The sequence below is a fragment of the Microbacterium sp. CJ77 genome (genome assembly GCF_002911615.1).
Taxonomy (GTDB): domain Bacteria; phylum Actinomycetota; class Actinomycetes; order Actinomycetales; family Microbacteriaceae; genus Microbacterium.
The window spans coordinates 397,789-491,222 of sequence record NZ_PQBR01000007.1; the positions used below are offsets into that span (position 1 = coordinate 397,789).

Genomic DNA, 93,434 nt, shown 5'->3' on the forward strand with positions numbered 1-93,434 from the left:
TCGTACTGAACAAGCCTGGATGGATGTCCCGCAGCGACCGTCGAAGCCAAACGTAGAAGTAGTCCGACAGGTCCGAATAGCCAATGTTGTCGTAGTAGGGCGGATCGGTTGATATAACTAGCGAATCGAAGCTCCTCGCTGCGGCGTCGGCAGAGTCAACCACGCCCCGAATGCGTCCGGGGAGACGCTCCACTGCCTTGACTAGCCAAGTGAGACTTGCGTCGAAGCTCGCGCCGGCGCCACCCAGAGGGTTGGACTCGGTGAAGTCCCATGTCATCTGAACTGCCGGTCTTGAGAAGACGCTCCGCTCATACTCCTTCTTTGGCCCGGAGTCCCAAGTTGTCAGCAATGAGTGTCGGTCTGTCATCCGAGAAAGAGCGAGCGCCAGATAGGTCGCAACCGCGTCCGCGTACGCAGCCGCGCCTGAGCCACCAGCCTCCAATCGCTCTCCCCTATCTGCACGTGCAAGCTGGGCGTCACCAAACACACGGTCTCTTGTCGTGCTGACGATGTCGCTAAACGTCGTGAGTGTCACTAGCTGGCGATTCGTGAACAGATCGGCCCATTCAGTAAGCCCGTAAGCCTGCACACGAAAACCGAGCGCTTGTTCAGCGATCGCGCCTTCGGGGAGCGCGTCAGGACGATCCACCTCAGCAGCCGCGAGATGCGTAGCGCTCGGCGGGAGATAGGTGCGCGCACGGCCGCCCTCGGCCACGACTGCAATCAGGTCGCGTCCAAGCCGACCTGCACGCCCCTCCGCTCGCACGTAAGCCAGGTCAACAGCCGCGCCGCAGGAGATGCAAGTCGCTCCGGTGCGGCCAACCGTGCCATCCCCGTCACCCGCAGGCGCGTCCTGCGCGCTATGCCCAATCTCATAGTCGACCGTCCCGTTGGCGACGTGGGGCACGACGTAGGCCTCCTTGCCCTTCTTCTTGCCGAGCCACCACGAGCGCACCAGCGGCATCTCGATACCGCAGGCCGGGTTCGGACAAGTGACGGTTCGCGCCCAAATCCATGCGATGACCGTGGCTTCGCCCCCGCTCGGGAGCTTCGCCCTCGGGTAAAGATGGCCGATTCGCTTTTGTGCCTCATCGCGCATCCACTCGCCGTAGCGGCGCACGTCCTCCGCGAGACCCGTCGCCTTTGGCCAGGCGTTGCGCGTTCCGGCCGCGCCGGGGAACACAGGTTCCTGCCCAGCGAACTTCGGCGGGATCTCGATGAGTGCCTTATTGATGAGCACGGCGACGGGGTTGAGGTCGCTCGCGTGGGCCTCCAGACCGAGCCGCTGCGCCTCCAGCGGGATGGTGCCGCCGCCCGCGAACGGGTCCAGGATCGCGGGCGGGTTGCCATTCGTGGATTTCATGATCTCGGCGCGCACGGCGTCGAACAGTGCCTCGTCGTTGAGGTTGTCCCAGTTGACCATCCGCGTGATGAGGTCGAACAGGCGCTCGCGCTCCTGCTTGATGCGGTGGCCGGCCCAGCCTTCGGGGTCTTCGTAGCCCTTCCCACGAGCCTCGGCGAGGAACTCGTCCTCACGCACCGACGGGTCATCGACGAGCTGCGCGAACAGCACCGCCCGCGCGGTCGCCAGCGGTCGCCTTGCCCACCACAGGTGCAGCGTGCTCGGGTGCCCGTGGCGGATCGACTTCTCGCGCGCTGACTGCTTGTTTATCTCGTCGAGTGGGATCGAGACCTCGATCAGCTTGCGCTTGACTGCCACTGCATTCCTCTCGGGTGCGCTCTCGCGCTTGTTCGTAGTGCGGTTCTCGAGCCTACCCGCGGGGTCGGATGTCGCCTGGAGGCCACGGTGGGCGGCGAGTGCTCAGGGGTGGGCCTTCATCGCTGCGAGCACCGCCGAGCGGGCGGCGTCGGCGCGGGGATGCGCGTAAGCCACCACGAGCGGCACGTCACGGTCGCGTCGTGTCGGGCATGCCTTCCATGCTGCGCTCATCTGCGGTCCCGCTTCTGACTTTGCTGCCGACACCAGCTCGGCGTAGCCGGCGAGAACCTTGGGAGCGACGAGCGCGAGGTGTGCGGAGTAGAAGTCGAGGCGGGACTGAATCTCGCTGACGTGCGCCGTGAGCGCAAACCGATCCGCGGCTGTGCCCGTCCGTCGGCGAACACGGTACGGCGCTTCGAGATAGTCGCTGACGGCCTGGAGCGCCCCGGCGTATGCTTCCGCACGGCGCGAGCGCGCCCGCTGGCGGCGCTCGTGCAGGAAGCCGAGCACGACAATGCCCGCCGCGAGGATCGCCGCGGCGATGGTCGCAATCCCATCCCAAGTGATCGGCGCAGGCGGAAAGAGCGAAAGAAGCCAGCTCATGCGGCGCGCCTCGCTTCCTCGGTGAAGCCGTGCTCCGCCTGGGGTGCGATCCACTCGCCGGTCTCAGCGAACGTATCCTCCAGGAACAGGTGGTCCTGCACGAGGACGATCAGTTCGGCGAGGTTCGCGTCAGCCGTCCATCGCTGCTCGGCGGGGTCGTCCGGGTAATAGAGACACAGCGTCCCGTCCTCATAGCGATGCGGGGAGTCCTGCATCTCTCCGGCGTACACGACGGGGAAGTCCCGGCCGTCTCGAACCCCTCCGCCGGGGAAGTACCGCTGGGGGCGGAACTCGATGACGACCGGGACGCGCTCCGTCCTTCCCACCACATCGACGCCATCGAGGTGGTATCGCCGTCTCGGCACGGCCTCGATTTGAGGTGGCCCGAAGCCGAGCCCGATCCAGCTCCCGCAGCTCAGCACGACCGCGCACGGGTTCGCTTGGCGTAGTACCTCCCAGGTGTAGTCGACTCGGAGACGGCGACCGAACAGGCGGAAGGCGTCACGCTCGAACGGGACGAACCAGGCGGCGTCCGCGCCGTACCACGCTGGGTCGGGCATCAGCACGCCCACGAACGCACGGGGAGGCGATCCCCGTAAGCGGACGTGGACGCGGGGGCTGCGGGCGCGGGCACGAGCGACGGGTTCTTCTCCCGCCAGCGTTCCCGCGCGACGCGCTTCACCTCGTCCTGATCGGGCTTGGGCATCACAGCCTCGTCGCCGAAGAAGATGGCGAGCTGGTTGAGCGCGAGGATCGGGTAGCCCTCACGCTCGTACTGGAGGGCGAGGTCGAAGTCGGCCTTTGCCTGCCGGAACGCGGCGACGACCTGGAGCCGGGTGAACATCTCGTTGATCTTGATCGGCCCGGCGACGCCTGCGGGGTCGGGCGTCTCGCCGATGCTGAGCTGCGCGATGGCGTGGTTCAGCCAGGTGCTGATGTAGCTCGTCATGGTCACCGGCCCGGTGATGCAGCCGAGCGCGAGGGCCTTGATGTTCCAGGAGCAGATCGGCCGGTCGTGCTTGCGGTTCCAGTGCTTCATGAGCCGAGTGCCGCGCGCGAACGTCGAGCGGGTCACAGCGTTCGCCTGCTTCACCATCTCCGTGTGGCGCTCCGGGTGGCTGCGATCCCAGGTGCGGTAGTTCGGGATGTAGAGCCCAGCTCCGGTGCGGTTGTCGATCGCGGTGATGACATCCGCGGTGAAGTCGGCCTGGCCGGGCGTCACGGGGTCACCGAACCGCACGAGGATGGAGCGGCGGCGGTTGAGGTGCTCGACCCGAAGCTTCGGATACTCGTCCTTGAGCTCGCGCCGGATCGCATCGGCCGCGCGTTCCTGGAGTGCGCCGGGACCACGGAGGCCCGGCCCGTAGAGCCCGTCGGGGTCGGGGATCACGATGCCGAGGTCGACGTCGGTCAGGGGGTTGAGCGCGTCGCCGTGGGCGATGCTGCCGTTGACGTAGGTGCGCCCGCCGAACTCATGCTTCAGCGCGGCGGCAAGAGCATCGCGCCGTCGCCGCGCCTCGGCGAGTTCCTCGGGGGTCACCTGGATGCGGGTACGCGCTTCGTTGAGCGCGTCCTCCACGGTGCTGATGCTGGTGCGGTTTGGGATGTCCAAGAGCGTCATTGTCGGCTCCTTTCTGCCGGAACCGGGTCCGGCGGTCGGGAGGCCTCGCTGCTCGACATCCGGCGTGTCCGTTTGGGCACATTGCCGCTTGTCTCGCTAGAGTCGGGTGAACTTTCCAGGTTCCGCCCTCGTCCACGAGGCCCGAGAACGCCGCCGGTTGCACCCGGCGGCGTTTTGGGTAGTAGATCAACGTATGGCTCGCCTACGACACTGCGGCGCGCGACACGCGGGCATTCGAAAGAATCTTCGCCTCGGGCTGAGGCGAGTGGGCACTTGGCCTCAGAACGGCCCCCCGCCGCGTGCCCACCAGTCGTTCCAGGAGAGGTTCTGCGAGACGACATCGAAGTCGGTGAGCCAGGCGGGTTCGATGCCCTCGAAGGCGTTACCGATGTAGCGCACCTGATCGTGCTGCGGCCCGCTCGGGCTGACCCGCACGAGCGCGAGCCGGTGGTCGGGCGCGGCGTTGAGCGCGGTGAGCACCTCGGTGCGGGTGATCGTGAAGGTGTCGGAACCTTCGATGCGGGCCTTGACCTCGATGCGAATGCCCGCGCCTTCGGCGGGCCGGGAAAGAACGTCGAAGCCGGGGTTGTTGTGCGACTGCTCCTCAGGTGTACGGCCAAGGGTGCGCTCGGCGGCGAGTACCGCGTCGACGCCTCGACGTTCGACTGCCGCGCGGGCGAGCGCGTTCGCGGCCACATCGCCGGGCGCGTTCGGTTCGGTGGCTGCGGGCATGACGAGGGCGATGGCGGTGATGCGCGGGGTGACGGGCGACATGGCGAGCTGCCGTTCGATGAGCGCGAGCCGGGTCTCGCGGCGCTGCTCCAGCTCCTCGGCACGGCGGCGCAGGGTCTCGGCGGAGTAGCGCACCTTCTTCCCTGCTGCGGCATCGGCGTCGGTCTTCAGCGCCTCGGTGTAGAGGCGGTTGATCTCGCGGGTCAGCCGGGTGGCGACGCGTTCGCGGACGCGCTCGTACTCGTGTGTGCGGCGGGTCGTCACGTCGGCGGCGAACACGGGGAGCTGTTCGGCGATCACCCAGGAGACGGCATCCTTCTCCCGCTGGGTGAGCCACGGCAGGCTCGTGCCCGCGGCACGCTGCGGCTCGTCGGCGGGCGCGTAGTCGAGGTACGGGGCGTGGCCGGCCTCGCGCACTATGCCGTCGGCGCCGACGACGGAGTACCCAAATCGCTTGCTGACGGTCTGCCCGGTGGAGTCGCGGACCTCGTTGAGCACGCCGACGAGCAGGGTCGGCTCGGTCACCGCGTCGGAGGTGAGCACGGTGCCGCGGTCTAGCACTGGCCCGTGCTGGTCGATCACGAGCTGGAGCGCGGCGTCGTGCAGCGCGTGGCCCGGTGCGAGCAGTTCTGCGCGGGGCGTGCCCTGTACGTCGATGGTGGCGGCATCGAAGGTGATGCGCTCGTAGCGACGGGCAACAGGTGCGCGCCCGGCGCGTTCGCGGATGTTGGCGGGGACGTGGGTGATCTCGAAGCGGCCCTTCTCGCGCCGGGCGATGCGTCCGCCTGCACGGTCGAAGGCCTCGAGGAAGGCGTCGCGGATGAAGTGCGGTTGGAGGCGCTTGGCCTTTGCGTCCTCCATCTGGCGACGCAGCGCCTCCAGGTCGGTGGGTGCGAGTGCCTCGCTGGCGAGGGCTTCGTCGTCGAGCAGCTCCTTCAGCCCGGCGGAGACGCCCTCGTCGATGACCTCCCACATCTTCGCCCTCACCTCGGGCTGCTCGCCGTAGCGGATCGCGTCGCGCAGCACGCGGGTCAGCGAGAGGTCACCGAGCGAGGTGCCGAGCACGTTGAAGATCTCGCCGTCGTAGGCGGCGCGCTGCTCCTCGATCTTGTCGAGTAGGCGGATGAACACCTCGCCCTCGCGGGTGTCCTCGGCGACGAGGTTCCACAGTCGGCACACCTCGGTCTGGCCGATACGGTGGATACGACCGAACCGCTGCTCGATACGGTTCGGATTCCACGGCAAGTCGTAGTTGACCATAAGGTGCGCGGCCTGAAGATTCAGGCCCTCCCCTGCGGCGTCGGTGGCAATGAGGATCTGCACCTCGGGGTTCGAGGTGAACTCGGCGGTGACACGACGGCGTTCATATCGGGGCACCGCGCCGTGGATGGTGACCACGGCCTCGCGCCTACCCAAGAGCTGCGTGATGCGCCGCTCCAAGTAGTTCAGGGTGTCGCGGTGCTCAGTGAAGACGATCAGCTTGCGCGGCTTGCCGTCTGCCGTCGTGAGCACCTGACCCTCGATCACGCCGCGCAACTCGCGCCACTTCACGTCCTGCTGCGAGTCCAGCAGCCTGCGCGCGTGCTCGGTCAGCCGACGCAGGTCGACGATCTCGGTCTCCAGCTCGGCCGCGGTGCGCGCCGCGGTCGCCGCGTCGACCAGTTCCTCCTCGGCCTCCTCCAGCTCGGCCGCCTCGAGTTCGTCGGTGTCGAAGTAGCTGCTGTCGGGATCATCGCCGACCAAGGACGCGGGAGCGTCGCGCGGCGGGGCGTCGAGGATGCCGTCAAGCAGGTCGGCGCGGGTGCGCTCCAGCCGGTCGGTGCGGCGGCGAAGCGACTGGAAGATCGCTTCCGGGCTCGATGCGAGACGACGCTGCAAGACCGTGAGCGCGAACCCGACCGTGTTCTTCCGCTTGCCTTCCAGCCGGTCGGCGAGGTTCATCCCGTTGCGGACGTACTCCGTGACCTCCTCATAGAGGAATTGCTCATCCGGCGAAAGCCGGTATGAGGCGGTCTCCGCGATCCGTTCGGGGAAGAGCGGACGCCCCTCGAAGGTGACGAGCTTCTCCTTCACCATGCGCCGCATCAGCCCGTCGGCCGTGCCCGTCCTCGCGTGGCGGTCGCCGGGACCGACAAAGCGGTCGCGGTCGAGTAGTGAGAGGAAGGTCTGGAAGTCCTCCTCCTTGCCGTTGTGCGGCGTCGCGGTCATCAGCAGGAAGTGCCGGGCTCGCTCGCTCAGCAGCTCGCCGAGCTGGAACCGCTTCGACGCCTTCATCTCCCCGCTGAACCACGACGCGCTCATCCGGTGCGCCTCGTCCACGACCACCAAATCGAACTCAGCCTGCTCGATCTGCTCCAGCAGCACCTCGTTGCGGGCGAGCTGATCCATCCGCGCGATGAGCAGCCGCTTCTGATCGAAGACACTCTTGCCTGGCGCGGTGTCCTCCGCGCCGGGGGCGAGGATCTCGAACTCCAGGCCGAACTTCAGCGCCAGCTCGTCCTGCCACTGCTCCACCAGCCCGCCAGGGGCTACTACCAGACAGGTGCGCACGTCATCCCGGAGGATCAGCTCCTTGATGTAGAGCCCGGCCATGATCGTCTTGCCCGCGCCGGGATCGTCAGCGAGCAGGAACCGCAACGGCGTGCGCGGGAGCAGCTCCCCGTACACGGCACGGATCTGATGCGGCAGCGGCTGCACGTCGCTCGTCGCAACAGCCAGCATGGGATCGTGCAGCCCCGCGAGCATGATGCGTTGCGCCTCCGCGGCCAGCCGGAAGTTGCGCGGATCGGCATCGAACGGACGGCCCGACTCCAGATGCGGCGCGATCTTCGCTTCGTCGTCACGGAACAACACCACCTGCCCGAGCGCGCCGTTGTCGTCCTGATAGGTGACCTCGACCGCATTCGCGCCATGCATCTGTGCCGCTAGCACCGTCACGGCACGCCCCGGCAGTATGCCTGCCAGCCGCGCAGTCGCGGCGATGTCCTCTAGCCGCACGGCGACCCTTCCGATTCGAAGCCCGACTTCGAGACTACCGACGAGTACCGACGTTCAGGACGGGACGTGTGCGGCGAGCCAGGCGATCACCGCGCTCTGCCATCGGTCGGGGTCAGAGTTCCACGAGAGCGTATGTCCGGCCTCGAAGGTCTCCAGCGAAACAAGGCCAGGCCGAGCATCTCGGAGTGCTTGTGAGAGCCGTATCGGTACGGAGTCGTCGTGGGTGCCGTGAAGGATGAGCGTGGGCGCGGTGAGTTCCTCGGCACGAACCGTCCAGTCGAAGGATCGGATCGGGATGCGCTCGGGCAGGCCGACCATCCGGGCCAGCGGGCGGAGCGTCAGCCACGGGATCGCGAGGCTGCCTGCGGCTGCGGGGAGTCCGCTGCGGGTGCAGTTCGCCTTGATGACCTCGGTCCAGTCGAGCACGGGCGAGTCGAGCACGAGACCGGCGATGCTGCGTCGATATGACGGGTGGTGAGCGAGCTGGAGCGCGATGGCCGCGCCCATCGACCATCCGAACAGCACGACCTGTCGAGCTCCGTGCCGCATCGCGTACTCAATGGCGGCCGCGGCGTCGTCGGCCTCGGTGAAGCCGAGTGTTGCGCGACCGTTGCCGACTCCCGAGCCTTCGCCGTCGGCTCGGTAGCTGATGACGAGCGAGGTGTAGCCGCGCTCGGTCGCGGCGAGCACGCCGCGAAGCGTTCCGGCTCGGACGCTGCCGAGGCCATGTAGGTGGATCGCCCACGTCGACCTGGCACCGTCGCCGTCGATGCGCCAGGCTGGGGCGGGCCCCGCGGGGGTGTCGATGGTGATGTCGTGTGCATGAAGGCTGGCGTCGTGCGGGGTCGCGTAGTAGATGCCGCTCCAGGAGACGTGATCGCCAGCCCTGAGAGTGAGCCCCGATGCCGTGCTCGTCACCCGTCGTGCGATCAGAGTCGGTCCACGGTCGAGCACGTCTTCGGAGAGTTGCGCCCAGCCTCCGTTCTCGAACCAGAGGTTGTAAGCGCCTTCGGCTGCGGTCTGGCGAGTTCGGTCGAGCACAATGAGACAGGCGTCGCCGTCGTATTCCACATCGCGGACGATCAGATCGTATCTTCGCGTGCTGGGAGCTGTCAGCCGCCGCGCGATCGCCCATCCGACACCCAACGCGCCTGCCGCAACGAGTCCGGCACCTAGCGCGACCCGTCGCATCACGAACTGCCCCCCTGGTCGACCCGGCTTCCTGGTGAAGCGGTGGTCCGTGTCGCTCTGGTGTCGAGTCCGAGGAGGTGGCTCTCGGCGCGATTCAGTAGGGCGCGCTCGGCTGCGCTGATGTCGAAGGTGACGCGCGGGTCGATCATCGCGTCGCGGATCTCAACGATCTCTCGGTGTAGACGGCTCTCCAAGTCATCCGCCCTCGCAGCGAGCGGGTCTGCTTGGCTCAGCCCAGGCCGCACGAGCGACGCCCGCTTCCAGAGAGGCTCCAACTGTGTCGTGAGGCCGACGGTGCGCTTGCGGCGCATGTCGTGCTGTGCGCGGCGGACGGCAGGCTGCGCGGCGAAGCCCGCGCATAGGAAAAGGAACGCGAGTAGAGAGAGCGGTTCGTAGGCGGGTTGGACGGCGCGCATGAGATCGAGATGTCCTGTGACGTGTGCGACGTCCATGATGAGCACGGCCAGGCACAGTGCGCCGCCGAACGCCGATCCCAGGCTCAGCAGAGCCGCGGGGAGACGCTGGATGCCGGAGCTGCGCAGATATTGCCGCGCGGCGAGGATCATCATCGTCGTGATTACGAGGAAGAAGTAGCTGAAGTTGATGATCGAGTAGGCCGCCGCTGCGGGTTGCGCGCCGAGGTCGATCATGAACCGAGTCGTGGTTGTGCCTCGGTCGATGAACACGAACGTCGTGGTGATCGCAAGAAGCGAGGTGAGAAGCACGGGGATGCCCACGGCGACCCGCACGAGCCTGGGGCGGTACTCGTCGGCCTTCATGACGCCTCGACCGAGAAAGAAGATCCCGGTCATCAGCAGCCCATCCGAAACGAGGGTAGTGACATTCGTCCCGCCAAGAAGCGGATCGGTGGCGAGGTAGATGGCGTCGACGTTCAGGGTCATCGCGACCGCGATCGTGAAGGAAGCGTAGGTGATGCTTCGATCCGCCCGTTTGCGGCGGAAGATGAGCAGGCTCGCCACGAGCGCCCACATGAGCGTCGCGACGAGCGCCTGGATCACCCGAAAATCTCCGAATAGCGGGACTCGGCGAACACCGATCCTCGGATGCCCGCGGCCAGCCGATCTGCGAGCGACTCGGCGGCGATCTCCGTCTCACTGTCAATGTCCTGTCGCTTGAGCATGCGTCCGCGCGTGTGAGGAGGGATGTTGGGCAGCAAGACGTCCCCGGCTGTGCAATCGTCGCCCTCCGTGTGACCGAGGATCATGTGGGCCAACTCGTGAAGGACGAACTGCTGGCGGTGCAGTGCAGAGTCGCTGCGTGCGTGGAGCACGAAGTCCTCGGTGTCGGTGACCAGCCAGAGCGCACAGATGCCGTCGCGGGTGTCGAGGTCGGCGAGTTCGACGACGCGGAGCCTACGATGGCGCCGTTCCTGTATGGCCTGGAGAAGGTGCGCAAGCGTGAATCTGTTGCCGAGCCGCAGATCGGAGACGGCGGCCGTTACGGTCTCTTCGGTATTCACGTTTACCCCCTCTCGGCCGAGCAACTACTGGCCTCGGCTCCGTGGTGCGCGACACCCGTCAGTGCTCGGGTGTTCGCATCATTTCCTCGTCCAGGAACTTGCTGATGGCTTGGAGCGCCTTCGGCGAGATATCGCCGAGTGTGCGTGCAGCGTAGGACTTCACCTTCGCTGCACGCATCGAACGCACGAGGTCGAGCTGGGCGGAGACCTTCTCCGGGGTTGCCACGCCGCTCTCCCCCGCAAGAAAGGCAGCATCAACGTCGAAGAAGTCCGCGAGTCCCTCGAAGATTGCGGTGTCTTGGACGTATCGGTGGCCGTTGACCATGTACGTCCATCGTGATCGAGACAGGCTGATGCCACGTTGTCTCAGATACTCCGCGATCTGCGAGTAGGTCGGTTCGGAGCCGGACTCGGCGACAGCGACATCCATCAGAAGTCGCAGGCGTTTGGCGAGGTCGTCAGCCGCAGCCTGACTTTCGTCTTCAGTCATCGTCGCTGACCCCCCTTTCCCTTCGGGAGGGCCAAGGCATCGACGTAGCTCAGGCCCAAGGGTAGTTGTGCATGCTCAATCTACCCGTTGAGCATGCACAAATCAACCGTTGCGCATGCTCAACGTGCGGTGTTAGAACGGAATCTCGGGAGAGTTTTGAGCATGCTCAACGCGGCTTCCCGGTGAGCGGGAGGAGACGCCGATTCCATGAGCACAGCGCGACCCCGCAGCCTGACTGCGTTGCCCACCGGACGGCGACCGTCTCTTGGGAACCCCGACGCACCTGATCGACAAGAGCCCCACGGTTCACGACCAGGCAAGAGGAGGTGCCGAGATGACGATGCCGGAAGCCTCGCGCGGAAAGCGCCAGCCGCTGGATGCCGCCGCACTGCTCGCCTCGCTCACCGGGCTGTCGCCGAGCGCCGCAGCGTATCGCTACGCCGAGGCAGGCATCCCCGTCTTTCCCTGCGTCACAGGAGGCAAGCGCCCGCTGACCAAGCGGGGATTCCACGAGGCGAGCGCCGAACCGCGCCAGGTCGCTCGCTGGTGGGCGCGGTGGCCGCGCGCCAACATCGGGATGCCGACGGGTCAGATCTCCGGGCTGGAGGTCGTGGATGTCGACGTGCACGGGGCGATCCGCGGCTTCGCCGCGTTCGAGCTGGCCCGACGCGAGGGGCTGACGGATCGCTGGGCCGCGTTCATCCGCACGCCCTCGGGCGGAGTCCATGCCTACTACCCGGCCGATCCCGAGCTGGTGCAGCCGTCCTGGCAGGTGGCGCGTGCTGGTATCGACTTCCGGGGATCGGGCGGCTACGTCATCGTGCCGCCCTCGATCATCGCCGCCGATGCGGGGCCGAGTGCGTATGCCCTCATCGGCTCCGGGCGAGGCGACGCGGTTCCCGTCGATGCCCGCGCGCTGCGGCAGTTCCTCGATCCGCGACCGGCGCGCCCGATGCCCGTCATCCCGGTCGAGCGAACGGACGGAGTTGACGTGGAGCGGATCGCCCGCTGGGTCGGGATGCGCGGCGAGGGCGAGCGCAACCGCGGCCTGTTCTGGGCCTCGTGTCGACTCATCGAGGCGGGCATCCCGCCAGACCGCGTGCGTGCCGCGCTGGGGCCGGCTGCCGAGCGCGCAGGTTTGCCCGCGCCGGAGATCGAGACGACGATCCGCTCGGCGCACCGCGTAGCGAGGGGCGCACCGTCCGCGCCCACGGCCAGTTCCATGCCCAGCCATGCAGCTCAGCCTTCATCGGGTCAGGTGCTCTCGTGATCCCCGGCAGCACGCAACAGCCGCGCGGGCGGATCGCCGTGTGGACGGCGGTAGCTGGGACCGTATTCATCGCCGCAGCCGCCTTCTGGCTGTCGTTCACGGCACTCGCCGACCTCGCGCGACGCTCCGGCGTCGATGAGAGCCAGGCGTGGGCATGGCCGCTCATCGTGGACGGCATCATCGTCGTCGCCACGGTGTCCGTCGTCGCGCTCGCGGGCCAGCGTGCCGCCTGGTATCCGTGGCTGCTGCTCATGGCCGGTGCCGCGGTCTCGGTCGCAGCCAACGCGATCCACGCGGTCGTCGCCGCTGACGCCGACGTTCCTTCGGCACTCGCAGGATCGGTCGCCGCAGTACCGCCGCTCGTGCTGCTGGCGATCACGCACTTGACCGTCGTGCTCACCCGACGGTTCCGTGCGGAGCCGTCGGCGCAGCCTGCCGTGTTGGTGTCGAACGCGGTCGAGTACCAGTCGCCGGAACCGCCTGCGCACCTTGCTCCCAGAGAACTCGCCCTGCGACTGAAGGAGGACGGCATGACGAACAAGGCCATCGCTCGCGCGACCGGGGTGCATCCGTCCACGGTCGGCCGCTGGCTGGCGACGCCCGCGCTCTCCGCGGCATCGGAAGGAGGCGCGCTGTGAACGATGAGTTGCCGGAGGACGAGCACGCCCGTCGGCTTGCCGATGTCCTCCACACGCTGAAGCCGACTCCGAGCGAGGCTGCTGAGATCTCGGAGCTGGCGCGCCACACGGACCCGTGGCTCGCCGCGCAGAGGTGGCGCGGCGGCCACCCACTCCTGGAGCGGCTGAGCGCAGAGCACGACCGCAGCCAGGTCGTGTGGGTGCGCCCGACCGAGCTGCTCCCATCCGCCTCGGCCCGCATGATCGGGCGCGGCATCGACCTGCGCACCGAACTGGCGCGCCGCGTCGAGGAACGTCGGCAGACCTCGCCGCAGGCAACTCCGGTGACCCGGCCCGGCATCAGGGGGCGTGCCCAGGGCATCGCGCCGCTCTCCGCGTTCGGGCAGTCGCCCGCGCACCAGTCCTCTGTCAGCCGCGACCCGCTCCGCCGCCTGTGAGCGCGCCATGTCTGCCCAGGCCGCTCCCACGTCGTTCCGCACCCCGGAAGGACTGCGCGCGCTCCTGGAGCGTCTTCACGACGATGGGAAAGGCGCGTGGCGGCGCGACGTGGATGTCGCGGCGCTCATGGAGTACACGGCGGGTCGGTACGCGAGCCTCGCGCGAAAGCACGGCCTCGACCCGTGGGAGGCGGCGAGCGCCGCGTTCGACGCGATGCGCACCCCGGCCGTGCGCAACGCGGAAGATCCGTGGGCCGTCGTCACCCGGGCCGTGCAGGTCACACTGATCGCCGAGGAACGGGGCAACGGGCTGCTGTGCTCGACGCATCAGGCACGCAGGCCGCAATACAGCGGCTTCCACGACCCGGAGCGGTTCAGCGACCGGGAGAACCCACTCACCGACTACCACGAAGCGTTGCAGGTCGCGCCCGCGGGTGAGGACGAGAACGAATCGGACGACGAGGTATCTGGCGTCGTCCGTGCAGTCGAGGACGCGATCAAGCTGCTGGCGCTGCTCGACTGGCCGGAGCAGACGGCGCGCGCGGCCATCGAGCACATCTGCACTCGACTCGGCGACGCGCCGTCGCGGGCGAGCGCAGCGGAATCGCTTCGGCGAGACCCACACGCTCGGGCCGTGCTCGATCTGTCGTCGACGAGCTGGAACGCGCTGCTCCGTGCGATCCTCGGCAACCCCGATCCCGATCAGGCCCACACCGCCGTCGGCCGCGGCGTGCTGTTCCGCCTTCTTGTCGGCGAGCCCCTGCGTGCGCTGCTCACCGATGACGACCTCGTGCTGCTGCTCGGCCTGAACGCGCCCACTCTGGCGGGGGCGAGGTGAGCACATGGCGGCGAGCACCGGGCACATCGAGCTGGAACGCACCATCGACTCAATCGTCGTCGGCAGCCGTCATCGCATGGAGATGGGTGACATCGACGCACTCGCAGCATCCATCGAACGTGACGGACTTCTCCAGCCTCCGACCGTGACACCGGACGGCGTGCTCGTGTGCGGCGCTCGACGCATCGCGGCGCTGCGCAAGCTCGGCCACAAGAAGGTCAACGTCTTCGTGCGCTCCGGGATCAGCGACCGGCTCCAGAGGCTCATGGCCGAGCAGGCCGACAACGTGCTCCACAAGCCATTCACGCAGACCGAGGCCGCGGCGCTGTACCGCGAGCTGAAGACGCTCATGGCCGAGGACGCCGCTCGTCGTCAGGCGGCGACGCAGTTCGGTGCTGGCGGGAAGATCGCCGGAACGAGCGGTGGTGCCGTGACGGCACCACCGCTGATCGGCGCTCCGGGCAAGTCCCGCGCGCAGGCTGCGCTCATGGTCACCGGGCGCAAGTCGTACACGAGCCTGGAGCAGATCAACGACCTGCAGCGGATCGCCAATGACCCCCGACAACCGGAGGATGTGCGCGGCTTCGCCCGCTCAGAACTCGACGCCATCGACCGCGGCTCGTCGATCACCACGGCGCACGCCCGCACGATCGCCATGCTGGCGATCCCGCAGGAGGAACCCGAACCACCCGGCGAGCTGGAGTTGCTCGCACAGGAGGCGCTGGAGCGCGCGAAGCAAGGGCGCAAGCGAGGCCCGGCACCCGCACCAGCGTCGAGCGTCGTGCCGGTTCGCTATCCGGTGCGGGCGTTCAGCCTCACCTGGAGCGACCTCGATCAGTGGTGGTCACACTACGACCCTGCTGAGGTCGGCACCGCGCTGAGTGATGACCAGTGGGAGCACTTCGAGACGATCCTCGACGCTACCGTCCGTTTCTTCGACGCGGCCCGCGCCGCCCGAACCGCCCGCCAACGTCTCGCCAAGGAGAGTGCCTGATGCCGCAGACTCGCTTCCCTCGTCGCCTCATGATCCTCCTGATCGTCGGTGCCGCCGTGCTTGCCGTCCTCGTCGGAGTCGGGCTCTACGGGTTGCTGCTCGCACCTCGATCCGAGCCTTCGCCGGGCGGTAGCTCCACGAGCGACCCACCAGGCGCTTCCACCAGCGCACCGTCCCCGACATCGAGCACGCCGCCCGTCGTCCGTGAGTCCGACGACCCCGAGACGTTCGCGCGAGCCCTCGCCATCGCGCTGTTCACATGGGACACCGCGACCGAGTTCGGGCCGACCGACTACGCGCAGGTCATCGTGGATGTGGGCGACCCCTCCGGCAATGAGACCGCCGGGCTGGCCTCTGACGTGCGCACCTATCTCCCGACCGCGGACGCCTGGGCGCAGCTCCGCACGATGCAGACCCGCCAATGGCTCGACATCAACGACGTGTTCGTGCCGGACGAATGGGCGACGGCGCTCGAGCAGGCAGCCAAGGGACAGATCCTTCCAGGCACCGTCGCGTACACGATCACCGGCATTCGGCAACGCGAGGGTATCCACGGCACCGAGCCCGTGACCAGCTCCCACGAAGTCGCATTCACAGTCTTCATCACCTGCGAGCCGACCTTCGATACCTGCCGCGCGCTTCGCATCTCCGAGCTTGACAACCCCCTGCGTTGATCGGCACCCGCATGAAGAAGCTCGTTGTGGTCATCGCCACCCTCGTCGCAGTGCTCCCCATGAGCCTGGTCGGCGTGGGTCTGCTCGTGTCGCCCGCGGTATTCGCCGCATGTCTCTCGTCAAGCTCGCTCGTTGTCGGGCCGATCCCGGAGTCGCTCACAGCCACGACGCGCGCGGGCGAGACCGTGACCCTCAACCATGAGCAGCTAACCCATGCAGCCACCATCATCACGGTCGGCGCGCAGACCGAGGGCGTTGGTCGCGCTGGCATCGTCATCGCGCTCATGGCCGCACTCACCGAGTCGCGGCTACGGATGCTCGCAAACTCGGCGGCGATTCCAGAGTCGGGCGATTTCCCGAACGACGGAGAGGGCAGCGATCACGACTCTCTTGGCCTGTTCCAAATGCGGCCGAGCGCAGGATGGGGCACCGTCGCCGAGCTGATGAACGCGACCTACCAGTCGCGCGCCTTCTACGGAGGTTCGAGCGGGCCGAACTACCCATCACCGCGTGGACTGCTCGACATACCCGACTGGCAGCACCTCGACCCTGGCGAGGCAGCGCAAGCGGTCGAAGTCTCGGCATATCCCGACCGCTACCAGAACTACCAGCCAGTCGCCGAGGCGATCCTCGCTGCACTCACGCGCCGCGCCGAAACCACGCCGGGCGGTACGCCGCTCGGCAACGTACCCGAGACGACCGCCATCGTCTTCCCGCTGCCGAGCGGGACGTGGGTGAACACCAGCGACTTCGGGTGGCGCGAAGACCCCTTCACTGGTGAGCGAGCGTTCCACTCGGGAACGGACTGGGCTGCCGACGACGGCGCGCCGATCCTCGCGCTCGCCGATGGCGTGGTCAGCTTCGCCGGGCCGTCGGGCGGCTACGGCAACCTCATCATCATCGAGCACACCATCGATGGACAGCGCATCGCCTCCGCCTACGCGCACATGTGGCAGAGCGGCGTCCTCGTCAGCGTCGGGGATCGCGTCGTTGCCGGGCAGCACATCGGCAACGTCGGTTCGGCGGGCAGGTCGACCGGAGCCCATCTGCATTTCGAGATCCGGCCAGGCGGGTCGAACGCAGCGGCGGTTGATGCCGAGCCGTGGCTTGCCGCCCACGGAGTTCAGAACCTCGATGCCGCAAGCACCGCGGCGCTCTGCTCAGCACAGATGGCCGCATGACATGGACATATTCCCCGACTTCGGAGCCGTCGGCGGTCAGGCAGAACTGCGCGCCATCGTTGGCGCGCTGCTGACCGTCGTGCTCATCCTCGCCGTGCTCATGCTCGTCATCTGCGCCGCGGTGTGGGCGATCTCGTCGGCGAACGGCAACATCACTTCGGCTGTCCGCGCGCGCACCGGATTCCTCGTCTCCGTCGGAGCTGCCGCACTCGCCGGCCTCGGCGTCACCTGGGTCAACTTCCTGCTCGGAGTCGGCGCTAGCATCTGAACCGGTGGCACCCACGGATTGGGGGACGTCCGCCTGCGGTGCCCGCGTTGGTTGTCTCCGGCCGTCTGTAGGGTGGATTGGAGTCAACCAGAAGGGATGCCGGTGAGTAACGACACCCTTGCTGGAGCCGGGACGGGAGCATCCTCCGCTGACATCGCGGCCGCGAATCCTCCCGGTCAGATCCGCGCAAGAAGCGGCAACCTGTATGTCGAGCTTGCCGCTGACCGCTGGGACTGGGGACGCAAGCAACTCCGCAGCTCCTGCGACGTCCTCGTTCGCCGATACCCCACCCTCGCGGACTCCGCAGGCGCCGAAGGTAAGAGCGTTGAGCAGTTCCTCATGGATGCTATGTTCGCCGACCTGCTGCCAGCCCGACTCGCGCTATCCAAGCTCACGTTCCCGAGCGGGAGCCGCTCGGTGAACATCAATGTCTCTGTCCGTCTGTCTGGTGACGCACGCCCAAACTGGCCACTGCCGAAAGGCGTATCACTCGTCGCCAAGGCGAGCTGGAACCTGTCTGGCACAGATCGAGAAACGCAGCGCGCCTACGGAAATCGAAACCCCTCCCTGACCGTCTTCAGCTTTCACGATGGTCCTGCTGGGGATGCCCGCGATTTCGAGGTCGCACTTGACGTGACCTGCCGCCAGGTAGCTCGAATGGGGCCAGGCGTTCGAAAGGAACGCAACGTTCTGACGGAAGACCTCGCGGCCGCCCTCCCAGCGATCTCAGCAGAGACAGCCGCACGGTTGCAGGATTGGAGCGACTTCCTGGAGTGGAAGCGCCGTCTCATCCAGGCCAACCGCACCGCGGTGCGATACGACTCGCGCCAGGCGGGCGACGACCACCGCTCCGTGACCTTCCGAGTGATTGGAGACGACGAAGCGGCACTCACCCAAGCTATTCGGCGACTCTCGCAGAGCGATGCCCTCGCTGCCTTCGACGTTTCGGTCAGCGAGGACGAGTGGCAGTTCCAGCTCCCGAGCGAGGGCCGCGAGCCGCGCGGGAGCGAGTTGGGCAACGCGAGGCGTACCCGACCGAACATTGTCACCGGAGCGTCCGTAGCCCCAACCTCCCCCTGGAGCAACGCCGCTGCCGCCGAGGTCTCCATTGCGTTCTCGGACGACGCCCTTGCCCGGATCGAACGTAGCGATGATCCAGAGGCCACAGCGCGGAAGGCGCTCGACCGAATCCCGGAAGCTGGCTTCATCGTTCAGAGCGCCGTTCAGGACATGGCACAGGTGAACCGCCAGGACCGCGCGCTGCGAGATCTCAGTGACCAAGGCGGCTTCTCGCCGTACCTGGCGCGCTACATGTTTGACGCAAACGAGGCGAGGCAACCTACTCAGCTCAGCAGTGTTGAGCGGTGGCACAACCCGAGCCTGAACGAGGCCCAGAAGCTCGCAGTGCAGAAGGTTCTCGCGGCCCCGGATCTCTGCCTGATTCAGGGACCACCGGGGACTGGCAAGACCACGGTGATCGCCGAAGCGATCGCTCAGGTGGTCGCGCGCGACGAGACCGTGCTCGTCGCATCTCAGACTCATACCGCAGTCGACAATGCCCTCAGTCGGCTTCCGTTGCACCCGTCAATTCGTGCAGTTCGTCTGACACGCAATGAAGACCGATTGAGCGACGAGGGTCAAGAGTTTCTTAACGAGCGCGCGCTGGGGCGCTACTACCGCTCGTTGAGCACGGAGATCCGGCAGCGAAGGGAAGATGCGGCAGCCGAGCAACGCTTCGCAGCTCAGATGCGCGCGTTCCGAGCAAGGTCTGCACAACTACTCGACGCGCTCCGCACCGCTGAGGCCGCGAGCGCGGAATCCACCGAGACCTACAGGGCAACTCTGGCGAGCTACGCCAAGCAGGTTCAGTCACTCGAAAAGACTGGGGTTCGCCTGCCTGCGCTCAGCCTGACGCCGGAGGATAACTCCAGCCTCGTGGAACTCGATTTGTGGGTCGACCGTCTGCTGACTGCAACTCCGGGACTCAGAGATGTCGCGCGCGCTGCTCTCGAGGACAAGCCCGCGGTGGTTGTGGCCCACAAGTCACCCCGCCGCCTGGAGATTGAGGCGCAACTCGACGTGGTGCTGGAGAAAATGAAGTCGGACAGCACCGCAGTCGCGGAGTACCAGCGGCTCCAATCCGAACTCGGCGGTCTCGAATCCGAAGCCTCCGGCGACACACTCGACACTGCGAGCCTGGCTCGCCTATTCCCGAGTTCTAGCTTGGTCTTCGAAGACCCGCCGAAGGGGTTCCTAGCAGGAGGAAAGAGGGCAAAGCGTCGGAATGCCGCCAGCGAACTGCTCGCAGCAGCCGACTCGATCCCTCGCATGACTCCCCCGATCTATGAGGCTCGTCGCGAGCGTGAGCGAGCACTGTCAGCCATGAAGGGGGCGGAGGCCCGACTGGAACAGGCGCTCGGGGAGGCGGCTTCTCACTTCATCGCACCGTTCGCGGAGTCGCTCGGCATCATCAGCGAAGAGCCACCGAGCACGGCCGACTCTCTCGCCCAAGCCCAGCAGGAAGCAGAGGCGCGGCTTGCCAGCAGGATCGACCGCGCGACTACTCTGGCTGACGAGAGCGCGGCTTGGGGCGACATCCAGGACGAATGGATCGCCGATCTGTCCGATGCCAGCGTGGCCGAGCGGGATTGGGTGGCAATCGGCGACGCCTGGCTAGCCGAGTGCAATGTTGTCGGCGTCACCTGCAATGAAAACCCGGCGACGCTAGACGAGCCGGGGCTAACCAGCTTCGATCTCGCCGTGGTTGACGAAGTGAGCAAGGCAACTCCGCTAGAGCTGCTCCTCCCCCTGATGAGAGCGCGACGGTCGGCACTCGTCGGTGACCACAGGCAACTCCCTCCGATGTTCCGAGAGAGCCAGGATGCCGAAGGTCTCCCGGAGCAAGCGGACGAGGACGTGCCCGCCGAACTCGCGCTGACGCCTGAGAACCTGAAGAAGTACGAGAAGTTCGTCACTGCGTCGCTCTTCCGCACTCACTTCGAGCGTGCGGACGAGTCCATCAAGCAACGGCTCACCGTGCAGCATCGCATGCACCCCGACATCATGGATTCGGTCAACCGCTTCTACGAAGGACAGCTCACGTCTGGGATCGTTGAGCCTGACGTTGCGCGAGCGCACGGGCTCACCATCCGTGGGCGCGGCGACCTTCCAGTGATCGGCCCTGATCAGCACATGGTGTGGATCGACACCACGAACGACGACCGAGGCGCGGAATGGGCTGAGCCGAAGGCGGGCTCTGGCCAGGAGCGCACGAACATCCTCGAAGCGCGACTCATCGTTCGAATGCTCCGAGACATCGACGACGCGATCCTCAGCAGTTCCTCGCGCACAGTCGGCCCGAAGGAGATCGGGATCGTCTCCATGTACCAGGCGCAGGTCCGCACCATCCGTTCGGAGATCAACCGCGAGACGAAGGATCGACCGTTCAAGGCGATCAAGTACGAGCTGAACACCGTCGTGAAGTACCAGGGTAAGGAGAAGCCGATCATCCTCGTGAGCATGGTCCGCAACTTCGGGAGAAGTGCCCCGGCGCGGCGGCGCAGCTCGAGGGCCAACGTCGCACGATTCGAGTACATCAACGTTGCCTTCTCGCGGGCCCAGGAACTGCTTGTGGTGTTCGGCGCGCTCGACACCTTCGCCCCCTATCCGGTGGAGCTGCCACCGATGGACGCCAACGGCACCCCGAGTATCGTCCCCGTGTACCGAGAGATCACAGAGATGGTCGAGCGCAAAGGTGCGATGAAGCAGGCGAGCGCGCTCGGTGACCTGCATGCGGCAGCGGGACAAGGGCGGCGCCAGTGAAGCTCACAACCCTGCACGTCGGCGTTCCGATTTTCTGGCTCCAGGCGTCTGTCGAGCACAGCGTCGTTCGGAAGCCCACCGTCTTCGAGCGCATGATTATGCGGCTGAGCCGAAGAGGCATCGAGAACTCCGCAGTTGGCAGTGCAACGCTCCGCACAGCATTCGAAGACCACCTCGGTGCAAACGGCATACCGCGACTCCTGGAAAGCAGCGCGAACGAGCTGCTACGCCTTGGCATTGTCCGGCGTGCGGACTCATCGAGGAGTGCGTCGATTCTCGACCAGCCGATTCGGACGCTCACGCTGTCCCCGGCCGGTCAGGAGTTCTACAACCGGAATACCCTCCCGAGTCATCCGACGAGGGATGCAGTCGAGTTCTACTACCTACCCTGGTCCAACTCGCTCGTCAACGAGCGGCCGAGCAGACTGGCCGCTTCTCCCCCTGACCTTGCCTTTGATGTTCGCGCGCTCGCGCCACGCGACCCATCGTCTCTTGTTCGTGCAACCCTCACGGAGCAGCCGCCGAGATTCCTTCGCGGCGAGTCGCGCATTGTCAATGTCGAAGCCGACGTCGACGACACGGTTAGCTGGCTGACTCTCAATGTCGATCTGGTGGTCTCAGCCGAGGGATACCTCGAACTTCACGTCGCAGGGAACAAGGCCGCCACGGATTGGCTTACCCAGCTTGAGTCAACCATCGTGCAGGCGACTCTGCTGAAGACAGTCGTCAGTCGAGAAGCGCCCAGCGAGGTGGTCTTCTCCACCGACGAAATGCGCAGTCTCACGAGGTTGGAACTCGTCGAATCCGCGCTTGGTGCTCGCTCCGCTGTAGTCCATCTGCCCGAGTTGCGGACGCGAGTTCGGCTCACGGCGGACTACGCCACGCCGAGCTGGCTACCAGATGAGGATGCAGTGCGTGTCGTGGGCTCGCCCTTGCCTGCCACCCTGCCGGACGGCGTGACGAGCGTGACATTCGACGGTGGCCGTGCGACTTCGGGGCAGCAGACCGGCGCGCTTCCGCTCACATGGGCTGGGCGGCAGGTCTTTGCACTTGTTCGAGCGGACCTTGACGCGGAGGTCTCGGCCGCTCGGTGGAATGCGTTCAGCGAGGAGCTGGCCGCTGATCTGACGCACTCCCCCGACGTCGAAGTTTCCACACTGCCCCTTGCGTGGGGATCGCCCCGTCCACTGCAAGCCCTGGCCAATGGAGGCAACGCAGGCACTCTTGACGAGGTGCTTGGACGAGTGCGTGACTTCGTTTCGGCTGCGCGTGAGGTCGCACCGAACGCACTCTCCAGCCAGGCTCCTGCATTCCTCGACGTGACGGCACGCCTCATTGCCCTGGCGGGCACTCACGAACCACTTGACATAGGCACACTCGGCGGATGGGCAAGGACCGTGAGGAGCGCACTTGGCGAGAGCGCGCGGCTCGACACGGTGCTTTCGCCTCTGCTGGCTCGTGTCAGTGAGCCGGGCTCCGTCGTCGAGATGCGGGAGGTAATCCAGCTCGGCCGACTTGCGGGTTCATTGCCAGCGCAGCTCTTCAGTGCACCCGTGAGAGCCACGCTCCTCGCCGACTTGTGGCATGACCCATCGGAGGGCCTCGGTGATTCGGTGCCAGACGCACTCCAACCAATCGCCAGGTTCGCAGCGGCACAGACGGAGCTTGACGATGCGCTGGGACGACAGAACGCCGCGCTTGCGAACGGCAGCGGTGCGTTGGCATCCACAGCATCAACGGGGGCCGCTCTCCAGGCCGCCGAACGGTGGCTCCATGCGGTGGACGATCCCGAGTTGGCTCGTTCTGTCGACGAACAGCTACCGGACGGGCTGGTGGCGCTTCGAGCGGGTGTCCTGAAATGGAGGGAGATCGCGACCGCAAATATGGCAGCCTCCCTGTCTCCGGGGCAGGATGCATTGGTGTTCGACTCCAACTCGCTTCTCGACGACCCCGAATGCCTCCGCCATCTAGGGTCCGAAAGGGTCGGCGTCATACCTAACCGCGTCGTTCAAGAGCTAGACGGGCTAAAGCGCAGCACGAACGAGGACACTGCTCGGCGTGCGCGAGCCGCGCATCGAACTGTCGACGAGGCGCGGCAGCTCGGCGTGTTGCGCTTTGAGTCCGCCCGCCCGGCACTGATTCCCTCCGACCTGGGCTCGGTTGACGAACCAGACAACCAGATACTGTCCGTCGCTATCGCCTACAGCAGGGGCAACGTCATCCTTGTCACGAAGGACAACAACCTCCGCGCCAAGGCGCAAGCAACTGGGGTGCCAGCAAGGACTTGGCCTGAGATTCGTGAAGCACGAGGGGAACACCCATGAGCCGTCGAGCGTCGTTCAACTATTCGCGAGCGCTGGATGCTGCCGCGCTGGCTGCGCGGGCGGCTCAATCGGCAGCGGCGGACGCCGCAAAGAGAGCGGAAGCGGAACGTCGCCACGCAGAGTGGGCCGCGCGCTCAGCGTCCATCACCAGGCAGCACCTCGATCGCTACCAGGCGATCTTGGATGACATCCGCAACCAGGGGCTCGACGCCTACGTTAGCGACGACTTCGAGACCGCAGAGGGAATGATTGCCCATGCCAGGACGCTGAGCGCGTCGGACCCTGCCAGGGCCAAGGCGCTGAGTCAGTCAATTGGCCCAATCGTCGGCCCGCTCCCGCGCGCCGCGCGCCAGCAGCGGGGCGAGAGCCGCGCAGCGGAGCACCAGCGCCAGACGAACAGCGGGGCGGGCGGGCGTCCAGCGCCCCCCGACCTGAACGAACGGCCACTAGCACCAGCCGAGAGCGCACTGGAGACTGCCTGGCGCGAAACACTGGACGGATGGACGGACCACTACACCCGTGATCTCGTCTACACCGAACTCGCGGCACTCCGCCAGTCGCTCGATACCGACGGCAGCCCGACGACGCCAGCGGACGTCATCGCCTCGCTGGGAGCGCTGCGTGCCAGGGCCGAATCGGAGGCTGCGAGCCTGAGACGGGCCGAAGCCGAGGTCGAAGAGATGCAGCGGTCGCTTGCCGCAGAGGCACCCGAGCCGAGCCTCGACGTCCCTGATACCGAGGATGAGGACGCTTCGACGTTTGACGATCCCGAGGAGTCGCGGCGTGAGGCAGTTCGCGGCGTGATGGGCGCACTGGAGGATGCCGGATTCCAGGTCGAGAATCCTCGACTCATTCAGCTCTCCCCGGACAGCAACGAAGTCGTCGTCGTCGGAACACGGGCCAGCGGTGCCAGCGCAACATTCAGCCTCACGCTTGACGGGAAACTTGAGTACGACTTCTCGGGATACAAGGGATCGACCTGCGACGCCGACATCGACGCGGTTGTGCCCGCCCTCCAGGAGATCTACGGCATCCAACTCACGGAGGAGGTTGTCGCCTGGCGCAATCCCGACGATCAGGATGCCGCCGCGCGGCCACAACCGGGAAGGACAAATCGAGCATGAGTACCCAGGCGACACTGTGGCACGCCGCGCTGAGTCGTGAGATTCGGGTACGGCGCGGCGTGGTGCTCTTCGGCAATGTCCGGGATATCACCCGCGACCCACAGGGTCGTCGCGGCCCGATCAGCGTGATGGACGCGACCGTCGACGTGCTGAAAGCGGGCGGTTACCGCCAGGTGATCCTCTGGGATCGGGTCAACGGTGTCCAGGGCGTCTCCGCTGCGCAGTGGCGTGATGTTGTGTCGGCCGCGACACCTGCACAGCCCAGCCAGGATGGCGAAGCCTACGATGCCGGTGCCCGACCTCAGCGCGCCCCGTCGGGCAGGATCGCCGCCGATCCAATTGAGTTTCTCAATGTCGTTGCCAATGCCGTCAAGTCCGAGACGGCAGACGCCCCGGCGTTCGTCCTCGACTGGACCGAGTACATGTTCGGCGAGCCGAACAACCTGCCAGCCGGTGAGCGCGACTGGCTGACTCTACTTGGCAAGGCGACACGCGATGCGCCGCTTGCGGGAACGGCAGCTACGTCACGCCCGCCAGTGGTCGTGCTGGTATGCAACGGCTTGGCAGTCCTCCCACCCGCCCTGTACGTCAACAATCCCGACTGGGCGACAGTCAACGTCCCGCTCCCCAATCGCGAGCAGCGCGAGGAAGCGATCCTCGGTCTGGGGACGGCGCTTCAGGTCACTACTCAGGTTGCTCCGAACACTCGCGGACTCACAGATCTGGTCGACGCGCTCGACGGGCTCACGATCAAAGACATCCACAACATCGCCGCGCTCTCCGGCAACCAACGAGGTTTGAGCGCCGAGTCGCTGGTCAGCCTGTACAAGTTCGGCGAGCACACGAGCCCGTGGGAACAACTGAATCGAGACAAGCTGCGCACCACGACGCAGACGCTCCGGGAACGGGTGAAGGGCCAGGACCGGGCAATCGAAGCCGTGAACAAGGTGCTGATCCGCGCCTACACCGGGCTCTCTGGCCTTCAGCATTCGCGGAAGCAGCGCACCCCCAAGGGCGTCCTGTTCTTCGTCGGCCCCACAGGGGTCGGCAAGACCGAGCTAGCGAAGTCCCTCGCCCAGTTCCTCTTCGGCGACGAGGAAGCGTGCATTCGCTTCGATATGTCCGAGTACAACCACGAGCACGCCGACCAGCGGCTCGTCGGCGCGCCGCCTGGCTACGTCGGCTTCGAGGAGGGCGGGCAGCTCACCAACGCTGTCAAGAAGCGGCCATTCTCGGTTCTGCTGTTCGACGAGATCGAAAAGGCCCACGGGCGAATCCTCGACAAGTTCCTCCAGATCCTCGAAGACGGCAGGCTTACGGATGGCCGCGGCGAGACTGTGCAGTTCGCCGACACCTTCATCGTGTTCACGTCCAACATCGGGGCTGCTGAAGTGAACCGCCGCTCGCCGAACGTCCGAGACGAGTTCATCGAGCGCGTCCGCGATCACTTTGTCGAACACCTTCACCGGCCAGAGCTCCTGGGACGGATCGGGGAGGCCAACATCATTCCCTTCGACTTCATCGACAACGACGACTTCCTCGTGCAGATCGCTCGCTCGAAGCTCACACCCCTGCGCCTGCGGCTCCAGGAGAAGTGGGGCATCCGTGACATCAAGTTCGATGATGAGGTGCGGGCGCTCACAGCGGTGGTATCCACAATGGACCACACCGCGGGCGGTCGCGGCGTGCTTGCGGCGCTGTCTGAGCGAATCATCGACCCGCTTGCCACGTTCCTCTTCGAGAACCTGGCGTCGCCGCTCGATGCAGACGGTCGCACCCTCCGCGTCTCGCAGCTCAGCGATGGGCCGGAGTTCGGATTCCAATTGGTGCAATGAGCTGGATCAACCTCGCATCCTGGCTGCCCGCGACCGAGGCCGAAGGCCCCGGTCGCCGAGCGGCACTTTGGGTTCAGGGCTGCCAGTTTCTCTGCCCAGGCTGCTGCAATCCGAACTTCCTGCGCATCGCGCCTCGGGAACTCGTCTCATCGGAGTCTCTCCTCGAACGACTGATGGATGCGAAGACTCGGTTCGACATAGAGGGCGTTACTCTGCTGGGCGGTGAACCCATGCTCCAGGCGCAAGGGCTCGCCGAGTTCGCGGCCGGTGCCCAACTATTGGATCTGTCCGTGATGGTGTTCTCGGGCTACACCCTTGCCGAGCTTCGCAGCGACCCGCTCCCCGGAACCGAAGCACTCCTGAGCCACACCGATGTGCTCGTCGACGGCCGCTACATCGCCGAGCTGCCGGAGACTGAGCGCGCCTGGGCCGGGTCGAGTAATCAGGTGTTCCACTACCTCACCGACCGATACGACAGCTCCATTGAGCGAACGAGCGACGGTCGGCAAAGAGTCGAGATTCGCCTGAGCAACGACGGGCGTATGGACGTGAACGGGTGGCCCGCAGACTCACCTACTCGCGGCCACCCAAGGGCGCATCGCCCCATGTCGTAGACCCCATCGTGCTGGGCCGGTGACGCGCCACGGGTCAGTGCCGCGGCCCTCTCCTGGAGTGCAGCTTTCGAGATCAACGCTGCTTCGGCCCGTCCCTCGCACTGTCGGGCAATCGGCAGGCGGATCGAGCTGTCGCAGGTCGGCGTCCACGACGACGTGGAAGCGTAACCGGGACTGCGTGCGCACCTGACTAGCGAGAAACCTTCTCCCGCCAGTCCCAAGGAGCACACAGTGATCGACATCGACCCCAATACCGACGGGTTGCCCGGCATCGAACAGCTTCGTGTCATCGTCGGCGCGGCCATGACGGTGGGGCTCATCCTCGCTGTCCTCGCCCTCATCATCTCGGCCGTGGTCTGGGGCTACGGGGCGAACAGCTCGAATCCGCACCTCGCCAGCCGGGGCAAGGTCGGCGTGCTCGTCTCGTGCGGCGCGGCCATCATCTGCGGGGCATCCGTCACCCTGGTCAACTTCTTCTGGAACGTCGGCCAGTCGGTCTAGCACCACGACCGAGTTGAGATGGCTGAGCCGATGAGTGTTTGTGATGTGCCCGTCATCGCGTCAGTGTGCGATGCCGTGGGTGAGGGAACTGCGTCGCTCATCTCCGCGCCGTTCGACTGGCTTGCGCAGGCAATGGGGCAGGCCGCCGCCTGGCTGTTCGAGAGCGTGTGGGCGGTGTTCGACTCGACCACGCTCGTCGACGTGACCGGAAGCCAGTACGTCTCGGTCTATAACGTGCTGTTCGGGGTGGCGATCTTCGTCATGCTCGTCTTCTTCTGCCTCCAGCTCATCACCGGGCTCGTGCATCGAGATCCGATGGCACTGTCGCGCGCGGGCGTGGGACTTGCCAAGTCGGTGCTCGGATCGTTCGTCACCATCACCCTCACCGCGACCCTGTTGGAGGTCACCGATCAGCTCACCATCGGCATCGTGCAGGCGACTGGCAACACGATGGAAGGCATCGGTGACCGCATGGCACTGCTCGCCGCTGGGTTGACGACGATCAACATCGCCTCGCCCGGCGTCGGTGCGATCATCACGATCTTCCTTGCCGGGCTCGGCATCGCGGGTGCGGGCATCGTGTGGTTCACGCTGCTTATCCGTAAGGCGCTTCTGCTGGTCGCCATTGTCTTCGCGCCCATCGCACTCGCCGGGTTCACCTGGGATGCCGCGAAGGGTTGGTTCGGACGCTGGGCGGCGTTCGTCGTGGCGCTCATCTTCTCGAAGCTCGTCATCGTCGTCGTGCTCCTGGTCGCCATTGGGCAGATCAGCGCTCCCATCGACCTCGACCTCGCCTCGATCAGTGACCCGATCTCGGGCGTCGTGCTGATGTTCATCGCCGCGTTCGCGCCGTACCTGACGTACAAGTTCATCTCGTTCGTGGGCTTCGACATGTACCACGCGATGTCGAGCGAGCAGGAAGCGAAGTCGGCGCTCAACCGGCCCGTCCCGCTGCCGGTCAAGGCCCAGCCGAACGCGGCAAAGTCCGTCCTCGGAGGGCAAAGCGGCGCGAGAGGCGGGACTCCTCCCGCACCGAGCACAGCTCCCGCTGCAAGTGGCGCAGCAGGCGGCGCTGCGGGCGCAGGTGGCGGGGCGGCCGCTTCCGGCGGCGGAGCGGCGGCGTCGGGAGGCGCGGCAGGTGCCGGGGCAGCAGCGGCCGGCCCCGCGGCCGCAGCCGTCGTCGGAGCGCAGGTCGTCAAAGCCGCGGCGACGACTGGGCCGAAAGTCGGTGCCGCGGTCGGCGGCGCAGCAGCCGGGCACGCAGAGACATCCACGCCGCCGATACCCGTAGCGCCAAGGAAGGGGTAGAACATGGCCACCCAGCACTCCCCGGCTCCCGAGCAGCAGCTCTCCCCCGTGCAGTTCTCCCGACTCGCGCACCGTGGCATCCTGCTCGGACTGTCGATCTCGCAGTTGATCGTGTTGGGCATCGGCGTGGTCACCGTCGTCGCCACGATCTACACGGGCGGTGGCATGGGGCTGGTCTGGACATCCCCGATCTGGCTCAGCTGCCTGCTGCTCGCGGTCGTCCCCGTGGGCGGGCGCAAGCTCGTGGACTGGCTGCCCATCGTGTCGCGCTGGATGTGGCGGAGCACCGCAGGGCAGTTGATCTTCCGCCGCCGCGTCATCAAGCCGCGTCCGGTCGGCACGCTCGCGCTCCCCGGCGATGCGACCGCGCTGCGCGAATGGGTCGATCCCGAGACGGGCGCGGCGATGGTGCACGACCCCCACGCTCAGACCCTGACCGCAGTGCTGGGGGTGACGCACCCGGCGTTCGTGCTGCTCGATCCGAGCGAGCAGGAGCGGCGGATCTACGGCTGGGGTCGGGTGCTCGCGACCGCGTGCCGCTCGGGCCGGATCGCCCGGCTCCAGGTCTGCGAGCGGACGCTACCGGACTCAGGCACGGGGCTCGCCGAATGGTGGGCCAGGCACGGCACCGACGATGAATCCTGGCCTGCGACCACCTACCGGGAGCTGATCGAGCGTGCCGGGCCGACCGGCGAGCGCCATGCGACGACCATCTCGATTGCGCTCGATATGAACGCCTCGGGGCGACAGATCCGCTCAGCGGGCGGCGGCATCCGTGGAGCTGCCGCCGTGCTGCGTCAGGAGATGACCACGCTCGTCACAGCGCTGCGAGCTGCGGACCTCGCCACGACCGGCTGGCTCGCGCCCGGCGAGGTCGCTGTCATCCTGCGCTCCGCCTACGACCCAGCTGCCGCGCCCGCGCTGGAGCGGCACGCCGACATCGGGCGTTCCCTCGCCACCGCGGGGCCGGTCGCGGTGACCGAGAGCTGGGATCGCGTGCGCACCGACTCCGCGCACCACACCGTGCTTTGGCTCTCCGAGTGGCCGCGCTCGCAGGTGTTCCCTGGATTCCTCGCCCCGTTGCTGCTCACCTCCGGCGTGCAGCGGTCGTTCTCGCTCATTTGCACGCCAGTTCGCGCCGACATCGCGGCTCGCGACCTGCGGAAGAAAAAGGTCGGCCTGCTCTCCGACGCAACCCAACGCGCGAAGATCGGGCAGGTCGAGGACGCCTCGCGCACGGCTGAGTACCAGGACGTGCTACAGCAGGAGTCCGACCTCACCGCGGGGCACGGCGTGCTCCGCTACACCGGCCTCATCTCCGTCTCCGCGCCCACGGTCGATGAGCTGGATGCCGCCATCGCCGCCATCGAGCAAGCCGCGGTCCAGGCGTCCTGCGAAACGCGCAGACTCGTCGGCCAGCAAGCCACCGCATTCGCCGTCGCCGCGCTCCCGCTCTGTCGAGACGTGTGAGGACGCGCGCGCTGCGTCCCCTCTCGCCGATCAGGTCATAGTCACTCGGCCGGACGCACGAGCAAAGTCGCGGATGGGTCGACGCCCTCTGCCCAGGCTAGAGTCGGCAGGTCGGCGCCATCGAGACCCGCCAGTTGCAGAGCCGCCTGCCCAGACAGATGGGCCGAGCTAATCGACTGTCCGTTCGCCACCGCGGCGTAGAACTGCGCCGCGTAGCTGATCGCGTCACCGTCTTCAATCTCGTCTGCCATGCCAATCGCGAACGGAACAATGTCGGCAACGAGGGCGTCAAGCTGACCAGCAGACCGGCAGGAGTTCAGAAGAACGAGCAAGGGCGGGTCGTCCGTTGCATTGATCGCGGCAGCGAAGGCGCGCGCGCTCACGATCACACCCTCGTGGGGCATATCGGTTTCGTCTTCGAAGACGATCAAGTCCTCGTTGCTGTGGCCGGAGAAGTGAACGACGTGCGGGCGGAACTTCGTGATGCCATCAAGCAGATCGGCCGTCGTTGCAGCAGGACGGACATCCAGGTCAACCAAGTCACGATGAAGCGCCGACTCGACCGCTGCACGAATCCGCTTCTGCTCACGCCCCACGCGCAGATCGCCTTCCGACGATGCGCCGAGCATCAGCACGCGGAGCTTCTCAGGCTTCGGGGCAGGAAGCTCACGAATGACTTGCGAGACGGCGGACTCCGTGGCGCTCAGCCGCCGCTCGAGCACGGCGCGCTGTGCCGCGGCTTGCCGATCCGCACGCTGTTGCTCCAGCTTGCGTCTACGTTCAGCGGCGTTGCTTTCGGATGCTTCTGCCCGTGCGAGCTTGTCGGCAAGCGCCATCTCCTCCTTGGCATAGCCGGCCGCACGCGACTGCCATCGACTCGCCTCCTTACCTGCCACGGCAGCCTCCGATTCCTTCCTTTCGGCTTCACGCAGCTTGGATTGGATGGTGCTGGAGCTCTTCGACTTGCTGGCCGCGGCACGAGCTGCCGCGGACTCAGCTCGCTTCTTCGATTCCTTCCCGCGGTACTCTCCAGCCTTCTTCTCCGCGTCGATCCGCTGCTTCCGCTTGCGCTCAAGTTGGCCGCGGTAGGTGCTTGCGCTCATGCTCTTCCTCACGACAGGTCGTCGGATCGACCGTAGCCTCGACCTCCGACGTCGGGGATACCGTGCGCACCTTCCTGGCAGATCGAGACGCGAGGGAGACGAGATGCCGACGTTCAGCAACCCTGTGGAGGACGCCGCAGACGCCCGCGAGTCGGTGCGGGCGCTCGCGCACGCGAGCCGCGCGTTCCGCGACCCCGCGGACACCTATCAGGTGGTCGGCGAGCTACTCGGGACGCTGCGCTCGCTGGAGCAAGTGCTGGAGCAGGTCGCGGCGGCGCACGTCCGGGACCAAGGCAGGGCGTTCCTCGACAACGGCGACCGCAGCGGGGGGCTCATTGAGGCCGATTCCGCCGCTCGCGCGCTCCGTCGCGCCGCAGCCGCCATCGGGCAAGCCGAACGCGCCGTGGATGAGGCGTCACAGCGCTCGGGCCGGATCGCGTGGCATCCGGCACCCGTCGGCGACGAGCCGGGGCTCGACCCGTTCTCCCGCGATCCGTTCGATGGTCCTCCGCTCAACTCTCGGCGAGGGCTGTCACTATGAGCCCCGACGACCGCGAGCGCCTGCACACCGCGGTTCTGCTCGATCCGGCAGGCGAGCGCCGCGCAGCACGAAAGGCTCGGCGGAGAGCGGCGAGCAAGATCGAGGCCGCCGACCGCAAGGCGCAGCAGGACCGGGCGCGCGCGGAGTGGCAGGGGGAACGTGAAGCGCGGCGCGCGACGACGTACCTCCCGACCTCCGGCGAAGCCCGCCCCGCGGCGCTCCGCACGCCGGGCCGGTTCCGGTTGCCGCGCCACCAGGACACGAGTGCGACGCTGGCCGGGGCATACCCGTTCCTGGCCGAGGGCGGGCTCGGCTCGGCTGGAGTGTTCGTCGGTCAGAATCTCTACAGCGGCGCGTCGTTCGTCTACGACCCTTGGGTGCTCTACGCGCAGGGCATCATCACCGCGCCAAACATCGTGCTCGCGGGCATCGTAGGTTCGGGCAAGTCCTCGCTCGCCAAGAGCCTCTACACCCGATCCATTCCGTTCGGTCGGCGGGTCTACGTCCCCGGCGATCCCAAGGGCGAGCACACCGCCGTTGCGCAAGCGGTCGGCGGGCGCGCGATCATGCTCGGCCACGGGATGTCCACGCGCCTGAACCCGCTCGATGAGGGGCATCGTCCTTCAGGCCTCAGTGACGCCGAGTGGCAGAGCCAGGTGACCTCGCGGCGGCGTGACCTGATCGGCGCGCTCGCCGAGACCGTGCTTGACCGCGGGCTCACACCGCTGGAGCACACGGCCGTCGACATCGCGCTCGCGGATGCGGTGCGCTCGGCCGAGGTGCCGATCCTCCCAATGGTGGTCGACCGCATCCTGGCTCCGCACGCTGAAGACGGCGACGGAAGGCTTGCCGAGGACGGGCGTCTCGTCGGCCACGCGCTGCGGCGGCTGGTGGCCGGTGACCTCGCCGGTCTGTTCGACGGCCCGAGCACCGTGCGCTTCGACCCATCGCTGCCGATGGTGTCGCTCGACCTGTCTCGGGTTGCCGAGAATTCGACGCTCATCTCCGTGCTTATGACGTGCTCATCGGCGTGGATGGAATCGGCGCTGCTCGACCCGGCAGGCGGACAGCGGTGGGTCGTGTACGACGAAGCATGGAGGCTCATGTCGCACCCGGCGCTGCTGCGCCGCATGGACGCGCAATGGCGGCTCGCGCGGCACTACGGCATCGCCAATCTGCTCATCTTCCACAAGCTCAGCGACCTCGACAACGTGGGCGACCAGGGCTCGGCCATGCGCGCCCTCGCCTCGTCCCTGCTCGCCAACGCCGAGACGCGGGTCATCTACCGGCAGGAGAGCGATCAACTCGGCGCGACCGCGCAGGCCCTCGGACTCACCGGCACCGAGCAAGGGCTGCTGCCGGGTCTCGGGACCGGGCAGGGACTGTGGAGGATCAAGAACCGCTCGTTCGTCGTCCAGCACCAGCTCCACCCCGCCGAACTTGCGATGTACGAGACAGGCCAGAAGGCCAGAGGAGCATGAGATGACCATCGCACTTCCGTGGCGACGCCGCACGAGCCGAGAGACCGATCATGAGGGCTCCACCAACATCCCGGCTGTGCTTCCGGTCGTCACGATGACGGTGCAGTCGGACGCCACACTGCGCGTCCTCGTCGACGGGGAGCAATTCGATCCGTCGACCTTCGCCCCGCCGTGGCAGCGAAGCTCCTTCGCTCAGATCATCAGCTCAGTCATGAAGCAGCGCCGCTCGCCCGTGCGCGTCGTGATGCACGAACTCGACGGCACCGTCTACACGGACATCGTGACCACTCCGCTTCGCCACGTCCCCGACCCGCCCGCGTTGCCCGAGCAGTCGCCTGCCTCAGCACAGGATGGAACCCCCGCACCTGGTAAGACCGACTCGATGCACCTCCTCGCTGTGGCGAACGACGGAGGCTTCGTGCCGGGTGAGGAGGTCGCGGTCGCGGTCATCGTGCGGCACACTGCGGCTAGCCGTGAGGGTGCGACGCGAGCTCAGATCGAGCCGCGCCTGCTCGATCTGAGCCCAACCCATGAGGTCATCCTGCTCGGCCGTGTCTCGGGCACCTGTGTCGTCGACCGCGTGTCATGACCGGCTCGCCAAGGGCCGCAGCATTCGGCGAGCTGACCAATCTCGCACTCGGCGCGCTCATCTGCGCGATGCTGCTGGCCGGAGCCCTTCGCATTGCCGGGAGCATCGCTGCGTTCGTCACGGGCGCGCCTCAACCCACAGCAGGTCTGGAAGCAGGAGTCGGTGTGATCTTCAGCGCCGGCGATCCCGGCGCGGCGCTCGGCTCCGCCTCGCTCAATCCCGTCGCCTACTGGATCACTGCCGCTCTACTGCTCGCCGCGGTCGTCGTAGCGGCGTGGTTGATCTGGCGGTGGGTCCGAGAGCTTGGCAAGCGCGCCAAGGCCGACCCGAGTCGAATCGAAGGGGTCGCTGAGGCGCGCGACGTGCAGCGCGCCGCATCCGAACGCAACCTCCTCGGCCGCGCGCAGACGCTACGCCCATCGCTCGTCGACCCGAAGCCCGAGCAAGTCGGCTACCTACTCGGCCGATCGCGCGGCAAGCGCGTATGGACATCCGTCGAGGACTCGATCCTGCTCATCGGCCCGCCGAGATCCGGCAAGGGCGCAAACATCGTCATCAACACCATCCTCGACGCGCCCGGCGCCGTCATCACGACCTCGACTAGGCCGGACAACCTCACAGCGACCCTCCGTGCTCGCCAGGCGCGGGGCGGCCCAGTTTCGGTGTTCGATCCCCAACACCTCGCCGAAGGCGTGCCAGCAGGACTGCGGTGGTCGCCGATCCGAGGATGCGAACTGCCGCTCACGGCGATGATCCGCGGCACCGGCCTCGCCGCGGGCACCGGGCTCTCCGGCCCCTCCGTCGAGAACGGCGGCTTCTGGGAAGGCAAGACACGCACCGCGCTACAGGCGCTCCTCCACGCCGCTGCCCTCGACCACCGACAGCCCGCCGAACTGTTCCGTTGGACACTCGATCCCGCAGCAGCCGCGGATGCCGTTTCGATCCTCTCGTCGCACCCACAGGCCGCAACCGGGTGGGCGGAGTCGCTCGACGGAATGCTGCAAGCCGACCCGCGCACCCGCGACTCCATCTGGCAGGGCGTCTCGCTCTCCCTCGCATCCCTCGCCGATCCGAGGGTGCTGGAGGCGGTTAGCCCCACGGAAGACGAGCAGTTCGACCCCGAGTCGTTCCTGCGCGACTCCGGCACCCTCTACCTGCTGGCGACAGGGGCCGGAGCCGGAGCGTCTTCGTCGCTCGTCGCGGCGTTCATCGAAGACCTCGTGGAGACGGCTCGGCGCCTCGCGGCGCGCTCGCCCGGTGCGCGGCTTGATCCTCCGGTGTTGCTCGCTCTCGACGAGATCGGAAATCTCGCGCCCCTGCCCTCGCTCCCCGTGCTCATGGCCGAGGGTGGGGGCACTGGGCTGACGGTGATGCCCGTCTTCCAGTCGCTCGCGCAGGCCCGAGGTCGCTGGGGCGACCACGCCGCAACCGCGATGTGGGACGCCAGCATCACCAAGATCGTGCTGGGCGGAGGAACCGACACACGGCACCTCCAGGACTTGTCGACGCTGATCGGCGAACGCGACGAGACGATGGACACGGTGACCATCGGCGAGCGCGGCCTGCGCTCGAATCAGCGGTCGGTTCGGCGAGTGCCGATCGTGAAGGTCGAAGACATCCGCACCCTGCCCCAGGGCACCTCGCTCGTGCTGTTGCGCTCTGCTCCGCCCATCATCACGACGATGCGCTACTGGCTCAACCGACCGGATGCCGACACCTTGCTCGCGCAGCGCGCGGAAGTCGAGAGGGCGATGCGGCCGGATGAGCGGAAGCTCCCCTCTGAAGACTCTGCCCTCGCGACGGATACCGATCAACCCGCAATCGGTTGAGCTGATCGAGCCCGTGGATATCGTCCCACTTGACGGCGATCGCTCATCGGCTCGGATCTGGAAGCTTCCACGAGAACTAGACGAGGTACTCGCAATAGACGGAGTAGCTCTTGGCGGAATAGCGTCGCGAGCATGACGGCGATGGACGAGGTTGTGAGCTGCTCGTGTTGTGGTCGCGAGTACCCGCGGAGGAAGCTTCACGCTCTTGTGGACGGTGCTGCATTCATCTGTCGCCGATGCGCGCTGTGGGTTGCCTTGCGGCTCCGTGGTGATCGGCTGGACGGTGACGGGGATGATCTCGGCGCAGTGCAGCGGTGACTGGAGTTTGGGTTCAGCCGACGTTGATGGCCGCGAGCTGGAAAGGTGTGCCGGTGACGATCAGTCGTAGGTCGTGGAGGGTGTCGTCGATTGTCCAGTCGACGAAGGCGCAGCAGGCCTTCTCGATGGTGACGAGATCCCGGAGGCGGTCGACGGAGTCTTCGACCTTGGCGTAGTGGATGGTGAGGCTGCCGTCCGTGCGCTCGGTGTTGAGGGCATAGTCGGCCTCGAAGGCGTGCCATTTCTCCACCTGCTGCTTCGCGGCGGCGAGCGTGGGAAGGGTGCAGGCGATCGGCTGCTCGTCGCGGGGTCTCGTGTGGGTCACGCTGGCTACTTCTTTTCGCTGTCGGTCTTCTCAAGGGCTTCGAGGACCTCGAACGGGGATTCGAGGTCGCCGCGCCAGGCTTCGATGCCTTCGCGGATGGCGAGGACGGCGACGATGAGGGCGGCGACGGAGTCGGCCCAGGCCCAGCCGAAGAGGCTGTTGAGCAGCAGTCCGATGAGGACAGTACCGGAGAGATAGATGCACAGCAGGAGTTGCTTGGCGTCGGCCTGGACGCTCTTGGAGCCGAGTTCGCGGCCGGTGCGGAACTCGAACCAGGCCAGGGCAGGCATGACGATGAGGCTGGTGACGGTGATGCCGATGCCGACCGGGCTGTGGTCGACCTCTTGCACGCCGGTGAGGGCGAGGATCGCGTCGATGGTGACGTAGGCGGCGAGGGCGAAGAAGGCGATCCCGATCACCCGGACTGTGATCTTCTCCCAGCGTTCGGGGTCTTTGCGGGTGAACTGCCAGGCGATCGCGGCGGCGGAGGCGACCTCGATCACCGAGTCGAGGCCGAATCCGATCAGCGCGGCGGAGGATGCGATGGCGCCGGCGGAGATCGCAATGATCGCCTCGATGACATTCCAGGTGATCGTGAAGCCAACGATGAAGCGGACGCGGCGGTGCAGGGTTGTCCGGCGTGAGTCGGGGAGGGGGTGGGTCATCAGAGGTTCTCCTGGTTGAGGATCCGGCCGGCGGCCGGGGAGGTCGAGTTGGGGGCAGCGTGGGGCGGGCGGTGTAGGATGAGGGTGAGCGCCCAGCCGGCGATGCCGCAGGTGGTGAAGATGTCGGCGACGTTGAAGATCGCGAACCAGTCGACGGCGATGAAGTCGACCACCTCGCCAGTGAGTGGGCCGTCGGTGGCGCGGCTGATGCGATCCCAGATGTTGCCCATCGCCCCACCGGCGGCGACGGCCAGCAGCGCGGTCCCGCCGAGGCTGGTTCCGTTGATGGCGCGCAGCATCGTCCAGGTCACGAGGGCGGCGGCGACCGCGATCAGGGCGATGACCAGCGCCGGGCCCAGCGATGCGCCGAGTCCGAACGCGATCCCTGGGTTGAACACCAGGTCGAGCCGGGCTCCGAGCCCGAGTTCGACGATGCGACCATCGCTCAGGGAGGACAGCGCCCACGCCTTGGTGAGCTGGTCGACCGTGAACGCGGCCGCGATGGTAGCGACGACGACGGCGATGCGGGCCGGGCGATGCGGTGCCGGTCGGCTCATGCCAGGACCTGGAACAGGCGGACGAAGACGCCGGACTCGATCAGGATGTACAGCCCGAGGCCGATGAAGACGGCCGGGACCAGCCAGTGCTCGATCTTCTCCAGGGCTTCGGTCACCTTCTTGTTGGTGCCGATGGTCCGGGCCACCAGGCACCACACGGCGACCAGGATCAAGAACACGATGATCGTGATCACGGTGTCGGGGATCGGGGCGGTGCGGAACACCGGGGTGTAGAGGGAGATGTTGTCCGCGCCGTTGGCGATGGTGATGCCGGCCACCCCGAGCAGCCCGCCCGCGCGGATCGCGGACTCGTCCCCGTCATCGTCGTCCCCGCGGCGGCGGCGGAGGGTGCGGATCAGCCCGTACACCCCGATCCCCAGCGGCACCAGGCCCAGGAAGCCGACCCACTCGTCCGGCACGATCGTCAGGCCCGCCGCGGCGACCACGCTCAGCGCGACCAGGGCGATGAACCCGAGGTACTGGCCGGCCACGACTTTCCAGCCCGGCAGGGCGCCGCGCGTGGACGCGAGGAACAGCACCGTGAGGACGACGATGTCGTCGATGTTCGTCGCGGCGAACAGCCCGACCGCCGCGGCGATGGTCGCGATCATCGGGCGTCGCGACCGTAGGTCGCGCAGAGGTCGACCTGGTAGCCCGTCGCCGCCAGAAGCTGCTCCGCAGTCTCCAGCAGGTCGATCACCTCGGGGGTGGCGACCGCGTAGAAGTTCTGGCGCCCTTCCGCCCGCGCGACCAACAGGCCGCAGTCCCGCAGACACGCCACATGCTCCGACACCGTCGACTGCGCCAGCCCCAGCTCGTCGGTCAGATCCCGCACGCGCGCTTCCCCCTGGCTCAGCCGACGCAGGATCGACAAGCGGCTGGCATCGGCCAGCGAGTGGAACAGCGACACCGCGGCGGACAGCTCAAGAATCATCGGCACCAACCGATCATATCGGCAAATCTCGATGCATGGCTATTGCGGTGGGCGAGAAGCGGGAGGCTATCGCTGGGTCGCGATTTTTCGGCTGCGTAGAGAGCCTGGACTTGGCTCACGACCGCGCCAATACCAGCACCGTTGGTTCACTTTCAACGCATGCCCTACCGTCCTATACTCGAACATACTTTCGCAGCAGCAGTCTGCTTCGGGATACGCGTCAACCGCACGGCGGGACGCGATGCGCACCTGTCCATCAGGAAACCCTTCTGATGAGACAGGAGCATCCCGATGCGAACCAAAGAGTCCCTGTGGGGCTTCTTCGCCAGCGACCCGCAGTTGTCCTTCAACGAGGACGGCGAGGCGCGGCTGTTCGCGTGGATCGGTCAGGAGCAGTTCGAGCGCAACCCGGACGGCTCGTTCACGCAGGGCGAGACGAAGTTCTATCCGTTCAAGATGTTCCGGCGCAGCGCGGAGCACGCTTACGAGAAGTTCGCGCGCGGCGACAACTTCGTCGCCAGCGGCCACGTTCAGAAGTTCAGCTACGAGAAGAACGGGGAGAAGGTCAGCGGCGAGGAGTTCATCGCCACCCACGTCGGTCCTGATGCCGCCCGCACGAGCTACGCCGTCGACCGTGGCCGCTCGCGCTCGCAACAGGTCGAGCGCGAGCCCATCGAAGCGCCGGACCCAACTCTCCCGCAGCAGCCGTCGCCACGCCCGATGGCGCTGTGAGGCGGCGGCATGACCACCGAGGAGTCGCTGTTCCCGGTCGACGATCCCGACTTCGACGTGCCGCCGCTCGAAGAGCCGGAGCCCGACCCTGTGGCTCCTTCGCCGAGACCGGCCAAGGAGCCAGACTCCGAGACGAGCGACGCGCCGGAGCCGCCGCGCCCAGTGAACTGGAACATCCTGACCGCGGCCGAGGCACAGGTGGAGTGGCTGGAGCTGAACGCCTTCGTGAACTGGTTGCGTCACGAGTTCGGGCTGAGTGTGAACGTCGTGCCGCCGTTCTGGCATCGGCATCCGGAACTGGTGTGGCCGCTATCGGCGTTGCGCCAACACTATCTGAATGCCTACGACGCGAAGCAGCACGGCTCGGCTCCGTTCGGCTGGTGGCGCGACTTCTGGGACTTCCAGCAGCGCCTGCGCGACGCGGTGACCGCGTGCGGCACGAAGCTTAACACCGACCGGCCGACGCGGCAGGCCGTGTGGCCGGGTGAGGAGGAGCGCCCCGCCCCCGTGGAGACGGTGATCGCCGACCGTGATGCGGACTTCACGCAGTTCGTCAGGGAGGACGTGGCGCGCAGGCAGGCGATCGAGGACGAGTTCTACGCGCATCTCGCGGCGGAGCAGTAGGTCTCGGGCGGTGACAGGGAATGGCGCGACAACGATCCCCGAAGCCCTGGCCGGGGCAACTGGAGTTCGATCTGTGGGGAGTGGACGAGCCGTCGGCCGACGCCGCGCTCACCATGTCACGCGAGGCTGGGGCGAGCAATGAACAAATACGGGCAGATGGCGCTGTCACACTGGCAAGCGACAGCCCCGAACCGGCTGGCCGACCTGAGCGATCCGATGGTGTTCTTCGAGGCACTGGGCCTGGAGATGCAGGAGCAAGTGACGAACCTCGCGTCGATGCTGGCGGGCAGCGACCTCCGGGGGGAGACTTTCTTGCAGAAGGTCGCCCGGCTGACAGCGGCCCGGAAGCAAGCGGAGGAGGTCGTGATGGCGCAACTGGCGTGGATCACCGACCCGACCCTGCCGCTGGAGCAGGCACGCGAGGAGTGGGAGCAGACCCGTCCCTCCGACGAGAACCTGATCCTCTGGGCCGAGCGGATGCAGGACTCCCCGGATTCGATGCCCTCCTCGACGGACCTGGAGGAGATGGCGAAGACCTGGGCGTTGCCCATCGAGTTTCTGCTGGAGCTCGCGGCAACGGAACCTCCGCGGGAGTACATGAGGGCGAACCAGCCGGCACTCGCCGAGGCGGCGACGATCCGCTTCTTCCGCGAACTGCGGTAGCGCCCCGGTTCGTCCCAGCCTCACAGGACGACCTCGGCCCGTCGGGGGCGAAGGCCCGCTACCGGGCGAACGTGGAGGCAATCCAGCTCATCCACGATCTGAGGTCGACGGGTCGCCCGGCGTCGCCGGATGGTCAGCGCGTGCTCGCGCGTTGGTCGAGTTGGGGCGCGATCCCCGAGGTCTTCGACGACTTGAAGCCGGACTGGGATGCCGAACGTGCGGAGCTGCGTGAGCTTCTGAGTGATGACGAGTGGGATGCGGCGGCACGCACGACAATCAACGCGCACTACACCGACCCGATGATCGCGCGGCAGGTGTGGCGGCTGCTGGACGGGCTGGGGTTCCGCGGCGGCGCGGTCCTCGAGCCCGGCTCCGGCGCAGGCACGTTCATCGGTCTCGCGCCGGACTCGGCGCAGATGACCGGGGTCGAACTCGACCCGCTGACGGCGGCGATCTGCGCCGAGCTGTATCCGCACGCAACCGTGCGGGCCGAGTCGTTCGCCGACACCCGGCTCCCCGAGGGCCACTTCGATGCGGCCATCGGAAACGTGCCGTTCAGCAGCGTCACCCTGCACGACCCGCTACACAACGCCACGCGGCAGTCGATGCACAACCACTTCATCATCAAGTCGTTGCGGCTGACCCGGCCCGGCGGCCTCGTCGCGGTGCTGACATCGCACTACACGATGGACGCGCAGAACCCCGCCGCGCGGCGGGAGATGAACGAGCTTGCCGATCTCGTGGGTGCGATCCGCCTCCCCACTGGCGCGCACCGCCGTGCCGCCGGAACGGAGGTCGTGACCGATCTGCTCGTGTTCCGGCGGCGAGTCCCCGGCGAGCAGATGCGGGATGACGCCTGGGAGACGGTCGCGCAGGTGCCCATCGACGGCGTGCCGATGCGGATCAACCGCTACTTCGATGAGCGCCCAGAGCAGATGCTCGGGGAGGTCGGCGTCGGCCATGGGATGTACGACGCGGCCACGCTCACCATCACGACCGATCTGGCCGACTTGGAGGCGGAACTCGCGGTCGCCGTCGACCAGATCGTGTTCTCCGCGCGCCGCGCCGGGCTGACGATGACCAAGCGCACCGCCGAGCAGCAGGCGCGCCGGGCAGCATTCACCCCGTCGGCGCCGGAGTTATGGGACGGCAGCATCGTGGCGAGCGAAACCGGCGGCTTCCGCACCGTTGTCTCCGGCGCGCTGGAGCCGCTTGCGGTGCCGAAGTCCGCCGAGCGCGAGCTACGCGCCCTGCTGCGTCTGCGCGACGGGGCATCCCGCCTGCTGACCGCGGAAGCGGCGAGCGTGGACGACACCCCCGACATCGTGCTCATTCGCACTACGCTGCGGCGCGACTACCTGAAGTACGTCGGCACCTATGGGGCGCTGAACCGCTATACGCTGCGCCCCACCGGGCGCACGAATGAGGACGGCGAGGAGACCTTCGCCCGCATCGTGCCGACACCGATCCGCCTGCTGCGCTCCGACCCGTTCGGCCCCCTGGTGCTCGCGCTGGAACAGTTCGACGACGAGGATCAGTCCGCGTCGCTTGCCGCGATCATGAGCCACCGCGTGGTGGTGCCGCGCGCCGAGGTGCAGGGTGTCGACAGCCCGGCCGACGCCATCGCCGTCAGCCTCGATCGAACCGGCGGGATCGACCTGCCCCTCATCGCCGACCTGCTCGGGATGAACGACCGCGACGCGCGCGAGGCGCTGGGAACGCTCGTGTTCACCGACCCGGCGACCGATCTGCTCGTCCACGCGCCCGAGTACCTGTCCGGCGATGTGCGGGTCAAGCTCGAAGCCGCTCGCCAGCGCGCCGAGCAAGACCCGACATTCCAGCTCAACGTGGATGCGATCGTCGAGGTGCTGCCCACGCCGCTCGGCATCCAGGACATTCACGCCAAGCTCGGGGCCGTCTGGATCAGCGCCGACGTTCACGAGCAGTTTCTCCGCAGCATCCTGCGCGCGCAGGACGTGCGCGTCGAGAACCCGCTACCGGGAATGTGGGAGATTCGCGGCGGTCGGCAGGGCCTCCCCTCCACCTCCGAGTGGGGCACCCCGCGGCGTCCCGCGCCGGACATCGCGCAGGCTGTGATGGAGCAGCGCACGATGCTCGTCTATGACGAGGAGAAGGACATCGACGGGAAGGTGCGCCGCATCCTCAATCCCGTAGAGACCGCGGCCGCCCAGGAGAAGGCCGACGCGCTTCAGGAGCGGTTCGGCGAGTGGGTGTGGGAAGACCCGGCTCGTGCGCAGGCGCTCGTGGACGAGTACAACCGGCGCTTCAACTCCATCGTGCTCCGCGACTACACGAACGCCGGGGCGTACCTCTCGCTGCCGGGCCTCGCGGCAACCTTCGAGCCGCGCACGCACCAGCGCGCCGCCGTCGCGCGTATGGTGTCCGAGCCTGCGGCGGGCTTGTTCCACGAGGTCGGCGCGGGCAAGACTGCGGAGATGATTATGGGCGCGATGGAAATGCGCCGCATGGGGCTCATCAGCAAGCCCGTCGTCGTGGTGCCGAACCACATGCTGGAGCAGTTCGGGCGTGAGTGGCTCCAGGTCTACCCGCGTGCCCGCGTGCTCGCCGCGTCGAGCCTCGACCTCACCGCCGACAAGCGGCGGCTGTTCGTCGCGCGGGCGGCGGCGAACGAGTGGGACGCGATCATCCTCACGCAGGGGGCGTTCGCCAAGATCCCGCTGCGCGCCGAGACGCAGCAGCAGTACATCCGCGGGCAGGTAGACGACGTACGGCGAGTGCTGGACGAGGCGACCGGCGAGCAGCGGATGAGCGTCAAGCGCATCCAGCGGAAGCTCCTGGCGATGGAGAACAAGCTCAAGGATCGGCTCGACTCCGACCGCGACCGCGGCGTCTGCTTCGAGGACACCGGCATTGACTACGTCATCGTCGACGAGATGCACATGTACAAGAACCTCGCCACGGAGTCGAACATCAGGGATGCCGCGATCGAGGGCTCGGATCGCGCGAGCGACCTGCACATGAAGCTCGAATACCTCCGCTCCGCGGGGCGCGAGCGGGTCGTGACTGCGGCGACGGCGACGCCCATCTCGAACTCGATCACCGAGACCTATGTGATGCAGCGATATCTGCGGCCAGACGTGCTGGAGTCCGCGGGTGTCGGCGCATTCGATGCGTGGGCGGCGACGTTCGGCGAGCTGGTCACGCAGATGGAGATCTCGCCGACCGGCAGCACGTTCCGCATGAAGACCCGGTTCGCGCGCTTCCAGAACGGGCAGGAGCTGCTGCGGATGTGGTCGGTGTTCGCCGACGTGAAGACCGCCGACGACCTCGACCTGCCCGTGCCCTCGCTCGTACAGCGCGACGACGGCAGCCGCGCACCCTCCACCGTCCCGGTGCAGCCGACCGTCGAGCTGGAGCAGTACGTCGCCTCCCTCGCCGAACGCGCCGAGAAGGTCGCCACCCGCCAGGTGCGCCCCGACGAGGACAACATGCTCCTGATCGCCACCGACGGGCGCAAGGCCGCACTCGACATCCGCATGGTCATCCCCCGTGACCCATCCGGGCCGAGCAAGGTCGACGTCGCCGCCGACGCGATTCACCGCATCTGGGAGCGCACCCGCGACAACGAATACCTCGACACGCTGACCGGGCAGCCCTCCACGGTGCGCGGGTCGCTCCAGCTCGTGTTCTCTGATATCGGCACCCCGAACCAGGACAGGTGGAACGCCTACGACGAGCTGCGGCAGCAGCTCGTGCAGCGCGGCGTCCCCGCCGAGCAGGTCAGATACATGCACGAGGCGAAAACCGACGTGGAGAAGGCGCGCCTGTTCGCCGCAGCCCGCGCCGGCCACGTCGCGGTGCTGATCGGCTCGACGGAGAAGATGGGCGTCGGCACCAACGTCCAGGCCCGCGCCATCGCCCTGCACCACCTGGACTGCCCGTGGCGGCCCTCCGACATCGCCCAGCGCGACGGACGCATCATGCGGCAGGGCAACCAGAACGAGGAAGTGGCGATCGTCCGCTACGTCACCGAACGATCCTTCGACTCCTATATGTGGCAGACCGTCGAGCGGAAGGCCGCGTCGTTCGCGCAGCTCCTGCGCGGGAAGATCAACGCCCGCGAGATCGAGGAGATCGACACCTCCGCGCTGTCCGCTGCCGAAGCCAAGGCCATCGCCTCCGGCAACCCGCTCCTGCTGGAGCACTCCGTCATCCTCAACGAGGTCAATCGGCTGCGCCGACTCCAGCGTGCGCACGAGCGCAACGAGGACATGCTCGTCCACACCGGCAATCGCGCCCGGTCAGCCGCTGAGCGCGCCGCCGCGGACATTCGCGGGCTGGAGGCCGCTGCCCCACGGATGATCGACACGAGCGGCGACAGGTTCCACATCACGCTCGGCACGCGCGACTACGACTCCCGCTCCGAAGCCGCGCACGCCCTCGCCGCGTGGATGAGCGACTCCGGGCTGAAGTGGCTGCCGCGGTACGGGCACAAGGATTTCGGAATCATCGGCCGCATCTCAGGCTTCGACATCCACGTCGAGGCCCGCTCCGGGCTCGCCGCCCTCGATGTGACCATCTCCATGCCCGAGGTGCCCCGCTCGGGATTCACGCTGCCGAAGGAGTCGTTCCTGGACGCCGGGCTCGGGCTCGTGCAGCGCATCGAGAACCGCGTCAGCGGCATCCCCTCCCTTCTCGACCAGGCCCGCGAAGACCTGGAAGAAGCCGAGCAGACCGTCGCCGACACCCAGCAGCGCCTCGGCCAGCCCTTCCGCCACGCACAGACCCTCGCCGACGCCGAGGAAGACCTCGCCCGCGTCGAGTCCCAGCTCGCCGCGATGCAGGACGAACCGGCACCTGAGCCCGCCGCGCCAAAGTCCGAGCGCGTCGAGCTGACCGTCGAGGCCGTGCGCTCCTACGAACCGAACCTCGGGTCGCGGGATGGTGCGGGGCGTGAGCCTGCGAACCCGTTCGTCCCCGTGACGCCTCCGGCCGCGCCGCCGGGCAACGCCCCGCGGCTGTAGCTCAGCGGCACTCCGGGCCGAGCCCGTCGACGATCGTGGCGGGGTCGGCGATGATCTGCTCGCAGCGCAGGCAGCGCACGCCGCGAAAGATCACCTCCGGTTCGCCGTGGATGCCGTGTTCGGGTTCGACCTCGTAGAGGTCCGCGTGTGCGGCGAACAGGCGCGGGTGGTTCTTGGCGATGGCGGCGTGGAATTGCGCGGGCGTGGTCGGCGGGTTGAGCTGACGCTCGACGAACAGGTCGATCACCGTCGAGTAGGCATCGCGGGTGAGCCGCGCGGCGAGGAACAGATCGGGGTTCGCCGCCGAGATGCAGACGCTAGCAAGATCGTCCAGCCCGTAGTCGTCCACATCCTCGGTGACCAGGAAGCGCGCGCCCGCGGCCGCAGCATCGGCAAGGATCTGCCGATCCGCGCCCTTCGTGCCTCCGAAGCGCTCCGCACCCGTGCCGGTCGGCCCGAGCAAGACGTCGAATCGCTCCCGGACACTCGACGGCGGCAAAGCCCTCGGGCGCATATGCACCTGGGCCTCCCGCTCGGCAGCCCGGCTCCAGAAGGCGCGGAAGCCGCTCGGCATCCCGCCGACGACCAGCAGAGTCCGAGTGACGGGCTTAGCGATGATGTTCGCGTCCAGGAGAACGCGCGTCAGCTCACTGATCACCGAAGAGGTCGTCACGGAGTTCATCGCGCGTCAGCTCCACGAGGTCGCCCATCGTCTTGCGCCAGTACCGCTCGAACTCCTCGTAGGGGATGCGATTGCGATTGCCGACCTTGACCGCGCGAATCTCCCCCGCCTTGATCTTCCGCGAGATGGTAGGACGAGACACGCCCATCGCGTCGGCGACCTGCTCGGGGGTCATCATGCGGCGCTTCGCCGTCAGCGTCACCGTCTCCCCATCGGCTGCCGCCTGCTGCACATACGCGGCGACCTGCTCCAGCCAAGCCGGGCGTGCCCCGGCGCTGGAGCGCACATCCTCCGGGTTGATCGTCAAGCTCGTCATGGTCATGACCCCATCCTACCTCCACCTGCACACTCTGGACAATACAAGTGTTCATACAGCATCCCCCTCTTGAGCCTTACAGTTCATACGTCGATGCCCGCGAACGCCTCGTCGAGCGCGTCAGCCGCGACCTCGACGATGAGGTCGCGACGCTTCGCGTAGTGCCCTTCCGTGATGTCGGTACTGCTGTGCCCGAGCAGGTCGCGTGCGACCTCGACGCCAGCCGTGCCCGATACCGCCGCAGCGACCGCCTTGCGGAGGCTGCGGAAGGTGAGGTGCTCGGCGTCGACCCCGATAGCGAGCAGTTCCGGCTCGAACTCGCGGCGGAACATCCTGAGCAACTCGCCGACTGCGCTGGGGTCGCGCGGACGGCCGCGCTCGGTCGTGAACAGCACGTCGTCAGGGTTCCGTTCGGGATCGGGAACGTGGCTGGCCACGAGTTCGCTCAGTACCTTCGCCGCGAACTTTGGAACGCGAACCCACCGCTTCTGCCGCTCCGCTTTGGGTGAGTCCTGGCGAAACAGGCCGCGGGACTTGGTGCGAACCATCGTCCCGCCGACCCACACGAGCGCCTCCATCGTGAGGCTTCCATCCGGCTGTTCCACCGCCTCGAACCGCACGTCCTGGAACCGGATCGCAATCGGTTCTGCCGTCCTCTCGGAGGTGCCGAGCGTGATGAGGATGTAGTCGGCGAGCAGCTTGTAGTTGGGCCGTCGGCCCACCGGATACCGCTTCCGGTGCCGCTCGGGCCACACCTCGCGGATGAGGTGGAGGATGTACTTGACCTGCACCGCGTCGAGTTCGAAGTACACCGTGTCCGGCTCGTCCGCTCGCCTGGTCGCACGGATCGGGTTCGCCACGACGACCGCTCCGTACCGTGTGTTCTGGATCGACCCGGCAGCCGCGAAATACCCCTGCTGGATCGCCCAGTCGAACATGAGCGACATCACGTTCCGAACCTTGTTCGCGGTCGTCACCGACTTCTCCCGCGCGATGTCCATAAGCAGCCCATCAGCACGGTCGGCGGTGATGTCGGCGATGGGGATGGCCCCGGCACGCGGGATGACATGCGCGCGCACCATCGAGGCGTAGCCATCGACGGTCTGCTCGCGGCGCTGACGCAGCACCCGCGGATCATCGTCGTGATACGCCGTCTTCAGCCACGCCGTCGCCAGCTCTGCGACAGTCATGAACTGCGTCCGTCGCGCCAGGACTCGACCGACAGCGACATCGGCCGCCTCCTGCAACGCGACCAACGCCTCAGCCTCGGTCGCTCCGCTGCCGCTGGGACGACGCTCATGCCCCTGGCCGTCATAGACCCGCGCCCGCGCGATGACCAGGCCGTTCGGCTCGACGGTATAGGTCACCTTGCCGAGTTCGCCGAGCGCGCGTTTCGGCCGCGCCATCAGTCGCCCGCCCTATCCGTCGGGGCCACGATCCGCCGCGCGATGAACGCCTCGACATCCTCATCGCGGTAGCGGACGTTGTGCGACGAGAGTGCGACGAACGGCAACCCGAGACCTCGGCTGCGCGCACGCTCCGTCCGCCAGTCAGCGAGCGTCCTGATCGGGATGCCCGTGTACTCCGCAAGCTCCTGCGGAGTCCAGAGGCGGGGGCGGTTGTCGCTCATACCAATGAGGTAGGCGGCACCACCCGCAGACCTCCAGCGACCCCCGTAGGACGGCCAAGAATCGAGTAAACGGACGGGTTCTCGGACAGCCGCAGCAGCGACCCCACTCATGCTCACCATTGCACTTCCCTGTGTTTGCAGGGAAGTGTGAGCCTGCGGAACCCCCTCCGGTTCTCAGATCCTCAAGCCGAGCTGTACTTCGGCGTCTGACGTCGAGCACGAACGCAGAGAGGGCCCCGGGATCATCCCGGGGCCCTCTCCCGTTGTTGTGCCGCCCCACGCGGTCGGTCCGCTCCCCTGGGGAACCATCCCTCGCGAGGGCGGCGGAGAGGTCAGCCGTAGAAGAGCTTCTCGAACACGCGGCGGGCACGACGCGCCGTGCCGAAGTAGTCCTCTTCGACCTGCGTCGCCGAGCGCGGCGGATAGTCCAGGATGCGTCCGATGCCGTCGAGCTGTCGTCGATCCGTCGGCAGCACATCGCTCGTCTGGCCCGACAGCAGGGTGTTCGCCGACCGAAGGCGTGTCGACAGGTGCCAGGACTCCGCCAGTCGTGCCGCGGATGTCTGCGGGATCAAGCCGGCGGCGACGGCCGCATCCAAGGCCCCGAGCGTCGACGTCGTGCGCAGCTCGGGGTGCTCGTGCGCATAACAGAGCTGGGTGAGCTGCACGAGCCACTCGACGTCGCTCAGCGTGCCGGGACCGAGCTTGAGGTGACGGGTCCGATCCACGCCCTTCGGCAGGCGCTCCGTCTCGACGCGCGCCTTGATGCGCTTGATCTCGCGCACACCCTGCGGGTCGGGATGCTCGGGGTACCGCAGCCGGTCCGCGAGCTCCATGAACGCCCCGATGAGCTTGACCGAACCGGCGACGCCCCGTGCGCGCAGGAGCGCCTGCGCCTCCCACGACAGCGACCAGCGCGAGTAGTACTCGGCGTAGGACGTGAGCGAACGCACGAGCGGCCCCGTACGGCCCTCGGGGCGCAGGTCGGCATCGAGGTCCAGCGGGGCTCGGAAGTCCTCCGACACGCGCCGCAACTCGGCAACGATCTTGAGTGACAACTGGTGCGCGCGTTCCGGCTCGACCTGCTCCGGGCGGTAGACGTAGAGCACATCCGCGTCCGATCCGAACCCGAGCTCAGCTCCCCCGAATCGGCCCATCGCGATGATCGCGAAGTCCAGCGAAGCATCCTCGGGCGGCACGACCTCGCGACGCACCGCCCGGAGTGTCGCCTGGAGCGTCACGTCGGTGATCGTGGTCAGGCTCGCCGAGAGTTCTTCGATCGTCAGCACGCCGAGCACCGCGGCCATGGCGGTGCGGAGAAGCTCACGGCGGCGCAGGGCGCGCACGGCACGCATGGCGTCGTCGATCGTCTTGTGACGCGTCTGGATGGCGCGCGCCTCTTCCTGCAGCGCCACGCCCGAGCGGGGTCGCAGCGGCTCGGCATCATCCAGCCAGGCGACGGATTCGGGGATCCACTCCATCAGCTCGCCGACGTAGCGGGATCCCGACAGCACGCGCGTCAACCGCTCGGCCGCGCCCGACGAGTCACGGAGCAGGCGCAGGAACCAGGGAGTATCGCCGAGGCGCTCGCTGACGCGCCGGAACGCGAGGAGTCCGTAGTCCGGGTCGACGCCGTCCGCGAACCAGCGGATCATGACGGGCATCAGGTGCCGCTGGATCGTGGCCTTGCGGCTCAGACCGCTCGTCAGGCTGCCGATCGTCCGCAGCGCCCCGGCCGGGTCGCGGAAGCCGATCGCCGCAAGCCTGTCGTGCGCCTGCGCCGTCGAGAGCACCCGGCCGTCCTCGGGCAGCGCGGCCACCGCCGACAACAGCGGACGATAGAACAGCCGGACATGGATGTCTCGGACCTCGCGCTTGATCTGATCCCAGACCGCACCGACGCCATCCCCCGTGTCGGCAAGCCCCGATGCCCGAGCGAGCGTGCGCAGCCCCTCGGGGGTGCGCGGCATGAGGTGCGTCCGCGCGAGACGCCAGAGCTGCAGCCGGTGCTCGAGCAGACGCAGCACGCGGTAGTCCTGCGCGAAAGCGGAGGCCTCGACGCGACCGATGTACCCACCGGCGACCAGGGCATCGAGCGCCGCGAGTGTCCCCCGCTGCCGGATCGAGTCATCCGTCAGCCCGTGGACGAGTTGCAGAAGCTGCACGGTGAACTCGACGTCCCGGATGCCTCCGGGCCCGAGCTTCAGCTGATAGGGAACGTCTTCGGCGGGAATGTGCTCGGTGACGCGCTCGCGCATGCGCTGCACCGAATCGACGAAGTTCTCGCGCGCGGCGCTCGTCCACACCTTGGGCTGCACGGCCTCCACGTACGCGCGTCCGAGGTCGACGTCGCCGGCGAGCGGACGCGCCTTGAGCAGCGCCTGGAACTCCCAGCTCTTCGCCCAGCGCTCGTAATACGACACGTGCGAATCGAGACTGCGGACCAGCGCACCCTGCTTGCCCTCGGGGCGCAGGTTCGGGTCGACCTCCCACAGCGGCGGCTCGATCTCGGCCTCTTCGATCCCGCGCATGGTCTGGACGGCGAGGCGCGTGGCGATGTCGAGTACGCGGCTCTCGCTCGTGCGTTCGACGAGTTCGTCGCTTCCGCCCCCGACGAAGATCACGTCGACATCGGACACGTAGTTCAGTTCGCGGGCTCCGGCCTTGCCCATACCGATGATGGCGAGGCGCGTCTGCGCGACATCCTCCCGAGGAAACAGCCCCCCGGGACCGGCGGCGGATGCCGAGATACGCGAACGGGCGACGGCCAAGGATGCCTCGAGCGCGGCGGCCGCCGCGTCCGCCAGCGCCGCCGAAACCTCGCGGATCGCGCCCGGAGGGTCCGGTGAGAGCAGGTCGTACACGGCGATCCGCGCAACGAGTCGCCGGTAACAGATGCGCAAGGCGATCCAGCCGTCCGCGCTCTTCTCGGCGAAGCCGTCGACCGCGCCCACGGACGCGAGCATCTCGGCCCGCAGTTCTTCGGTCGAGGCGAGCAGGCCGCGTGGCTCGAGCAGGTCCTCGAGCTCACCCGGATGACGCAGATAGAACGACGCGTATCCCTCGCTCGCACCGAGCAGCGCCCAGACCGCGCGATGCGCGGACGCGCTCGCGAGGACTTCGCGGACGGGAATGGCATTTCGGCGCGCCACCGCGACGAGGCCGCGAACCGCGGCATCCGGATCACCCGCCGAGGATGCTTCGGCGATCCACGAATCGCGCGGCAGCCCCGTCAGCTCTTCGAGCTCGTCAAGACCGCGCTCCGCTGCATCGAGTTCGGTGAAGCCGAGCCGCGCGAGACCCGTGCGCGACTGAAAACGTTCCGGAGACATGGGAGCGGGCGCTCCCGTCAGAGCATCTCGAGATTGCTCTTCAGCTCGAACGGCGTGACCTGCGAGCGGTACTCCTGCCACTCACGGCGCTTGTTCTTCAGCACGTAGGTGAAGACCTGCTCACCGAGGGTTTCGGCGACCAGCTCGCTCTCTTCCATCGCCTGCAGGGCGTGGTCGAGGCTCGCCGGGAGCGGCCTGTATCCGAGTGCACGACGTTCGGCATCGCTCAGCGACCAGACGTTGTCTTCGGCCTCGGGCGGAAGCTCGTATTCCTCTTCGATGCCCTTGAGTCCCGCCGCGAGCATGAGCGCGTACGCGAGGTACGGGTTCGCCGCCGAGTCGAGCGCGCGGTACTCGACGCGCGACGACTGGCTCTTGTTGGGCTTATAGAGCGGAACACGCACGAGGGCGGAGCGGTTGTTGTGACCCCACGTGATGAAGCTGGGGGCCTCGTCACCGCCCCACAGGCGCTTGTACGAGTTGACGAACTGGTTCGTGACGGCGGCGATCTCGTTGGAGTGACGCAGGAGCCCGGCGATGAACTGCCGGCCGACCTTCGACAACTGGTACTCGGCGCCCTCTTCGTAGAAGGCGTTCTGATCGCCTTCGAAGAGCGACATGTGCGTGTGCATCCCGCTACCGGGCTGACCGCTGAGCGGCTTCGGCATGAAGGTCGCGTAGACGCCCTGCTCGATCGCGACCTCTTTGATCACGGTGCGGAACGTCATGATGTTGTCGGCCGTCGCGAGGGCATCGGCGTAGCGCAGGTCGATCTCGTTCTGGCCGGGTCCACCCTCGTGATGGCTGAACTCGACCGAGATTCCCAGGTCTTCGAGCATCCGGACCGAGCGGCGACGGAAGTCGTGCGCCGTACCACCGGGGACATTGTCGAAGTAGCCGGCGGAGTCGACGGGCTCGGGGCCCTCGGGGCCGTACGCCGACGACTTGAGCAGGTAGAACTCGATCTCGGGGTGCGTGTAGAACGTGAAGCCGCGATCCGCTGCGCGCGCGAGCGTGCGCTTGAGGACGTGACGCGGGTCGGCCACGGCGGGCTGTCCGTCGGGCGTCGTGATGTCGCAGAACATGCGGGCGGTCGGATCGACTTCGCCCCGCCACGGCAGGATCTGGAACGTCGCCGGGTCCGGGTGAGCGAGAAGGTCCGACTCGAAGCTCCGCGTCAGGCCCTCGATCGCCGAACCGTCGAAGCCGAGGCCCTCGGCGAAGGCACCCTCCACCTCGGCCGGAGCGATCGCGACGGACTTGAGAGTCCCGATCACATCGGTGAACCAGAGGCGGACGAACTTGACGCCCCGCTCTTCGATCGTCCGCAAGACGAAATCACGCTGCTTGTCCATGGTTCCCTCCGCAGCTCCGCTGCTTGCCCAGCCTACTGGGGCTCTTCGCCGGCGCCGGACGCGGAAGCGCCCCACGAGGCATCACGGGCGTCGTCTTCGGCCCAGGCCCGCGCGCGATCCTTGATGATCTGCGGCGCGTTGGCCGCTTCTTCCGCGGTGTCGAACGGGCCGGCGCGATCGATCGCGGGCGACTCGAACCCCTTCTCGACCTGACCTGTCGTCAGGTTGTACCAGTACTTCTGTTCGCTCTCGGACACCGGTTCTCCCTCGATCTGCGTTCCGTGTCGATCCTACTGACCGCGGGGCTGCGGACGTGCCGCATCGCCCTCCGCGAGCCGGAACGGCGCATCGCTCTCGCTAAGCTGAGCGACATGGCAAAAAGCGTTGACCGTGCTGTCGGTGTCGACATCGGGGGGACCGGCATCAAGGCCGGCATCGTCGATCTGAAGCGCGGAGAGTTGCTGAGCGACCGCATCCGCGTCGACACCCCGAAGGGTGCGGCGCCCGACGACGTCCTCGGCGCGGTTCGCGAAGTGCTCGAGCGGCTCGGGGGCGTCGACCAGACGGTTCCGCTCGGTGTCGCCTTTCCCGCGATCGTCAAGCGCGGACGTACGCTCTCGGCCGCGAACGTCTCGGAGAAGTGGCTCGACTTCGAGGCCGAGAAGTTCTTCGAGGACGGTCTCGGACGGGACATCCAGTTCGTCAATGACGCGGATGCCGCGGGTGTCGCCGAGGTCCGGTACGGCGCCGCGAAGGGCCACGACGGCCTCACGATCCTCACCACGCTGGGCACGGGCATCGGCTCGGCACTCATCTACAACGGCACTCTGATCCCCAACTCCGAGCTCGGCCACCTCTGGTACCACGACGAGTCGATCGAGAAGTACGCGGCGTACTCGGCGATGGAGCGCGAAGACCTGACGTGGGAAGACTGGACCAAGCGCCTGCAGCTCTTCTACGACCACGTCGAGTTCTTGTTCTCGCCCGACCTGTTCGTCGTCGGTGGTGGCGTGTCGAAGCATCCGGACCGCTTCCTGCCCTTGCTGAAGCTGCGCACCCCGATCCTGCCGGCCGTGCACCGCAACAGCTCGGGAATCATCGGCGCGGCGGCCCTCGCGGGCGACTGACCTTCCGGGCGCGTTCGGCTCGTGCGCAGATGCACGGATGCCGATGCCGCCGGTTGGCGCCGAATCCGCCGGTTGCTCGCGGTGGAGAAGCGGCGCCCTCGGGGACAACCGGCGGTCTCGGCGGCAAGCACGCGCTCTCGGAGGCGGGCCGGGGCGGTGATCGAGGGGCGAGTGGGCCGGCCTGTACGCCGGGTTCTGTCCGGGGGCGTGAGCCCCGTGGACGGTCATCTCTCTCGACGACACGTTGCCGTGCCGTTCTAGCGGTCTACCCGAGGACTCGGCGGGCCGCGTCAACATCCTCTGTCTGACCTTGCTCCGGGCGAGGTTTACCGAGCAGATCGCGTCACCGCGGTCCCTGGTGGTCTCTTACACCACCGTTTCACCCTTACCGGGGTCTCCCCCGGCGGTCTGTTTTCTGTGGCACTGTCTCGCGGATCACTCCGGGTGGGTGTTACCCACCGCCCTGCCCTGTGGAGCCCGGACGTTCCTCGGTACGGGCGAACCCGTAACGCGACCGTCCAGCCGACCCACTCGCGCCGCAAGTCTAGCCGCCGATGCCTCACCCACCCGCGCCGGACGGCCGGACGGGCGCCGGATGGATCACGCCACCAGGTCGCGGCGAAAACTCTCGCGACGATCCATGGATGCGTTGGCCGCGGCATCCGCTCTCGCGTTCTGCGCTCGGGGGATCCACTCGAAGCTCACGTGGCGCCCGGCGATCAGTTCGCGCGCCTCAAGCGCCAGGACCTGCATGTCGGGATGTTTGATCTTCCAGCGTCCCGTCATCTGCTCGACCACGAGCTTGGAGTCGAGACGCACGCGAACGGATGCCGGATTCCGTTCGAATGCGGCCCGCAAACCCTCGATCATGCCGCGGTACTCGGCCACGTTGTTCGTCGCGACGCCCACGTAGACCCCGATCTCGGCGAGCACCGCGCCCGTCGAAGCATCCAGCACGACCGCTCCCCCGGCGGCGATGCCGGGGTTTCCCCGCGCACCTCCGTCGGCCTCGACGATCAGGTCGGGTGCGGACGGCGGTGCGATCGGGTCATCCCAGAGCGCACCACTCATCGCACGGCGCTCACAGGCCCGATTCGCTCGTGCGCACCAGGATGCACCCGCACTCGGGGCAGTTCACGATCTCGTCGTCGGCCACGCCGCGGATGACCTGCAGGTCGGTGCCCGAGAGCACCATATGGCAGCCACCGCAGGTGCATGCACGCAGCAGACCGGCCCCGGCGCTGCGTGTCGTCAGTCGCTCGTACAGGGCGAAGAGCTCGGGTGGGACGGTCCCGATGATGGCCGCGCGGTCACGCGTCAGCCGCTCGGCACGGGCGGTCTCGTCGGCGACGACCGCCTTGGCTTCGTTCGAGAGTCGCGTGCCCTCTTCGTTCGTCGCGGCGACGAGGCGCTCCTGCTCGGTGACGGATGCCTCGGCCTGCTCGAGCTTCTCCATCAGCTCGAGCTCGGCATCCTCGAGGTCGCCCTGGCGTCGCGCGAGCGAGGCGAGCTCGTGCTCGAGCCCCGCGGCGTCCTTCGGATTCGAAACCTTCTGCAACAGCTCTTCGTCGCGCTTGCGGCGCGCCTCGACGACCTTCACGTCGGACTCGACGCGAGAGATCTCGAGCTGCAGGTCGTCGCGCACGCCCTGGCGTCGCGACAACTCGTGCGAGAGCGCTTGGCGCGCGGTGAGGAGTTCCTTCACACGCGCGGCTTGCGGGGGGTTCTGGCGCAGGGCTTTGGACGCGCTCAGCTGCGCGTCGAGCTCGGCGATCTCCAGCAATCGACGCTGGTCTGTCGGGCTCGCATTCACTCGTCCAGCCTATCCCGGCGGGCGCCTCGCCCCGACGGGTGGTCGTTTTCGCCTCGGCCACCGCGCGCATCGCGCGTGCCGTCCGCACGACCCGAAGACCGACACACGGAACAGGATGTGCGACGCGCGGCGCGTCGCACATTCGATCGTGCGGACGGCCCAGAGCGCCACACAGCATGACCGACCGCAGCACCGGCAATCCACGGCCGATCAACAACCGAGGGCACCGTCTCAGACGATGCGGGCCCGGATCCGCGCCGACGCGAGGGCGAAGAACACCACGACCATCGCGGCGAGGATCGCGACGACGTACCCCGTGGGCACGGTCCAGTCACCGACGACCAGGTCGATCCCGTAGAACTCGCGCAGGAACTCCTCCGCCTCGGGCTGCCCTCCCGTGAGGGTCGCGAGCGTGCCCGCCGTGAGCTCCTGCCTGAGGAGCATCGCCGACTGTGCGAAGGGCAGGGCGTTCACGACGACCCGCACGCCCTCCGGCAGCACCCCGACCGGGAGGTAGGCACCGGCTATGAAGCCGAGGATCGTGCCGACGATGGTAGACAGCGCCGCGAATGACGCGACCGTGGAGATGAACGACGCGATGAACGCCGAGAGCGCCGTGAACGCGGCGGCCGACAGGGCGATGTAGGCCAGCACGAGCAGGAGGGAGGGCAGGGGCAGGGTCACGCCGCTCACGAAGAACATGTACGCGAGACTGGCGACGAGCACCACCAGGGTCATCACGAGCGAGATGATCAGCGCCGCCAGGAGGTAGCCGAGCACGAGCTGCCCGCGACGGATGGGCGACACCAGGAAGTCGCGGAATCGGCCGGACGCACCGTCCTCCACGAGCACGCCCAGCGCACCGAGACCCGTCGTGATCGACGTGATGCCGACGATCCCCGCGAACATCCAGGTGTCGACGAACGCCTTCAGTTCGGCGCTGGTGGCATTGGGGAACGACGTCTCGAGCGAGGCGCTCTGCAGGTTGCCGAGAAACAGCGTGTACAGCGCGAAGAGGATGATCGCGGCCAGGAGCGAGAAGAAGACGTTCATGCGATCGCGGAAGAACAGCCGCAGGTTGCGGGCCACGATCCCGAGCACGACGCCCATCAGGTCTCCGTCCGTTCGTTCGCGGTGAGGGCGAGAAAGACGTCGTCCATGCTGCCGTGCCGGAACTCGAAGTCGAGCACGTCGTCGCCGTGCGCGGCGAGCAGGCTCCGCGCCGCGTCCGCGCTCTCGACAGCGATCGTCACGACAGCCCCGTCGCCGTCGGCGGTCAGTCCTCTCGCCGCGACGAGGGTCGCGAGCGCGGCGGGATCCCGTGTCGTGATCGTGAGGATGCTTCGGCTGTGCCGCGCGCGCAGCTCGGCGGGGCTCCCCTCCGCGATGATGCGGCCGCGGTCGATGATGCAGACGCGCCCCGCCTCCTCGGTCTCCTCCATGTAGTGGGTCGTCAGAAACACCGTGAGGCCGCCCGCGTTCGTCAGCGTGTGGATCGTCGACCAGACCGTCGCGCGACTCGCCGGGTCCAGGCCCGCGGTGGGTTCGTCCAGGAACAGGATGCTCGGCCCCGGGAGCAGTGCGCGGGCGATGTCGACGCGCCGCTTCTGTCCGCCGGAGAGCTTCCCGTAACGACGATCGACGAAGTCGCCCAGCTGGATGAGCTCGGTCAGCTCTTCGATGCGGGACGCCACGGCCGTGCGATCCGCCGTGTAGAACCGCCCGCGCATGCGGAGGTTCTCGCGCACCGTCAGCGCCTCGTCGAGCAACGACTCCTGGAAGACGACCCCGATGCGACGACGCACGTCCTCGCCTTCGCGACGGACGTCGTGGCCCGCGACCCGGACGCTGCCCGCATCGAAGGGCAGCGCGGTGGTGACGCATCCGATCGTCGTGGACTTGCCCGCGCCGTTCGTCCCGACGAACGCGAAGACCCCGCCGACGGCCACCTCGAACGAGATGTCGTCGACCGCGACGACGTCCTTGTAACGCTTCGTGAGCCCCGCGACCTCGATCGCGGGCGACGTCGTGCGCGCGGTGTCAGAGGGCATACCCCCATCCTGGCGGGCGCGGACCTCCGGCACCAGCGGTCATGTCCGAAGGCGGTATCGATCTGGGCGATGTCCTTCGAGGCACGGCCGCCAGCAGGCGAAGATGCTCGCGCCGATCAGTCGCGGCGTGAACATCGGACGCGGTGTGGGCCCTGCCGGGATCGAACCGACGACATCCACGGTGTAAACGTGGCGCTCTACCAGCTGAGCTAAAGGCCCTTGGGGCCAGTCTAGAAGATCGAGCCCGAACGAGCCCGACCGAGCCCGAACGACGCTCACGCGAACGCGGCCAAGGCCTCGCGATAGGCCGACAGCGGCCGCGGGCTCGTCGGGTCGTTCACGACCGACCAGCGGACGACGCCCTCCGTGTCGATCAAGAAGCTCGCGCGCGTCGCGACCCCCCGGTCGGCCAGGAACACCTCGTAGGCCCGCGCGACCTCGCCGTGCGGCCAGAAGTCGGACACCAGGTCGAACCCGTAACCCTGCTGCTCGGCCCAGGCCCGCAACGCGTGGTGACTGTCGACCGAGATGCCGACGACGCGCACCAAAGCATCCTCGAAGACCGCGATGTTGTCGCGGATCTCGCACAGCTCGCCCTGGCACCGTCCCGAGAACGCGAGGGGGAAGAAGACGAGCACGACGGGCGAGTCCCGCCAGACATCGCTGAGCGTGAGCGGCTCGCCCGCCTGCGTCAGGAGCGTGAAGTCCGGGGCCTGGTCACCGATCTCGAGGGTCATGCCGACATCCTGCCATCGCCGCGCACCGGCTCAGTCCGGACGGGCGCGGAATGCCCGGAACTGACTAGGCTGAGAGAGGTGTGCGTTCCCGCCCGGCCCACAAGCCGAGACGCCGCTGCCAAGACTCCCCCGGCACGATCTGCCGGCACGAAGAGAGGTCACGTGTGACTGTTCACGACCAGGATCCCTACTCGCAGAACGCCGCTGACAGCGATCCAGAAGAGACTTCCGAGTGGCAGGAATCCCTGCAACAGCTCGTCGACGCGAAGGGCCACGGCCGCGGACGCGAGGTGATGCTCAGCCTTCTGAAGAAGTCGCACGAGCTGCACCTGGGCGTCCCCATGGTGCCGACGACGGACTACATCAACACCATCGCGCCCGAGAACGAGCCCGAGTTCCCCGGTGACGAAGAGATCGAGCGCCGCTACCGCGCCTGGATCCGCTGGAACGCCGCGGTCACCGTGCACCGCGCGCAGCGCCCGGGCATCGGCGTCGGCGGGCACATCTCGACATACGCGTCGTCGGCCGCCCTGTACGAGGTGGGGTTCAACCACTTCTTCCGCGGCCACGACCACCCCTCCGGTGGCGACCAGATCTTCATCCAGGGCCACGCCTCGCCCGGCACCTACGCCCGCGCCTTCCTCGAGGGTCGCCTGACCGAGGCCCAGCTCGACGGCTTCCGCCAGGAGAAGTCCGCCGCGCCCAACGGCATCCCGTCGTACCCGCACCCGCGCCTGATGCCCGAGTTCTGGCAGTTCCCGACCGTGTCGATGGGTCTCGGCCCGATCAACGCGATCTACCAGGCGATGACGAACAAGTACCTGACCAACCGCGGCATCAAGGATGTCTCGGATGGCCACGTCTGGGCGTTCCTCGGCGACGGCGAGATGGACGAGGTCGAGAGCCGCGGCCAGCTCCAGGTCGCGGCGAACGAGGGCCTCGACAACCTGACCTTCATCGTCAACGCCAACCTCCAGCGCCTCGATGGTCCGGTGCGCGGCAACGGCAAGATCATCCAGGAGCTCGAGAGCTTCTTCCGCGGCGCCGGCTGGAACGTCATCAAGGTCGTCTGGGGACGCGAGTGGGACGAGCTGCTCTCGCGCGACACGGATGGCGCGCTCCTGAACCTGATGAACGTCACCCCCGACGGCGACTACCAGACCTACAAGACCGAGAACGGCGCCTACGTGCGCGAGAACTTCTTCGGCCGTGACGAGCGCGCGCTCGCGCTGGTCAAGGACTACAGCGACGACCAGATCTGGAACCTCAAGCGCGGCGGCCACGACTACCGCAAGGTGTACGCCGCGTTCAAGGCCGCCGTCGAGCACAAGGGTCAGCCGACCGTGATCATCGCGAAGACGATCAAGGGCTACGGTCTCGGACCGCACTTCGAGGGCCGCAACGCGACGCATCAGATGAAGAAGATGACGCTCGAGGACCTCAAGCACTTCCGCGACGCCATGCACATCCCGATCACGGACGGCCAACTCGAAGAGAATCCCTACCTGCCCCCGTACTACAACCCGGGCGAGAAGGACGAGACGATCCAGTACCTGCTCGAGCGCCGCCGCAACCTCGGCGGCTTCCTGCCCGAGCGTCGCACGACCCACGTCGGCCTGACGCTGCCGGACGACTCCGCCTACGCGATGCCCAAGAAGGGTTCGGGCACGCAAGAGGTCGCCACGACGATGGCGTTCGTGCGCCTGCTGAAGGACCTGCTGCGCGCGAAGGACTTCGGTCACCGCATCGTCCCGATCATCCCCGACGAGGCCCGCACGTTCGGCATGGACGCGTTCTTCCCGACCGCGAAGATCTACAACCCGAACGGCCAGCACTACACGTCGGTCGACCGCGAGCTGCTCCTGGCGTACAAGGAGAGCCCGCAAGGGCAGATCATCCACGTCGGCATCAACGAGGCGGGTGCCGTCGCGGCGTTCACAGGCGTCGGCACGTCGTACTCCACGCACGGCGAGCCACTCATTCCGGTCTACGTCTTCTACTCGATGTTCGGCTTCCAGCGCACGGGCGACGCCCAGTGGGCCGCGGGCGACCAGATGGCGCGCGGATTCGTCATCGGCGCGACAGCCGGCCGCACGACGCTGACGGGTGAGGGCCTGCAGCACGCCGACGGCCACTCGCACCTGCTCGCCTCGACGAACCCCGCGACGGTGTCGTACGACCCCGCCTACGGCTACGAGATTGCGCACATCGTGCGCTCGGGCATCGAGCGCATGTACGGCGGCCAGCACCCCGACCCGAACGTCATGTACTACCTGACGGTCTACAACGAGCCGATCGTGCAGCCCGCCGAGCCCGAGGGTGTCGACGTCGACGGCATCGTCCGAGGCATCCACCGCATCTCGACCGGTGAGGGCGACGGCGCGCGCGCCCAGCTTCTCGCCTCGGGCGTGGGTGTGCCGTGGGCCATCGAGGCGCAGCAGCTGCTCCGCGACGACTGGGGCGTGGCAGCGGATGTCTGGTCCGTCACGTCGTGGACAGAGTTGCGCCGCGACGGCCTGGCCGCCGACGAGCACAACTTCCTGCACCCCGACGAAGAGCCGAAGACGGCGTACATCACCGAGAAGCTGGCCGGCGCGCCCGGTCCGGTCGTCGCGGTGAGCGACTTCATGCACGCCGTGCAAGACCAGATCCGTCCGTGGGTGCAGCACGACTTCTACACCCTCGGTGCGGATGGCTTCGGATTCTCGGACACGCGTGCCGCCGCTCGCCGGTTCTTCAAGATCGACGGTCCGTCCATCGTCGTGCGGGCGCTCCAGGCGCTCGCGCAGCAGGGCGCGGTCGACCGGTCGCTCGTCGCCCAGGCGATCGAGAAGTACCGTCTGTTCGACGTGACCGCGGGAACGAGCGGGAACGCCGGCGGCGAAAGCTGAGCCCCGTGCCCGAAACCACGGGAGCCGACGAGAAAGCCGTCTCGGAGAAGGCCGTATCCGACGAGAAGGCGGCGACCCTCGCCTGGTTGCGTCGCATCTCCGGCGACCTCGCCACGGCGACGCTCAACCGACTCGAGGACACGCTGCCCTGGTACCGCGAGATGCCACCCGGGCGGCGGTCCGCGGTCGGCCTCGTAGCCCAGGCGGGCATCACCTCCTTCATCCAGTGGTACGAAGACCCCGAGTCGACGCCCTGGATCGCGGCGGACATCTTCGCCGCCGCTCCGCGTGAGCTGCTGCGCAGCGTCAGCCTGCAGCAGACCCTGCAGCTCATCCGCGTGACGGTCGAGGTCACGGAAGAGCGTGTGACGGGCCGGGGCGGCAGCATCCGCGAGGCGATCCTGAAGTACTCGCGTGACGTCGCGTTCGCCGCGGCGGATGTCTACGCGCGGGCGGCGGAAGCACGCGGGCTGTGGGACGCACGTCTCGAGGCGCTGGTCGTCGACTCGATCCTGACCGGCGAGGCGGATGCCGAGCTGCCGAGCCGCATCGCGGCGCTGGGCTGGCACGGACACGGCGAGGTATGCGTGCTCGTCGGCACGACCCCCTCGCAGTTCGACGTCGATCAGCTTCGGCGCATCGCGCGCAAACTCGGCGTGGACGTGTTGATCGGTGTGCAGGGATCGCGGCTCGTGCTGGTGATGGGGCGCTCGGACTCGGTCCCCCGCGGCGAAGAACCCGCACCGGACCTGCCCTTCCCCGAGATCGCAACGCGTCTCGAACCCGGATTCGGGCCGGGCCACCTGGTGCTCGGCCCCGCTGTTCCCGCCCTGGTCGACGCGAGCGCGAGCGCCCGTGCGGCGCTCGCCGGATTCGCCGTGGCCCGCGCCTGGCGAAATGCGCCCCGCCCCGTCGAGGCGGACGACCTGCTGCCCGAGCGTGCCCTCGCGGGCGACGCGCTGGCCAAGCAGACGCTCGTCGAGCGGATCTATCGACCGCTGCAGGCGCACTCCCCCGACCTCGTCACGACACTGTGGAGCTACCTCGACAACGGCCGGTCGCTCGAGGCCACCGCTCGCGAGCTGTTCGTGCACCCGAACACCGTGCGCTACCGCCTCAAGCGGGTCAGCGAGGTCATCGGCTGGGATGCCACCGGGGCGCGCGAGGCACTCATCCTGCAGTCGGCACTCATCCTGGGCCAGATCGCTGCTACGGACACGCGCAGACGCCCTCTGGTGTCAGCCACGCACAAACGTTCCGGGGTTTCTTCGTAGGACCGAGCCAAGACCCACCCCGGTCGAGTTGACAGACTGGGTAGGTGATCGTCGTAGCCTGCCCCGGTCAGGGCTCTCAGACTCCCGGATTCCTCTCCCCCTGGCTAGAGCTCCCCGGGGCGCGTGATCTGCTCACCGCGTTCTCGGATGCCGCAGAGGTCGATCTGATCCGCCATGGCACGGAGTCCGACGCCGACACCATCCGCGATACCCGCATCGCCCAACCGCTGATCGTCGCCGCGAGCCTGCTCGCCTGGTCCGCGCTCGAGCAGCGCGCCCCGTCGACCCCCGGCGGCACCGCGGGCCACTCGGTCGGCGAGATCGCGGCACTCGTCATCGCGGGTGTGCTCTCTGCCCACGACGGCATGAACCTCGTCGGCATCCGCGGGCGGGCGATGGCGGACGCCGCGGCCCTCGAGCCGACCGGCATGAGCGCCGTCGTCGGCGGTGACGAAGAGGTCGTCCTCGCACGGTTGGAAGAGCTCGCGCTCACCCCCGCCAACTTCAACGGAGGCGGGCAGATCGTCGCGGCGGGAGCACCCGGCGCCCTCGCCGAGCTCGCGGCAGAAGCCCCGCGCGGCGCGCGAGTCATCCCGCTGCAGGTCGCCGGCGCGTTCCACACCGGCTACATGGCGCCCGCGGTCGAGCGGCTGCGTATCGCCGCCGACGCCATAGAGGCGACCGACCCCACGCTCACGCTCTGGACGAACCATGACGGGTCCGTCGTCACCTCGGGTTCGACCGCGATCGACCTGCTGGTCGGCCAGGTCGCCTCGCCCGTCCGCTGGGATCTCTGCATGGCGGGATTCGCCGACGCGGGTATCACGGGCCTCATCGAACTGACTCCCGCCGGTACACTGACCGGGCTCGCCAAGCGCGGACTCCGCGGCGTCCCGTCGGTGGCGGTCAAGACCCCCGACGACCTCGACGCGGCCGCGGATCTTCTCTCGAAGGAAAACGCATGATCTCGTCCGCCCCGCTGACCCAGACCACGGGCGTCCCCCACACGCGGATCTACGCGTACGGCGCCGCGCGCGGCGAAGTCTTCGTCGACAACGACGCGCTCGTCGGACCGATCGACTCGAGCGACGAGTGGATCCGCCAGCGCACCGGCATCATCACGCGCACGCGCGCGGAAGCCGGCACGAGCGCTCTCGATCTCGCCACGGACGCCGCGGCCGAAGCGATCGCCACCTCCGGCGTCGCTCCCGAAGACATCGACCTCGTCATCGTGGCGACGATCAGCAACCCCCAGCAGACCCCGTCGATCTCGGCCGTCGTCGCCGACCGTGTCGGAGCGAATCCCGCGGCCGCCTACGACCTGAACGCGGCCTGCGCCGGGTTCTCGTACGGGGTAGCCCAGGCAGATGCCCTGATCCGCAGCGGAATCGCCCACTATGCCGTCGTCATCGGTGCCGAGAAGCTCAGCGATGTCGTCGACCCGACTGACCGCAGCATCTCGTTCCTGCTCGGCGACGGTGCCGGCGCCGTCGTGGTCGGCCCGAGCGAAACGCCCGGCATCGGCCCCACGGTGTGGGGATCGGATGGCTCCAAGGCCGACGCCGTCGGGATGGACCACACGCTCATCGAGTTCCGCGACGGGGTCGCCGCATGGCCCACGCTTCGCCAGGAGGGGCCGACCGTCTTCCGCTGGGCGGTGTGGGAGATGGTGAAGGTCGCACGCCAGGCCCTCGAAGCGGCCGGTGTCGAGGCATCCGACCTGGCAGCCTTCGTGCCCCATCAGGCCAACATGCGCATCATCGACGAGTTCGCCAAGCAGTTGAAGCTGCCCGACACCGTCGTGATCGGCCGCGACATCGAGACGACCGGCAACACGTCGGCAGCATCGATCCCTCTGGCCACGCACCGTCTGCTGCAGGAGCACCCCGAGATCAGCGGCGGTCTCGCCCTGCAGATCGGCTTCGGCGCCGGTCTGGTGTTCGGCGCTCAGGTCGTGGTGCTGCCGTGAGCGAGCGGATAGCCACCCTAGACTGATCTGCGGTCGACGACACGACTCCAGAACCCCCGTAAAGATCCAGAACCAAGGAGACACCATGGCCTTTTCTACCGATGAGGTGCTCGCCGGGCTCGCTGAGCTCATCACCGACGAGACCGGCATCTCGGCCGACGACGTCGCCCTCGAGAAGTCCTTCACCGACGACCTCGACATCGACTCGATCTCGATGATGACGATCGTCGTGAACGCAGAAGAGAAGTTCGGCGTCACCATTCCCGACGACGAGGTCAAGAACCTCAAGACCGTCGGCGACGCCGTGACGTTCATCACGTCGAACCAGTCCTGATCCACCCTCTCGGGGGCCCCTGGGCCCCCGAGAGCGACAGCAACGCCTGAGGATTCGTGTCATGACCACCAAGCGCATCGTCGTCACCGGAATCGGTGCCTCGTCACCCCTCGGTGGCACCGCCCCCGAAAGCTGGACCGCCCTTCTTGCCGGCGTGTCGGGCACGCGGACACTCGAGCACGAGTGGGTAGCCGAGTACGAGCTGCCCGTCACGTTCGCGGCCGAAGCCGTCGTGCGCCCCGAGGACGTCCTGCCCCGGCCCACCGCCAAGCGGCTCGACCCGGCGTCGCAGTTCGCCCTCGTCGCCGCCATGGAGGCCTGGGAGGACGCCGGAGCGCCCGAGGTCGACCCGGAGCGCCTCGGCGTCGACTTCGCGACCGGCATCGGCGGCGTCTGGACCCTGCTCGACGCGTGGGACACCCTGCGCGAGAAGGGCCCCCGCCGCGTCATGCCGATGACCGTGCCGATGCTCATGCCGAACGCGGCGGCCGGCAACCTCTCCCTCCACTTCGGTGCGCGCGCGTTCGCCCGCACGGTCGCCAGCGCGTGCGCGTCGAGCACCGAGTCGATCGTCAACGCGGTCGAGCACCTGCAGGACGGCCTCGCGGACGTCGTGATCGCGGGCGGCACCGAGTCGGCGATCCATCCGATCACCATCGCCTCGTTCGCGTCGATGCAGGCGCTCTCGCGTCGCAACGACGACCCCGCGACGGCATCGCGTCCGGGAAGCATCGACCGCGACGGCTTCGTCATGGGCGAGGGCGCCGGCGTGCTGATCCTCGAGACCGAGGAGCATGCCAAGGCTCGCGGCGCGAAGATCTACGCCTACGTCGTCGGCGGCGGGGTCACGGCGGATTCATACCACATCACGGCGAACGACCCCGAGGGGCACGGCGCGGCACGAGCCGTGACGATGGCACTCGAGATGGCCGATGCGTCCCCCGACGACGTCACGCACATCAACGCGCACGCGACGTCCACGCCCGTGGGCGACCCGAACGAGTACCAGGCGCTCCGGGCCATCTTCGGGGCCCGTGTCGACGACATCCCGGTCTCAGCGACGAAGGCCTCGACCGGCCACCTGCTCGGGGGAACCGGAGCGCTCGAGGCGATCTTCACGGTCCTGGCGATCGGTCAGCGCCAGGCACCTCCGACGATCAACCTGACGACGCAGGACCCCGAGGTGCCCTTCCGGATCTCGGGTCAGGTCCAGGACCTCGGTGCGGGCGACCAGTTGGCGATCAGCAACTCGTTCGGCTTCGGCGGGCACAACGCCGTCGTCGCATTCTCGACGAATTGAGGTTGGCGCGCGGTCGCTTCGACAGGTTCGGTGACCGCGATCCAGGGGTTTCCACATCCTGACCCAGCCAACAGGCCGCGCGAGCGCGGACGATGGGTTCGGTCCGAGTGTGGGGATGTCTGGAGTCTCGGGTCGCCTTCAGCCTACGAGCGCCTCTAGGTGCGTGGGTCAGATCCTTCCGTTAACGCGCCGGGGTGAATCCGGTGGATAGCGCGGGGTGCTGGGAGAATCGATTCATGACGGTGACTGCCAGCCTGGAGGGTCTGTTCGAGGTCGAGCCGGGTGAGGCGCGGGCGCCGGGATCGGCTGCACCGGCGGGTGCGGGCAAGACGTTCCGTGGGTATGACCAGGGGCAGTGTTTCCTGCTCCCGCCGAGTCTGGATGACTGGCTGGACGAGGATGATGAGGCCCGGTTCATCTCCGAGGTCGTCGAAGAGCTCTTGGATCTGACGCCGGTCTACGCGTCGTACGCGTCCGCCTCGGGTGCGCCTCCGTATGACCCGCGGATGATGTTGAAGCTGCTGCTGTTCGCGTACGCGACGGGCGTGACCTCGTCTCGTGAGTTGGAGCGGCGCTGCAAGCGCGATATCGCCTTCCGGTGGCTGTCGGGCAACCAGGCGCCCGACTACCGGTCGCTGGCCCGGTTTCGTCGGCGTCACCTGGATGCCCTGCCGGGGTTGTTCCTGCAGGTGCTGCGGGTCTGCGCGGAGGCGGGGCTGGTGCGGTTGGGGCGGGTCGCGCTGGATGGCACGAAGCTGGCTGCGAACGCGTCGCGGCATAAGGCGATGAGCTATGACCGGATCGTGCCGAAGATCGATCAGCTCCAAGCCGAGGTCGCTGCGCTGCTCGCCGAGGCGGAGGCGGTCGATGAGGCCGAGGATCAGCAGTTCGGCCAGGACCGGCGCGGGGACCGAGGTCGCCCCGGAGCTGGCCCGCCGTGAGGGGCGCCTGGCAAAACTACGTGCCGCGAAGGACGCGATCGAGGCCGACGCCGCCGAGAAGGCGGCAGCCGTGGCGCGGAAGAAGGCCGACGCCGCCGGTCAGCCCCCTGAGCAGGCCGACGCGGCCGTCGCGACTGCGGTGGACACGGCGGCGCCGAAGCCGAAAGCGCAACGCAATTTCACCGATCCTGAGGCGCGGATGATGAAGACGGTCCGCGGCTTCGATTACGCGTTCAACGCGCAGGCCGTTGTCGATGAGGGCCACCAGATCGTGTTGAGCGCCGAGGTCACCCAGCAGGCCACCGATATCCAGCAGTTCGTCCCGATGGCCGAGCAGACCCTACGGAACCTCGACGCGGCAGGAATCGAGCGTTCCCCAGAGGTCGTCCTCGCTGACGCGGGCTACTGCTCGGAAGCCAACCTCGAAGCCGCCGACGATCTGGACGCACAGGTGTTGATCGCGACGGGACGGCAACGTCACGGCGAGAGCTTCCCTACCGCCGGCGCCCCGGACCCGGCCCCAGAGGACGCGAGCCGGCGGGAGCGGATGGCGCACGCGCTGCGCACCGAGCAGGGCCGCACCGACTACGCGCGCCGCAAAGCCATCGTTGAACCCGCGTTCGGGCAGATGAAGACCCGGCAAAACGCCGGACAGCTCCGGCTACGCGGACTCGCCGGCGCCCAAGGCGAATGGCTACTCCACACGATCTGCCACAACCTCCGCAAGCTCCGCGTCGCTACAGCCGCCGGGCTGGCGCCCGCATAGGCCTCCCCAGGGGTCCCTGGGCGTCACAGCACGCACCGACAGTCGCCACGAGCCCCTCGCCGTGCGATCCCGCACGCTCTCACACCGCAACGGCCCGCCCGTTCCCGTTCGCGACCGTCAGCGCGCGATGCCAGAGTCAACGCCGCGCGCCACGCCACCCGATTCTGACCCGCGCACCTAGCCCACCTTGTGGAGCCACACCACGGGTGCCTGATCGCTCGCGTGGCGGAAGATCTCGAGCTCGTCATCCCAGGCTTGCCCGAGGGCGACGCCCAGCTCACGCTGGAGTTCTCGAACATCGCCTGCGGCGATCTCCATCGCGTAGCGGATCCGATCTTCCCCGATGACGACGTTGCCTGCCGCATCGGTCTGCGCATAGTGGATGCCGAGGTCGGGGGTGTGCAACCACCGGCCGCCATCCGAACGCGGGGTTGGATCCTCGGTGACCTCGAAGCGCAGATGTTCCCAGCCGTGCATGGCCGAAGACAGCGAGGCGCCGGTTCCGACGGGGCCCTCCCAATAGAACTCGGCGCGACGAGCTCCGGGTAGGACAGGCTGCTCGTCCCACTCAAAACTCACGGCACGACCGAGTGCACGCCCGACAGCCCATTCCAGGTGCGGGCACAACGCCCGCGGCGCGGAGTGGACATAGATCACTCCGCGCGCCGATGATGTCGCCATTTCCACTTCCGTTTCTTCAGGTACGTCTTCCCCTACGACCTGTGACACGTGTTTCGGCGACTGCTGTTCGGTTGTGGGCCCATTATTGCCCATCACATAACGGAATCACAACACTGTGATTCCTCGGCGCGGCGCGGGGGTGAGTCACCCCGTCTGCACCGCCGCACGGACGGGCGAACATCCGAGAGGTCCCGCGTGGCAGAACGAGCCCCCCGCGGCGCATTCGGGCCCGAACGACCACTGCGTTCCTCCCGCATGTCCGCGCCTAGGCTGAACGTCGTGTCTGCCGTCTCCGTCATCATCCCCTGGCGCCCCGCGCCGTCGCGCCTGACCGCATTCGAAGCCGTGACGAGCTGGTATGCGCGCGAATTCCCCGAGTTCACCGTGCGGACCGTGGACACGGATGACGACGTGTTCGTCCTCGCCGCGTGCCGTAACAAGGGCCTCGCCGGCCTGAGCCTGGATGACGTCGTCGTGATCAACGATGCCGACACGATCCCGGAAGCGGGGGCTCTGCGCGGGGCCATCGCCGCGGCCCGGACGAGCGGCCTCGTCCACCTGCCGTACACCGCGTACCACTGGCTCGGGGCCCCCGGCACGGCCCAGTACCTCACGGGGACGGATCCCGAGCGGTGCGCGTTCGAGCTGGTGCGCGGCGCGTGCTCCGGCGTGTACGTCACGACGCCCCGCACGTGGGCCGCCCACGGCGGGCAGGACGAGCGCTTCCGCGGGTGGGGGTACGAGGACGCCGCGTGGAACCTCGCCCATGAGACGCTCCTCGGCAGCCCGCCTCGGCGACACGACGGTCGGGTGTATGCCCTGCACCACGTCGCCGAGACGCGAGCGGGTGCCCGGTTCGACGCGAACGCGGCGCTGATGGAGCGCTACCGGTCCGCGGCGGGCGACCCCGAGGCGATGCGTTCGCTCGTGAGCGAGCGCGACCCCGCGAGCACCTCGTAGGCGACGACCGGGCCGGGGCGGGCGGCCTGTCCCTCCGCGATCTTCCGGAGCAGCCCGCGGTCCACATCGAGGTCGCCAGCGCCGTCGCCGCCCCCGAGAAGGCCACGCAACGCGTCGGTCACCTCCGCCACGGTCGCGGCGTTGGGATCGAGGGCCACGCCCACCCGCGTGCGCTCGACGGTCGCGGCTCCCGCGAACTGGTCGGTCGAGAAAGGCAGGACGAGCAGCGGCACACCGCTTCCGAGGGCCTCTGTGACCGAGTTGTTGCCGCCGTGGTTGACCGCCGCCGCCGCGCTCGCGAGGAGCCGCACCTGCGGCAGGTGCGTGCGGACGAGCCATCCGTCCGGCACGTCGCCGAGGGCCCCCGGCGGGGTCGCACCCGTTGCGATCGCGGCGCGCACGCCCAGGCGACGAACCGCCTCGGCTACCCGCGACAGCACGTCATCCCGCACCGACAGGAAGCTCCCGAAGCTCACGTAGACGTAGGGCTCGTCCCGGGCGATCCACTCCAGGATGTCGGGAGCCACCTGTTCGTCGCGCCGCGTCGACCCGAGAAAGGCGTGCGGCGGCAGCATCCGCCCCTCTGTCTCGGCGAGCTCCGCAGGGTAGTTGTAGAGCACGGTGCCCCCGTGCGCACCGCCGTGGGTCGCGAAGGCGTCGCTCACGTCTGCCGCCCGCCCGTTGAGTTCGCGCGCGGCACGGTTCCACTCCCCCGTGAAGCCCGCGGCGACCCGGTCGCAGAGCGCGCGAAGCTCGGCCAGGTCGTCCTCCGCGGGCGAGAAGGCGCGCGGCCAGAACGGCGGGTAGCCGTACACCTCGCCCGGGACCGGCAGGGCACTCGGATGCCCCAGCACGACGCCGCCGTAGGGCACGCCCGCGGTCTGCAGGGCCATCCGGGCGCTGAACGCCAGATGGTCGACGATGATCGCATCGGGGCGGACCCGATCGACGATCTCGAGCACGCGCCGGCCCCGTCCGACGGGATCCCACATCAGGTCGGTGAGCCGTTCTCGAGCCTGGTAGCGGAGGGTCTGCACCATGCCGATACGCGTCGCGTCGAAGAACCCGCGCAGCGACGCGCCCTCGTCGCGCGGCTGCTCGTCCGCACGGATCACCCCGGGGTTCGATCCTCGGCCGAGCGTCAGATCGACGCGCTCGAGCCCGAAATCCGCGACGATGCCGGCTGTGGACGGTCCCGTCGCGACGACCACGCGCTCCCCCGCGTCGCGCCACCGCGTGGCAAGGGTGGCGAGGGGTAGCAGATGCGAGGCGTAGTCGGGGCTGATGACGAGCAGCGTCACCCGAGTACCCCCGCGGCCCGGATCAGCTCGGCCTCTTCGCGGGTCACACCGCGGTAGACGGGGCCGAGAGCCGACGCCATCCCCTGGATCGTGAAGCGGTCGCGAACCATGTCGTGCGCGCGTTGCGCGCGCGAGTCGTCGCGCTCCGCCGCGATGTCGAGCGCCTCGGCGATCGCCTGCGCAAGGTTCGCCACGTCCCATGTCTGGGTCAGCACGCCGGTGTCGCCCCGCGTGACGTAGGTCGCGGGGCCACCGCCGTCGGGCGCGACGACGGTCAGTCCCGTCGCCATCGCCTCGAGCAGGGCGATGCCGAATTCCTCTTTCACACTCGCGCAGACGTAGACGCCACCGGATGCCGCGAGCCCCGGCATCCCGAACCGGACGGCCGCGAGCCACCGCGCCGCGACATCGTTCGAGCGGTGGCCGGCGAGCACAAGACCCCGCGCGGCGCGATCCTCGTCGGGAACGATCTGGGCGATCCGTTCGACCTGCTCGCGCTCGTCGAGCGACGGCTTCTCGAGGTCACCGCCGATGATGAGCATATTCGCACGTTCGGCCAATGGGCCCCGGGCCCAGGCCTCGACGAGCGTCGCCATGCCCTTGACCCGGTGCAGTCGCCCGACGCTCACCAGCAACGGGAGCCCCCTGCGCTCGTTCGGCAGTTCTGCGAGCAGGGCGCGAAGCGGCTCGATCTCGGGCGGGCAGTCGTCGGTCGAGCACGCCCGGAGCTCGCCGACCGCGCGATCGACGACGTCGAGGTCGACCCCCTCGGCGACGATCGTGTGCCGTTCAGGATGGGACGAGATGTCGATGCCGACGAGCTGGCGCATGTCTTCTTCGAGCTTGGGCCGCGGGAAGAGCACGGTATGGGCGGCGTTCGAGGCGAGGCTCTGCACGAGCCGGGCGCGGAACCAGAAGTGCTCGCGCATGTCGACCTCGCCGAAGTCCGACCGCTGCAGTGCCCCCGAGAGATCCATCGACTGGATCACGGCGTGCGGGTCTGGAGCGACCGTGAACACGACCGGGATCCCGAGTTCGCGGGCGACGTCCGCGGCCGCGAGGCTGCCGACGTCCGCCATGCGCAGGTGCAGCACGTCGATGCGACCGGCGGCACGCAGGATGCGTCGGATACCACGCCGTGCCGGCACGCGCAGGGACCACGCCGCAGCCGAGGGCACCGGCTGATCCGCGAGCGGCACGCGCCCGTAGACGTGACCCTCGCGGTCCATCCCGATGACGCCGAGGTCGATCACGGCGCGCTCGCGCGGGCCCCGCGACAGGGTCACGACGCGCTGAACACCCGTCGAGGGATCCGCGACGAGCGCATCTCCCAACCGGACGAGCAGGGTTGCTATGCCGCCGTTGTCGCCCACCCCGCCGAGGTGAGCGAGGGCTCGATATCGGCGTGGAGGAACAGCTGCGCGACCGTGAGCGGACCGGGTTCCGGTGCGGGGCCGCTGCGCACGGCCCCGGTCGCGGTGCGCCCCGCGGCGAGGTCGACGAGCGCGAGACGCGCGGCATCCGCCAGCTCGTCCCCGCGGTCGGCGAGGCCGTCCAGCAGCGATGCGGCTTCGGCCGAGTGCGCGCGCTGACCGAGTGCGGCGACTGCGGCGATCCGCACGGGGCGCGACTCTCCCGGGTCGCCCGCGCACCGCAGCAGCGTACGCGCGGCGATGGGGGCGCGCACGAGTCCGAGAGTCTCGACGAGGCGCGCGCGGGACGGGGCATCCTGAATCCCGAGCAAAGCGCTCTCGATCGCGACGGCGAGCGTCTCGCCGGCCGTGATCGACCAGTTCTCGAGCGTCCGCTGCGCGAGCATTCCCGAGAACCCTCCCGCGGCCACGATCCCCAGCAGACGCCCGATCGCATCGAAGCGCGGCAGTCCCGCGCCGAGCGCCCATGCGGCGTGCTCACGGATGAAGCCGCGCTCGTCCGAGAGCAAGCTGCTGAGGGTCCGCGCCGCCTGCTCGTCGTACATCTCGGCCAACGCGTGGACGGCCGTGATCGCGGCCACGTCGTCATCGCTCGCGAGCGCCTTCGCGAGCAGCCGCAGGGTGCGCACGCCCGGGTCGCGTCCCGCTTCGAAGGCGACATCGTCCGCGAGCCGAATGGCGTCGACGATCCCCGGCGCGGCGTACACCGCGTCCATGGCCGTCTGGATGCCCATCGTCGTCTCCTTCGCGCGCGCGAGTCCGCCCGAGAGCCGCCGCATGCCGATCGTAGCCCGCGTGGATGACATCGGCCTCGGCTGGCGTCGGCCGATTCTGGAGGCTAGGCTCCGGTGCTCGTGCGGCTTCTCTCCATCGGTGATATCGGCGTGTCCGACGGCATGATGCACATCGGCGACGAGGCGATGTTCGAGGCCCTGCGGGACGAGATGCGCGCCCGCGGTGTCGAGCTCATCGCCGTGTCCGCGGAGCCCGCGGAATCGGCCGATCGCTACGGTATCGACGCCGTCCCGCGCATCGGGTTCGCCGGACTCTCGCGCGATGCGGCGGATGCGCGGATGCGCGAGGTCGTGGCCGCGGCGAAGCATCCGTCGTCCCTCGGCACGGACGACTCCGCGCGCGAGATCATCGACGCCGTTTCCGCCACGGACGGCGTCGTGATCGCGGGCGGGGGAAACCTCGCGTCGCGGTGGCCCGTGCACATCTACGAACGCGTGACGCTGGCCGCCATCGCGAGCGAGCTCGGACGCCCCGTGGTGGTCACGGGACAGACCCTGGGACCGGATCTGATCGACGCGGACCGGGCACTGCTCGCCCCCGCGCTGCGTGCCGCCCGGCTCGTCGGCGTGCGTGAGACGAGATCGCTCGCCCTTGCCGCCGATCTCGGTGTCGCGGCCCGCGTCGGCGTCGACGACGCGTCGTTCCTGGGCGATCGCGACCCGGGCACGGATGATGAACCGGATGCCTCGGCCCCGCCGTCCGGCGTGCTCGTCAGCCTCTCGCTCGCCCTCGGCGGAGCGCAGCGCGACGAGACCGTCGCTCGCCTCGCGCGCCTCATCGATCACGCGGCCGAACTCACCGGTGAGCCCGTCGCGTTCCACGCGCATTTCGGGCCCCTGGATCCGATCTCGCCGGCCCGTGGCGACGCCGTGCTGCACGACGAGGTGCGTGCGCGGATGACCTCCCCTTCGCGGGTCATCCCGACCGGCGACCCTCGAGCGGCGGCGCGCCTGGCCCGCTCGAGCGCCCTGCTGATCACCGGCCGGTATCACCCCGCCGTCTTCGCCGCACCCGCGGGTGTTCCCGTCGTCGGGCTCGTCGCCGACGACTACACGCGCATCAAACAGCTCGGCGTGCTCGCGCACTGGGGTCAGGACGGCGTCGCACCGCTCGCCGATGCGGACGCCTTCGGTGGTGCCGTGCTGGAGCGCGTGTGGTCCTCGCGCGCACGAATCGCCGAGGCCGCGGCCGAGCGCGAGCCCCGCAATCGAGCGGAGGCCGCGCTCTGGTGGGACGCGGTGGCAGACGCCGAGCGGCGTTCTACGGAGTAGGGCGGGTGGGACTTGAACCCACGATCGTCGGGTTATGAGCCCGCTGCCTTGACCAGCTTGGCCACCGCCCCGTGGGTGAAAGCCTAGCGTCCGTCAGACGAGAGGGTGAGGACCCGCGCCATCGTCCGTTGCCGTCAGCCCCGAGCTATCCGCCCCGCGTGAGCCGCCACGGAGGATCGGCAGCTCCTGGCTGTTCGAGAGAACCTGCGGGTGGAAGCGCGCGAGCGTGATGACTCCCCAGACGGCGATCGCGCCGGCGATACCGAAGCCGATCAGGGCCCAGAGCGGCGCCGCGCCACCCTCGCCGAGTACGAGCAGACCGATCAACACAGCGACCATCGGGTCGATGACCGTCAGGCCCGCGATCACCAGGTCGGGCGGACCCGACGAGTACGCCGTCTGTACGAAGTACGCACCGACCCCCGTCGCCGCGAGCAGCGCGATCAGGCAGACCAGCGTCAGCCATTCGAACTCACCGGCTTGGATGCGCTTGATGACGACCTTCGCGAGCGTGGCCACGAAGCCGTACACGACACCAGCGCTCAGGATGTAGAACAGGGCGCGCATGCGCTTGCGCAGAAGGATCCAGAAGACGAGCATCGCCACCATCACGATCGCGAGCGTCACGAGCACCGTGATGAGCTCGTTCTGGCTCAACGGCCGCTCGGTCGCGAAGATGGCCGCGATGATCACGAAGATGAAGATGCCGCCGACGCAGGCGATGATCGCCATGAGGGATCGCCGGGTGGGCGGTAGCCCGCTCACCCGCGAGTTCAGCAGGGTCGTGACGACGAGCGCGATCGCGCCCAAGGGCTGCACCACGATGAGCGGCGCGACCGTCAGCGCGCCCAGCTGGCACAGGATCGCCATCCCGAGCATGAGCGTTCCGACGACCCATGACGGGCGAGACAGCAGGCGCGAGAGCTGCCGCATGGTCAGACCGCTCGCGCCGTCCTGGCCGCTCAGACGCTCGACCTTCTCGACCCCACGGTGCTGGTACTGCGCCCCGAACGACATGAAGACCGCGCCCGCGAGCGCCAGCGGGATACCCAGGAGCAGGCCAGGATTCTGGAAAGCGCCGACGAGCTGCTCGCCGACTTCTTCTACCGATCCCACCCACATCACGCATCGACACTAACCGAGCCGGATGCCGATGGGCTGAGGCGCTCCGGATAGGCTCGAGACGTGGCCGTGCTCCCGATCGTGATCCTGGGCGATCCCGTCCTCCATTCCCCCGCCGCTCGTGTCGGCGTCGTGACGGACGAGATCCGCACCCTCGTCGCCGACATGTACGAGACCATGGATGCCGCACCCGGCGTCGGTCTCGCAGCCCCGCAGGTCGGAGTGCCGCTGCGCATCTTCGTCTACTCGTACGAGGACGACGCGGGCGCCCCGTGGCGCGGCGTCGTGATCGATCCCGAACTGTGGATCACTCCCCCGGAGCCGGGGCGCCCCGACCCCGACGCCGAGAGCGAAGGCTGCCTGTCGTTTCCCGGCGAGCGGTTCCCGCTCCGTCGCGCCGACCGGGCCCTGGTCACGGGGACCGACCTCGAGGGCGAGCCGGTTCGCCTCGAGGTCGACGGCTGGCGGGCGCGCATCCTGCAACACGAATTCGATCATCTCGACGGCATCCTCTACGTCGACCGGATCGGCGACGCCGACGCCAGAACGGCGGCGAAGATCGTCCGGAAGCGCGGCTGGGGCGTGCCGGGTCGGTCCTGGATGCCCGGCGTCGACGACCTGGACGCGTAGGCCGAGCCGCGTAGGGCGAGCCGCGTAGGCCGAGCCGCGTAGGCCGCGCCTCGCGCCACCCGCCGAATGCGCGCGTAGGCTCGAGGGGTGGAAGAGGTCCGGATCGAACGCCGCGCGAGCCTGGAAGTGCTCCGTGCCGAGGCCTCCGAAGAACTCGGCGTCGTCGTCGAAGAACGTCTGCGCCAGGGCGAAGACCCCTGGGCGTTCATGGAAGAGCTCCCGACGGTCGACGAGCTGGTCGTGCACATGCTGCGCGCCGACGCGATCATCGCGGACGGCGGACGGATGCCGACGCACGTTCGCCACTACCGGGTGCTCCGACAGATCGCCCTCGAACACCCCGCGCTGACGAAGACGGTGTGGCGGATGCTCGGCGAAGACCCGCTGGCCCGCCGCGGCTGATCACCGAACGCAGCTACTCGGGTACGACGCGGGGCAGCGTCACGACGGCGGTCGTCCCGACACCGGCGCTGCTGCGCAGTTCGACATCGCCCCCGTGCGCGCGAAGGATGTTGCGGACGATGTGCAGCCCGAGCCCGAACCCCTGGATCGCCTGCGACCTGACCGACGGCGCCCGGTAGAACGAATCGAAGGCCCGGGCCCGCTCGGCCCGCGTCATGCCCGGGCCCGTGTAGGTCACCTGGATCTCGACGTGGTGCTCGTGTGACGAGACGCGCACGATGACGGGCATGTCGTCTGCGCCGAACTTGAGCGCGTTGGTCAGCAGCTCACCGATCGCCTGCACCAGCCGAACCGGATCCGCATCGATCTCCAGACCGTCTCGGTGAGTGCCGAATCGTGTCACGCGACCGCGGACCGATGGGTGGAGCTTCTCGACGCACTCCTCGATGAGTCGTCCTATGCCGACGCGAGAACGGTTCAGATCCACCCCGTCGTCCCCCGCGGCCATGAGCTCGCCGATGCGGGCAGTGAGGCGCACCATCCCCCGACGCACGGTCGCGACCCGCTCCGCGAGGCCGGCGGGAAGCGCGGGGTCCTCTTCGAGCAGGTCGAGGTAGCCCACGGTGGCCGTGAGCGGCGTGCGGAGCTCGTGCACGACCGTCCGCAGGAACTCCTCGCGGATCTCGACCGCCTCGGCCAACTCGGTCACGTCGTACATGACGATCACCGTGCCGAGCTTCTCACCGGATTCGCGTCGGACGGGGTTGGTCGATGTGATCACGGCCGACTGCCCGCGCGCCGGACCGATCCATGCGAAGTGCCGCTCCACCGTTTCGCCGGCGAGACCGCGCGGCACCGGCTGCTCGGAAGGCGGGATCTGCGTCGTGCGGTCGGGAAGGTACATCCGCTGTCCGCTGTACGGTGGGCGATCCAGGCGGAAGCCGATCGTCTCCGCGGCCCGCTCGGCTAGATCATTGGCGATGTCGAGACGGCCGTCGGCGTCGAAGAACGCCACACCCGCGTTCACGGTCTGAAGGATGCCTCGAGCGATCACCTCGGTGTCCCGAGCTTCATCGAGCGCGGCACGCTGAGCGTCGAACGCGATGTCCCGCTCGGCGCGGCGCGACCGCAGCTGCTCGGCCGCGAAGCTGACGAGAACCGCGAGTCCCAGCACGAGAATCGGCAGTGTGACGACGTTCAGCCATTCGAGGGGAGAGTCCGGGAGGCCACGCACGGTGAGGAACGGGAAGGCGGAGACGAAGAGCGCGCCCGCCATCGCGATGAGGATGCCCGATTGCGAAAAGCCGTAGGTGAGTCACAGGACGGGGAAGATCACGAGCATTCCCGCGGCGGGCAGATACGCCAGTAACGCCGTGTGGATCAAGGCCACGCCGACGATGTCGGCCAGCGCGAGGATGATCAGCGTCCCGGGTGCCCAACGCTCCCATGGCAGCAGTACTCCCGTGATCGACGAGATCAGGATGATGAGCGACCCCGCCCCGAGGAGCAGGTCGTCGCGCACCTCGGGGACGACGAGGACCGTGGCAACCGTCACGAAAACCGTTGCGACCAGGAGGGGCAACTGGGCACGGGCCATGACCTGGAGCCGTCCTCGAAGGGATCTTTCCTGCTCGAATAACGGCATCCGGTCCCTCTCGGTTGCCGCGACGGTAGCCCAGATAGGCATGAAGCGCCGAGGGGTTGTGCCCGGGCCGCGGCGGAGGTATGCCCCGAAGGAGAAGGACGCGAGTCAGACCAGCAGGTACAGAGCACCGACGATCGTCAGGGTGATGACGATGCGTTCGAACCACGCCTGGTTGATCCGGCCGGCGATCATGCGTCCGCCGAAGGCACCGAGCAGGACGGCCGGCACGAGAATCACATCCGTCAGCAAAGTCCCCGGTGTGATCAGCCCCAACCCGAACATGATGGGCAGCTTGGTCACGTTGACCAGGGCGAAGAACCATGCGGCGGTGCCGAGGAATGCCATCACCCGGAATCCGGATGCGAGGAAGTACATCGACATGACCGGTCCGCCGGCATTCGCGACCATCGTCGTGAAACCGCCCAGAGAGCCGTATGCGGCAGCCGCGGGCCAGCGCGGCCGCTCGACAGCGGGTGCGCCTCGGCGCACGTAGCGACGCCAGAGGGTGAAGGCGATGAGGACGAGCAGGATCACGCCGATCGTCCGCCGCACCCAGGAGTCATCGGCGACGACGAGGAAGGCGGCGCCGAGCACGAGGCCGACCGCGACTGCGGGCACGAGCCGCGCGAGCGCTCGCCAGTCCGCGTGGCGACGATAGGCCCAGAGCGCGAAGATGTCCCCCACGATGAGCAGCACGAGCAATGTCGCCGTCGATTGCTTCGCCGGAAGGACGGCCGCGAAGATCGCCACGGCGAGCGTGCTCGCGCCCGGAAGCGCAGCCTTCGACAATCCGACGATGAGAGCCGCAACGGCGAGAAGAACCCATCCGCCCGGCCCAAGATCTGTCACTGCTCCCCCACTTGGACTCGAACCAAGAACCTATCGGTTAACAGCCGATTGCTCTGCCAATTGAGCTATGGAGGAATGCGCCCGACTCGCGCCGGGCAACCCGGCTATCCTAGCAAACCCGAACCGGCCACAACGACACGTACGGGTCAGGGCGCCACGAGCCACGGGTCGACATCCGCGCCCGGGGCCCACGACAACTGGTCGTGCGGGCCCTGCGCGACCGTGTGCCCGTGCTGCAACACGATCACGTCGGCATCCAGCGCACTCGCGAGTTCGGGATCGTTCGACACCGCCAGAGTCGCCATGGAGAACGATGTCGCACGCTGGCGCAGCGCGGCCAGAGCCGCCGACCGTGAGGCGACATCGAGGTTCGCGAGAGGCTCGTCGGCGATCAGCACGCGGGGCTGCAGGACGAGCGCACGGGCGAGCGCGACGCGCTGGCGCATCCCGGCGCTCAATTCGTACGGAAACTGCGTCGCCACCTTCAGGGGCAGATGCATCTCGTCCAGCATCGACGCGACCAGAAGCGCCAGAGCGCGTTCACCGACCTTGCGGTCGCGGCTGGTGATCGGCTCGGTGATGATCTCGCCCGCCGTGAGCCGCGCGGGCAGGTCCGCCCCGGCCCGCTGCGGCAGATAGCCGGTGAAGTACGTCAGCGACCGCCTCGCCCGGCCGGGGTGGCGAATCGAGACGCCGTCGACGAACGCCTGACCGCCGACGACCGAGAGATCGTCGCCGCCACGCCCCGCGAGAGCGACGGCAAGGCTCGACTTTCCCGACCCCGTCGAACCCATCACGACCAGCGAACGACCGGGCATCAGACCGAACGACACGCCGTCGACGGCACGACCGCCGCCCGGGCGAGAACCCGAGGCGTGGGCCAGCGAAAAATCCTCCGCGAGGATCGCGAACGGGATGTCTCGACGCCGGGCCATGCTCTTCATCATGCCCCGGATCACACTCCGGGGCGGGAAATCACTCGTCCGCGAGCAACGCGTGTCGCTCGGCGTCCAGGTCGCGAAGCCGCATACGCAGGGTCCGACCCTCTTCCGAGGCCGCGGGAACACGCTGAACCGCACTCAGCAATTCGGTCTTCTCGCGATCGATCGCGCGCCCCAGCATCCTTCGCGCGAGTGCGACAGCGGATGCCTGGGCCCTTAGCTCATCCCGCGCGGGAAACGGCGCAGCCAGGAGCTCGGCCGCCAGCCCGCGGTAGGGCTCACGAACGCCCTCGATCGCCGTCAGCGCCCATCCCGGCCGGGCGGGGTCGCCGGTCGCGATCGACTCGCGCACGGCCTCGAGCCCCGGGTGGCGCATCGGTTGGGCGATCGCGCGCATCCGCAGATCGTCGGGGATCGTGTGCCCGTATTGCAGGAAGGCCATGACGGCGTCGCGCTCCAGCAGCACCTCGGGAGTCCGCGGGAGATTCGCGAGCGTGACCGCCGCGACCGGCGGGGGCGCGCCATCCGCCGACGGGGTTTGACCGGCCGCGCGACCCGCGGCCTGATCAGCGCGCGCACCATCGCGTGCCGCGCCGCGTGCCGCACGCTCGACGGCGGGGCGGACCTCGTTCAGGTCCATGCCGAGTCGACGCGCCAGAACGCGGGTGTAGCCGGGCCGGAGCGACGGATCGCGGATGTCTGCGACGATCGGCGCCGCCGCGCGCAGCGCCCCGATCCGGCCCTCGACGCTCGCCAGGTCGTAATCGGCGATCCGCCGGTCGATCACGAACTCGTACATCGGCTGCTTGTGCTCGAGCAGGGCCCGGACGGCCGCGTCACCGCGGTGCAGGCGCAGGTCACAGGGGTCGAGCCCCTCGGGGGCGACGGCGACGTAGGTCTGGGCCGAGAAGCGCTTCTCTTCCGCGAACGCGCGGAGCGCCGCCTTCTGACCCGCGGCATCCGGGTCGAACGTGAAGATGACCTCGCCCGACGCCTTGTCGTCCCCCATCACGCGCCGCAGGACGGTGATGTGGTCGGTGCCGAAGGCCGTGCCGCACGTCGCGATCGCGGTCGTGATGCCCGCGAGATGACAGGCCATGACGTCGGTGTAGCCCTCGACCACCACGACCTGATCGGCACGCGAGATGTCGCGCTTGGCGAGATCCAGGCCGTAGAGCACCTGCGCCTTGTGATATATCGGGGTCTCGGGGGTGTTGAGATATTTCGGGCCCTTGTCGTCCTCGTACAGGTGCCGTGCTCCGAAGCCGACCGTCTGACCCGTCACATCGCGGATCGGCCACACCAGGCGACCTCGGAAGCGGTCGTACACACCACGCTGCCCCTGCGACATCAGGCCGGCGGTCGTGAGTTCCTCGCGGGTGAAGCCCTCGGCGGTGAGCGCCTTCAGCGCACTGTCCCACCCTTTCGGCGCATACCCGACCCCGAAGTGCGCGGCCGCTCCGGCGTCGAAGCCCCGCTCGCCGAGAAAGCGGCGGGCGGCCTCGGCCTCGGGCGTGGACAGCTGGCTCTGGAACCACGCCGCGGCCGTCTGGTTCGCCGCGTACAGGCGTGCCCGGCCGCTCGTCTCGGGTGCGGGACCGCCGCCCTCCTCGTAGTGCAGGGTGAACCCGATGCGGGCTGCCAGGCGCTCGACCGCGTCGGTGAACGTGACGTGGTCCATCTTCCGCAGGAACGTGTAGACATCCCCCGATTCGCCGCATCCGAAGCAGTGGTAGAAACCCACCTGCGGACGGACGTGGAAGCTCGGACTGCGCTCGTCGTGGAACGGGCACAGACCCTTCATCGATCCGACGCCCGCCGACTTCAGCGCGACACGCTCACCCACGATGTCAGCGATGTTCGTGCGGGCCTTGACCTCTTCGACATCCGCCTGGGAGATGCGTCCGGCCATCAGCTCCGCTCCGACCACGGACGCGACCCCGGAGTCCAGATGCCGAGGGCCCCGGCGTCCACCTCACCCAGAAGGCGCTCGTGCCACGACAGGGCGTCCTGGTCGGTCAGGCTCGCGACCTGATCCACGATGACCCTGCGACGTGCCGCATCGGAATCGGCGGTCAGGAAGTCACCGCGCAGCGCGGGAGTCAGCTGGGCCGGACCCGCCTCCCACAGCGCGGTCGCGAGACGCTTCAGCATGCGCCTCTGCTCTTTGTAGAGCGTCTTACGGCCATCGATCGACACCACGAAAGCGCCGACCATGCCCTTGAGCGCGGCGACCTCTGCCTCGACGACCCGCGGCACGACCACGTGCGCACCGTACCGCGTCAGCGTGCGCGCCGGATAGGCCTCACGCGTGGCGGTCGTCGCGGCGCGGGCGAAGCGTCCGATCAGGTCGCTCGTGAGGTTCTTCAGACGCGCCAGCGCGGGGCGCGACCCGTCGAACGAGGTGATCCACTCGGGCATCCGCGTCAGGCGGTACAGCGCGTCGTCGAGTTCGTCGCGGGCGAAGTCGAAGCCCACCCAGGCCTGCAACGCCGATACGAGCGCCTGATGCTCGGCGGGGTCCGAGAGACGCCGCGGGTCGAGGTATCCGTTCGTCACGGCGTCTTCGAAGTCGTGCACCGAATACGCGATGTCGTCCGCCAGGTCCATGACCTCGGCCTCGATGCAGCGCACTCGCCCGGGGGCGCCCTCGCGCATCCAACGGAAGACCGGCTCATCGTCGGCGTAGACCCCGTACTTGAGGCGTCCCCCGGCATCGGGAAGCGGATGCTCCGACGTCCACGGATACTTGCAGGTCGCATCGAGGCTCGCTCGGGTCAGGTTGAGCCCGAAGGTCTGCCCGTTCTCGTCGATCACCTTCGGCTCGAGCCGCGAAATGATCCGCAGAGTCTGCGCATTGCCCTCGAACCCGCCGATGTCGGCGGCCCAGTCATTGAGCGCGCGCTCCCCGTTGTGCCCGAACGGCGGGTGCCCGAGGTCGTGGCTGAGGCACGCGGCATCCACGACATCGGGCGCGAGCTCCAGCCATGTCGCGAGTTCACGGCCCACCTGCGCCACCTCGAGGGAGTGCGTCAGGCGGTTGCGGGCGAAGTCGGCCGGGCTCGCGGGACTCAGCACCTGGGTCTTGGCGGCAAGACGTCGGAGGGCCGCGGAGTGCAGGACGCGCGCGCGGTCACGCGCGAAGTCGTCCCGCTTCGAGCGATGTTCCTCGGCATGGAAGCGCTCGGTCGCGTGCACGTCGTAGCCATCCGTGCGAGTCAGCGCGGGTTCTTTTCTGGCATGAGCCGCCACGGTTTTATCCACCACGCCCTCATCCACCACTGTGGTGCAGCTCCGCTGCGGCGATCTCGCGGCTCTCCGCCGAGTCCACGTCGCGGCTCTCGAGCCAGCGGTCCGGAAGGGCCGGACGCTTGGGGGTCCCCGCACGCCCGCGCTGCCCCTCGGCCGCGGCGCCGGGGTACGGCGCGTCCAGGGGAAGCTCGGCGAGCAACTGGTCGATCTCGTCCAGGGTCGACGCCGTCGCGAGGCTCGCACGGGTCTCACCCCCCACGGGATAACCCTTGAAGTACCACGCGACGTGCTTGCGGATGTCGCGGCATCCGCGTCCCTCGTCCTCGAAGAAGTCGACCAGGAGCTCCGCATGACGGCGGAAGGCCCGGGCGACGAACGCCAGGTCGGCATCGACGGCGGGCGCATCCGCGCCGAACGCCGAGGCGAGTTCGCCGAAGAGCCAGGGACGCCCGAGGCATCCGCGTCCGACGACGACCCCGTCGCATCCGGTCTCGGACATCATGCGCACGGCATCTTCTGCCGACCAGATGTCTCCGTTGCCCAGCACGGGCACGCTCGTCACGGTCTCTTTCAGCCGTGTGATCGCCGACCAGTCGGCCTGACCCGAGTAGAACTGCGCCGCCGTGCGCGCGTGCAGCGCGACGGAGGCGACTCCCGCACCCTCGGCGATGCGTCCCGCTTCGAGGTAGGTCAGGTGGTCGTCGTCGATGCCCTTGCGCATCTTGATCGTCAACGGCACGTCCCCGGCAGCCTTCACGGCGCCCTCGACGATGTCGCGGAACAGACCGAGCTTCCAGGGCAGCGCAGCTCCCCCGCCCTTCTTGGTGACCTTGGGCACGGGGCACCCGAAGTTCAGATCGACGTGATCGGCATGGTCTTCGGAGACGATGATGCGCACGGCCTCGGCGACGGTGGCCGGGTCGACGCCGTAGAGCTGAATGGAGCGCGGGGTCTCGGAGTCGTGGTGCCGGATCAGGCGCATCGTCGTCTCGTTGCGCTCGACGAGCGCGCGGGACGTGATCATTTCGCTCACGTACAGGCCCGCACCGTACTCGCGGCACAGGCGCCGGAACGCCGTGTTCGTGATGCCCGCCATCGGCGCAAGCACGACGGGGACATCGAGAGCGAGCGGCCCGATGCGCAACGTCGGCGCGGAAGCAATGAGGCCGGACATTGTTCCATTCTCCCAGACAGAATGCGCGCCCCGCCTCGAAGCGGGGTCGTATCGTGGACGACATGACCAGTGAGACCGTTGTGGACATCCGAGACATCCCCTTCCACACCGCGGACGGAGGCACCGCTTCGCTCTCCGACTACGGCGACAAGGTCATCCTGATCGTCAATGTCGCCTCGAAGTGCGGCCTCACCCCGCAGTACGAGCAGCTCGAAGAGCTGCAGCGCACCTACGGCGACCGCGGGTTCACCGTGCTCGGGTTCCCGTGCAACCAGTTCATGGGCCAGGAGCCCGGATCGATGGACGAGATCCTCGACTACTGCGCCGTGAACTGGGGAGTCACGTTCCCGATCCTCGACAAGATCAAGGTCAACGGCGGCGGTGCGGCCCCGATCTACAAGGCGCTGAAGAAGGCCAAGGACTCGGAGGGCGCGCACGGCCCGATCATCTGGAACTTCGAGAAGTTCGTGCTCACGCCCTCGGGCGTCGTGCACCGCTTCCGCCCGACCGTCAAGCCCGACGACCCGGCCATCGTCTCGGTCATCGAGAGCAACCTGCCCGGCTAGATCACGCGCCGACGGGCTCTGATTCGCTCGAACCCGCGGTCTCGGCCCGCTCGGCCCACACCTGACGGGCGATCTGCGCGAACGCCTCCGCTGGCTGGGCGCCGCTCACGCCGTACTTGCCGTCGATCACGAAGAACGGCACGCCGTTGATTCCGTAGCTCTGTGCCTGCGCCTGGTCGGCACGCACATCCGCGAGGTACCGCTCGGATTCGAGGGCCTCTCGCGTTTCGTCGGCGTCGAGCCCGACCTCGGCGGCGAGAGCCACGAGGTCGTCGATGCGACCGACATGCTTGCCCTCGGTGAAGTAGGCCGCCATCAGGCGTTCGGCCATCTCGAGCTGATGTCCCTCCTGCTTGGCGAAATGCAGCAGCTCGTGCGCCTTCACGGTGTTCGTGTGCTTGAGCAGGTCGTAGCGGTAGGCCAGACCGGCGCCCGCCGCGACATCCGTCACGCGGTCGATCATCTCGCGGGCCTGCTCACGGGCGATGCCCTTGTGATCGGCCAGGTACGTGACCTCGTCGCCCTCGAAATCGACGGGAGTATCGGGCGACAGCTCGAACGAATGGTAGGTCACCTCGACGCGCGGGCCGTCGGGATCCGCGGATGCCTCCGCCAGCCCATTCTCGAGATTCCGCTTACCGATGTAGCACCAGGGGCAGGCGATATCGCTCCACACGTCGATCTTGATGGCATCCGTCATACCGAGCTCAACACCCGAAGCATCCGCGCGTATTCCCGCGGCCACATGTTCGAACTACGAGACGTCGGCGGCGCCGGGCGTATCGATCGCGCCGCCGAATCGGCGGTCGCGGTCAAGGTACAGCACGATGCCCTGCCACAGGTCCGTGCGCGAGAAGTCGGGCCACAGCGTGTCGAGGAACACGAACTCGGCGTACGCGGACTCCCACAACAGGAAGTTCGACGTCCGCTGCTCTCCGCTCGAGCGGATGAAGAGGTCGACGTCCGGCATATCGGGCACGTACAGGTGGCGGCGGATGAGCTTCTCGGTCACGGCGGAAGGACGGATGCGTCCGCGCGCGACATCCTCGGCGATGGCCCTCATCGCGTCGACGAGCTCGACGCGCCCGCCGTAGTTCACGCACATGGTGAGCGTGAGAACGTCGTTGCCCGCCGTCAGCTGCTCGGCGTACTGGAGTTCCTTGATGACGGAACCCCAGAGCCGCGGCTTGCGCCCCGCCCAGCGCACCCGCACGCCCCACTCGTTGAGTTGATCGCGCCGACGATGCAGCACATCACGGTTGAACCCCATGAGGAAGCGGACCTCGTCGGGCGAGCGGGTCCAGTTCTCGGTCGAGAACGCATACACCGACAGGTGCTTCACGCCCGCCTGGATCGCCCCTGCCACGACATCGAGCAGGGATGCCTCACCCGCCTTGTGTCCCTCGACGCGCGAGAGCCCGCGGCGATTGGCCCAGCGACCGTTGCCGTCCATCACGATCGCAACGTGCTCGGGAACCGACCCCGGTGCGAACGCGGGCGGGTACACGCCCGTCCAGTCGAGGGCACGATAGGGCACGGCGTCCTTGTGCGTGTACGGCTTGGGGCTCATCGAGGTCCTTCGAGGTGCGAGAGCGAGCGGATGCCCCGCTCGAGGTGCCACTGGGTGTACGCCGCGACGACGCCGGATGCTGCGGCCAGGGCACGCGGCGGCGCCGCGGCCACGACATCCCACTCCCCCGCCATCAGCGCGCCGAGCTGGCGGACGGCCTCGGGACCGATGCGCGCACTGCCCGGAGGGGCGCAGTCGTTGCAGACGATGCCGCCGAGCTGGGCGACGAAATAGTCGTTCGGGCCCGCGGCGCCGCACCGCGCGCACGCGCTGAGGCTCGGGGCCCAGCCCGACAGCGCCATGACCCGCAGCAGGTACGAGTCGAGGACGCTGCGCGATTCGTGCTCTCCGCGAGCGAGGGCGCGCAGCCCCCCGACGAGCAGCAGGTACTGCTGGGGGGTGGCCTCGGACTCGTTCAGGCGATCGGCGGTCTCGACCATCGCGTTCGCGGCCGTGAAGCGCTCGTAGTGCACGACGATGTCGGCACCGTACGAGCCCAGGCTCTCGGCCTGCTGGACGATGTCGAGGTTTCGGCCCACGTACAGCTGGACATCCGCCACCATGAACGGCTCGAGGCGCGCCCCGAACCGCGACGCCGTGCGCCGCACGCCCTTCGCGACCGCCCGTACCTTGCCGTGCCGACGACTGAGCATCGTGATGATCCGGTCCGCTTCGCCCAGCTTGTGGGTGCGGAGGATCACGACCTCGTCGCGGTAAGTGGGCACCGGTCCATTATCCGGCGGTGCGACGACACCGGGTCGCGCGGCTCGCCCGCGGGTGCCGGTCTCTGCCTCACTTTGTGTAGGTTATTCACTATGTCTGGCGTACAACTGCTCGATGATCTCCTGGCGATCACACATGCGCTGCAGGCTGACCAGGAACGTGAGCTGACGAAGCTGGGGCTGACGACGTCCCGCACCCACCTCTTGTGGATCCTGCACCACAATGGGCCCTTGACGCAGGCGCGGCTCGCGGAAGCTTTGGATGTCACGCCCCGCAATGTAACGGCTCTCGTGGACGCGCTCGAGAGCACCGGCTTCGCACGACGGTCCCCGCACCCCACGGATCGCCGGGCGCTTGTCGTCTCGCTCACCGAGCACGGCACAACGGTGATGACCACGATGGCAACCGCGCACGTTCACCTCGCCGGGTCGCTGGTGGAGGGTCTCGACCACAGCACCGTGAACGCAACGGAGCGCGGGCTGGCCCATCTGCGAGCCCGCCTCGAAAAGCTGGTGACCGAGGCTCGCCCGCGATGACCACCCCACAATCGTTGCGATCCGCGACACGCCCGCCCTCGCTCGGCGGTCGCCTCACCCGGCTGGCGCGGCGCGCATGGCACATGGAAGTGGGCGTATGGCTGAGCCTGTGGCGATTCATCACCCGCCGCCCTCGCGTCCCCGCAGGGGCCACCGCGTTCACCTACCATCGTCCGGTCTCGATGATCCTCATAGTGTTCTTGGTGTTGAGCGCGATCGAGATCCCGATCGTGGATCTGATCGTCCACCCCTGGCCATGGATCCGCATCCCCCTGCTCATCGCCGGCATCTGGGGCGTGACATGGATGCTCGGCTTGTTGTTGGGTTTTCTCACGCGGCCCCACGCTGTCGGCCCCGAGGGAATCCGCGCGCGCGTAGGCACGGACATCGACCTTGATCTCCGCTGGCACGATGTGGCCTCTGTGGAGCGTGCGCATGACGTCGCGGAGAAGACTGCCTCGGTCCGGCACGAGGCTTCGGGTCCTGTGATCGCGCTACGCATGCAGGACGAGACCAACGTGCTCGTCACGCTTGAACGGCGGATACCGATCCGAACACCGACGGCCGAACAGAGGTGAGCGGAGTTCGCCTCTGGGTGGATGATCTCGACGGCTTCATGTCCGCGGTCCGCACGCATATCCCATGACAATAGAGGGGTGGAACCCCTCTTCGTGATCCCCCTCTGGGCCGACCTGACCGCCGTGGCGCTGGGAGGCATCCAGGGTGCACTCTTCGCATCCGGCTTCCAGGGTCAGCGCCGCCTGGATCTGCTCGGGGTCGCGATCATCGGCATCGTGATCGGCATGGGTGGCGGACTCATCCGCGACCTGCTGCTGGGGTTGCCGCCGTCGACGCTCCAGAGCAACTGGTACCTGATCACGGCCGTCGCCGCGGCGCTCGTGGGGATGCTGCTGGCCGGCGTGTTCCGTCGCGTGAACGGCGTCATCGTCGGGCTCGACGCGATCGTGATCGGCCTGTTCGGCGCATTCGGAACGAGTAAGGCGCTCGCCGTCGGGCTGCCGCTCGTGCCTGCCGTGTTCGTCGGCGTTGTCGCGGCCGTGGGCGGATCGATCCTGCGCGACGTGATCATGGGGCTGCCCGTAGCCGTGATGCACGTGGGCTCGCTCTACGCGGTCGCCGCGGGAGCCGGATGCCTCGTGCTCGCCGTTTCTGCCTCGCTCGGGCTCGCGATCGTGCCGGCCGCGATCGCCGGGATCGTCGTGACCGCCGTCATCCGCGTGCTGGCCGTGGTGTTCGACCTGTCGCTGCCGGAGCAGCGCATGCTCTACCGCCGCCGCGTGGCCGCCGAGACCGGCGTGCTGCCGATCATCAAGCCCTGACGCACACACCCGCAGACCCGGGCTCCCTGCTGCTGCCCTGCACTGGGGCGTGAAAAATGCGGTGGGGCGCGTTCTTACGCGCCCCACCGCAATTGCCGCGCCCCACCTCGCGGGGGATCCCAGCCCACCGAGGCCTACCGATAGGCACGCCGGGCACAGGCCCGCGGGTGCAGGCGCGCGGGTACTGGATCAGACCGCGGAGACCAGCGAACGCTCGCGGGTGCGGATCGCGCGGTTGACACCCGAGACGATCGCCTTGAGGCTCGCCGTCGAGATATCGCCGTCGACGCCGACGCCCCACAGGCGCTCGCCCTCGACCTGCAGCTCGACGTAGGCCGCAGCCTGCGCGTCGCCACCGGCGCTGAGCGCGTGCTCGACGTAGTCGTAGACGGTGACGTCGAAACCTTGGCCCCGCACGACCTCGAGGAACGCCGCCACGGGACCGTTTCCGTGACCGGATGCCTCGAACCGCTCGTCGCCGTCACGCAGCGTGACCTCGAGCGAGACATCCCCGCTCATGTCGCTCTGCGTGCGCGTCGCGAGCAGCTCGAACCGACCCCAGCGGGCGTCGGCCTCGTCGGCCGGCAGGTACTCGTCGCGGAAGATGGACCAGATCTGGTCGCTCGAGACCTCGCCACCCTCGGCATCCGTCTTCGCCTGCACGACACCCGAGAACTCGATCTGGAGCTTCCGGGGCAGATCGATCGCGTGGTCGCTCTTCAACAGATACGCGACGCCGCCCTTGCCCGACTGCGAGTTGACGCGGATGACGGCCTCGTACGAGCGGCCCAGGTCCTTCGGGTCGATCGGCAGGTAGGGCACGGCCCATTCGAGTTCGTCGACCGAGACGCCCTCGGCGGCGGCCCGGGCATCCATCGCCTCGAAGCCCTTCTTGATCGCGTCCTGGTGCGAACCGCTGAAGGCCGTGAAGACGAGGTCGCCGGCCCAGGGGCTGCGCTCGGGCACGGGCAGCTGGTTGCAGTACTCTGCCGTGCGCTTGACCTGGTCGATGTCGCTGAAGTCGATCTGCGGGTCGATGCCCTGCGTCAGCATGTTGATGCCGAGGGCGACCAGGTCGACGTTGCCCGTCCGCTCACCGTTGCCGAACAGGCATCCTTCGATGCGGTCGGCGCCGGCCAGGTACCCGAGCTCGGCGGCGGCGATCGCCGTGCCGCGGTCGTTGTGCGGGTGGAGCGAGATGATGACGTTCTCGCGGTGGTTCAGGTGGCGCCCCATCCACTCGATCGAGTCGGCATAGACGTTGGGAGTTGCCATCTCGACCGTCGCGGGCAGGTTCAGGATGACCTTGCGCTCGGGCGTCGGCACGAAGATCTCCATGACCCTGTTGCAGACCTCGGCGGCGAACTCGAGCTCGGTGCCCGTGTAGCTCTCGGGCGAGTACTCGTAGTACACCGTGGTCTCGGGCACCGTCTCTTCGTACTGCTTGCACCAGCGCGCACCCTGCTGGGCGATGTCGATGACGCCCTGTCGGTCGGTGCGGAAGACGACGTCGCGCTGCAGGACGCTGGTCGAGTTGTACAGGTGCACGATCGCCTGCTTCGCGCCCTTGATCGACTCGAAAGTGCGCTTGATCAGCTCTTCGCGCGCCTGCGTCAGCACCTGGATCGTGACGTCGTCGGGGATGAGGCCGTCTTCGATCAGCAGGCGGACGAAGTCGAAGTCCGTCTGGCTGGCGGACGGGAACCCGACCTCGATCTCTTTGTAGCCCATGCTGACGAGCAGCTCGAACATGATGCGCTTGCGCTCGGGGCTCATCGGGTCGATGAGCGCCTGGTTGCCGTCGCGCAGGTCGACCGCGCACCAACGTGGCGCCTCGGTGATCCGCTTGTCGGGCCACGTGCGGTCGGGCAGTTGCACCGAGATCTGCTCGTGGTAGGGGCGGTACTTGTGTACCGGCATCCCGGAAGGCTTTTGGGTGTTCTCCATGATGTCGTCGCTTCTCTGATCGAACTTGTGGGGGCCAACGACAAGCTCCGCGACGAGAAAGGCCCTAGATCGAAGCCTCGTCGCGGCGGCTAAGGAGGAGAAGCCCGCGCAAACGCATGGGATCGATGGTAGCAGGATGTCTGGCGAGACGATCCCGCCAGCCGCGACACTCTCAGGTATGAGCCGTTTCATCGCCGTCGGTGCCGTGGCCGCCGCATCCGTTCTCCTGCTCGCCGGCTGTGCGACCTCGTCCGCGGGCTCGGGCTCGGGGGCGGTCGTGTGGGATACACCGTCGCCGCCCGCCGGCGAGGTGTCGGCACAGGGCACGGTGATGGATGTCGACGGCACGGTCGAACTGTGCCTCGGTGCCATTGCCGAGTCGTACCCGCCGCAGTGCAGCGGCATCCCGGTCGAGGGGTGGTCGTGGGACGGGATCGAGGGGTGGGAGACGTCGGGCGATGTGACGTGGGGCGCCTATGCCGTGCGCGGCACCTACGACGGCTCGACGTTCGCGGTGACCGGAGATCCCGTGATGCTGGCCCTCTACGACCCCATCGCGCCGGCGGATCCGACGGGCGGCAAGCCGGGAACGGCAACCGGGGCCGAGTTGACGGAGATGCAGGATGCGTTGCCGGCACTGATCGGCGACGGATTCTTGGCGTCGTACCCCGAGAACGGATGGCTGTGGGTCGATGTCGTGTGGGACGACGGAACTCTGCAGGCCGCGGCTGATGAGACCTACGGCGAGGGTGCCGTGGTCGTTCGCTCGGCGATACGTCCGTTCGACTGAGCCCTATTTCTGGGTCGTGGGCGTGTGTCGACGGCCCCGGCGGAGCTTGTACAGAGAATTTTCCGAGACACCCCGTTTGTCGCTCTTGATCGGGCAAAAACCGGGTCTCAATGTCGGTGACCCTCGTCAGAATAGAGGGTATGGAAGCACTGCTCGATCACCTCGAAGGGGCCATCGAGCAGGCGCGCGCTCATGTGACTCGCGCCCTCGGCGACGGGCAGATTCTGGCCGCGAGCGATGACCACGTGGTGCGCGCTCTGAATCTCGCGGCCGAGCTGCAGCGGCTCACCGACGCGGTGCTCGTGGAATCGGTCGGCGAGGTCGTACGTCGGTCGGCGGGCCCGGATCGCGACCTGAGGCTGACGGCGCGGCGCGGATGCCACGACGTGAGCGAGCTCGTGCAACGGGCGACGAGGATGGGTCCGGCATCCGCCGCTCGTCTGCAGCGCGGGGCCAAGGGTGTCGCACTGGGCGAGTCGTTGAGCGGCGGGGCGCTGCCCGCGCTTCTCCCCGCGATGCGCTCGGTGTTGTTGGAGGGCGAGGTCGGGATCGACGGGCTGGTCGCGGTGTCGGGGCCGCTCGAAGCGATGAGCCAGCGCGTGCCCCTCGAGTCGCTGCGGGTTGCCGACGCGGTGCTCGCCGCCGAGGCGAGTGGCACGGGTCCGGATGGCACGCCGCCCGCCTGCGCAGACCTGCTTCGCGTGCAGGCCCAGGCGTGGGCCGCGGCGCTCGATCAGGACGGTGCCGAGCCGAAGGAAGAACAGGCGATACGGATGCGCGGGGTCACGCTGGGCGTCGCGCGCGACGGTGTCGTTCCGCTGCGAGGCGCTCTGCTGCCCGAGGTCGCCGCCCAGTTCCAGCGGATCTGCGACGCGATCGGCTCGCCGCACGTAGGCGACGGCGTCTCGTTCCGCCCTGAGGGCGAGGGCGATTCCGGCTTCGCCGATGACCCGCGCAGCTCGGCACAGAAGCGGCACGATGCGCTGGCGACGGCTCTGTCGGTCGCGGCATCCAGCGAACAGCTTCCGACCATCGGCGGGGCCGCTCCCACGCTGGTCATCTCGGTCCGCGCCGAAGACCTCGTGTCCGACACGGGGTGGGCCCACGTCGACGGCATCGACGAGCCGGTTTCGGTGCGTGCAGCCGCGCACGTGGGTTGCGCCGGGGTGATCCAGCGCGTGCTGCTCGGTGGGAACGGCCGCATCCAGCGCATCGGCACCGAAGAGCGCGTGTTCAACCGGCACCAGCGTCGGGCGATCGCGCTCCGGGACGGCGGATGCATCATCCCGGGCTGCGGCGTCCGTGCCGCGTGGTGCGAAATCCACCACGTCACGGACCACGCCCAGTGCGGCCCGACCCACACCGACAACGGTGTGCTGTTGTGCTGGAACCATCACCGCTTCATCGACCATGGCGGGTGGAAGATCCGGATGAATCAGGGTGTGCCAGAAGTGATGGCTCCCCCATGGATCGAGCGAAGTCGGGCCTT

General features: G+C 67.9%; 84 protein-coding genes, 3 tRNA genes, 1 other RNA gene and 1 pseudogene (1 of these 89 running past the window's edge). 42 read left to right on the top strand and 47 right to left on the bottom strand.

All coding sequences use genetic code 11. From position 1 onward, the window contains the following. The 9 genes from C2868_RS07775 to C2868_RS07815 form a co-directional block, all read right to left on the bottom strand. Positions 1-1,720, bottom strand: partial view of a DUF1156 domain-containing protein gene (locus tag C2868_RS07775; protein WP_100810661.1) — the 5' portion only. 1,112 nt of this gene lie to the left of the window's left edge; 1,720 of the gene's 2,832 nt are visible here — the first part of the coding sequence; the start codon lies at positions 1,718-1,720; its stop codon lies beyond the left edge, outside the window. A 102-nt stretch (positions 1,721-1,822) separates the two neighbouring features. Continuing rightward, positions 1,823-2,323 (bottom strand): hypothetical protein, encoded by a 501-nt coding sequence (locus C2868_RS07780; RefSeq protein ID WP_100810660.1) that lies wholly within the window; start codon positions 2,321-2,323, stop codon positions 1,823-1,825. Next, entirely contained in the window at positions 2,320-2,883 is a 564-nt protein-coding gene (locus tag C2868_RS07785; protein ID WP_146048020.1) for a hypothetical protein, read from the bottom strand. The genes C2868_RS07780 and C2868_RS07785 overlap by 4 nt, the downstream gene beginning before the upstream one ends. After that, complete coding sequence (locus C2868_RS07790; protein ID WP_100810658.1) at positions 2,883-3,944, bottom strand: nucleotidyltransferase; 1,062 nt, start codon at positions 3,942-3,944, stop codon at positions 2,883-2,885. Before C2868_RS07790 ends, C2868_RS07785 begins: the two co-directional genes overlap by 1 nt. 279 nt (positions 3,945-4,223) lie before the next feature. After that, a complete protein-coding gene (locus C2868_RS07795; protein ID WP_157813910.1) occupies positions 4,224-7,592 on the bottom strand; it encodes a helicase-related protein in 3,369 nt (1,122 codons plus the stop codon). A 135-nt stretch (positions 7,593-7,727) separates the two neighbouring features. Beyond that, on the bottom strand, positions 7,728-8,744 hold the full coding sequence (locus C2868_RS07800; RefSeq protein ID WP_232711166.1) for an alpha/beta hydrolase: 1,017 nt from the start codon (positions 8,742-8,744) through the stop codon (positions 7,728-7,730). Between the two features lie 119 nt (positions 8,745-8,863). Then, positions 8,864-9,883, bottom strand: coding sequence for a DUF6545 domain-containing protein (locus tag C2868_RS07805; protein WP_100810655.1), 1,020 nt, complete (start codon positions 9,881-9,883; stop codon positions 8,864-8,866). After that, complete coding sequence (locus C2868_RS07810; RefSeq protein WP_100810654.1) at positions 9,880-10,344, bottom strand: hypothetical protein; 465 nt, start codon at positions 10,342-10,344, stop codon at positions 9,880-9,882. Before C2868_RS07810 ends, C2868_RS07805 begins: the two co-directional genes overlap by 4 nt. Positions 10,345-10,402: 58 nt before the next feature. Then, entirely contained in the window at positions 10,403-10,834 is a 432-nt protein-coding gene (locus C2868_RS07815) for a hypothetical protein (RefSeq protein WP_100810653.1), read from the bottom strand. 334 nt (positions 10,835-11,168) lie between these two features. Here C2868_RS07815 and C2868_RS07820 point away from each other — a divergent pair, with 334 nt between their 5' ends. The 16 genes from C2868_RS07820 (at position 11,169) to C2868_RS07895 (ending at position 30,132) form a co-directional block, all read left to right on the top strand. Continuing rightward, positions 11,169-12,104, top strand: coding sequence for a bifunctional DNA primase/polymerase (locus tag C2868_RS07820; protein WP_232711165.1), 936 nt, complete (start codon positions 11,169-11,171; stop codon positions 12,102-12,104). Then, positions 12,101-12,742, top strand: coding sequence for a DUF2637 domain-containing protein (locus tag C2868_RS07825; protein WP_232711164.1), 642 nt, complete (start codon positions 12,101-12,103; stop codon positions 12,740-12,742). The genes C2868_RS07820 and C2868_RS07825 overlap by 4 nt, the downstream gene beginning before the upstream one ends. Next, positions 12,739-13,179, top strand: a complete 441-nt coding sequence (locus C2868_RS07830; RefSeq protein ID WP_100810651.1) for a hypothetical protein — start codon at positions 12,739-12,741, stop codon at positions 13,177-13,179. Before C2868_RS07825 ends, C2868_RS07830 begins: the two co-directional genes overlap by 4 nt. 7 nt (positions 13,180-13,186) lie before the next feature. Further along, the gene (locus C2868_RS07835) at positions 13,187-14,017 is read left to right on the top strand and encodes a hypothetical protein (RefSeq protein ID WP_100810650.1); all 831 of its coding nucleotides are present in this window, start codon (positions 13,187-13,189) and stop codon (positions 14,015-14,017) included. 4 nt (positions 14,018-14,021) lie between these two features. Then, positions 14,022-15,011: a ParB N-terminal domain-containing protein gene (locus tag C2868_RS07840; RefSeq protein WP_100810649.1), complete on the top strand. Its 990-nt coding sequence runs from the start codon at positions 14,022-14,024 to the stop codon at positions 15,009-15,011. Continuing rightward, positions 15,011-15,685: a hypothetical protein gene (locus C2868_RS07845; protein WP_100810648.1), complete on the top strand. Its 675-nt coding sequence runs from the start codon at positions 15,011-15,013 to the stop codon at positions 15,683-15,685. Before C2868_RS07840 ends, C2868_RS07845 begins: the two co-directional genes overlap by 1 nt. A gap of 11 nt (positions 15,686-15,696) precedes the next feature. Then, a complete protein-coding gene (locus tag C2868_RS07850; RefSeq protein WP_100810647.1) occupies positions 15,697-16,866 on the top strand; it encodes a M23 family metallopeptidase in 1,170 nt (389 codons plus the stop codon). Position 16,867: 1 nt separating this feature from the next. After that, complete coding sequence (locus C2868_RS07855; RefSeq protein WP_100810646.1) at positions 16,868-17,134, top strand: DUF6112 family protein; 267 nt, start codon at positions 16,868-16,870, stop codon at positions 17,132-17,134. A gap of 102 nt (positions 17,135-17,236) precedes the next feature. Beyond that, on the top strand, positions 17,237-20,956 hold the full coding sequence (locus tag C2868_RS07860) for a DEAD/DEAH box helicase (RefSeq protein WP_181003386.1): 3,720 nt from the start codon (positions 17,237-17,239) through the stop codon (positions 20,954-20,956). After that, entirely contained in the window at positions 20,953-23,280 is a 2,328-nt protein-coding gene (locus C2868_RS07865; RefSeq protein WP_100810644.1) for a PIN domain-containing protein, read from the top strand. The genes C2868_RS07860 and C2868_RS07865 overlap by 4 nt, the downstream gene beginning before the upstream one ends. After that, the gene (locus C2868_RS07870) at positions 23,277-24,404 is read left to right on the top strand and encodes a hypothetical protein (protein WP_100810643.1); all 1,128 of its coding nucleotides are present in this window, start codon (positions 23,277-23,279) and stop codon (positions 24,402-24,404) included. The genes C2868_RS07865 and C2868_RS07870 overlap by 4 nt, the downstream gene beginning before the upstream one ends. Positions 24,405-24,463: 59 nt before the next feature. Continuing rightward, complete coding sequence (locus C2868_RS07875) at positions 24,464-26,239, top strand: AAA family ATPase (protein ID WP_219811466.1); 1,776 nt, start codon at positions 24,464-24,466, stop codon at positions 26,237-26,239. Beyond that, positions 26,236-26,853: a 4Fe-4S single cluster domain-containing protein gene (locus tag C2868_RS07880; protein WP_100810641.1), complete on the top strand. Its 618-nt coding sequence runs from the start codon at positions 26,236-26,238 to the stop codon at positions 26,851-26,853. The genes C2868_RS07875 and C2868_RS07880 overlap by 4 nt, the downstream gene beginning before the upstream one ends. Positions 26,854-27,084: 231 nt before the next feature. Continuing rightward, on the top strand, positions 27,085-27,354 hold the full coding sequence (locus C2868_RS07885) for a DUF6112 family protein (RefSeq protein WP_045246597.1): 270 nt from the start codon (positions 27,085-27,087) through the stop codon (positions 27,352-27,354). A 75-nt stretch (positions 27,355-27,429) separates the two neighbouring features. Then, complete coding sequence (locus C2868_RS17405; RefSeq protein ID WP_374935766.1) at positions 27,430-28,662, top strand: conjugal transfer protein TrbL; 1,233 nt, start codon at positions 27,430-27,432, stop codon at positions 28,660-28,662. 3 nt (positions 28,663-28,665) lie between these two features. Further along, on the top strand, positions 28,666-30,132 hold the full coding sequence (locus C2868_RS07895; RefSeq protein ID WP_100810639.1) for an SCO6880 family protein: 1,467 nt from the start codon (positions 28,666-28,668) through the stop codon (positions 30,130-30,132). Between the two features lie 41 nt (positions 30,133-30,173). Here the strand turns inward: C2868_RS07895 and C2868_RS07900 are convergent, their stop codons facing one another. After that, positions 30,174-31,235 (bottom strand): hypothetical protein, encoded by a 1,062-nt coding sequence (locus C2868_RS07900; protein WP_100810638.1) that lies wholly within the window; start codon positions 31,233-31,235, stop codon positions 30,174-30,176. 103 nt (positions 31,236-31,338) lie between these two features. On the opposite strand from C2868_RS07900, the gene C2868_RS07905 reads away from it, so the two are divergent. The 4 genes from C2868_RS07905 to C2868_RS07920 are packed head-to-tail and all read left to right on the top strand — an operon-like array spanning position 31,339 to position 35,675. Further along, positions 31,339-31,776, top strand: coding sequence for a hypothetical protein (locus tag C2868_RS07905; protein WP_103663115.1), 438 nt, complete (start codon positions 31,339-31,341; stop codon positions 31,774-31,776). After that, complete coding sequence (locus C2868_RS07910; protein WP_100810636.1) at positions 31,773-33,257, top strand: ATP-binding protein; 1,485 nt, start codon at positions 31,773-31,775, stop codon at positions 33,255-33,257. The genes C2868_RS07905 and C2868_RS07910 overlap by 4 nt, the downstream gene beginning before the upstream one ends. Before the next feature lies 1 nt (position 33,258). After that, positions 33,259-33,846 (top strand): hypothetical protein, encoded by a 588-nt coding sequence (locus C2868_RS07915; protein WP_100810635.1) that lies wholly within the window; start codon positions 33,259-33,261, stop codon positions 33,844-33,846. Next, positions 33,843-35,675, top strand: a complete 1,833-nt coding sequence (locus tag C2868_RS07920) for a type IV secretory system conjugative DNA transfer family protein (RefSeq protein WP_103663116.1) — start codon at positions 33,843-33,845, stop codon at positions 35,673-35,675. The genes C2868_RS07915 and C2868_RS07920 overlap by 4 nt, the downstream gene beginning before the upstream one ends. Positions 35,676-36,006: 331 nt before the next feature. On the opposite strand, the gene C2868_RS07925 is transcribed toward C2868_RS07920, so the two are convergent. The 5 genes from C2868_RS07925 to C2868_RS07945 are packed head-to-tail and all read right to left on the bottom strand — an operon-like array spanning position 36,007 to position 38,474. Then, positions 36,007-36,318 (bottom strand): hypothetical protein, encoded by a 312-nt coding sequence (locus C2868_RS07925; RefSeq protein WP_100810633.1) that lies wholly within the window; start codon positions 36,316-36,318, stop codon positions 36,007-36,009. A gap of 5 nt (positions 36,319-36,323) precedes the next feature. Beyond that, a complete protein-coding gene (locus C2868_RS07930) occupies positions 36,324-36,983 on the bottom strand; it encodes a cation diffusion facilitator family transporter (RefSeq protein ID WP_100810632.1) in 660 nt (219 codons plus the stop codon). After that, positions 36,983-37,540, bottom strand: coding sequence for a signal peptidase II (locus C2868_RS07935; protein ID WP_100810631.1), 558 nt, complete (start codon positions 37,538-37,540; stop codon positions 36,983-36,985). The genes C2868_RS07930 and C2868_RS07935 overlap by 1 nt, the downstream gene beginning before the upstream one ends. After that, positions 37,537-38,151 carry a cadmium resistance transporter gene (locus C2868_RS07940; RefSeq protein WP_100810630.1) on the bottom strand — a complete coding sequence of 205 codons (615 nt, stop codon included), beginning with the start codon at positions 38,149-38,151 and terminating at the stop codon, positions 37,537-37,539. Before C2868_RS07940 ends, C2868_RS07935 begins: the two co-directional genes overlap by 4 nt. After that, a complete protein-coding gene (locus C2868_RS07945; RefSeq protein WP_100810629.1) occupies positions 38,148-38,474 on the bottom strand; it encodes a helix-turn-helix transcriptional regulator in 327 nt (108 codons plus the stop codon). Before C2868_RS07945 ends, C2868_RS07940 begins: the two co-directional genes overlap by 4 nt. Before the next feature lie 291 nt (positions 38,475-38,765). Between C2868_RS07945 and C2868_RS07950 the strand changes: the two genes are divergently transcribed. The 4 genes from C2868_RS07950 (at position 38,766) to C2868_RS07965 (ending at position 45,499) form a co-directional block, all read left to right on the top strand. Beyond that, positions 38,766-39,206, top strand: a complete 441-nt coding sequence (locus C2868_RS07950; protein ID WP_232711163.1) for a single-stranded DNA-binding protein — start codon at positions 38,766-38,768, stop codon at positions 39,204-39,206. Positions 39,207-39,215: 9 nt separating this feature from the next. Then, a complete protein-coding gene (locus tag C2868_RS07955; protein WP_100810628.1) occupies positions 39,216-39,830 on the top strand; it encodes a hypothetical protein in 615 nt (204 codons plus the stop codon). Positions 39,831-39,968: 138 nt separating this feature from the next. Continuing rightward, positions 39,969-40,493 carry a hypothetical protein gene (locus tag C2868_RS07960; RefSeq protein WP_100810627.1) on the top strand — a complete coding sequence of 175 codons (525 nt, stop codon included), beginning with the start codon at positions 39,969-39,971 and terminating at the stop codon, positions 40,491-40,493. Positions 40,494-40,564: 71 nt separating this feature from the next. Then, positions 40,565-45,499 carry an SNF2-related protein gene (locus C2868_RS07965; protein WP_181003388.1) on the top strand — a complete coding sequence of 1,645 codons (4,935 nt, stop codon included), beginning with the start codon at positions 40,565-40,567 and terminating at the stop codon, positions 45,497-45,499. 1 nt (position 45,500) lies between these two features. Here C2868_RS07965 and C2868_RS07970 read toward each other — a convergent pair whose 3' ends face one another. The 7 genes from C2868_RS07970 to C2868_RS08000 all read right to left on the bottom strand — a co-directional run bounded on the left by C2868_RS07970 (position 45,501) and on the right by C2868_RS08000 (position 53,071). Continuing rightward, complete coding sequence (locus C2868_RS07970; protein WP_146048023.1) at positions 45,501-46,172, bottom strand: hypothetical protein; 672 nt, start codon at positions 46,170-46,172, stop codon at positions 45,501-45,503. Next, complete coding sequence (locus tag C2868_RS07975; protein ID WP_100810625.1) at positions 46,147-46,503, bottom strand: helix-turn-helix domain-containing protein; 357 nt, start codon at positions 46,501-46,503, stop codon at positions 46,147-46,149. Before C2868_RS07975 ends, C2868_RS07970 begins: the two co-directional genes overlap by 26 nt. A gap of 77 nt (positions 46,504-46,580) precedes the next feature. Continuing rightward, positions 46,581-47,903, bottom strand: coding sequence for a tyrosine-type recombinase/integrase (locus C2868_RS07980; RefSeq protein ID WP_100810624.1), 1,323 nt, complete (start codon positions 47,901-47,903; stop codon positions 46,581-46,583). After that, positions 47,903-48,127, bottom strand: coding sequence for an AlpA family transcriptional regulator (locus C2868_RS07985; RefSeq protein ID WP_100810623.1), 225 nt, complete (start codon positions 48,125-48,127; stop codon positions 47,903-47,905). The genes C2868_RS07980 and C2868_RS07985 overlap by 1 nt, the downstream gene beginning before the upstream one ends. Before the next feature lie 332 nt (positions 48,128-48,459). Beyond that, complete coding sequence (locus C2868_RS07990) at positions 48,460-51,459, bottom strand: bifunctional [glutamine synthetase] adenylyltransferase/[glutamine synthetase]-adenylyl-L-tyrosine phosphorylase (protein ID WP_100810622.1); 3,000 nt, start codon at positions 51,457-51,459, stop codon at positions 48,460-48,462. 17 nt (positions 51,460-51,476) lie between these two features. Continuing rightward, positions 51,477-52,814 carry a type I glutamate--ammonia ligase gene (gene glnA, locus C2868_RS07995; protein WP_100810621.1) on the bottom strand — a complete coding sequence of 446 codons (1,338 nt, stop codon included), beginning with the start codon at positions 52,812-52,814 and terminating at the stop codon, positions 51,477-51,479. 32 nt (positions 52,815-52,846) lie between these two features. After that, positions 52,847-53,071 (bottom strand): hypothetical protein, encoded by a 225-nt coding sequence (locus C2868_RS08000; RefSeq protein ID WP_100810620.1) that lies wholly within the window; start codon positions 53,069-53,071, stop codon positions 52,847-52,849. 114 nt (positions 53,072-53,185) lie between these two features. On the opposite strand from C2868_RS08000, the gene ppgK reads away from it, so the two are divergent. Further along, entirely contained in the window at positions 53,186-53,941 is a 756-nt protein-coding gene (gene ppgK, locus C2868_RS08005) for a polyphosphate--glucose phosphotransferase (protein WP_100811304.1), read from the top strand. 168 nt (positions 53,942-54,109) lie between these two features. Here ppgK and rnpB read toward each other — a convergent pair. From rnpB to C2868_RS08040, 7 genes are all read right to left on the bottom strand, one after another. After that, positions 54,110-54,471, bottom strand: an RNA gene (gene rnpB, locus C2868_RS08010) — RNase P RNA component class A. Between the two features lie 70 nt (positions 54,472-54,541). After that, entirely contained in the window at positions 54,542-55,012 is a 471-nt protein-coding gene (locus tag C2868_RS08015; RefSeq protein WP_103663118.1) for a reverse transcriptase-like protein, read from the bottom strand. A gap of 10 nt (positions 55,013-55,022) precedes the next feature. Further along, positions 55,023-55,754 (bottom strand): zinc ribbon domain-containing protein, encoded by a 732-nt coding sequence (locus C2868_RS08020; protein WP_100810618.1) that lies wholly within the window; start codon positions 55,752-55,754, stop codon positions 55,023-55,025. Positions 55,755-55,985: 231 nt separating this feature from the next. Beyond that, the gene (locus C2868_RS08025; RefSeq protein ID WP_100810617.1) at positions 55,986-56,864 is read right to left on the bottom strand and encodes an ABC transporter permease; all 879 of its coding nucleotides are present in this window, start codon (positions 56,862-56,864) and stop codon (positions 55,986-55,988) included. Beyond that, on the bottom strand, positions 56,864-57,805 hold the full coding sequence (locus tag C2868_RS08030) for an ABC transporter ATP-binding protein (protein WP_100810616.1): 942 nt from the start codon (positions 57,803-57,805) through the stop codon (positions 56,864-56,866). The genes C2868_RS08025 and C2868_RS08030 overlap by 1 nt, the downstream gene beginning before the upstream one ends. A 146-nt stretch (positions 57,806-57,951) precedes the next feature. Continuing rightward, positions 57,952-58,024, bottom strand: a tRNA-Val gene (locus C2868_RS08035). Between the two features lie 56 nt (positions 58,025-58,080). Beyond that, positions 58,081-58,542 (bottom strand): peroxiredoxin, encoded by a 462-nt coding sequence (locus C2868_RS08040; RefSeq protein WP_100810615.1) that lies wholly within the window; start codon positions 58,540-58,542, stop codon positions 58,081-58,083. Positions 58,543-58,706: 164 nt separating this feature from the next. Between C2868_RS08040 and aceE the strand changes: the two genes are divergently transcribed. The 7 genes and pseudogenes from aceE (at position 58,707) to C2868_RS08075 (ending at position 68,017) form a co-directional block, all read left to right on the top strand. Beyond that, positions 58,707-61,433, top strand: a complete 2,727-nt coding sequence (aceE, locus tag C2868_RS08045; protein ID WP_100810614.1) for a pyruvate dehydrogenase (acetyl-transferring), homodimeric type — start codon at positions 58,707-58,709, stop codon at positions 61,431-61,433. A gap of 5 nt (positions 61,434-61,438) precedes the next feature. Continuing rightward, complete coding sequence (locus tag C2868_RS08050; protein WP_100810613.1) at positions 61,439-62,707, top strand: CdaR family transcriptional regulator; 1,269 nt, start codon at positions 61,439-61,441, stop codon at positions 62,705-62,707. A 44-nt stretch (positions 62,708-62,751) separates the two neighbouring features. Next, the gene (locus C2868_RS08055) at positions 62,752-63,672 is read left to right on the top strand and encodes an ACP S-malonyltransferase (protein WP_100810612.1); all 921 of its coding nucleotides are present in this window, start codon (positions 62,752-62,754) and stop codon (positions 63,670-63,672) included. Further along, a complete protein-coding gene (locus C2868_RS08060; protein ID WP_100810611.1) occupies positions 63,669-64,676 on the top strand; it encodes a beta-ketoacyl-ACP synthase III in 1,008 nt (335 codons plus the stop codon). The genes C2868_RS08055 and C2868_RS08060 overlap by 4 nt, the downstream gene beginning before the upstream one ends. Positions 64,677-64,761: 85 nt before the next feature. Further along, positions 64,762-65,010: an acyl carrier protein gene (locus tag C2868_RS08065; protein WP_036297167.1), complete on the top strand. Its 249-nt coding sequence runs from the start codon at positions 64,762-64,764 to the stop codon at positions 65,008-65,010. A 61-nt stretch (positions 65,011-65,071) separates the two neighbouring features. Beyond that, a complete protein-coding gene (locus C2868_RS08070) occupies positions 65,072-66,310 on the top strand; it encodes a beta-ketoacyl synthase (protein ID WP_100810610.1) in 1,239 nt (412 codons plus the stop codon). A gap of 263 nt (positions 66,311-66,573) precedes the next feature. Then, positions 66,574-68,017 (top strand): annotated as a pseudogene (locus C2868_RS08075) (IS1182 family transposase). Positions 68,018-68,194: 177 nt separating this feature from the next. On the opposite strand, the gene C2868_RS08080 reads toward C2868_RS08075, so the two are convergent. Then, positions 68,195-68,698 (bottom strand): DUF3145 domain-containing protein, encoded by a 504-nt coding sequence (locus C2868_RS08080; RefSeq protein WP_100810609.1) that lies wholly within the window; start codon positions 68,696-68,698, stop codon positions 68,195-68,197. Between the two features lie 279 nt (positions 68,699-68,977). On the opposite strand from C2868_RS08080, the gene C2868_RS08085 reads away from it, so the two are divergent. Continuing rightward, entirely contained in the window at positions 68,978-69,658 is a 681-nt protein-coding gene (locus C2868_RS08085) for a hypothetical protein (RefSeq protein WP_100810608.1), read from the top strand. Here C2868_RS08085 and C2868_RS08090 read toward each other — a convergent pair. From C2868_RS08090 to C2868_RS17705, 3 genes are read right to left on the bottom strand one after another with little or no spacing between them, the layout of a single operon-like run. Continuing rightward, positions 69,583-70,959 carry a glycosyltransferase gene (locus tag C2868_RS08090; RefSeq protein ID WP_103663120.1) on the bottom strand — a complete coding sequence of 459 codons (1,377 nt, stop codon included), beginning with the start codon at positions 70,957-70,959 and terminating at the stop codon, positions 69,583-69,585. The two genes, C2868_RS08085 and C2868_RS08090, sit on opposite strands and share 76 nt — an antisense overlap. Next, positions 70,956-72,332 carry a glycosyltransferase gene (locus C2868_RS17700; protein ID WP_232711162.1) on the bottom strand — a complete coding sequence of 459 codons (1,377 nt, stop codon included), beginning with the start codon at positions 72,330-72,332 and terminating at the stop codon, positions 70,956-70,958. Before C2868_RS17700 ends, C2868_RS08090 begins: the two co-directional genes overlap by 4 nt. After that, positions 72,311-73,198: a HEAT repeat domain-containing protein gene (locus tag C2868_RS17705; RefSeq protein ID WP_232711161.1), complete on the bottom strand. Its 888-nt coding sequence runs from the start codon at positions 73,196-73,198 to the stop codon at positions 72,311-72,313. The genes C2868_RS17700 and C2868_RS17705 overlap by 22 nt, the downstream gene beginning before the upstream one ends. A gap of 48 nt (positions 73,199-73,246) precedes the next feature. On the opposite strand from C2868_RS17705, the gene C2868_RS08100 reads away from it, so the two are divergent. After that, complete coding sequence (locus C2868_RS08100) at positions 73,247-74,458, top strand: polysaccharide pyruvyl transferase family protein (protein ID WP_146048024.1); 1,212 nt, start codon at positions 73,247-73,249, stop codon at positions 74,456-74,458. Here C2868_RS08100 and C2868_RS08105 read toward each other — a convergent pair. Further along, positions 74,456-74,529 (bottom strand) — tRNA-Ile (locus C2868_RS08105). The genes C2868_RS08100 and C2868_RS08105 overlap by 3 nt on opposite strands. A gap of 22 nt (positions 74,530-74,551) precedes the next feature. Continuing rightward, positions 74,552-75,580: a DMT family transporter gene (locus tag C2868_RS08110; RefSeq protein ID WP_181003392.1), complete on the bottom strand. Its 1,029-nt coding sequence runs from the start codon at positions 75,578-75,580 to the stop codon at positions 74,552-74,554. 63 nt (positions 75,581-75,643) lie between these two features. Between C2868_RS08110 and def the strand changes: the two genes are divergently transcribed. Together def and C2868_RS08120 are read left to right on the top strand one after the other, a co-directional pair. Next, on the top strand, positions 75,644-76,210 hold the full coding sequence (gene def / locus C2868_RS08115; protein WP_100810605.1) for a peptide deformylase: 567 nt from the start codon (positions 75,644-75,646) through the stop codon (positions 76,208-76,210). A gap of 87 nt (positions 76,211-76,297) precedes the next feature. Next, the gene (locus tag C2868_RS08120; protein ID WP_100810604.1) at positions 76,298-76,612 is read left to right on the top strand and encodes a tryptophan synthase subunit alpha; all 315 of its coding nucleotides are present in this window, start codon (positions 76,298-76,300) and stop codon (positions 76,610-76,612) included. A gap of 13 nt (positions 76,613-76,625) precedes the next feature. Here the strand turns inward: C2868_RS08120 and C2868_RS08125 are convergent, their stop codons facing one another. From C2868_RS08125 to dusB, 8 genes are all read right to left on the bottom strand, one after another. Beyond that, positions 76,626-77,888, bottom strand: coding sequence for a PAS domain-containing sensor histidine kinase (locus C2868_RS08125; RefSeq protein ID WP_100810603.1), 1,263 nt, complete (start codon positions 77,886-77,888; stop codon positions 76,626-76,628). 39 nt (positions 77,889-77,927) lie between these two features. Next, complete coding sequence (locus tag C2868_RS08130; RefSeq protein ID WP_100810602.1) at positions 77,928-78,209, bottom strand: hypothetical protein; 282 nt, start codon at positions 78,207-78,209, stop codon at positions 77,928-77,930. Between the two features lie 153 nt (positions 78,210-78,362). Continuing rightward, on the bottom strand, positions 78,363-79,106 hold the full coding sequence (locus C2868_RS08135; RefSeq protein WP_100810601.1) for a sulfite exporter TauE/SafE family protein: 744 nt from the start codon (positions 79,104-79,106) through the stop codon (positions 78,363-78,365). A 2-nt stretch (positions 79,107-79,108) separates the two neighbouring features. After that, positions 79,109-79,181: transfer RNA gene (locus C2868_RS08140), tRNA-Asn, on the bottom strand. 71 nt (positions 79,182-79,252) lie between these two features. Next, positions 79,253-80,053 (bottom strand): ATP-binding cassette domain-containing protein, encoded by an 801-nt coding sequence (locus C2868_RS08145; RefSeq protein WP_258034420.1) that lies wholly within the window; start codon positions 80,051-80,053, stop codon positions 79,253-79,255. Positions 80,054-80,081: 28 nt separating this feature from the next. Beyond that, positions 80,082-81,959: a DNA primase gene (dnaG, locus tag C2868_RS08150; protein ID WP_100811302.1), complete on the bottom strand. Its 1,878-nt coding sequence runs from the start codon at positions 81,957-81,959 to the stop codon at positions 80,082-80,084. After that, positions 81,959-83,311: a deoxyguanosinetriphosphate triphosphohydrolase gene (locus tag C2868_RS08155; RefSeq protein WP_374935767.1), complete on the bottom strand. Its 1,353-nt coding sequence runs from the start codon at positions 83,309-83,311 to the stop codon at positions 81,959-81,961. The genes dnaG and C2868_RS08155 overlap by 1 nt, the downstream gene beginning before the upstream one ends. Positions 83,312-83,318: 7 nt before the next feature. Further along, positions 83,319-84,473: a tRNA dihydrouridine synthase DusB gene (gene dusB, locus C2868_RS08160; protein WP_100810599.1), complete on the bottom strand. Its 1,155-nt coding sequence runs from the start codon at positions 84,471-84,473 to the stop codon at positions 83,319-83,321. 62 nt (positions 84,474-84,535) lie between these two features. Here dusB and C2868_RS08165 point away from each other — a divergent pair, with 62 nt between their 5' ends. Then, complete coding sequence (locus C2868_RS08165; RefSeq protein ID WP_100811301.1) at positions 84,536-85,039, top strand: glutathione peroxidase; 504 nt, start codon at positions 84,536-84,538, stop codon at positions 85,037-85,039. 1 nt (position 85,040) lies between these two features. Here C2868_RS08165 and C2868_RS08170 read toward each other — a convergent pair whose 3' ends face one another. The 3 genes from C2868_RS08170 to recO are packed head-to-tail and all read right to left on the bottom strand — an operon-like array spanning position 85,041 to position 87,334. After that, positions 85,041-85,739, bottom strand: coding sequence for a DsbA family protein (locus C2868_RS08170; RefSeq protein ID WP_100810598.1), 699 nt, complete (start codon positions 85,737-85,739; stop codon positions 85,041-85,043). Positions 85,740-85,793: 54 nt separating this feature from the next. Next, positions 85,794-86,609: an isoprenyl transferase gene (locus tag C2868_RS08175; protein WP_100810597.1), complete on the bottom strand. Its 816-nt coding sequence runs from the start codon at positions 86,607-86,609 to the stop codon at positions 85,794-85,796. Next, a complete protein-coding gene (recO, locus tag C2868_RS08180) occupies positions 86,606-87,334 on the bottom strand; it encodes a DNA repair protein RecO (protein ID WP_100810596.1) in 729 nt (242 codons plus the stop codon). The genes C2868_RS08175 and recO overlap by 4 nt, the downstream gene beginning before the upstream one ends. Positions 87,335-87,424: 90 nt before the next feature. On the opposite strand from recO, the gene C2868_RS08185 reads away from it, so the two are divergent. From C2868_RS08185 to C2868_RS08195, 3 genes are all read left to right on the top strand, one after another. Further along, the gene (locus C2868_RS08185) at positions 87,425-87,868 is read left to right on the top strand and encodes a MarR family winged helix-turn-helix transcriptional regulator (protein ID WP_100810595.1); all 444 of its coding nucleotides are present in this window, start codon (positions 87,425-87,427) and stop codon (positions 87,866-87,868) included. Positions 87,869-88,074: 206 nt separating this feature from the next. Next, a complete protein-coding gene (locus C2868_RS17710; RefSeq protein ID WP_232711160.1) occupies positions 88,075-88,446 on the top strand; it encodes a hypothetical protein in 372 nt (123 codons plus the stop codon). 21 nt (positions 88,447-88,467) lie between these two features. Then, positions 88,468-89,208, top strand: coding sequence for a TRIC cation channel family protein (locus C2868_RS08195; protein ID WP_100810594.1), 741 nt, complete (start codon positions 88,468-88,470; stop codon positions 89,206-89,208). A 189-nt stretch (positions 89,209-89,397) separates the two neighbouring features. On the opposite strand, the gene leuA is transcribed toward C2868_RS08195, so the two are convergent. Continuing rightward, positions 89,398-91,155 carry a 2-isopropylmalate synthase gene (gene leuA / locus C2868_RS08200; protein ID WP_103663121.1) on the bottom strand — a complete coding sequence of 586 codons (1,758 nt, stop codon included), beginning with the start codon at positions 91,153-91,155 and terminating at the stop codon, positions 89,398-89,400. A 178-nt stretch (positions 91,156-91,333) separates the two neighbouring features. On the opposite strand from leuA, the gene C2868_RS08205 reads away from it, so the two are divergent. After that, positions 91,334-91,945 (top strand): hypothetical protein, encoded by a 612-nt coding sequence (locus C2868_RS08205; protein ID WP_100810592.1) that lies wholly within the window; start codon positions 91,334-91,336, stop codon positions 91,943-91,945. Between the two features lie 140 nt (positions 91,946-92,085). Then, positions 92,086-93,434: HNH endonuclease signature motif containing protein (locus C2868_RS08210; protein WP_103663122.1), on the top strand; the 1,349-nt coding region annotated here is incomplete at its 3' end.

Bases quoted from the DNA above. Each gene is read 5' to 3' on its own strand.
- C2868_RS07780 (WP_100810660.1), bottom strand. From the start codon at position 2,323: ATGAGCTGGCTTCTTTCGCTCTTTCCGCCTGCGCCGATCACTTGGGAT.
- C2868_RS07785 (WP_146048020.1), bottom strand. From the start codon at position 2,883: ATGCCCGACCCAGCGTGGTACGGCGCGGACGCCGCCTGGTTCGTCCCG.
- C2868_RS07790 (WP_100810658.1), bottom strand. From the start codon at position 3,944: ATGACGCTCTTGGACATCCCAAACCGCACCAGCATCAGCACCGTGGAG.
- C2868_RS07795 (WP_157813910.1), bottom strand. From the start codon at position 7,592: ATGCATGGCGCGAATGCGGTCGAGGTCACCTATCAGGACGACAACGGC.
- C2868_RS07815 (WP_100810653.1), bottom strand. From the start codon at position 10,834: ATGACTGAAGACGAAAGTCAGGCTGCGGCTGACGACCTCGCCAAACGC.
- C2868_RS07820 (WP_232711165.1), top strand. From the start codon at position 11,169: ATGACGATGCCGGAAGCCTCGCGCGGAAAGCGCCAGCCGCTGGATGCC.
- C2868_RS07835 (WP_100810650.1), top strand. From the start codon at position 13,187: ATGTCTGCCCAGGCCGCTCCCACGTCGTTCCGCACCCCGGAAGGACTG.
- C2868_RS07840 (WP_100810649.1), top strand. From the start codon at position 14,022: ATGGCGGCGAGCACCGGGCACATCGAGCTGGAACGCACCATCGACTCA.
- C2868_RS07845 (WP_100810648.1), top strand. From the start codon at position 15,011: ATGCCGCAGACTCGCTTCCCTCGTCGCCTCATGATCCTCCTGATCGTC.
- C2868_RS07850 (WP_100810647.1), top strand. From the start codon at position 15,697: ATGAAGAAGCTCGTTGTGGTCATCGCCACCCTCGTCGCAGTGCTCCCC.
- C2868_RS07855 (WP_100810646.1), top strand. From the start codon at position 16,868: ATGGACATATTCCCCGACTTCGGAGCCGTCGGCGGTCAGGCAGAACTG.
- C2868_RS07870 (WP_100810643.1), top strand. From the start codon at position 23,277: ATGAGCCGTCGAGCGTCGTTCAACTATTCGCGAGCGCTGGATGCTGCC.
- C2868_RS07880 (WP_100810641.1), top strand. From the start codon at position 26,236: ATGAGCTGGATCAACCTCGCATCCTGGCTGCCCGCGACCGAGGCCGAA.
- C2868_RS07895 (WP_100810639.1), top strand. From the start codon at position 28,666: ATGGCCACCCAGCACTCCCCGGCTCCCGAGCAGCAGCTCTCCCCCGTG.
- C2868_RS07900 (WP_100810638.1), bottom strand. From the start codon at position 31,235: ATGAGCGCAAGCACCTACCGCGGCCAACTTGAGCGCAAGCGGAAGCAG.
- C2868_RS07905 (WP_103663115.1), top strand. From the start codon at position 31,339: ATGCCGACGTTCAGCAACCCTGTGGAGGACGCCGCAGACGCCCGCGAG.
- C2868_RS07910 (WP_100810636.1), top strand. From the start codon at position 31,773: ATGAGCCCCGACGACCGCGAGCGCCTGCACACCGCGGTTCTGCTCGAT.
- C2868_RS07915 (WP_100810635.1), top strand. From the start codon at position 33,259: ATGACCATCGCACTTCCGTGGCGACGCCGCACGAGCCGAGAGACCGAT.
- C2868_RS07920 (WP_103663116.1), top strand. From the start codon at position 33,843: ATGACCGGCTCGCCAAGGGCCGCAGCATTCGGCGAGCTGACCAATCTC.
- C2868_RS07930 (WP_100810632.1), bottom strand. From the start codon at position 36,983: ATGACCCACCCCCTCCCCGACTCACGCCGGACAACCCTGCACCGCCGC.
- C2868_RS07935 (WP_100810631.1), bottom strand. From the start codon at position 37,540: ATGAGCCGACCGGCACCGCATCGCCCGGCCCGCATCGCCGTCGTCGTC.
- C2868_RS07940 (WP_100810630.1), bottom strand. From the start codon at position 38,151: ATGATCGCGACCATCGCCGCGGCGGTCGGGCTGTTCGCCGCGACGAAC.
- C2868_RS07945 (WP_100810629.1), bottom strand. From the start codon at position 38,474: ATGATTCTTGAGCTGTCCGCCGCGGTGTCGCTGTTCCACTCGCTGGCC.
- C2868_RS07950 (WP_232711163.1), top strand. From the start codon at position 38,766: ATGCGAACCAAAGAGTCCCTGTGGGGCTTCTTCGCCAGCGACCCGCAG.
- C2868_RS07955 (WP_100810628.1), top strand. From the start codon at position 39,216: ATGACCACCGAGGAGTCGCTGTTCCCGGTCGACGATCCCGACTTCGAC.
- C2868_RS07960 (WP_100810627.1), top strand. From the start codon at position 39,969: ATGAACAAATACGGGCAGATGGCGCTGTCACACTGGCAAGCGACAGCC.
- C2868_RS07975 (WP_100810625.1), bottom strand. From the start codon at position 46,503: ATGACCATGACGAGCTTGACGATCAACCCGGAGGATGTGCGCTCCAGC.
- C2868_RS07980 (WP_100810624.1), bottom strand. From the start codon at position 47,903: ATGGCGCGGCCGAAACGCGCGCTCGGCGAACTCGGCAAGGTGACCTAT.
- C2868_RS07985 (WP_100810623.1), bottom strand. From the start codon at position 48,127: ATGAGCGACAACCGCCCCCGCCTCTGGACTCCGCAGGAGCTTGCGGAG.
- C2868_RS07990 (WP_100810622.1), bottom strand. From the start codon at position 51,459: ATGTCTCCGGAACGTTTTCAGTCGCGCACGGGTCTCGCGCGGCTCGGC.
- glnA (WP_100810621.1), bottom strand. From the start codon at position 52,814: ATGGACAAGCAGCGTGATTTCGTCTTGCGGACGATCGAAGAGCGGGGC.
- ppgK (WP_100811304.1), top strand. From the start codon at position 53,186: ATGGCAAAAAGCGTTGACCGTGCTGTCGGTGTCGACATCGGGGGGACC.
- C2868_RS08015 (WP_103663118.1), bottom strand. From the start codon at position 55,012: ATGAGTGGTGCGCTCTGGGATGACCCGATCGCACCGCCGTCCGCACCC.
- C2868_RS08025 (WP_100810617.1), bottom strand. From the start codon at position 56,864: ATGGGCGTCGTGCTCGGGATCGTGGCCCGCAACCTGCGGCTGTTCTTC.
- C2868_RS08030 (WP_100810616.1), bottom strand. From the start codon at position 57,805: ATGCCCTCTGACACCGCGCGCACGACGTCGCCCGCGATCGAGGTCGCG.
- C2868_RS08040 (WP_100810615.1), bottom strand. From the start codon at position 58,542: ATGACCCTCGAGATCGGTGACCAGGCCCCGGACTTCACGCTCCTGACG.
- C2868_RS08060 (WP_100810611.1), top strand. From the start codon at position 63,669: ATGATCTCGTCCGCCCCGCTGACCCAGACCACGGGCGTCCCCCACACG.
- C2868_RS08065 (WP_036297167.1), top strand. From the start codon at position 64,762: ATGGCCTTTTCTACCGATGAGGTGCTCGCCGGGCTCGCTGAGCTCATC.
- C2868_RS08070 (WP_100810610.1), top strand. From the start codon at position 65,072: ATGACCACCAAGCGCATCGTCGTCACCGGAATCGGTGCCTCGTCACCC.
- C2868_RS08080 (WP_100810609.1), bottom strand. From the start codon at position 68,698: ATGGCGACATCATCGGCGCGCGGAGTGATCTATGTCCACTCCGCGCCG.
- C2868_RS17705 (WP_232711161.1), bottom strand. From the start codon at position 73,198: ATGTCATCCACGCGGGCTACGATCGGCATGCGGCGGCTCTCGGGCGGA.
- C2868_RS08110 (WP_181003392.1), bottom strand. From the start codon at position 75,580: ATGTGGGTGGGATCGGTAGAAGAAGTCGGCGAGCAGCTCGTCGGCGCT.
- C2868_RS08125 (WP_100810603.1), bottom strand. From the start codon at position 77,888: ATGGCGGGCGCGCTCTTCGTCTCCGCCTTCCCGTTCCTCACCGTGCGT.
- C2868_RS08130 (WP_100810602.1), bottom strand. From the start codon at position 78,209: ATGGCCCGTGCCCAGTTGCCCCTCCTGGTCGCAACGGTTTTCGTGACG.
- C2868_RS08145 (WP_258034420.1), bottom strand. From the start codon at position 80,053: ATGATGAAGAGCATGGCCCGGCGTCGAGACATCCCGTTCGCGATCCTC.
- dnaG (WP_100811302.1), bottom strand. From the start codon at position 81,959: ATGGCCGGACGCATCTCCCAGGCGGATGTCGAAGAGGTCAAGGCCCGC.
- dusB (WP_100810599.1), bottom strand. From the start codon at position 84,473: ATGTCCGGCCTCATTGCTTCCGCGCCGACGTTGCGCATCGGGCCGCTC.
- C2868_RS08165 (WP_100811301.1), top strand. From the start codon at position 84,536: ATGACCAGTGAGACCGTTGTGGACATCCGAGACATCCCCTTCCACACC.
- C2868_RS08170 (WP_100810598.1), bottom strand. From the start codon at position 85,739: ATGACGGATGCCATCAAGATCGACGTGTGGAGCGATATCGCCTGCCCC.
- C2868_RS08175 (WP_100810597.1), bottom strand. From the start codon at position 86,609: ATGAGCCCCAAGCCGTACACGCACAAGGACGCCGTGCCCTATCGTGCC.
- C2868_RS08185 (WP_100810595.1), top strand. From the start codon at position 87,425: ATGTCTGGCGTACAACTGCTCGATGATCTCCTGGCGATCACACATGCG.
- C2868_RS08195 (WP_100810594.1), top strand. From the start codon at position 88,468: ATGATCTCGACGGCTTCATGTCCGCGGTCCGCACGCATATCCCATGAC.
- leuA (WP_103663121.1), bottom strand. From the start codon at position 91,155: ATGGAGAACACCCAAAAGCCTTCCGGGATGCCGGTACACAAGTACCGC.
- C2868_RS08205 (WP_100810592.1), top strand. From the start codon at position 91,334: ATGAGCCGTTTCATCGCCGTCGGTGCCGTGGCCGCCGCATCCGTTCTC.